Source organism: Polaromonas sp. P1_F6, from assembly GCF_056405695.1.
Map to the genome: position 1 here is coordinate 561,244 of NZ_JBFUBQ010000003.1, position 113,132 is coordinate 674,375.

At 62.1% G+C, this 113,132-nt stretch carries 105 protein-coding genes and 2 tRNA genes (2 of these 107 only partly in view); 55 read left to right on the top strand and 52 right to left on the bottom strand.

The annotated features are described in order from the left end of the window. The 6 genes from AC1DY9_RS12260 to AC1DY9_RS12285 all read right to left on the bottom strand — a co-directional run. A protein-coding gene (locus tag AC1DY9_RS12260) for a ribonucleoside-diphosphate reductase subunit alpha (protein ID WP_457281066.1) crosses the window boundary here: on the bottom strand, positions 1–1,283 show its start. 1,627 nt of this gene lie to the left of the window's left edge; only the first 1,283 of its 2,910 coding nucleotides appear in the window; its start codon is at positions 1,281–1,283; its stop codon lies off the left edge, out of view. A gap of 443 nt (positions 1,284–1,726) precedes the next feature. Beyond that, positions 1,727–2,344 carry a 1,6-anhydro-N-acetylmuramyl-L-alanine amidase AmpD gene (gene ampD, locus AC1DY9_RS12265; RefSeq protein WP_477666635.1) on the bottom strand — a complete coding sequence of 206 codons (618 nt, stop codon included), beginning with the start codon at positions 2,342–2,344 and terminating at the stop codon, positions 1,727–1,729. Further along, positions 2,313–3,761, bottom strand: coding sequence for a sigma-54-dependent transcriptional regulator (locus AC1DY9_RS12270; protein ID WP_457281064.1), 1,449 nt, complete (start codon positions 3,759–3,761; stop codon positions 2,313–2,315). Before AC1DY9_RS12270 ends, ampD begins: the two co-directional genes overlap by 32 nt. A gap of 5 nt (positions 3,762–3,766) precedes the next feature. Further along, the gene (locus AC1DY9_RS12275) at positions 3,767–5,482 is read right to left on the bottom strand and encodes a two-component system sensor histidine kinase NtrB (RefSeq protein ID WP_457281063.1); all 1,716 of its coding nucleotides are present in this window, start codon (positions 5,480–5,482) and stop codon (positions 3,767–3,769) included. 124 nt (positions 5,483–5,606) lie between these two features. Continuing rightward, positions 5,607–5,849, bottom strand: coding sequence for a PP0621 family protein (locus AC1DY9_RS12280; RefSeq protein ID WP_457281062.1), 243 nt, complete (start codon positions 5,847–5,849; stop codon positions 5,607–5,609). Beyond that, entirely contained in the window at positions 5,846–6,646 is an 801-nt protein-coding gene (locus AC1DY9_RS12285) for a cytochrome C assembly family protein (RefSeq protein WP_457281061.1), read from the bottom strand. The genes AC1DY9_RS12280 and AC1DY9_RS12285 overlap by 4 nt, the downstream gene beginning before the upstream one ends. A gap of 102 nt (positions 6,647–6,748) precedes the next feature. Here AC1DY9_RS12285 and ffh point away from each other — a divergent pair, with 102 nt between their 5' ends. Continuing rightward, positions 6,749–8,107, top strand: coding sequence for a signal recognition particle protein (ffh, locus tag AC1DY9_RS12290; protein WP_457281060.1), 1,359 nt, complete (start codon positions 6,749–6,751; stop codon positions 8,105–8,107). Between the two features lie 142 nt (positions 8,108–8,249). Here the strand turns inward: ffh and mdoH are convergent, their stop codons facing one another. The 9 genes from mdoH to AC1DY9_RS12335 form a co-directional block, all read right to left on the bottom strand. Further along, the gene (mdoH, locus tag AC1DY9_RS12295) at positions 8,250–10,250 is read right to left on the bottom strand and encodes a glucans biosynthesis glucosyltransferase MdoH (protein ID WP_457281059.1); all 2,001 of its coding nucleotides are present in this window, start codon (positions 10,248–10,250) and stop codon (positions 8,250–8,252) included. Continuing rightward, the gene (locus AC1DY9_RS12300; RefSeq protein WP_477666636.1) at positions 10,226–11,836 is read right to left on the bottom strand and encodes a glucan biosynthesis protein G; all 1,611 of its coding nucleotides are present in this window, start codon (positions 11,834–11,836) and stop codon (positions 10,226–10,228) included. The genes mdoH and AC1DY9_RS12300 overlap by 25 nt, the downstream gene beginning before the upstream one ends. A gap of 266 nt (positions 11,837–12,102) precedes the next feature. Next, positions 12,103–13,464 (bottom strand): sigma 54-interacting transcriptional regulator, encoded by a 1,362-nt coding sequence (locus tag AC1DY9_RS12305; RefSeq protein WP_457281057.1) that lies wholly within the window; start codon positions 13,462–13,464, stop codon positions 12,103–12,105. Then, positions 13,461–14,150, bottom strand: a complete 690-nt coding sequence (locus AC1DY9_RS12310; protein WP_457281056.1) for a hypothetical protein — start codon at positions 14,148–14,150, stop codon at positions 13,461–13,463. The genes AC1DY9_RS12305 and AC1DY9_RS12310 overlap by 4 nt, the downstream gene beginning before the upstream one ends. Beyond that, complete coding sequence (locus AC1DY9_RS12315; protein WP_477666637.1) at positions 14,134–15,555, bottom strand: sensor histidine kinase; 1,422 nt, start codon at positions 15,553–15,555, stop codon at positions 14,134–14,136. Before AC1DY9_RS12315 ends, AC1DY9_RS12310 begins: the two co-directional genes overlap by 17 nt. A gap of 32 nt (positions 15,556–15,587) precedes the next feature. After that, positions 15,588–16,931, bottom strand: a complete 1,344-nt coding sequence (gene miaB, locus AC1DY9_RS12320) for a tRNA (N6-isopentenyl adenosine(37)-C2)-methylthiotransferase MiaB (protein WP_477666638.1) — start codon at positions 16,929–16,931, stop codon at positions 15,588–15,590. A gap of 115 nt (positions 16,932–17,046) precedes the next feature. Further along, entirely contained in the window at positions 17,047–17,511 is a 465-nt protein-coding gene (locus tag AC1DY9_RS12325) for a hypothetical protein (RefSeq protein WP_457281053.1), read from the bottom strand. A gap of 89 nt (positions 17,512–17,600) precedes the next feature. Then, positions 17,601–17,677, bottom strand: a tRNA-Met gene (locus AC1DY9_RS12330). 137 nt (positions 17,678–17,814) lie between these two features. Next, positions 17,815–18,612: an enoyl-CoA hydratase gene (locus AC1DY9_RS12335; protein ID WP_457281052.1), complete on the bottom strand. Its 798-nt coding sequence runs from the start codon at positions 18,610–18,612 to the stop codon at positions 17,815–17,817. 104 nt (positions 18,613–18,716) lie between these two features. Here AC1DY9_RS12335 and AC1DY9_RS12340 point away from each other — a divergent pair, with 104 nt between their 5' ends. After that, the gene (locus AC1DY9_RS12340) at positions 18,717–19,535 is read left to right on the top strand and encodes an enoyl-CoA hydratase-related protein (protein ID WP_457281051.1); all 819 of its coding nucleotides are present in this window, start codon (positions 18,717–18,719) and stop codon (positions 19,533–19,535) included. Between the two features lie 32 nt (positions 19,536–19,567). Here the strand turns inward: AC1DY9_RS12340 and AC1DY9_RS12345 are convergent, their stop codons facing one another. The 3 genes from AC1DY9_RS12345 to AC1DY9_RS12355 form a co-directional block, all read right to left on the bottom strand. Further along, complete coding sequence (locus AC1DY9_RS12345; protein ID WP_477666768.1) at positions 19,568–21,370, bottom strand: M61 family metallopeptidase; 1,803 nt, start codon at positions 21,368–21,370, stop codon at positions 19,568–19,570. 161 nt (positions 21,371–21,531) lie between these two features. Then, positions 21,532–22,248, bottom strand: a complete 717-nt coding sequence (locus AC1DY9_RS12350; protein WP_457281050.1) for a DsbC family protein — start codon at positions 22,246–22,248, stop codon at positions 21,532–21,534. A gap of 27 nt (positions 22,249–22,275) precedes the next feature. Next, positions 22,276–23,397 (bottom strand): FAD-dependent monooxygenase, encoded by a 1,122-nt coding sequence (locus tag AC1DY9_RS12355; protein WP_457281049.1) that lies wholly within the window; start codon positions 23,395–23,397, stop codon positions 22,276–22,278. Between the two features lie 93 nt (positions 23,398–23,490). Here AC1DY9_RS12355 and AC1DY9_RS12360 point away from each other — a divergent pair, with 93 nt between their 5' ends. Further along, on the top strand, positions 23,491–24,402 hold the full coding sequence (locus AC1DY9_RS12360; RefSeq protein WP_457281048.1) for an MOSC domain-containing protein: 912 nt from the start codon (positions 23,491–23,493) through the stop codon (positions 24,400–24,402). Here the strand turns inward: AC1DY9_RS12360 and AC1DY9_RS12365 are convergent. Next, a complete protein-coding gene (locus AC1DY9_RS12365) occupies positions 24,390–26,237 on the bottom strand; it encodes a sensor domain-containing diguanylate cyclase (RefSeq protein ID WP_477666639.1) in 1,848 nt (615 codons plus the stop codon). The two genes, AC1DY9_RS12360 and AC1DY9_RS12365, sit on opposite strands and share 13 nt — an antisense overlap. 64 nt (positions 26,238–26,301) lie before the next feature. Between AC1DY9_RS12365 and ychF the strand changes: the two genes are divergently transcribed. From ychF to AC1DY9_RS12380, 3 genes are all read left to right on the top strand, one after another. Further along, complete coding sequence (ychF, locus tag AC1DY9_RS12370) at positions 26,302–27,393, top strand: redox-regulated ATPase YchF (protein WP_457281046.1); 1,092 nt, start codon at positions 26,302–26,304, stop codon at positions 27,391–27,393. Positions 27,394–27,585: 192 nt separating this feature from the next. Next, complete coding sequence (locus tag AC1DY9_RS12375) at positions 27,586–27,942, top strand: RidA family protein (RefSeq protein ID WP_457281045.1); 357 nt, start codon at positions 27,586–27,588, stop codon at positions 27,940–27,942. A 41-nt stretch (positions 27,943–27,983) separates the two neighbouring features. Then, positions 27,984–28,721: an rRNA pseudouridine synthase gene (locus AC1DY9_RS12380; protein WP_457281044.1), complete on the top strand. Its 738-nt coding sequence runs from the start codon at positions 27,984–27,986 to the stop codon at positions 28,719–28,721. Positions 28,722–28,736: 15 nt separating this feature from the next. Here the strand turns inward: AC1DY9_RS12380 and AC1DY9_RS12385 are convergent, their stop codons facing one another. Further along, a complete protein-coding gene (locus AC1DY9_RS12385; protein WP_457281043.1) occupies positions 28,737–29,219 on the bottom strand; it encodes a YqaA family protein in 483 nt (160 codons plus the stop codon). 143 nt (positions 29,220–29,362) lie between these two features. Between AC1DY9_RS12385 and dusB the strand changes: the two genes are divergently transcribed. Genes dusB through purH form a run of 3 tightly spaced genes read left to right on the top strand, consistent with a single transcriptional unit; the run spans position 29,363 to position 32,326 of the window. Further along, entirely contained in the window at positions 29,363–30,451 is a 1,089-nt protein-coding gene (gene dusB, locus AC1DY9_RS12390; RefSeq protein ID WP_457281639.1) for a tRNA dihydrouridine synthase DusB, read from the top strand. Beyond that, a complete protein-coding gene (locus tag AC1DY9_RS12395) occupies positions 30,448–30,684 on the top strand; it encodes a Fis family transcriptional regulator (RefSeq protein WP_348047983.1) in 237 nt (78 codons plus the stop codon). The genes dusB and AC1DY9_RS12395 overlap by 4 nt, the downstream gene beginning before the upstream one ends. A gap of 58 nt (positions 30,685–30,742) precedes the next feature. After that, complete coding sequence (purH, locus tag AC1DY9_RS12400) at positions 30,743–32,326, top strand: bifunctional phosphoribosylaminoimidazolecarboxamide formyltransferase/IMP cyclohydrolase (RefSeq protein WP_457281042.1); 1,584 nt, start codon at positions 30,743–30,745, stop codon at positions 32,324–32,326. Positions 32,327–32,568: 242 nt separating this feature from the next. Here the strand turns inward: purH and hemL are convergent, their stop codons facing one another. After that, positions 32,569–33,909 (bottom strand): glutamate-1-semialdehyde 2,1-aminomutase, encoded by a 1,341-nt coding sequence (hemL, locus tag AC1DY9_RS12405; protein ID WP_477666640.1) that lies wholly within the window; start codon positions 33,907–33,909, stop codon positions 32,569–32,571. Next, positions 33,890–34,855, bottom strand: coding sequence for a bifunctional hydroxymethylpyrimidine kinase/phosphomethylpyrimidine kinase (gene thiD, locus AC1DY9_RS12410; protein ID WP_457281040.1), 966 nt, complete (start codon positions 34,853–34,855; stop codon positions 33,890–33,892). Before thiD ends, hemL begins: the two co-directional genes overlap by 20 nt. A gap of 82 nt (positions 34,856–34,937) precedes the next feature. Here thiD and AC1DY9_RS12415 point away from each other — a divergent pair, with 82 nt between their 5' ends. The 6 genes from AC1DY9_RS12415 (at position 34,938) to AC1DY9_RS12440 (ending at position 45,074) form a co-directional block, all read left to right on the top strand. Next, positions 34,938–35,111 carry a rubredoxin gene (locus tag AC1DY9_RS12415; RefSeq protein WP_092131853.1) on the top strand — a complete coding sequence of 58 codons (174 nt, stop codon included), beginning with the start codon at positions 34,938–34,940 and terminating at the stop codon, positions 35,109–35,111. A 73-nt stretch (positions 35,112–35,184) separates the two neighbouring features. Further along, positions 35,185–35,583, top strand: coding sequence for a response regulator (locus AC1DY9_RS12420; protein ID WP_457281039.1), 399 nt, complete (start codon positions 35,185–35,187; stop codon positions 35,581–35,583). Next, a complete protein-coding gene (locus AC1DY9_RS12425; protein ID WP_007864987.1) occupies positions 35,583–35,948 on the top strand; it encodes a response regulator transcription factor in 366 nt (121 codons plus the stop codon). The genes AC1DY9_RS12420 and AC1DY9_RS12425 overlap by 1 nt, the downstream gene beginning before the upstream one ends. A gap of 21 nt (positions 35,949–35,969) precedes the next feature. Then, the gene (locus tag AC1DY9_RS12430; RefSeq protein WP_092131850.1) at positions 35,970–36,500 is read left to right on the top strand and encodes a chemotaxis protein CheW; all 531 of its coding nucleotides are present in this window, start codon (positions 35,970–35,972) and stop codon (positions 36,498–36,500) included. Between the two features lie 31 nt (positions 36,501–36,531). Beyond that, positions 36,532–38,823 carry a methyl-accepting chemotaxis protein gene (locus AC1DY9_RS12435; RefSeq protein WP_457281038.1) on the top strand — a complete coding sequence of 764 codons (2,292 nt, stop codon included), beginning with the start codon at positions 36,532–36,534 and terminating at the stop codon, positions 38,821–38,823. A 68-nt stretch (positions 38,824–38,891) separates the two neighbouring features. Continuing rightward, positions 38,892–45,074 (top strand): hybrid sensor histidine kinase/response regulator, encoded by a 6,183-nt coding sequence (locus AC1DY9_RS12440; protein ID WP_457281037.1) that lies wholly within the window; start codon positions 38,892–38,894, stop codon positions 45,072–45,074. Positions 45,075–45,157: 83 nt separating this feature from the next. Here AC1DY9_RS12440 and AC1DY9_RS12445 read toward each other — a convergent pair whose 3' ends face one another. Next, positions 45,158–46,630 carry a cryptochrome/photolyase family protein gene (locus tag AC1DY9_RS12445; protein ID WP_457281036.1) on the bottom strand — a complete coding sequence of 491 codons (1,473 nt, stop codon included), beginning with the start codon at positions 46,628–46,630 and terminating at the stop codon, positions 45,158–45,160. A 109-nt stretch (positions 46,631–46,739) separates the two neighbouring features. Between AC1DY9_RS12445 and AC1DY9_RS12450 the strand changes: the two genes are divergently transcribed. From AC1DY9_RS12450 to AC1DY9_RS12475, 6 genes are all read left to right on the top strand, one after another. Then, positions 46,740–47,327, top strand: a complete 588-nt coding sequence (locus AC1DY9_RS12450) for a YqgE/AlgH family protein (RefSeq protein WP_457281035.1) — start codon at positions 46,740–46,742, stop codon at positions 47,325–47,327. Further along, positions 47,324–47,746, top strand: a complete 423-nt coding sequence (gene ruvX / locus AC1DY9_RS12455) for a Holliday junction resolvase RuvX (protein WP_457281034.1) — start codon at positions 47,324–47,326, stop codon at positions 47,744–47,746. Before AC1DY9_RS12450 ends, ruvX begins: the two co-directional genes overlap by 4 nt. Further along, positions 47,743–48,246, top strand: a complete 504-nt coding sequence (gene pyrR / locus AC1DY9_RS12460; RefSeq protein WP_457281033.1) for a bifunctional pyr operon transcriptional regulator/uracil phosphoribosyltransferase PyrR — start codon at positions 47,743–47,745, stop codon at positions 48,244–48,246. The genes ruvX and pyrR overlap by 4 nt, the downstream gene beginning before the upstream one ends. A 66-nt stretch (positions 48,247–48,312) precedes the next feature. Further along, on the top strand, positions 48,313–49,275 hold the full coding sequence (locus AC1DY9_RS12465) for an aspartate carbamoyltransferase catalytic subunit (protein ID WP_457281032.1): 963 nt from the start codon (positions 48,313–48,315) through the stop codon (positions 49,273–49,275). Between the two features lie 17 nt (positions 49,276–49,292). Further along, positions 49,293–50,600, top strand: a complete 1,308-nt coding sequence (locus AC1DY9_RS12470) for a dihydroorotase (RefSeq protein WP_457281031.1) — start codon at positions 49,293–49,295, stop codon at positions 50,598–50,600. Positions 50,601–50,615: 15 nt separating this feature from the next. Then, positions 50,616–51,362 carry a lysophospholipid acyltransferase family protein gene (locus AC1DY9_RS12475; protein ID WP_457281030.1) on the top strand — a complete coding sequence of 249 codons (747 nt, stop codon included), beginning with the start codon at positions 50,616–50,618 and terminating at the stop codon, positions 51,360–51,362. Between the two features lie 4 nt (positions 51,363–51,366). On the opposite strand, the gene AC1DY9_RS12480 is transcribed toward AC1DY9_RS12475, so the two are convergent. Further along, on the bottom strand, positions 51,367–52,461 hold the full coding sequence (locus AC1DY9_RS12480; protein ID WP_457281029.1) for an ABC transporter ATP-binding protein: 1,095 nt from the start codon (positions 52,459–52,461) through the stop codon (positions 51,367–51,369). Between the two features lie 124 nt (positions 52,462–52,585). On the opposite strand from AC1DY9_RS12480, the gene AC1DY9_RS12485 reads away from it, so the two are divergent. The 4 genes from AC1DY9_RS12485 (at position 52,586) to AC1DY9_RS12500 (ending at position 57,295) form a co-directional block, all read left to right on the top strand. After that, complete coding sequence (locus tag AC1DY9_RS12485) at positions 52,586–54,196, top strand: ABC transporter permease (RefSeq protein ID WP_457281028.1); 1,611 nt, start codon at positions 52,586–52,588, stop codon at positions 54,194–54,196. 482 nt (positions 54,197–54,678) lie between these two features. After that, the gene (locus tag AC1DY9_RS12490; RefSeq protein ID WP_457281027.1) at positions 54,679–54,900 is read left to right on the top strand and encodes a CsbD family protein; all 222 of its coding nucleotides are present in this window, start codon (positions 54,679–54,681) and stop codon (positions 54,898–54,900) included. Between the two features lie 69 nt (positions 54,901–54,969). After that, positions 54,970–55,542, top strand: a complete 573-nt coding sequence (locus tag AC1DY9_RS12495) for a hypothetical protein (protein ID WP_477666641.1) — start codon at positions 54,970–54,972, stop codon at positions 55,540–55,542. Positions 55,543–55,879: 337 nt separating this feature from the next. Beyond that, complete coding sequence (locus AC1DY9_RS12500; RefSeq protein WP_457281025.1) at positions 55,880–57,295, top strand: MFS transporter; 1,416 nt, start codon at positions 55,880–55,882, stop codon at positions 57,293–57,295. Here the strand turns inward: AC1DY9_RS12500 and AC1DY9_RS12505 are convergent. From AC1DY9_RS12505 to hutU, 5 genes are all read right to left on the bottom strand, one after another. Next, positions 57,292–58,101 (bottom strand): ABC transporter ATP-binding protein, encoded by an 810-nt coding sequence (locus tag AC1DY9_RS12505; RefSeq protein ID WP_477666642.1) that lies wholly within the window; start codon positions 58,099–58,101, stop codon positions 57,292–57,294. The two genes, AC1DY9_RS12500 and AC1DY9_RS12505, sit on opposite strands and share 4 nt — an antisense overlap. After that, a complete protein-coding gene (locus tag AC1DY9_RS12510; protein ID WP_457281023.1) occupies positions 58,098–58,877 on the bottom strand; it encodes an ABC transporter permease in 780 nt (259 codons plus the stop codon). The genes AC1DY9_RS12505 and AC1DY9_RS12510 overlap by 4 nt, the downstream gene beginning before the upstream one ends. A 12-nt stretch (positions 58,878–58,889) precedes the next feature. Continuing rightward, positions 58,890–59,846, bottom strand: a complete 957-nt coding sequence (locus tag AC1DY9_RS12515) for an ABC transporter substrate-binding protein (protein ID WP_457281022.1) — start codon at positions 59,844–59,846, stop codon at positions 58,890–58,892. Between the two features lie 53 nt (positions 59,847–59,899). Continuing rightward, on the bottom strand, positions 59,900–61,444 hold the full coding sequence (gene hutH, locus AC1DY9_RS12520) for a histidine ammonia-lyase (RefSeq protein WP_457281021.1): 1,545 nt from the start codon (positions 61,442–61,444) through the stop codon (positions 59,900–59,902). A gap of 86 nt (positions 61,445–61,530) precedes the next feature. After that, positions 61,531–63,237, bottom strand: a complete 1,707-nt coding sequence (hutU, locus tag AC1DY9_RS12525) for a urocanate hydratase (protein WP_477666643.1) — start codon at positions 63,235–63,237, stop codon at positions 61,531–61,533. Between the two features lie 234 nt (positions 63,238–63,471). Here hutU and hutC point away from each other — a divergent pair, with 234 nt between their 5' ends. Genes hutC through AC1DY9_RS12550 form a run of 5 tightly spaced genes read left to right on the top strand, consistent with a single transcriptional unit; the run spans position 63,472 to position 68,176 of the window. Next, positions 63,472–64,182, top strand: a complete 711-nt coding sequence (gene hutC / locus AC1DY9_RS12530) for a histidine utilization repressor (RefSeq protein ID WP_457281019.1) — start codon at positions 63,472–63,474, stop codon at positions 64,180–64,182. Then, positions 64,179–64,757 (top strand): HutD/Ves family protein, encoded by a 579-nt coding sequence (locus AC1DY9_RS12535; RefSeq protein ID WP_457281018.1) that lies wholly within the window; start codon positions 64,179–64,181, stop codon positions 64,755–64,757. The genes hutC and AC1DY9_RS12535 overlap by 4 nt, the downstream gene beginning before the upstream one ends. Further along, positions 64,754–65,968: an imidazolonepropionase gene (gene hutI / locus AC1DY9_RS12540; RefSeq protein WP_477666644.1), complete on the top strand. Its 1,215-nt coding sequence runs from the start codon at positions 64,754–64,756 to the stop codon at positions 65,966–65,968. The genes AC1DY9_RS12535 and hutI overlap by 4 nt, the downstream gene beginning before the upstream one ends. Continuing rightward, the gene (hutG, locus tag AC1DY9_RS12545; RefSeq protein WP_477666645.1) at positions 65,965–66,783 is read left to right on the top strand and encodes an N-formylglutamate deformylase; all 819 of its coding nucleotides are present in this window, start codon (positions 65,965–65,967) and stop codon (positions 66,781–66,783) included. The genes hutI and hutG overlap by 4 nt, the downstream gene beginning before the upstream one ends. After that, entirely contained in the window at positions 66,773–68,176 is a 1,404-nt protein-coding gene (locus AC1DY9_RS12550) for a formimidoylglutamate deiminase (protein WP_477666646.1), read from the top strand. Before hutG ends, AC1DY9_RS12550 begins: the two co-directional genes overlap by 11 nt. A 92-nt stretch (positions 68,177–68,268) precedes the next feature. Here AC1DY9_RS12550 and AC1DY9_RS12555 read toward each other — a convergent pair. From AC1DY9_RS12555 to AC1DY9_RS12585, 7 genes are all read right to left on the bottom strand, one after another. Beyond that, positions 68,269–68,343: transfer RNA gene (locus AC1DY9_RS12555), tRNA-Arg, on the bottom strand. Positions 68,344–68,408: 65 nt separating this feature from the next. After that, positions 68,409–72,395, bottom strand: a complete 3,987-nt coding sequence (locus tag AC1DY9_RS12560; RefSeq protein ID WP_477666647.1) for a translocation/assembly module TamB domain-containing protein — start codon at positions 72,393–72,395, stop codon at positions 68,409–68,411. Beyond that, a complete protein-coding gene (locus AC1DY9_RS12565) occupies positions 72,395–74,401 on the bottom strand; it encodes an autotransporter assembly complex protein TamA (protein ID WP_477666648.1) in 2,007 nt (668 codons plus the stop codon). The genes AC1DY9_RS12560 and AC1DY9_RS12565 overlap by 1 nt, the downstream gene beginning before the upstream one ends. 49 nt (positions 74,402–74,450) lie before the next feature. Beyond that, complete coding sequence (locus AC1DY9_RS12570; RefSeq protein ID WP_477666649.1) at positions 74,451–75,665, bottom strand: vWA domain-containing protein; 1,215 nt, start codon at positions 75,663–75,665, stop codon at positions 74,451–74,453. 25 nt (positions 75,666–75,690) lie between these two features. After that, positions 75,691–76,278 (bottom strand): GNAT family N-acetyltransferase, encoded by a 588-nt coding sequence (locus tag AC1DY9_RS12575; protein WP_477666650.1) that lies wholly within the window; start codon positions 76,276–76,278, stop codon positions 75,691–75,693. Between the two features lie 2 nt (positions 76,279–76,280). Beyond that, on the bottom strand, positions 76,281–76,508 hold the full coding sequence (locus AC1DY9_RS12580) for a hypothetical protein (RefSeq protein ID WP_477666651.1): 228 nt from the start codon (positions 76,506–76,508) through the stop codon (positions 76,281–76,283). 15 nt (positions 76,509–76,523) lie between these two features. Next, positions 76,524–77,378, bottom strand: coding sequence for an AAA family ATPase (locus tag AC1DY9_RS12585; RefSeq protein ID WP_457282248.1), 855 nt, complete (start codon positions 77,376–77,378; stop codon positions 76,524–76,526). Between the two features lie 135 nt (positions 77,379–77,513). Between AC1DY9_RS12585 and AC1DY9_RS12590 the strand changes: the two genes are divergently transcribed. Continuing rightward, positions 77,514–78,182 carry a c-type cytochrome gene (locus AC1DY9_RS12590; protein ID WP_477666652.1) on the top strand — a complete coding sequence of 223 codons (669 nt, stop codon included), beginning with the start codon at positions 77,514–77,516 and terminating at the stop codon, positions 78,180–78,182. A 256-nt stretch (positions 78,183–78,438) separates the two neighbouring features. Here the strand turns inward: AC1DY9_RS12590 and AC1DY9_RS12595 are convergent, their stop codons facing one another. Next, complete coding sequence (locus AC1DY9_RS12595; protein ID WP_477666653.1) at positions 78,439–78,873, bottom strand: DUF1841 family protein; 435 nt, start codon at positions 78,871–78,873, stop codon at positions 78,439–78,441. A 193-nt stretch (positions 78,874–79,066) separates the two neighbouring features. On the opposite strand from AC1DY9_RS12595, the gene AC1DY9_RS12600 reads away from it, so the two are divergent. Continuing rightward, entirely contained in the window at positions 79,067–79,288 is a 222-nt protein-coding gene (locus AC1DY9_RS12600) for a hypothetical protein (RefSeq protein ID WP_457282237.1), read from the top strand. Between the two features lie 115 nt (positions 79,289–79,403). Here the strand turns inward: AC1DY9_RS12600 and AC1DY9_RS12605 are convergent, their stop codons facing one another. Next, entirely contained in the window at positions 79,404–80,195 is a 792-nt protein-coding gene (locus tag AC1DY9_RS12605; RefSeq protein WP_457282236.1) for an IclR family transcriptional regulator domain-containing protein, read from the bottom strand. Positions 80,196–80,307: 112 nt separating this feature from the next. Between AC1DY9_RS12605 and AC1DY9_RS12610 the strand changes: the two genes are divergently transcribed. The 6 genes from AC1DY9_RS12610 to AC1DY9_RS12635 all read left to right on the top strand — a co-directional run bounded on the left by AC1DY9_RS12610 (position 80,308) and on the right by AC1DY9_RS12635 (position 87,276). Next, complete coding sequence (locus tag AC1DY9_RS12610; RefSeq protein WP_477666654.1) at positions 80,308–81,024, top strand: 3-oxoacid CoA-transferase subunit A; 717 nt, start codon at positions 80,308–80,310, stop codon at positions 81,022–81,024. Continuing rightward, on the top strand, positions 81,021–81,671 hold the full coding sequence (locus AC1DY9_RS12615; RefSeq protein ID WP_477666655.1) for a 3-oxoacid CoA-transferase subunit B: 651 nt from the start codon (positions 81,021–81,023) through the stop codon (positions 81,669–81,671). Before AC1DY9_RS12610 ends, AC1DY9_RS12615 begins: the two co-directional genes overlap by 4 nt. Positions 81,672–81,703: 32 nt before the next feature. After that, positions 81,704–82,906 (top strand): 3-oxoadipyl-CoA thiolase, encoded by a 1,203-nt coding sequence (gene pcaF / locus AC1DY9_RS12620; RefSeq protein ID WP_477666656.1) that lies wholly within the window; start codon positions 81,704–81,706, stop codon positions 82,904–82,906. Positions 82,907–83,069: 163 nt separating this feature from the next. Next, the gene (locus AC1DY9_RS12625) at positions 83,070–83,825 is read left to right on the top strand and encodes a sulfite exporter TauE/SafE family protein (RefSeq protein ID WP_457282232.1); all 756 of its coding nucleotides are present in this window, start codon (positions 83,070–83,072) and stop codon (positions 83,823–83,825) included. A 211-nt stretch (positions 83,826–84,036) separates the two neighbouring features. Then, positions 84,037–84,927 (top strand): adenylate/guanylate cyclase domain-containing protein, encoded by an 891-nt coding sequence (locus tag AC1DY9_RS12630; protein ID WP_457282231.1) that lies wholly within the window; start codon positions 84,037–84,039, stop codon positions 84,925–84,927. Positions 84,928–85,062: 135 nt separating this feature from the next. Beyond that, a complete protein-coding gene (locus AC1DY9_RS12635) occupies positions 85,063–87,276 on the top strand; it encodes a serine/threonine-protein kinase (protein ID WP_457282230.1) in 2,214 nt (737 codons plus the stop codon). A 76-nt stretch (positions 87,277–87,352) separates the two neighbouring features. Here the strand turns inward: AC1DY9_RS12635 and kefC are convergent, their stop codons facing one another. Beyond that, positions 87,353–89,191, bottom strand: coding sequence for a glutathione-regulated potassium-efflux system protein KefC (gene kefC / locus AC1DY9_RS12640; protein WP_457282229.1), 1,839 nt, complete (start codon positions 89,189–89,191; stop codon positions 87,353–87,355). A gap of 1 nt (position 89,192) precedes the next feature. Then, on the bottom strand, positions 89,193–89,996 hold the full coding sequence (kefF, locus tag AC1DY9_RS12645) for a glutathione-regulated potassium-efflux system oxidoreductase KefF (protein ID WP_457282228.1): 804 nt from the start codon (positions 89,994–89,996) through the stop codon (positions 89,193–89,195). Between the two features lie 71 nt (positions 89,997–90,067). Here kefF and AC1DY9_RS12650 point away from each other — a divergent pair, with 71 nt between their 5' ends. Both AC1DY9_RS12650 and AC1DY9_RS12655 read left to right on the top strand, forming a co-directional pair. Beyond that, on the top strand, positions 90,068–90,685 hold the full coding sequence (locus AC1DY9_RS12650; protein ID WP_457282227.1) for a nucleotide-binding protein: 618 nt from the start codon (positions 90,068–90,070) through the stop codon (positions 90,683–90,685). 71 nt (positions 90,686–90,756) lie between these two features. Beyond that, complete coding sequence (locus AC1DY9_RS12655) at positions 90,757–91,212, top strand: MaoC family dehydratase (RefSeq protein ID WP_457282226.1); 456 nt, start codon at positions 90,757–90,759, stop codon at positions 91,210–91,212. A 14-nt stretch (positions 91,213–91,226) separates the two neighbouring features. Here AC1DY9_RS12655 and AC1DY9_RS12660 read toward each other — a convergent pair whose 3' ends face one another. The 3 genes from AC1DY9_RS12660 to AC1DY9_RS12670 all read right to left on the bottom strand — a co-directional run bounded on the left by AC1DY9_RS12660 (position 91,227) and on the right by AC1DY9_RS12670 (position 93,177). Further along, on the bottom strand, positions 91,227–91,547 hold the full coding sequence (locus tag AC1DY9_RS12660; RefSeq protein WP_457282225.1) for a hypothetical protein: 321 nt from the start codon (positions 91,545–91,547) through the stop codon (positions 91,227–91,229). 190 nt (positions 91,548–91,737) lie between these two features. Further along, positions 91,738–92,220, bottom strand: coding sequence for a tRNA (cytidine(34)-2'-O)-methyltransferase (locus tag AC1DY9_RS12665; protein WP_457282279.1), 483 nt, complete (start codon positions 92,218–92,220; stop codon positions 91,738–91,740). Positions 92,221–92,394: 174 nt separating this feature from the next. Next, positions 92,395–93,177, bottom strand: coding sequence for a ComF family protein (locus tag AC1DY9_RS12670; protein WP_477666657.1), 783 nt, complete (start codon positions 93,175–93,177; stop codon positions 92,395–92,397). A 76-nt stretch (positions 93,178–93,253) separates the two neighbouring features. On the opposite strand from AC1DY9_RS12670, the gene AC1DY9_RS12675 reads away from it, so the two are divergent. The 8 genes from AC1DY9_RS12675 (at position 93,254) to AC1DY9_RS12710 (ending at position 99,858) form a co-directional block, all read left to right on the top strand. After that, positions 93,254–94,156 (top strand): biotin synthase, encoded by a 903-nt coding sequence (locus AC1DY9_RS12675; protein WP_477666658.1) that lies wholly within the window; start codon positions 93,254–93,256, stop codon positions 94,154–94,156. A 169-nt stretch (positions 94,157–94,325) separates the two neighbouring features. After that, entirely contained in the window at positions 94,326–94,826 is a 501-nt protein-coding gene (locus AC1DY9_RS12680) for a DUF2244 domain-containing protein (RefSeq protein ID WP_477666659.1), read from the top strand. A gap of 136 nt (positions 94,827–94,962) precedes the next feature. Beyond that, positions 94,963–96,138 (top strand): cytochrome c oxidase subunit II, encoded by a 1,176-nt coding sequence (coxB, locus tag AC1DY9_RS12685; RefSeq protein WP_477666769.1) that lies wholly within the window; start codon positions 94,963–94,965, stop codon positions 96,136–96,138. Between the two features lie 97 nt (positions 96,139–96,235). Continuing rightward, positions 96,236–97,870, top strand: a complete 1,635-nt coding sequence (gene ctaD / locus AC1DY9_RS12690) for a cytochrome c oxidase subunit I (RefSeq protein WP_477666660.1) — start codon at positions 96,236–96,238, stop codon at positions 97,868–97,870. A 21-nt stretch (positions 97,871–97,891) separates the two neighbouring features. Next, on the top strand, positions 97,892–98,005 hold the full coding sequence (locus tag AC1DY9_RS12695; protein WP_457282220.1) for a cytochrome oxidase small assembly protein: 114 nt from the start codon (positions 97,892–97,894) through the stop codon (positions 98,003–98,005). Positions 98,006–98,044: 39 nt separating this feature from the next. Next, complete coding sequence (locus AC1DY9_RS12700; protein WP_477666770.1) at positions 98,045–98,656, top strand: cytochrome c oxidase assembly protein; 612 nt, start codon at positions 98,045–98,047, stop codon at positions 98,654–98,656. A gap of 2 nt (positions 98,657–98,658) precedes the next feature. After that, the gene (locus tag AC1DY9_RS12705) at positions 98,659–98,862 is read left to right on the top strand and encodes a DUF2970 domain-containing protein (protein WP_477666661.1); all 204 of its coding nucleotides are present in this window, start codon (positions 98,659–98,661) and stop codon (positions 98,860–98,862) included. A gap of 78 nt (positions 98,863–98,940) precedes the next feature. Next, positions 98,941–99,858 (top strand): cytochrome c oxidase subunit 3, encoded by a 918-nt coding sequence (locus tag AC1DY9_RS12710; protein WP_477666662.1) that lies wholly within the window; start codon positions 98,941–98,943, stop codon positions 99,856–99,858. Between the two features lie 84 nt (positions 99,859–99,942). Here the strand turns inward: AC1DY9_RS12710 and AC1DY9_RS12715 are convergent, their stop codons facing one another. Beyond that, positions 99,943–100,182 carry a twin transmembrane helix small protein gene (locus tag AC1DY9_RS12715; protein ID WP_457282216.1) on the bottom strand — a complete coding sequence of 80 codons (240 nt, stop codon included), beginning with the start codon at positions 100,180–100,182 and terminating at the stop codon, positions 99,943–99,945. An 18-nt stretch (positions 100,183–100,200) separates the two neighbouring features. Here AC1DY9_RS12715 and AC1DY9_RS12720 point away from each other — a divergent pair, with 18 nt between their 5' ends. The 5 genes from AC1DY9_RS12720 to AC1DY9_RS12740 all read left to right on the top strand — a co-directional run bounded on the left by AC1DY9_RS12720 (position 100,201) and on the right by AC1DY9_RS12740 (position 104,642). Next, a complete protein-coding gene (locus AC1DY9_RS12720; protein WP_457282215.1) occupies positions 100,201–100,953 on the top strand; it encodes an SURF1 family protein in 753 nt (250 codons plus the stop codon). A gap of 101 nt (positions 100,954–101,054) precedes the next feature. Beyond that, positions 101,055–101,687, top strand: a complete 633-nt coding sequence (locus tag AC1DY9_RS12725; protein ID WP_477666771.1) for an SCO family protein — start codon at positions 101,055–101,057, stop codon at positions 101,685–101,687. Positions 101,688–101,934: 247 nt separating this feature from the next. Next, entirely contained in the window at positions 101,935–103,059 is a 1,125-nt protein-coding gene (locus tag AC1DY9_RS12730) for a COX15/CtaA family protein (RefSeq protein ID WP_477666663.1), read from the top strand. Between the two features lie 17 nt (positions 103,060–103,076). Further along, entirely contained in the window at positions 103,077–103,994 is a 918-nt protein-coding gene (cyoE, locus tag AC1DY9_RS12735; protein ID WP_457282213.1) for a heme o synthase, read from the top strand. A 9-nt stretch (positions 103,995–104,003) separates the two neighbouring features. Continuing rightward, complete coding sequence (locus AC1DY9_RS12740) at positions 104,004–104,642, top strand: SCO family protein (RefSeq protein WP_477666664.1); 639 nt, start codon at positions 104,004–104,006, stop codon at positions 104,640–104,642. A 90-nt stretch (positions 104,643–104,732) separates the two neighbouring features. Here the strand turns inward: AC1DY9_RS12740 and rpoH are convergent, their stop codons facing one another. From rpoH to AC1DY9_RS12780, 8 genes are all read right to left on the bottom strand, one after another. Continuing rightward, positions 104,733–105,662 (bottom strand): RNA polymerase sigma factor RpoH, encoded by a 930-nt coding sequence (rpoH, locus tag AC1DY9_RS12745; protein WP_477666772.1) that lies wholly within the window; start codon positions 105,660–105,662, stop codon positions 104,733–104,735. Between the two features lie 455 nt (positions 105,663–106,117). Then, positions 106,118–106,411, bottom strand: a complete 294-nt coding sequence (locus tag AC1DY9_RS12750; RefSeq protein WP_457282211.1) for a hypothetical protein — start codon at positions 106,409–106,411, stop codon at positions 106,118–106,120. Between the two features lie 69 nt (positions 106,412–106,480). Continuing rightward, positions 106,481–106,945, bottom strand: coding sequence for an Mpo1 family 2-hydroxy fatty acid dioxygenase (locus AC1DY9_RS12755; protein WP_457282210.1), 465 nt, complete (start codon positions 106,943–106,945; stop codon positions 106,481–106,483). Between the two features lie 135 nt (positions 106,946–107,080). Continuing rightward, the gene (locus AC1DY9_RS12760; RefSeq protein ID WP_457282209.1) at positions 107,081–108,055 is read right to left on the bottom strand and encodes a Bug family tripartite tricarboxylate transporter substrate binding protein; all 975 of its coding nucleotides are present in this window, start codon (positions 108,053–108,055) and stop codon (positions 107,081–107,083) included. Between the two features lie 26 nt (positions 108,056–108,081). After that, positions 108,082–109,092, bottom strand: coding sequence for an Ldh family oxidoreductase (locus AC1DY9_RS12765; RefSeq protein WP_457282208.1), 1,011 nt, complete (start codon positions 109,090–109,092; stop codon positions 108,082–108,084). After that, the gene (locus tag AC1DY9_RS12770) at positions 109,093–110,025 is read right to left on the bottom strand and encodes a hydroxyacid dehydrogenase (protein WP_457282207.1); all 933 of its coding nucleotides are present in this window, start codon (positions 110,023–110,025) and stop codon (positions 109,093–109,095) included. It lies immediately after the preceding gene. Positions 110,026–110,135: 110 nt separating this feature from the next. Further along, positions 110,136–111,311, bottom strand: a complete 1,176-nt coding sequence (locus AC1DY9_RS12775) for a UxaA family hydrolase (RefSeq protein WP_477666665.1) — start codon at positions 111,309–111,311, stop codon at positions 110,136–110,138. A gap of 148 nt (positions 111,312–111,459) precedes the next feature. Continuing rightward, positions 111,460–111,741 (bottom strand): UxaA family hydrolase, encoded by a 282-nt coding sequence (locus AC1DY9_RS12780; protein WP_007862870.1) that lies wholly within the window; start codon positions 111,739–111,741, stop codon positions 111,460–111,462. Between the two features lie 110 nt (positions 111,742–111,851). Here AC1DY9_RS12780 and AC1DY9_RS12785 point away from each other — a divergent pair, with 110 nt between their 5' ends. After that, entirely contained in the window at positions 111,852–112,652 is an 801-nt protein-coding gene (locus AC1DY9_RS12785) for a GntR family transcriptional regulator (RefSeq protein ID WP_457282205.1), read from the top strand. Further along, on the top strand, positions 112,649–113,132 hold the 5' portion of the coding sequence (locus tag AC1DY9_RS12790) for an inositol monophosphatase family protein (protein WP_477666666.1). 347 nt of this gene lie beyond the right edge of the window; only the first 484 of its 831 coding nucleotides appear in the window; its start codon is at positions 112,649–112,651; its stop codon lies beyond the right edge, outside the window. Before AC1DY9_RS12785 ends, AC1DY9_RS12790 begins: the two co-directional genes overlap by 4 nt.

Below are 113,132 nucleotides of genomic sequence, written 5' to 3' on the forward strand. Positions count from 1 at the left end.
ACGACTTTGAGGAAAGGCACGACGCCTTGCGATTCGCCGTTGGTGCCCTTGATATGGGCGCCCAGGGCGCGCACAGGCGTCCAGTCATTGCCCAGGCCGCCGGCAAATTTGGACAGCAGCGCGTTTTCCTTGATGGCGTCGTAGATGCCGCCCAGGTCGTCGGCGACGGTCGTCAGGTAGCACGACGACAGCTGCGAGCGCAGCGTGCCGGCATTGAACAGGGTGGGCGTGCTCGACATGAAGTCGAAGGACGAGAGGATTTCATAGAACTCGATCGCGCGTTCTTCGCGGTTGATCTCGTTGAGCGACAGGCCCATGGCCACGCGCATGAAGAAAGCCTGTGGTAGCTCGATGCGCTGTTTGCGCACGTGCAGGAAGTAGCGGTCAAACAGGGTTTGCAGGCCGAGGTAGTCGAATTTCAGGTCGCGTTCGGGCTTGAGCGCGGCGCCCAGGCGGGCCAGGTCGAACTGCTGGAGCTTTTCGTCGAGCAGCTCGTTTTGTACGCCCTTGGCGATGAACTGCGGGAAATACTCGGCGTAGCGAATCGCCATGTCTTCCTGACTGACTTCTTCACCCAGCACTTCGCGGCGGATGGTGTGCATCAGCAGGCGTGCGGTGGCGTAGGTGTAGTCAGGGTCTTTCTCGATCAGGGTGCGCGCTGCCAGGATGGACGCCTTGTAGACCTCGTCAATGGGCACACCGTCATAGAGGTTGCGCATGGTTTCCGCAACGATCGGGTCGGGCTTGATATCCGCGCCCAGGTTGGCGCAGGAGGCTTCAATCAACGCCTGCAGGTTGCGGATGTCCAGCGCGACGCGGTTGCCGCGGTCGGTCACATGGATCAGCGGCGCTGCGGGCGCCTGGGTTTGCGGCTGGCGTGCGCGCTCTTGCGTGCGCTTTTCGCGGTACAGCACGTAAGCGCGGGCGATCTCGTGGTGGCCGCCGCGCATCAGGCCCAGCTCGACCTGATCCTGAACGTCTTCTATATGAAAGGTTCCGCCGCCTGGGCGCGAACGCATCAGGGCGCGGATGACCGCCTGGGTCAGGCCGTCAACGGTTTCGCGGACGCTGGCCGAAGCCGCACCCTGCGTGCCATGCACGGCCAGGAAAGCCTTCATCATGGCCACGGCGATCTTGTTGGGTTCGAACGGCACCACGCCGCCATTGCGGCGAATGATCTGGTAATGGGCGAGCGGGTTGCTTTGCGCGTTGGTATCGCCGGTTGCTGGGTTGCTTGCCAGAACGCTCGACGTGACGGGCACCGCGTGTTGTGCAGTTTGCATGACTTCCTCTTTGCTTTGTTTTATGGGTGGTTTGATGTGCTGTTCGGGGGTCTCTGGATATATTGAGGTATTGCACAGGCCTATCAACCTGCTCCTTCATTTCCTGACCCAAATTACATCAAACTGAATTAGGGCTTAGACACTATACCTAGGGTATGGAGGGAATACAAGCCACTACAGGTAGTGTATCGCTGACTGAATGCACCGTTACGTTTTGTGGCTTTTTAGGCCCCATTCCAGACGCCTCGATCAGGGCTTGATGGTGGCTCGTTCAACTTCGCTGAAAGCCTGATGCCATCAGGCTTGCGAAGCTGATGCGGCGTTGTGGCGCGGCTTTTCGCGGGCTTGGGTTGAGAGCGCCGGCCACTGCTGGCGCGGTAAAAATAACCGGAAATTTCAACAGCAAGACGCACCGCAATGGTGAGTGCGTGCAGGTGCACCAGTCACATGATTTCGGGAAAACACCTAGCCGGTGACGACAGCGAGTTTTGCAGCAGAGGCCAGTTGAAGCCAGGGCCCGGGTCCTGCTTGCGGCCGGGTGCAATGTGCTCGTGCCCGGCGATGTGCTCAATGGGGTAGCGCTGCAGAAGCGAGGCGCATAGCCCGGTCAGGGTTTCATACTGGGATGCTTCAAAGGTATCTCCCTCAAGGCCTTCCAGTTCGATGCCGATGGAATCGTCGTTGCAGTTGGTGCGTCCGCGGTAGCTGGATTCCCCGGCATGCCAGGCGCGGTCGTCACAGCTCACAAACTGCCACAGAGCGCCGGTTCGGGCGATGAAAAAGTGCGATGAAACCTGCAGGCCGCGAATGCCCTGAAAGTAAGCGTGTGCCTCCCAGTCGAGCTGGTTGGTGAAAAGGCGTTCGACGTTGCCATTGCCGAACTCACCTGGCGGCAGGCTGATGGAGTGGATGACGATCAGGTCGATTTGCGCGCCGGGAGGGCGTGGACCAAAGTTGGGCGAAGCCAGTGCGCGTGCATAGCGGTACCAGCCGTTTTGCCACAAAGGCCGGGGAAGGGCATTGGGGCTTTCAGGCGGGGTCATCAGCAGGGTCAAGTCCATCGGCCAGGTCGTCATTGCCCGGCGTGGCGATATTCAGGCGTGCAATGCGGTAGCGGATCTGCCGCAGGCTCAAACCCAGCCTCGCGGCGGCGGCGGTACGATTGAAGCCGGTCTCCAGCAAAACCTTGGTCAGGATGTTTCGCTCCTGCCCGTCCAGATAATCCTGCAGGTTTTCCGGGACGGCGACGTGCTCTTCGACCGGCGCATCAAAATGCAGCACGCTTCCTTCGCCGAGCGCCACGGCCCGGTGCAGGATGTTTTCCAGCTCCCTGACATTGCCGTTAAAGGGCCTGGACTGCAGCTGCTCCATCACGGCATCCGTCAACTCGGGCATCTTGAAGCCGGACTCCTGGCAGATTCTTGACAGCAGGGCATTGCAGAGTGCCGGCAAATCCTCCCGGCGTTCGCGCAAGGCCGGCACGGCAATTTCAATCACATTGAGCCGGTAATAAAGATCCTGGCGGAATGTTCCTTCCTGGGCTTCCGCCGCCAGGTTTTTGTGCGTTGCGCTGACGATGCGCACGTCAACGGTGTCCTCCTGCGGCGAACCCAGCGGCCTGACGGTGCGCTCCTGGATGGCGCGCAGAAGTTTGGATTGCATGGCCAGCGGCAGGTCGCCGATTTCATCGAGAAACAAGGTGCCGCCCTTGGCTGCCTGGAAGTAGCCTTGCCGGTCCTGCGCTGATCCGGTGTAAGCGCCCTTTCGTGCACCGAAGAACTCCGCTTCGAGGAGGTTTTCGGGTATGGCGCTGCAATTGACGGCTACAAAAGGCCCTGTCGCGCGGTGGCTGCAGCCGTGTACGGCGCGTGCAACCAGTTCCTTGCCGGTGCCCGATTCCCCCTGAATGAGGACCGGCGCCATGCTTCCCGCCACTTTGACGATGCGCGACTTGACGGCGCGCATGACGGCAGATTCACCCACCAGTTTTTGCAGAATCTGGGTGCCGTCCCCGCTTTTTTTCTGGGCGGAGGGGGCGGTGCCGTGTTCCGGTGCGCTTCGATCGCTTTTGGCCTGTAGTGCAGGATGCTTGGCACCCTGCACGGCGGATGCCACGACACTGCGGAATTGTTTGAGGTCGACCGGTTTCGTGAGGTAGTCAAACGCGCCGGCCTTGAGTGCTTCCACCGCATTTTCGGCCGAGCCGTGGGCCGTAATCACCACGCATCGTTCGGGCCTTTGCTGGTCTATCATGTCTCGCAGTAATTCGAGGCCAAGGCCATCTGGCAGGCGCATATCGGTGATCACAGCATCGAAGTGATGCGCCTTGAGCTGCTCCCGGGCCTGCAGCAGGTCACCGGCTGCCTCCACCCGATACCCTTCCCTGAGCAGCGTCAGTTCATACAGGGTGCGCAAATCCGGTTCATCGTCAATGACGAGGATACGTGCCTGCTGGGGAACGGGAATGGGGGTGCTCATGGTTTTCAGGTTGGCATTGTGGCAAAAGAAGCCGCAGGCAAGGTCATAGACGGACTGGAGGGTGCGAATATGACAAAAAATTCGTTTCCCTCAATGCCGCTGCGCTGCACGCGCTGGTAGCCGATCAGGGCGCCATAGCGTTCGCACAATTCACGGCAAATGTACAGGCCCAGCCCGCTTGAGCGGCTTTCAGAGGAGAAAAATGGTTCGAACAGGTGTGTTTGCACGGTTTGCTCCATGGGTTGGCCATCGCTCCATACGGACAGACGGGCCTGCCCGGGCGTAACGAGCTGGGTGGAGACTTCAATGGCGTGAGAAGATGTGCTGGCATAACGCAGGGCGTTGTCCAGCAGATTGACCATCAGGCGGCGCAAATGCTCGGGCTCAAAGCATACAACGGCATTACCCGAATCTGCCGTGATCTTCATGCGTCGGGACGCTTCAGTCTGCCCTGCCCAGTCCGCGGTAATCTTGTGAGCGGTTTCGTCCAGTGCCAGGGTGGTGGTTTGTGGCGAGGGCAGGTGCGCCTGGGCACGTGAAATGTTCAATACCTCATCGACGATTCTGGCGAGACGTTGCGCATTTTGCCGGATCATGCCTGTGAGCTGGCGGTGCGGCTCGTCTTGCAGGTCTTCTTCCAGCAAGGCATTGGCTTGAGAGATCGCCGCCAGCGGATTCCTGATTTCGTGTGCCACTGCGGCCGACATGCGTCCCATGGCTGCCATCTTCTCGGTCCTCACGCGGGCCTCCATTTCACGCAGGTCCTCCAGGAACATTACACAAAGGCTTTCGTGGGTGCCATTTTTCGAGGCGGCAAGACGAGTGCGTACATGAAGCCGCCGGGTATTGCTGCCCGGGTATTCAAGGCTGATGTCCGCTTCCTGGGGGGTTTGCGTGCTGAACGTGCTGTGCATCAGTTCCGCCAGGGGCAACCAGGCCGCCTCCATGACGAGGATGAAAGGCGCGCTGCGAACTGAATCCCGGGCTCCCAGCAGGCGCCTGGATGCCGGATTGGCCGACCGGACGATGCCGTTGATATCGACCACCAGCACGCCGTCGGCCAAGGTTTCAATGACCAGTTCGTTCACCTGCGTCTGCATGCGCGCGGCGGACTGGCTGCGTTTTGCCAACTGCTCTTCACGGGCCAGCCGCAAGGCGAGGTGGTTCGCAAGCAGCGCGACCAGGAAAAAACCGGAACCGCTCAAGCCCGACTGGAGGAATCGGGCATTGAAGTCGCCCAATACCTGAAGTGAGCTCCACCAGGCGTCGGCCAGAAGCAGCAAGGTCACGCTGGCTGCGGTTCCGAAGGCCAGCAAAATCGGTCCAAGGATGGAGGCAAGGAGCACCGGCAGGGCAAACAGCGGCGTGTAGTTGATGCCGCTCGATTGCAGGAAATTGAGTGTGGAGAACGTGATGACGTCCACGCCGATGGTCAGTAACCACTGTGCGTCAAAGGTGCTTCGTGGTGGCCGCGGTTTGGCCCACAGGCGCACGGCCAGTGTGGCGCACAGGTAGGCGATGCATACCCCAATCGACCAGCGGTTGGTGATGTTGCCCAGCGCGTAGATAACCGCCTGAAGGATGACGAGTACCGTGGCGATGGCAACGCGTGCCGTCATGAAGACACGCCACAAACGGCCGAAGGAGCCCAGTTCGGGCACGGTCTCCCACGCGCCTGATGCCTTGCCTCCCGTTTCAAACCAGTGGGATGGCGTGCTCATTGGGGCCTGCTAACACTATGTTTGCAAGATGCGTTGCGCTCAAAAAGGCCTTGAGCAAGGCGCAAAACGCAGGCGGGGTGGACCCCGTCAAGATTCGCATTTGTAAACATAGTGTTGGCAGGCCCTAGTCTCCTGCCTGGCGGCGATGCGCGTCACTGCAATAAATCCCCTTGCCGCCTGTCAGGGCGTCGGACTTCGGCAAATGCACGTGGCAGACATCGCATGCGATCATCTCCGCAACGGCCGTTTCGCGGCCCGGTGCCTGGCGGGGACGGGCAGCCGCCGCATCGTTTCTTTCCGCATCGCGGTTGTGACGCCAGAGCCAGAAAACCACCAGCACGAATCCCAGGACCAGAAGGTATTTCATGCCCGCCTCAGAATGACTTCAAGTACAAAGCGCGAACCGGCGTAGCCCAGCAGCAGCAGGCCGGAGCCCAGGTACAGCACACGGACGGCCTTGCGGCCACGCCATCCGAGGCGCGCCCGGCCGATCAGCAGGCCGGCAAACGTCAGCCAGGCCAGGACCGAAAACACGGTTTTATGGTTCCATTTCCAGGCCAGGCCGGGCCCGTAGAGTGTTTCGGCGAACAGCCAGCCTACAAACAGCGTGGCCGACAGCAATACAAAGCCGGCCTCCACGAAGCGGAAGGTGAGCCGCTCCAGCGTCAACAGCGGCACACCCGCATCGGTTTGTGCGGCCAGCCGGATGGAGCGCTCGGAGCGCGTCATCAGCCAGCCGTGCACCACTGCGGCGGCAAACAGCCCATAAGACGCGATGCCCAGGGCCCAGTGCAACGGCAGCCAGGGGGACGCGATGGCGTGATAGGTGGTACCGGGGAAAATGACCGTCAGGATGACAGCTGCGCTGCCCAGCCCTGCCAACGCCCAGTGGGCCTGGAGTTGTGGAAACAGGCGGCTTTCGATGGCGTAAACGGTCAGCACCAGCCAGACCGTCATGGACAGCGCCGGTGCAAAGCCGAAACGCGGGGGCTCGCCCAGCAGGCCATCGGCCAGCGCCAGCGCGTGCAGCAGCCAGGCCGCCAGCAGCAGGCCGCGGATGGCGGCGGGGCCGAGGCGCGGGGAGCCCAGTGCCAATGCAGCGTAGGCGACGGCAGCACCGGCTGCCGCTGCAAGACCCCACCAGTCGCTCAAAGCTAAAATCATGGCTAGAGTTTAGCCTTTACTGCCTCTTTCCCCCCTTTCTGGCAGCCTTCCGCTGCAGCCTTTCTTTTCCACCTAACTGCGCCGCGTTTGTGGCGCCTTCCCATGGCCTCAGCTCTTACCGACAAGTTATCCCGTCTCGTCAAGGAAATGCGAGGCCAGGCCCGCATCACCGAATCCAACGTGCAGGACATGCTGCGCGAGGTACGCATGGCCTTGCTCGAGGCCGACGTTGCGCTGCCGGTGGTGCGCGACTTCATTGCCCGGGTCAAAGAAAAAGCGCTGGGCCAGGAAGTGATGGGTTCTCTCTCGCCGGGCCAGGCGCTGGTGGGCATCGTTAACAAGGAGCTCGCCGCTACCATGGGCGAGGGGGTGAGCGATATCAACCTGGCAGCCCAGCCGCCGGCGGTCATCCTGATGGCCGGCCTGCAGGGCGCGGGTAAAACCACCACTACCGCCAAGCTGGCCAAGCACCTGATCGAAAAGCGCAAGAAAAAGGTGCTGACCGTTTCAGGCGACGTCTATCGCCCGGCCGCCATTGAACAGCTCAAGACGGTCACCAAACAGGCCGGCGCCGAATGGTTTCCCAGCACGCCTGACCAGAAGCCGGCCGACATCGCGCGAGCCGCCATTGACTACGCCCGCAAGCATTTCTTTGACGTGCTGCTGGTCGATACGGCTGGCCGGCTGGCCATCGACGAGGCCCTGATGGCGGAAATCAAGGAGCTGCATGCGATCCTGAACCCGGTTGAAACGCTGTTTGTGGTCGATGCGATGCAGGGCCAGGATGCGGTCAACACCGCCAAGGCCTTCAAGGAAGCCTTGCCGCTCACCGGCATCATCCTGACCAAGACCGACGGCGATTCGCGCGGCGGTGCGGCGCTCAGCGTGCGCCAGATCACCGGCGCCCCCATCAAATTCTCCGGTACCAGCGAGAAAATCGACGGCCTGGAGGTGTTCGACGCCGAGCGCCACGCCGGCCGCATCCTCGGCATGGGCGATATTCTGGCGCTGGTCGAGCAGGTGGCCGCCGGGGTGGACATGGCCTCTGCCCAGAAGCTCGCCGCCAAGATCAAGTCCGGCGACGGCTTTGACCTCAACGACTTCCTGAGCCAGTTGCAGCAAATGAAGAACATGGGCGGGCTCTCCAGCCTTCTGGAAAAGCTGCCCGCGCAAATGGCGGCCAAGGCTGGCCAGGTCGACATGGACAAGGCCGAGAAAGACATTAAGCGCAAGGAGGGCATCATCCAGAGCATGACGCCGCTGGAGCGCCGCAAGCCCGAACTCATCAAGGCCACCCGCAAGCGCCGCATTGCTGCCGGTTCCGGCGTGCATGTTCAGGAAGTCAACCGCCTGCTCAATGAATTCGAGCAGATGCAGGGCATGATGAAGAAGATGAAAGGCAGCGGGATGATGAAAATGATGAAACGCATGGGCGGCATGAAAGGCATGCCCAAGTTTTGATTGATTCGATCTTTAAGTGAAAAATGGCTGCAGCCCAATAAAGACGGGCGCAACCAGCTCCTGAATTAATAGCGTTTGCCTGTCATGAAAAAAGCCGCTTCAAGCGGCTTTTTTCATGGGTTGCCCTGAAGTCAGGCCATTCTCAGGCCGCCTTCAGCCGTGGCTTGGCCAGCCGGCTTGCATGCAGCCAGGCGCGTCGCAGCACCGCCGGCGAACGGGTTTCTTCCGGGATCAGCAGGTAGTTCTGCGCACGCAGGGCCGTGCCCACGCCTACCTTGCTGGTGAGCACCGTCATCGGGATCGCCAGCAGCAGCGGCAGGCCGACCGGGATCAGCCAGATCAAAGCCCGTGCATCGATCACGGCAATGCCGACAGCCAGCAGCGCGATCACGCCGGACATGGGCGCCAACTGCGCCAGCGCATGGCGCCAGGGCACAGCGGCCGCTTCGCGCGGGGGCGATTTCCATTCCAGCTTCAGGCCGGTGAGGGCCACCACCACAAACAGCGAATGCGCGAGCATGCGGATGGGTGCCTGCAACAGCGCGATCAGGGTTTCAAGCAAAGCGCTGCGCAGCAGGGCGACGGTGCCGCCATAGGATTGCTGCTGGCGGTTGACCAGCACGGCCACGATGCCCAGGATGCGCGGCAGGAACAGCATGCACAGCGTCCAGGCCCAAAGCGACATCAGCTCGCCGGGAAGCAGCGTCCAGTCGGCAATCATCGGCGAGCCGGACAGCCACAGCGCCGTACCCAGCGTGAGAAAGCACAGCCACAGCGGCGCCGACAGATACGCCATCGCGCCCGTGCCGAACATGGAGCGGTGTACCGGGTGAATGCCCGGCTCGGCGATCAGGCGCGAGTTTTGCAGGTTGCCCTGGCACCAGCGGCGATCGCGCTGCAGCTCGGCCAGCAAATCGGGCGGCTGCTGCTCGTAGCTGCCCACCAGGTCACCCACCAGCCAGACGTGGTAGCCGGCGCGGCGCATCAGCGCGGCCTCGACAAAATCGTGCGACATGATGCTGCCCGCCATGCCGCCCGTGCCCTTGATATGCGCCAGCGCGCAATGCTTCATGAAGGGCTCAATACGGATGATGGCGTTGTGGCCCCAGTAGTGGGACTCGCCCATCTGCCAGAACTGCATCCCCAGCGTGAAGAGGCGCCCGGTCACGCGTGAGGCGAATTGCTGCGCCCGTGCGTGCAGCGTGACGTGGCCGATGGCCTGGGTTGCGGTCTGGATGATGCCGGCCCTGGGATTGGCTTCCATCAGCTTGACCATGGAAACCAGGCAGTCGCCGCTCATCACGCTGTCGGCGTCCAGCACCACCATATAGCGGTAATCCTTGCCCCAGCGGCGGCAGAAGTCGGCCACATTGCCGGCCTTGCGGTCGGTGCGGCGTTTGCGCAGGCGGTAATAGACCTCGATCTGCGGCTGGTCGGGGTGTCCGGCCAGCTGGGTGCGCAGGTCTTCCCAGGCGGCGCGCTCGGCCTGGATGATGGCCGGGTTGCTGCTGTCCGACAGTACGAAGACATCAAAGCTCTGTACATGGCCGGTCATCGCGACCGACTCGCAGGTGGCGCGCAGGCCGGCGAACACGGTGCGTACGTCTTCATTGCAGATCGGCATGATGATCGCGGTGCGTGTGGACGCATCCAGCGGGTAGTGCTGAACCTTTTTCGCGGACAGCGCGTGTTTGTCACCAAAGATCGTGACGTAAAAGCCCATCATCGCCGTCATGAAGCCGGTCACTACCCAGGCTGACAGAAGGGCAAACAGGCTGATCTGGCCGTACTGCAGCCAAGCGTTGTCATAGTCGGGCTGCATGTCCGCAAAGATGCTGGTTGCCAGCACGGTGCTGATGACGGTCAGCAGCAGGAACACCGTGCGCCGGCGCCGGGCAGCCTGCTGCCAGCGCTCAAGCCGGGGGGCAGGCAGGCGATGGGATGGTGCCGGCGCGGAAACCCGGAATATCGACAGCATGGGCAGCAGCAGCGCGGTGGCCATGCTGTTCCAGAAGCCACGCCAGGGCCGGGGCACCATGGAGCCGCGATTCAGCGGTGGCGCCGTCACCGAATTGGGGTGGCGTTCCTCGCGCAGGGCGCTGCGTGCAGCGGATGGAATCAGAGTGTGATCAGGTTGGTCCATGTTTCGCTCACAGTGTGGTTGTCATGTTTGAGGAAGGCGCGCAGCTCAACAGGCTGGGCCGGGTTCAGCCGCAGCACGCGCAGCGTCATGCGCCATGCGCCGGTGGCGGGATTCTTGTAGGCCATGCTTTCGAGCACACGGCCATTGGCGTTGGCGCTGGAGATGGCTTCGACCTTGGCATCCTCGGGCAGCGCGTCCAGCGCCGGGCCGGCAAAGTCGATGACGTACTGGACCTGGCCCGTGAGATCGGTTCCGGCCTTCGAGTACCCGGTGCCGCGGCGTGATTGCGTGACCCAGCTGTTGGGCGGCAGTTGCTGGTTCTTGCCCTGCCAGCTGATTTGCCAGGCGATGTCCAGCGACTGGCCAGGTGCTGGCATTTTTTCGGGTACCCAATAGGCCACCACGTTGTCATGGGTCTCATCCGGCGTGGCAAATTGAAACAGCTCGACCCGGCCGGCGCCCCAGTCGCCCACGGGCGTGACCCAGGCGCTGGGCCGCGTCTCATAGCGAGCTTCGGTGTCTTCGTAGTTGGCAAAGGCGCGGTCGCGTTGCATCAGGCCAAAGCCCTTGAGCGACTTCATGGCGAAAGACGTCACCAGCGGGGCGGACGGATTTTGCAGGGGCCGCCAGAGCCATTCACCGTCACCCGTAGCCATCATCAGGCCGTCGGAGTCGTGCACTTCGGGCCGGAAATCGCCGGGGCGGGGCTGGTTTTCGCCAAAGAAAAACATGCTGGTCAGGGGCGCGATGCCCAGCGAGGTCACGGGCGCGCTGTTGCCGGAGGTTGTGGCCGGGCGCATGAAGATGCGCGCCTGTACATTCGTGGTGGTTTGCTCGCCGGCCTGGATGTCGAACCGGTAGGCGCCTGTCATGCGCTCCGAATCCATCACGGCAAAGACGGTCAGCTGCTTGCTGTCGACTGCAGGTTTTTGAAGCCAGAAATCCGTGAAACGGGGAAACTCTTCCTTGGCTCCGCCCGCACCGCCTGCGGTGTCCACCGCCAGGCCGCGTGCCGAAAGGCCGTAGCGCTGACCCGATCCCAGCGCCCGGAAGTAGGTGGCACCGGTGAATACCACCAGTTCATCCTTGTAGGTGGGTGAGTTGAGGTTGCTGAAAAAGCGCGCGCCGCCGTGGCCCAGGTCACCCCAGGTCTCGGGTGACAGTTTGTTTTTTCCGAAATTGAATGTGGCGGGGTCGTAGGACAGGCGCTTCACGCCCGCTGTCGTGATTTCGTGAATGCGAACCGAATCACCGTGCCGGCCGACATGGAAAAAATTCGCTTCAAAGGGAAGTTTGTCGGTACGCCACAGCGTGCTGGCGGCGTTGAACCGGATGTCGCGGTAGTCGTCGTACGCCATCCTGGCGAGCTCGGTGGGCACCGCGTGGGACGCTTCGCGCCAGGGCGCTTGCGAGCGCTGGCGCGCGATAGCGGCCACATCGTCCAGATCGAAGGCATGCGCCTGGCCCGCCGCGAGCGTCAGTGCTGCAAGGCTCGCGCAGGCCGCGATACGGGCCCGCAGGAGAAAATTGAAGCGGCGCTTGGGGCCGCCGGAGGATGCCAAAAAAGGCAGGAAAAAAGCTGGCATGCCATGACTAGGGCAAACCCTGTGCCAGCTTCGAAAAATTGTTTTAAATCAACAAGTTGGGCGTGATACTTGATTTAACCAAATGTAATCCGGCTCAAAAGCGCCCAGAATCGCGGGTTTTGTCGCCGGTGAGCGACAACTTCCGCAGATGGCTCGATTAAATCCTTTTAAATCAAAGGCTTAAACCTGTCGCCAACGAGCGACGGCCCACGGCGGCACAGCGACAAACCCAGGTCGAACCGGAGCTCCTGGGACCTTTTTACGGTCTAAACCTTGAAGTGTCCCGGCGTGAGCCCGTGCTTTTGCATCAGGCGGTAAAACTCCGTGCGGTTCCGGTCGGCCAGCCGGGCCGCATCGGCCACGTTGCCGTCCGTCAATTTGAGCAGCCCGACCAGGTAATCCCGCTCGAAGTGTTGCCTGGCTTCCGCATAGGTGAGCACTTGCACGCTGGGTGAGCGCAAGGCCCGCTGCACCAACGCCAGCGGCACCAGCGGGGTGGTGGACAGGGCACAAACCTGCTCCACCACGTTGTAAAGCTGGCGCACGTTGCCTGGCCAGGCGGCCGTGGTCAGGGCCTTGAGGGCCTCGGGTGCGAAACCGCTCAGGCGCTTGTCGTACTTGGCCGCCAGTTTGAGGAGAAAGTGGTTGGCCAGCAACGGGATGTCTTCGCGGCGCTCCGACAGCGGGGGCAAGGTCAGCGTGACGACGTTGAGCCGGTAATAAAGGTCGGCGCGGAACTGGCCCTCAGCCATGGCAGCGTCAAGGTCGCGATGTGTGGCCGAGATGATGCGCACATCCACCGGAATCGACTGGCTGGAGCCCAGCGGCCGCACTACGCGTTCCTGCAACACGCGCAGCAGCTTGACCTGGAGCGCGGGCGGCATGTCACCGATTTCATCGAGCAGCAAAGTGCCGCCGTCTGCGGCCTGGAAAAGGCCTTTGTGATTGGCCACTGCGTCGGTGAAGGCGCCCTTGACGTGGCCAAACAGCTCGGATTCCAGCAAAGCCTCGGGGATGGCGCCACAGTTCACGGCAATAAAGGGCTTGCTGGCCCGTGCGCCTGCCTGGTGGATGGCCTGGGCCAGCAGCTCCTTGCCGGTGCCGCTTTCACCGCGCAGCAGCACGCTGGCGTCCGACTGCGCCACCATGCGCGCTTCAGCCAGGGCTTCGGCCATGCGGCTTGAGCGGCTGATGATCTGGTTTTGCCAGGCTTCGGGGCTGCCCTGTTTGGCCGGGTTCGCGGGGGCACTCAGCGCCAGCGCCTGGGCAATCTTGTCGAGCAGGCTTTTGCCGTCAAAGGGCTTGGTGAGATAGGTGAACACGCCGCGTTCGGTGGCTTCCACGGCATCAGGAATGGTGCCATGCGCAGTCAGCAAAATCACCGGCAGCGAAGGATGCTGCTGGCGTATGTCGTCGAACAGCGCCAGGCCGTCCCGGCCGGGAAGCCGCACATCGCTGAGTACCAGCTGCGGCCGTTCAATATGAAGCTGCGTCAGCGCCGCTTCGGCCGACGTGACCGCCGTGACGCGATAGCCCGCTGCAGTGAGCCGCATGGTGAGCAGGCGCAGCATGTCGGCGTCATCATCAACGACGAGCAGGTGGGGCGCTGTCAGGGCGGAGTCGCTCATGGCGCGGTGGGGCGGGCCCGGCTGGCAGGGGGGATGGGCGCCGAGGCTGTTGCCGCCGGCTGCCGGCTGGTGAGGCTGCGCTCAATGGCCTTTAGCGCCTCCAGCCGCTCGTTGGTCTGGTCCAGCCTGCGCTGCGCATCGCGCAGTTGCTGGCCTTGTTTGTCAAGCTGCTCTTCCAGGCGGCGCTGTTCGGCATAGCGTGACGCCAGCAGCCTTGCCAGCGGATGCAGCGGCTGGGCATCGGCATTGCCCAATACGCGGGCCAGCAGCTCCTGCGCACGTATCAGTTCGGGCAGCTGCCGCAGTTGGGCCAGCACCAGTGAGAGCTGGAGTTGGGCCTCGGGGCTGGCGGCGTCTCCGAGCCGCCCGGTTTCCTGGGTGAGTTCCGGCGGCTGCATGAGGCGTACGCGCTCGGCGTAAGCCAGCATGCGCAAGGTCATGCCGCTGGCAAAAACGACCGATTCCGGGAGCGGCGCAGGTTGGCTGGCGCTGGCCCGCGCGGCTTCGGCAGCAGAGGCCGCAGCCCGGGCTGCCAGGACGGCTGCGGTGTTGGTGCCACGCTCGGGGGCGGGGCCACCGCTGCTGCACGCGGCCAGCAATGCCGACGTCACCAGGGCCGGCAGCAGGCCGCGCCCGGAGAGGCGGGTCGCAGGCGGAGGGGGAAGAAAATCAGTACTTGGAAACATGAGGAAGCTCTATTCTGAAGTGTGCGCCAGGTTGATCGGGCATCAGGACGATGTTTCCGCCATGTGCGGCAATGTATTCGTGAACGATGGACAGGCCGATACCGCTGCCCCGAACCACGTCGACCGGCTGGCGTTCACCGCGGTAAAAGGGCTCGAAAATCCGTTCGCGGTCGGCCTGCGCCACACCGACGCCCTGATCGTGGATGTCGATGCGAACGAAACCCCGCAGCGGACTCAGTTCCAGCCGGATCTGCCCTTTGGGTGGTGAATAGCGGATGGCGTTGGACAGCAGGTTGGCCAGCGCAGTGCCGATTTTTTCGGGATCGATTTCCATCACAACGGGTTCACCGACGACGCTGACCGTCAGTTCCCGTGCGCGCCACTGCAGGCGCTGCGCGTACACCTGCTCCTCGAGGAGTTGCAACAGGTCGACATTCTGGCGATTCAACTGGCGCGCCTCGAACGCGGCCGTATTAAAGCGCAGCAGGTCTTCAATCTGGCTTTGCAGTACGCCGGTGTTGTGCCTGAGGATTTGCGCTATTTCGCGCTGGTCATTGCTCAGCGTGCCGGCTACGCCGTCTTCCAGCAGCGACACCCCTTCGCGCAGCGATGCCAGCGGTGTTTTGAGTTCGTGCGAAATATGGCGCAGGAAACGCGATTTGTCGGCGTCCAGCTCCACCAGCCGCAGGCGCAGCCAATTCAGCCGCTGCCCCACCAGGGCCAGGTCGGCCGGTCCCTGGATGGTGATGACCTGGTCGAGCCGGTTTTCCCCCAGGCCCACGATGGCGTTCTCCAGGCGCCTGAGCGGCAGCGTGAACCACACGCCGAATGCCAGCGCCATGGCGATAGCCAGCACGATGGCCCAGGTTACCTGCTGGGTCAGCCGCTGGCGGCTGGCCTCAAGTTTGCCTTCCAGCGACCTGTTGCGTTGCTGAATCGCCTGTTGCACCTGCACGGCGATGGCGGCATTGACACTTTCCAGTTCACGGAATTCCTGCGCCAGCTGGCGCTCCCGGTCCAGCGCGGTACCCGCCGGGCCGGTCAGCAGATCGCCGATGCTCTGCATGTGCGCGCGCCATTGCCGGGCTTTGGCAACCGGTACGTCTTCTCGCGCCAGACTGGTCAGGATGCTCGCGGCTTCACGGGCCTCGTCACCGAAGCGCTCACGCAATACCCGGTCATCGAGGACGACCGACTGGCGGGATGTGCGCTCCATCGATACGCTGCGCTCAGCCAGGGACTGCGCCGCGCTGCTGAGTTCGAGGGCACGTGCGGCATTGCTGCGGCTTTGCAGCGAAAGGTCTTCCAGGGTAAACAGCGCCCGCAGCGAGGCGGCGCCCAGCAGGGCAGCAATCAGCAGGAAAGCGATCACCAGAAGTTGCCGGAACGAAAATCGTTGCAGCATGCGTGTCGAGTGCTTGAGCAACGCGGGCGGTCTCAGGCCGCCACGGCAACGTCCTGCGTCAGGACTTCGCCGCGCAGCGAACGCTGCGTGGCCTGGGTGATGGTGATGTCCAGCATCTGGCCGATGAGGCGCGGTTGGCCCTTGAAGTTGACCACGCGGTTGCACTCCGTGCGGCCCATGAGTTCGGTCGGGTCCTTGCGCGAAGCGCCTTCAACCAGGATGCGCTGCACCGTGCCCTGCCGGCTGGCGCTGATGGCGCGCACGCTGTCGTCAATCGTGGCCTGCAGGTGTTGCAGACGCTTGAGCTTGACCTCGTGCGGTGTGTCGTCATGCAACGCGGCGGCGGGGGTGCCGGGGCGCGGGCTGTAAATGAAGCTGAACGAGGTGTCGTAGCCGATCTCGTCGATCAGCTTCATCATCTTGCCGAAGTCGTCTTCGGTCTCGCCGGGGAAACCCACGATGAAATCGCTGCTCATGGCCAGATTCGGGCGGATGGCGCGCAGCTTGCGGATGGTGCTCTTGTATTCCATGGCGGTGTAGCCGCGCTTCATCGCCATGAGGATGCGGTCGGAGCCATGTTGCACCGGCAGATGCAGGTGGTTTACCAGTTTGGGCAGCTTGGCGTAGGCGTCAATCAGGCGCTGCGTGAACTCGTTGGGGTGGCTGGTGACATAGCGGATGCGTTCGATGCCGGGGATGTCGGACACGTATTCGAGCAGCGTGGCGAAGTCGGCGATCTCGGCCGTGCCACCCATGGGGCCGCGGTAAGCGTTGACGTTTTGCCCGAGCAGCGTGACTTCCTTGACGCCCTGGTCGGCCAGACCGGCGACTTCGACCAGCACGTCCTCAAAGGGCCGGGAGACCTCTTCGCCACGGGTGTAGGGCACCACGCAGTAGCTGCAGTACTTGGAGCAGCCTTCCATGATGCTCACGAAGGCGCTGGCGCCCTCGACGCGCGCCGGCGGCAGGTGGTCGAATTTTTCGATCTCGGGAAAGCTGATGTCGACCTGCGGCTTGCCCAGCCGGGTCCGGTTGGCCAGCAGCTGCGGCAGGCGGTGCAGGGTTTGCGGGCCGAAGACCACGTCGACATAAGGTGCGCGCTGGATGATGGCCGCGCCTTCCTGGCTGGCTACACAGCCGCCGACGCCGATCAGTACGCCTTTTTCTTTCAGGTGCTTGACGCGACCCAGGTCGCTGAAAACCTTCTCCTGGGCTTTTTCGCGCACGGAGCAGGTATTGAACAGGATCAGGTCGGCCTGTTCCATGTCCTGGGTAGGCTCGTAGCCTTCGGCGGCATGGAGCACGTCGGACATCTTGTCCGAGTCGTACTCGTTCATCTGGCAACCGAAGGTTTTAATGAAGACTTTTTTGCTCATGATACTGGCCGATTTGCGGTTTGTCCGCGGGCTGATGGCGATTGCTATTAAATTAATAGCTGCTTGCGCCCATGTTTAAAGGGCATCAGACTGATTTTGCTTAAGGCTGTGAGCGTTACTGCTTGTAGGCAGGTAACTGGTCGTACGGCGTCTTGCCGTTGTCCACTGCCTTGGCAGGGGTGCCGCTGCTGAAATTGAACACCGTGCCGGTGCCGCCCGCCCGCTTTTCCTTGGCCTCTTCCGCGTTGAGGATCCAGACCTCATGCACCTCGCCGGTGTTGCTGCGCAGGTAGTTCACCACCAGCTTCTGGTTCAGGAGTGCGCCGGACAACACGAAATTGTTGTTGATGTCGCGTATGCGTGAGCCTACGGAGAGCCTGTCCTGCTTGCCGTCCATGGAGATCACCGGCGGCGCCACCACCACCATTTCGCCGCGGACGGCCTTGGGAGGGAATTTCCGGATGTTGGGTTTGACAGCCTCGGCGGGATCGGTCTGGGCCAGGGCTGGCAGGCTCATCAGGCCGGCAAAAGCAGCCAGCATCATCAGGAGTGCGGCCAGGCGGGAAGTGCAGCGGTTCATGGTATGTGTCCAGAGGCTGTTAATAAATAGGAGAATAACAAAGAACAAAGCCTCAGGGGGAAGGACCCTCTGAGGCTTTGACGCATTCTTGGTGGTCGTAGGTGGACTTGAACCACCGACATCAGCATTATGAATGCTGCGCTCTAACCAACTGAGCTATACGACCGAACCCAAGATTATATAACACCCCCACGCTCCCCGCTGCGCGTGGTTCGCTGCCCCCCGAGGGGGCCGTTCGCCTGCGGCCCGGCAAAGCCGGTTCCGCGGCTTCTGCTTGGTTTTGGGCCCAATTGGGCCCAATTTCTAGCGGTTTTTGAAGATCGGTTTGCGCTTATTGACGAAGGCGTCCATGCCTTCTTTCTGGTCTTCGGTGGAGAACAGCGAATGAAACAGGCGCCGCTCGAACATCACGCCGTCGCTGAGGCCGCTTTCAAATGCCCGGTTGAGGGCTTCCTTGGCGGCCATGACGCTGGTCTGGCCGTAGCTGCAGATCATCAGCGCGGCGCCCAGGGCCTCGTCCATGAGCTTTTCCAGCGGCACCACACGGCTGACCAGGCCTGAACGCTCTGCCTCCTGGGCATCCATCATGCGGCCCGTCAGGGTCATGTCCATGGCTTTGGCCTTGCCCACGGCACGGGGCAGGCGCTGTGTGCCGCCAGCACCGGGGATGATGCCCAGCTTGATTTCAGGCTGGCCGAACTTTGCGTTGTCGGCAGCAATGATGAAGTCGCACATCATGGCGAGCTCGCAGCCGCCGCCCAGCGCAAAGCCGCTGACGGCGGCAATCACTGGCTTGCGGATGCTGCGGATTTGCTCCCAGTTGCGGGTGATGTAGTCGTTGTTGTAAACATCGGCAAAACTGTAGGTGGCCATGGCGCCGATGTCGGCGCCTGCGGCAAAGGCCTTTTCGCTGCCGGTCAGGATGATGCAGCCGACGGTCTCATCGGCATCAAACGCCTTGAGGGCCCGGCCCAGCTCATCCATGAGCTGGTCGTTCAATGCATTGAGTTGCTTGGGCCGGTTCAGCGTGACAATGCCCACCTTGCGGGAGTCCGGGCCTTCGGTGCGGGTCTCAATGGTTTCGTAGGTCGTGGAAGACATGAAATAGGTCCTTTGGCTGGAAATGCGTCCGGCAATGATGCCACGGGCTCGTGGCCGCCCATGGCTTGCCGCAATGCTAGATTCGGGAACAGGAGACCGCCGCCATGACTGCTTCCCATCCCGGCCCCGCTGCCGATCCCACCGTGCTGTATGCCATCGATGGTGCCGTGGGCATCCTTACGTTGAACCGCCCTCAGGCGCTGAACAGCTTTACGCGGCAGATGCACCGGGACTTGTGGGTCGCCCTGGACAAGGCGCACTCTGATCCACAGATTCGCGCCCTGGTCATCACTGGCGCCGGCCGCGGGTTTTGTGCCGGTGCCGACCTGTCCGAATTCGATTTCGCGCCCGGCCCCAACCTGGTTGAGCGGGCCAACCCAGGTCCCGTCATTGACCAGGCCTTCAACCCCACGGCCCGCAAACTGCTGGGGCTGCGCATGCCGACGGTGGCAGCCGTCAACGGCGTGGCCGCAGGTGCCGGCGCATCGTTGGCCATGACGTGCGACATGGCCGTGGCCGCCCCGGGCGCCAGTTTCATTCAGGCATTCAGCAAGATCGGATTGGCGCCCGATGCGGGCAGCAGCTGGCTGCTGGTGCAAAAGCTGGGGCTGGCGCGCGCCATGGGGCTGGCGTTGACAGGGGACAAATTGCCGGCGGCGCAGGCGCTGGAGTGGGGCTTGATCTGGCAGGTAGCGGACGACCCCGTGGCGGCGGCTGTTGCCTTGGCGCAGCGGCTGGCCAGCCTGCCGACTCTGGCGCTGGTGGCCACCCGTCAGCTGATGCGTGAAGGCGCCACACGCACGCTGCATCAGCAACTCGATGCGGAACGCGACATGCAGGCCGCCCTGGGGCGCAGCCACGATTACATGGAAGGCGTGACGGCCTTTCTTGAAAAGCGTCCCGCGGTATTCAAGGGCGAATAACCTTCTGAAGAAGTGAGTCGCGCCAGGCCGGGTCAGGTCTTCTGGCCGAGCCAGTGGTCCATCAGCGCGGCATCCCGTACCGCCAGGCGCCAGGTGGTCAGTGCGGGCGGCATGGACAGCTCCAGCCGCAGCAGTCGTTTGTCGCGTGCGACCAGGGCAATGACTTTTTTGGCCGTGCCTGCGTAGTGCAGCAGGTCATCGAGCCGGTTCATGCGCCAACCGCCCTCCGGCTGCCGTGCGCCTGCGGCAATGGGTTCCACCGCCAGCCATTCATCTCCCGCCGCAAACCCGGCACGCTCGGCAACGCCGCCGCGCAGCACGGTCTTGACCTGCACCACGCCCTGGTTTTCGCTGGCGCGCAAGCCCAGCCGCTGGGCCAGTTGCGCAGGTTCTTCGGCGACTGTCACGCCATGCTGTTCCAGCAAGGCCTTGAGCGGGAGTTCTTCGCGTCCGTGCACCCATTGGGCCAGCTCGGCGGCAAACGGGCGGTGTCCTGCGGCTGCAAGCTCCTCTGCAAAATCTGCCTCGCGCAGGGGGCCGGCTTTACAGCGCTGCCAGAGTGCGCGCATCACGTGGTCCAGTGTCGCGCCCCCGGCAGCTCCGCCTTCTGCCCGAAGCGTCAGATCAAAACACAGCGCCACCAGCGCTCCCTTGGTGTAGTAGCTCACGGTGGCGTTGGGCGTATTTTCATCCTGCCGGTAATACTTCACCCAGGCATCGAAGCTCGCCTGGGCGACGGATTGAACCAGCCGGCCCGGGGTCTGCATGACCTGGTTGATGGTCTTGTTGAGCAGCTTGAGGTAGCCGGCGTTGTCCAGCAGGCCGGCGCGACGCAGCAGCAGGTCGTCGTAGTAACTGGTGAAGCCCTCAAAAAACCACAACAACCCGGTGTAATTCTCGGCGCCGTAGTCGTAGTGTTCAAACTCCGCGGGACGCAGCCGCTTGACGTTCCATGTGTGGAAATATTCGTGGCTGATGAGGCCGCGCAGCGTGGTGTAGCCTTCTGCCGTGCGGGATTCACCCAGGCGCGGCAAGTCCTTCCGGTTGCAGATGAGTGCCGTCGAGTTGCGGTGCTCGAGCCCGCCATAGCCGTCGTCCACCGCGTTCAGCATGAAGAGGTAACTCTTGAAGGGAGGCTTTTTCGCGCCATGCCAGAAACGGATCTCCGTTTCGCAAATCTTCTGGGTGTCCGCCAGCAGCCTGGCGCCGTCGAAGCTCGGGGCCGCGCCCGCTACCACCATGCGGTGCGGCACGCCGCGCGCCGTGAAAGTACCGCTCCAGAAAGCGCCCATTTCCACGGGGCAGTCCACCAGTTCGTCGTAATCGGCCGCCAGGTAGGTACCAAACCCATGCTTGTTGACTGCCTGCGGCGTGAGCCCTGTGGCCAGTGACCAGCCCTTGGCGGCTTTCGGCGCAGGGATCTCCAGTACATGCACGGCTTTTTCCTGGCCCTGCACTTTCAGGCACAGGCTGGTGCCGTTGAAAAAGCCGCGATGGGCGTCCAGCCAGGCGCTGCGCACGGAGTTATCGCAGGCGTACACCTCATAGCGCAGTACCAGCGGTCTGGCAGGCGAGCACTGAATCTCCCAGGTGCATTTATCGAGCTGCTCTGCCCTAAGCGGCGTGCGGCCTGTCTGGCGGGCTTCCAGATTCTGCAGATTTTTGGAGAATTCCCGCACCAGGTAGCTGCCGGGGATCCACACAGGCAGCGAGACCCTTTGCAAGGCGTCAGGCTGTGCGATCGTGAGGGTCACGCGAAAGAGGTGGGCGTGTAGATCGCCTGTTTCGACGCGGTAGTGAAGGGGAGGGGGAGTGTTTTTGGGGGTGCCTGGCATCTTGCGCAAAGAATACTCCACGTCTGCCGCCAGCTGCATGGCGGCGCCCGACGGATCGAGTCGATCGGGCTGTAAGTGCTATGAAAAAAGGAGCTGCTCGCGCAAATGGTGTGCGGGCTGGAGGTCGATTTTGTGTCTAAACAGGGCCTTCTGGCCCGTTTTCAGGGAGTTTTTGCACTGAGCAGCATTTTTTCGACTTCCTGGGCGCTGACCGCGCCTGGCGCGCGGGATCCGTCAGCAAAAATCAGGGTGGGCGTGCCGGTGATATTGTATTTTTGGCCAAACTCGCGGTTTCGCTTGATGGCCGAGATGTCGCATTCGGCAGCCGCAGGCACGGTGTTGCGCAGCATCCAGTCGTTCCATGACTTTGCCTTGTCCTTGGCACACCAGATGTGGCGCGACTTGGCGACGGAGTCCGGTCCGAGCACGGGGTACAGGAAGAGATAAACGGTGACATTGTCGACGTTGGTCAGGTCCCGTTCGAAGTGTTTGCAGTAGCCGCAATTTGGGTCTTCAAACACCGCCAGCTTGCGTTTCCCGTCACCGCGGACAATCTTGAAAGCGTCCTTCAAAGGGAGTTTGTCGAAATCGACTGCGCTGAGTTTCCCGATGCGTTCCTCGGTCAGGTTTTTTTTGTTTTTTACATCGAGAAGTTGACCCTGCAACAGGTAGTTACCTTGCTCGTCGGTATAGAAAATTTCGAAGCCAATACGTACCTCATAGAGGCCGTTCATCGGTGTTTTGGTGACTTCATCGATTTTTGCAAAAGCCGGAAATTTCTCGGACAGGTTTTTGCGGATGACGGCTTCCTGCGCAAAAACAGGAACCAGGCTGAACGCCGCCAGACTGAGCAGGCCGATCAATTTCACTATTTTCATTTCAGTTCCAGTCTGTTTCTCAGTCGTTCATAAACCCGCTGCTTGCCGCGTCAGCCAGGCCTTGAGCAAACCGCTGCGCTCGAACCCCTTCATGCCCCAATTGCGCAGGGCCTGCCAGCGCCCATCGGTTTGCGCAAAAATGCCGTGCAAACCGTCGGTGACCGCGCCCATTGCCGCTACGTCGGCCTTGCGGGCCCTTTCGTAGCGCCGCAGCAGTTTTTCATCACCCAATCCGCGCCAATACTCACGTTGCGAAATCACCTCGGCCAGGCAAGCCGCATCGGCCAGGCCCAGGTTCAAACCTTGACCGGCCAGCGGGTGCACCGTATGCGCTGCATCGCCCGCCAAAGCCCAGCCGGGGCCGACCCAGTGCCCGGCGCTTGACAGGGAAAGCTGCCAGCTTGCCCGCTCGCTCGTCAGGCGCAGGTTGCCTGTCTCTTCGCCGCACACGGCCTTGAGGGTGTTACAAAATTCTTCCGCGGGCATTTTTTCGAGCATGGCGGCCCGCTGTACAGGGACAGACCACACCAGCGCCGCCAAGTTCCCGTTGGCACCCGATAAAGGCAAAAGAGCCAGTATGTCGCCGTGGGTAAACCACTGGCGGGCAATGCCGCCATGGGGCTTGTCCAGCTCAAGCCGTGCTGCGACGGCCTTTTGCGGATAGGGCTTGATGGTCCAGTTGACCGGCCGGATCTGGGCGAACTCATCACGGCTGGCGCTTTTCTGGCCTTCGCAGATTACGTTGAGCGCGGCCTTGGCAGGCGCGTCCACCGTCTCGATTTGCGGCTGGTAGCGAACCGCCTGGCTCAATTGCTGCTCCAGCGCCGGGACCTCCACAATCCAGGCCAGCGCTTCCTGGCCGACACTGCGCGCCGTGAAATCCAGCTTGCCGCCGTTGTCTCCCCAAACCTGCATTTCGACCACCGGCGTGGCAAAGGCCGCGTCGGGCCAGGCGCGCAGGGTTTCCAGCACGCTGCGAGACGCGCTGTTGAGGGCGTAAGCACGCACGTCGGGCATGGTGTGCATCCCCGGCGGCCTTTCAGGCCTGGTGACCAAAGCTACGCGCAGGCGCTCGCGCGCCAGCAGCAGGGCCAGCGTGCGGCCTACCACACCATCGCCGCGAATACAGACATCAAAGGTCTTGGACATGGCCCATTTTAGGAGGCAGGGCAAAATTGACGTCTTGGGCAAACAATTACTGCGCGGTTTCTGGCCGTGCATCTGAACCTAAAGGCTTGAAAAGTGAGCGATCCATTGAACGAAACATTACCGGCCGACGCACCTTCTGACCTCAGGGCCGTGATTTCGCGCCTTTATGTGTATCCGGTGAAATCCTGTGCCGGCGTGCAGGTGCAGGAAGCCCTGCTGACTGAAACCGGGCTGGAATTTGACCGTGCCTGGATGGTGGTGGACAGCAAGGGCGAATTTCTGACCCAGCGTGAATTGCCGCGCATGGCATTGATCAGGCCCCAGCTGAGGTACCACGACATGGTGCTGCGTGCGCCCGGCATGCTGGCCCTTCACATTGCGCTGGACCAGGTGGAAGAGCCCGTTCGCGTGCAGGTCTGGAAAGACGAAGTCCAGGCGTATGACATGGGTGCCATCGCGGCGCAATGGTTCACCGACTTCCTGGGCCAGACTGCACGCCTGGTGCGGTTTGACCCCGAACACAAGCGGGTTTGCAGTCCGCAGTGGACCGGCGATGTGGAAGCGCTTAACCAGTTCAGCGACGGTTACCCGTTGCTGGTACTCAGCGAAGCCTCATTGGTGCATTTCAACGAAAAGCTGGTGGCCGCCGGCACTTCCGCGGTGGGCATGGAGCGCTTTCGTCCAAACATCGTCCTGGGCGATGCCGCTGGTGCCGACAGTCTGGCGCCGCACGATGAGGACCGTATTGAGGTACTGCAGGTTGCCACGGCGCAAGGCGTGGTCCAGCTCAAGCCGGTCAAGCCCTGTCCGCGTTGCCCGATTCCGAATATCGATCCCGCGACGGCTGTCAGCAGCCCGGAAGTGGGCGACATGCTGCAAACCTATCGCCAGGATGCGCGGGTGAACGGTGCGCTGACGTTCGGCATGAATGCCATTGTGCTGACGGGCATTGACCACCAGCTCAAGGTGGGCCAGCCGGTGGGTGCGAGTTATCAGTTTGAATGACTTTTGACCGCCCGCAGGGGCGGCGTGGCGTGGGCGGCCGTGGACGCAGGGAGCGCCTCCGGCGCCTGCGGACCGCTTGAGAGGCTGTCCAGCGTTGATTCGGCGTCCAGCGGCATGGGGTGTGTCAACTCCGGTTCGAGAAAGCGGATGGGGCGGCGGGTGCGAGCCGCCATGCTGTGCAGCAGGTCGGCCAGGGCCGTGGAAATTTCCTCGTGGCTGCCAAGGCGCTCGCTCAACAGCACGCCCGCGACATGAAATTGCAGAACGACCTCCGGTTTCAGACCCTTGAGCGGCATGAGGCCGGCCGCGATCAGGCGTGCCGCCAGGTCGGTGACTGGTGGGCGTGATGCGACGCCTTCAAGAATGAGGCCGAAGCGCGCCTCGTCGATGCGCCCCACGGTGTTGACATCGCGCAGAAGCCGGCGCAACTTGATCACGCTTCGCAGCAGGCTTTGCTCGGCCACCGCTGTGCCCCAGGTTTTCTTGATATACCGGTAATTGACCAGCTCGATGTACACCACGGCCGCCGGCTCCTTGTGGCGCTGTGCCCGGCCCACCACCTGTTTGAAGCGGTCGTGGAAAAGATGTGCGGCAAGCAGGCCGGTGAGGGCGTCCTGGCTGGACATGGCCTGCTCGCGCGCTTCCACTGCGTGGCGCTCATGTGAACGCGTGTTCAGCGCCACCAGCAGCAGGGGCACCTCAATGGTCAGCGCTGCCATCAGGCCGTAATGAGACAGCCACGACAGGGAAAACAGGCCCAGGATGCTGATGACGGTGAGGAGCGTTACCAGCCCCAGCGGGGAAAAAGCCGCCAGTACCCAGAAACCCACGACATCGTGGCGCCGCCACGTCATGTAGGCCCGGCTTGTTCCCAGTGCGACAACGGCAACCAGGTAAGTCGCGAGGAGGCCTATGCCCAGGCCGCGCTCCAGCACGAGATAGGCCAGCGCCAGCGGCGCTCCGGCCATGCCTGTCCAGTAGGCCAGCCGCTCAAACCACTTGTGGCGTGAACCGGTGCCGCACAGGTGATGCACGACCAGCAGCGCCGAGCCGCCGCCCAGGATGGCGAGGAAGCCCTGCGCCATGTTGTTCCAGGTGCTGAAGTTGCCCCAGAGGAAATGGCCTGCCACTCCCGTCCACGCCGCTACGACGAGGGCCATGATGACGGCGTACACGGAATACCACCCATAGGCCCGGTCGCTGTAAACCCAGCTCTGGACAACGCAGGCAATGATCAACAGCACCAGTGCGCCGAATACCACGCCAATCGCGAGGTATTCCAGCTGAAGTCGCTGCGTCAGGTTGCCTCGCGTGCTGACCCGAACCGGAATGCTGACCTCCGTCTGGTGCTGTATACGCACATACACGTCATGCACGCCGTTGTCCGGCAGGTTCAGGCGGAAATGCCCGTAACGGCCGGGTTCCGGCCAGCTGGAGACAGGCACGGTGTCCCCGGCAGTTTCGGCAATCCACCCTCCCGACGGTGCACGCTGGTACACCGTCGCCAGGTCCAGCAGGGGCAGGGGAAACTCAAGCAACCAGTCCTGGCGCGAGCCGGATGACCTGGCAAAACGGTAATGCAGCCAGAGCGCCGCGTGCGGGCCGAGCGAATGCACCGTATCGGCAACCGAGGGGACGAACAAGGCCCCTGGATGGCCGCCGGCCAATTGGTCGATGCCGGCCTGGCCGTCGCTGTCAATCCATGTCAAACTCGCTGCAGCCACGTCCAGGGTCGGCTTGGCGTCGTTTAAAGCCACGATGGGCTGGGCCTGCGCAGGATGCGCCAGAACACCCAAAAAACCGGCCAGCACAAAGATGGCGAATGCCTGCCACAAAGCGCTCCAACCCCGGCCGGGCGCGCATCGAATACACTTCTCAGCCTGTTTTTGAAGGTTTCTCATGAGTTTGAAGTGCGGCATTGTAGGCTTGCCTAACGTCGGTAAATCCACCCTTTTCAATGCGTTGACCAAAGCGGGGATCGCGGCTGAAAACTACCCCTTTTGCACCATTGAGCCCAATGTTGGCATCGTGGAAGTGCCCGACCCGAGGTTGGCGCAATTGGCTGAAATCGTCAAGCCTGAACGCATTGTTCCGGCGATCGTCGAGTTTGTGGACATTGCAGGCCTGGTGGCGGGCGCCAGTACAGGCGAGGGACTGGGAAACAAGTTCCTGGCCCATATCCGCGAAACCGACGCCACAGTCAATGTGGTGCGTTGCTTTGAAGATGACAACGTGATCCACGTTGCCGGCAAGGTGGACCCGATTTCCGACATCGAAGTCATCCAGACGGAGCTTTGTCTGGCCGACCTGGCAGCAGTTGAAAAAGCCCTGCACCGCGTGACCAAGACGGCCCGCTCGGGCGACAAGGAGTCTGTCAAGCTGGTTGCCATCCTGGAGAAATGCCAGGCCGCGCTCAATGAAGGCAAGCCGGTGCGCACTGTGGACTTCAGCAAGGAAGAACTGCCGCTGCTCGGCCAGTTTTTCCTGATCACCGCCAAGCCGGCCATGTTTGTGGCCAACGTGGCCGAGGACGGGTTTGAGAACAACCCCTTCCTGGACCGCCTCAAGGCTTACGCGGCAGAGCAAAAGGCGCCGGTCGTGGCGATCTGCGCCAAGATGGAAGCCGAGATGGCCGACATGGAGGAAGAGGACAAAAAGATGTTCCTCGCGGAGATCGGCCAGGATGAGCCGGGGCTCAACCGCCTCATCCTGGCGGCATACAAGCTGCTAGGCCTGCAGACCTATTTCACCGCGGGCGTGAAGGAAGTGCGCGCCTGGACCATCCACGTGGGCGACACCGGCCCGCAAGCCGCGGGCGTCATTCACACCGATTTTGAAAAGGGCTACATCCGCGCCCAGACGATTGCGTTTGCCGATTTCATCGCCTACAAAGGCGAGCAGGGCGCCAAAGATGCCGGCAAGATGCGCAGTGAAGGCAAGGAATACGTTGTGAAGGATGGCGACGTGATGAACTTCCTGTTCAGCAGCTGAGTTGCCAGGGCCCCCGGGTAACCTGGGGCCGATTTACTGCGAGGCCTGGACATCACGGTGGCGGCATCATGGAAGAAGTCGCGCCACAATACCTCACGACGACCCGCACCATCGGGTGGCGGCCCCGTTACCGGCTTGCCAGAGCAGGCCATCCCCCGCGAAACCCTCGCTTTGAGAAAGAAAGAGAACACCATGTCCATCCAGCGCATCGAAACCGGCCCACGCATGTCCCAAGCCGTTATCCATAACAAAACCGTTTACCTGGCAGGCCAGGTGGCCGGCAACGACGCCGGCTCCGGCGTGTACGAGCAGACTCTCAGCATCCTGGCCAATATCGACCGCCTGTTGGCAGCAGCCGGCAGCGACAAGTCGCTTCTGCTCAGTGCCACCATCTGGTTGACCGATATGGACAGCTTCGGTGAAATGAACCGTGCCTGGGAAACCTGGGTGGTGCCCGGCGCCACGCCCGCACGTGCCACGGTCATGAGCCCGCGCCTGGCTGCGCCGCAGTACCACGTGGAAATCGGTGTGGTGGCGGCCCAAGGCTGATCTCTCATCCACGCTTGACCCGCCATGAAGGCCACGCCGCGATGACAGAACCCGTTCGCCTTGCCAAACGCCTGGCTGAAATGCTGTCCTGTTCACGCCGCGAAGCCGAGCAGTACATCGAAGGCGGGTGGGTTACTGTTGACGGGGTGACTGTCGAAGAGCCCCAGTTCCGGGTGTCGGACCAGGCCATCGTGCTGGACAAGGATGCGAGCCTGCTGGCGATGACGCCGGTGACTTTGCTGCTGCACAAGCCGGCCGGTCAGGACGCGAGTTCCGATGGCGGCGCGGCGCAGGTGGCCCGGTTGCTGTCGGCCGCCACGCAATCGCCCGACGACCGCTCCGGCATCCGGCCGCTCAGGAAGCATTTCTCCACGGCGGAACTGGTGACGCCGCTGGCAACACCTGCCAGCGGATTGGTCGTGCTGACGCAGGACTGGCGCGTGGTGCGCAAGCTGCGCGAAGATACGCGCGTGATGGAGCATGAAGTGATCGTCGATGTCAGCGGTGACATCAAACCCGGCGGGCTGGACCGGCTGAACCGGGTTGACCACGGGTTTACCTTCAAGGGTGTTTTGTTGCCGCCGGCCAAGGTGAGCTGGCAAAGTGAAAAGCGCTTGCGCTTTGCCCTCAAGGGTGAAGTCCCGGGGCAGATTGCCTACATGTGCGAGAGCGTTGGCCTTCAGGTGCAAGGCATGAAACGGCTGCGTATCGGCCGTGTGGCGATGAGCCAGCTGCAACCCGGTCAGTGGCGCTACCTGCTGCCACATGAGCGCTTCTGATCCTTCCTCTGGTGCCTAGCCGGTCACCACGCCTGGGAAGGCCCAGATCAGGCTGCCGGTCATCAAAAAGTAGCGCAAAAATTTGCCGACCGCCATGTAAGCCAGGCAGGGCCAGAACGGAAACTTGAGCCAACCCGCGACCGCGCACAGCGGATCTCCGACCACCGGCAACCAGGCCAGCAGGCAGGCTTTCGGGCCGAGTTTCTCCAGCCATCGCACTGCACGGCCGTGATGCGATGAATGCTGGTATTTGTCCACCACCTTGTGGGCGCCGTAACCCATCCACCAGTCCAGCGCGCCGCCCAGCGTGTTGCCTGCAGTTGCTACCAGCACCGCGGGCCAGAACATGGCGGGGTTGAGCTTGACCAGGCCGAAGACCACCGGCTCCGAGCCCAGCGGCAACAGCGTGGCCGAGATGAAGGAAACCACAAATACCGTGCTCAAACCGTATTCGGGCAGGGCCAAAAGTTCTATCAGGCGGTGAATCCAGGCTTCCATATATCTATTTGAGTATAGGCAAGACGGGCCAGCCACCGTGTCGGGAAGACGCTTACAACTCCGTGTGCAAATTTCAATTGCTGAAATTTTGAGCAGGTACAATCGTGCCTCCTTTTTCAGCAACCTCGCAGCGCTCACTTCCCATGAACATCGGCCCCTACGCTTTGGCAAACAATTTGTTTGTCGCGCCCATGGCCGGTGTCACGGACAGGCCGTTCCGCCAGCTCAGCAAGAAGCTCGGTGCGGGCTATGCGGTCAGCGAGATGGTGACCTCTCGCCGCGACCTGTGGAACACACTGAAGACCTCTCGTCGAGCCAACCACGAGGGTGAGGCCGCGCCGATCGCTGTGCAGATCGCCGGCACCGACGCGCAGATGATGGCCGAGGCCGCCGCCTACAACATCGACCGCGGCGCGCAGATCATCGACATCAACATGGGCTGCCCGGCCAAGAAGGTTTGCAACAAGTGGGCGGGCTCGGCGCTGATGCAGGACGAGCCCCTGGCGCTGCAGATCGTGGAGGCCGTGGTCGCCGCCTGCGTGCCGCACGGCGTGCCGGTCACGCTCAAGATGCGCACCGGCTGGTGCCAGGCTGAAAAGAACGCCCTGGCGATTGCCCGCGCCGCCGAAAGCGCCGGCGTGCAGATGATCACCGTGCATGGCCGCACGCGCGAGCAGGGCTACAAAGGGTATGCCGAGTACGACACGATTGCCGCCGTGAAAACCGCGCTGCGTATTCCGGTGGTGGCCAACGGTGACATCACCAGCCCTGAAAAGGCCCGCGATGTGCTGGCTTACACCGGCGCTGACGCCGTGATGATCGGCCGTGCAGCGCAGGGGCGTCCGTGGATTTTTCGCGAGATTTCGCATTTCCTTTCAAGCGGCACGCATCTTGCGCCGCCGCTGGTGGCAGAAGTCGAACGCCTGCTGCTGGACCATTTGCGCGACCACTACGATTTGTACGGTGAATACACCGGCGTGCGCACGGCGCGCAAACACATCGGCTGGTATGTGAAGACCTTGCCCGGCGGTGAGGGGTTTCGCGCGCAGATGAACCTGCTGGAAGACTGCGAAGCGCAACTGAAGGCGGTGAGTGCTTTTTTTGAGGAGCTGGGCGCGCAGATGGACCGGATTCCGGCCGCTGCCGCCGAGGTGGATGACGAGGGTGCGCCTATGCAGGCACGGGCGGACAAAGATAAAAATCAGGAAAATCAGGAAGAAGCTGCTGCATGAGCAAAAAACATATCGAAGAGTGCGTACGCACCAGCCTGGAAGGCTATTTCAAGGACCTGCGTGGCACCGAGCCCGACGGCATGTACGAGATGATGGTCAAGGTGGTGGAAAAACCGCTGCTGGAAGTTGTCATGCAACATGCCGAGCAAAACCAGTCGCGCGCCGCCGAATGGCTGGGCCTGAACCGCAACACCCTGCGCAAGAAGCTGGTTGAGCACAAGCTCATCAAATAAAAAACACGCTCCCATGGTCCGGCCCTTTCGCCGGCCATCCTCTTTAGAGAAGACAAAAATGAACGCACTGATTTCCGTTTCGGACAAAACCGGCATCCTCGAATTCGCGCAGGCGCTGCATGCCCTGGGCATCAAGCTGCTGTCCACAGGCGGCACGGCCAAGCTGCTGGCTGACGCCGGCCTGCCTGTGACCGAAGTCGCCGACCACACCGGGTTTCCGGAAATGCTCGACGGCCGTGTCAAGACGCTGCACCCGAAGATCCACGGAGGCCTGCTGGCCCGGCGCGATGTGCCGGAGCACATGGCCGCGCTGAAAACCCACGGCATTGACACCATCGACTTGCTGGTGGTCAATCTTTATCCGTTTGAGTCGACGGTCGCCAAGCCTGGCTGCACGCTGGAAGATGCGATTGAAAACATCGACATCGGCGGCCCCGCGATGGTGCGGTCGGCGGCCAAGAACTGGAAGGATGTCGGTGTGCTGACCGATGCCTCGCAGTATGAAGGTGTGCTGGCCGAATTGAAAACCGGTGGAAAACTGACCGACAAGACCAAGTTCGCCTTGTCGGTAGCGGCATTCAACCGCATCAGCCAGTACGACGGCGCGATCAGCGACTATCTCTCGGGCATCCAGGCCGACGGCAGCCACGGCATGTTCCCCGGCCAGGCCAACGGGCGTTTCGTGAAAGTGCAGGACCTGCGCTACGGCGAAAACTCGCACCAGCAAGCTGCGCTGTACCGCGATCTGTATCCCGCACCCGGCTCGCTGGTGACGGCCAAACAACTGCAGGGCAAAGAGCTCTCTTACAACAACATCGCCGACGCCGACGCCGCCTGGGAATGCGTCAAGAGTTTTGACCTGCTCAAGGACGGTGCGGCCTGCGTGATCGTCAAGCATGCCAACCCCTGTGGCGTGGCCGTGGGCAAAGACGGCCTGGAGGCCTACAGCAAGGCCTTCAAGACCGATCCGACTTCGGCCTTCGGCGGCATCATTGCCCTCAATTGCCCGCTCGACGAGCGCGCCGCGCAGCAGATTTCCAAGCAGTTTGTTGAAGTATTGATGGCGCCCGCCTTCACACCCGAAGCGCTGGAAGTATTCAAGACCAAGGTCAACGTGCGGATTTTGCAGATTGACCTGCCGCCCGGCGGCGACACGGCCTGGAAGCAGGGCCGCAACCTGATGGACGTCAAGCGCGTTGGCTCGGGCCTGTTGATGCAGACCGCAGACAACCACGAACTGGCCATCGGCGACCTGAAAGTCGTCAGCAAGCTGCAGCCGACGCAGGAGCAGCTGCATGACATGCTGTTTGCCTGGAAGGTCGCGAAGTACGTCAAGTCCAACGCCATCATCTTTTGCAAGGACGGCATGACACTGGGCGTCGGCGCCGGCCAGATGAGCCGCATTGATTCGGCGCGCATAGCCTCCATCAAGGCCGCCAACGGCGGGCTGACGCTGCAGGGTTCAGCGGTGGCCAGCGACGCTTTTTTCCCTTTCCGCGACGGCCTCGACGTGGTGGTGGACGCCGGTGCGACCTGCGTGATCCAGCCCGGTGGCAGCATGCGGGACGATGAGGTTATCGCGGCAGCCGACGAGCGCGAAGTGGTGATGGTGCTGACCGGGGTCCGGCATTTCCGGCATTAAGTCACGTTCTGAGGGTTTTTGATCGATAGCTCAATGGGAATGGGCGCAAGCAGCTATCAAATTGATAGCAATTGGTGCTTCTTTCCCGTTCTTGTGAGCGGACCAAAGGCGGGGCAAGAACCTGCCACGCGCCATCAACCCTCATGTCAATGAATACTTGCTATTGATTTAATAGCTGCTTGCGCACGTCCCCATTGGCCTAGAGCCCGAGTAGGCAAGAAATGGCCGGCGTGAAGCCGGCTTCAGCCAGCAGCAAAGAACTTCGCTGCTGCGGCCACGGTGGCCTCTATATCCGCGTCCGTATGCGCCGAACTCACAAAGCCCGCTTCATACAGCGCCGGCGCGTAATACACCCCGCTGTCCAGCATCGCATGAAAGAAGCGATTGAACGCAGGGCTGTCGGTCGTCATGACCGTGGCGTAGTTCTGCGGCAATTGGCCGAGCAGGAAAAAGCCGAACATACCGCCTTCGCTGTCACCGCAAAACGGCACACCGGCCTTGCCGGCAGCCTGCGTGAGGCCGGTGACCAGGCTGCAGGTTCGGGCGCCCAGGGCTTCGTAAAAGCCGGGTTTGGCGATCTCGCGCAAGGTTGCCAGGCCGCAGGCGGTGGCCACGGGGTTGCCTGACAACGTGCCCGCCTGGTAGACCGGCCCCAGCGGTGCCAGTTGCTCCATCACGGCACGCGTGCCGCCAAAGGCGGCCAGCGGCATGCCGCCGCCTATCACCTTGCCCATGACCGTCATGTCGGGCTTGAAGCCGGGAATGCTGCGGGCGTAAACGCTTTGGGCGCCACCCAGCGCCACGCGAAAGCCGGTCATGACCTCGTCGAACACGAGCAGGGCACCGTGCTGCGTACACAGTTCGCGGCAGCGTTTCATGAAGGGCACGCTGGCTCGCACAAAGTTCATGTTGCCGGCAATCGGCTCGATCATCAGGCAGGCGATGTCCTTGCCGTGCAGGGCGAAGGCTTCTTCGAGCTGGGTGAGGTGGTTGTACTCGAGCACCAGGGTGTGCTGCACCACTTCGGGCGGCACGCCGGCGCTGGTCGGATTGCCGAAAGTGGCCAGGCCCGAACCGGCCTTGACCAGCAACGCATCGGCATGGCCGTGGTAGCAGCCTTCAAATTTGATGATCTTGCTGCGGCCCGTGGCGCCGCGCGCCAGGCGGATCGCGCTCATGGCCGCCTCGGTGCCAGAGCTCACCAGGCGCACCATTTCGAGCGAAGGCACAAGGCGCACAATTTCTTCGGCGAGCTCGACTTCGCGTTCGGTCGGTGCGCCGTAGGAAAAGCCTTCCAGCACGGCTTTTTGCACGGCTTCTACCACCGCCGGATGGCCGTGGCCCAGGATCATGGGACCCCAGGAACCGATGTAGTCGATATAACGCTGGCCGTCCGCATCCCAGAAGTAGGCGCCCTGTGCGCGCTGGATAAAACGGGGTGTGCCGCCTACCGCCTTGAAGGCCCGAACCGGGGAGTTGACGCCGCCGGGGATCAGTTTTTTGGCGCGCTCAAACAGCGCGTTGTTGCGGGAAAGTTCGGCGGAAAGGGGTTTGGCAGGGGGCTTAGTGTTTGGTTGTTCCATTGGGGGGCAGGTCAATTTCAGTCTTCAAAACCAGGGCGGCGTCATCGCCAGTCTCGGCATCGGCCGCTTCGTCTTCGGATTCATCGACATCAGCCTGTGCCCAGAACAGGCGGTCCGGCACGATATTGCCCATGCCGGGATGAAAGCCGGCATCCAGGCTGTGGTCCAGGTAAGTCAGTGCCTCGGAGGTGGCCGCCTGCAGGTCATGGCCGTTGGCCAGCAGTGCGCAAAGGGCCGCAGACAGCGTATCGCCTGCACCGGCAAAGACCGCCTCGAAACGTTCGAATTTCTCGCTGTAAAGCACGGCTTGCGGCGTGGCCAGCACGTTGTCGATGAACTGGTCGGGCATGGGGATTCCGGTGACCAGCGTGTAGGGAACACCCAGGTCGGCGGCGGCCTTGGCAATGTCCCGAGCCGAGGGATTGCGCTCCCCGGACCAGTCCGGCAGCAGCCAGCGCCACAGGCTGCTGTGGTTGCCGACCAACACTGTGGTTTGCGGCAGCATCAGCTCGCGAAAGGCGTCCAGATAGCTGTCGATTTCGCTTTCTTCCCACCACGACAGGTTGGGCATATAGGCGATCAGCGGCACATCGGCATAGTCCGAGGCGATCTCGGCAATGGTGCTGATGTTCTCGGGGCTGCCGACAAATCCGACCTTGATGGCGGATACCGCCATGTCTTCCAGCGCCGAGCGGGCCTGGTCGGTTACAGCCTCTTCGTCGAATGAAAAATGGTCGAAAATTTCGGCCGTGTCGCGCACATAAGCACCTGTTACAACTGCCAGCGCGTGGGCTCCGGCAGAGGTGATCGATGCAATATCCGCAGTCAGTCCGCCCGCTCCGCTGGGGTCGTTGGCGTTGAATGTCATGACGCAAGCCGGCGATGCGTCGGTATCCTCGATTTGGAGTTGTCGGCTGTCCAGTTGAGGATTTTTGGGGTTTGCCATAGGCTGCGATTTTGCCTTGTACGCGAATAAGCAACGCCGCCTCGATACAATTGTTGCATTCTATTCGAAGGCAACTTAAGCTGTGACTCAATCAATGACGTGGATGTGTTTAATTTGTGGGTGGATTTACGACGAAGCTGCCGGTGCGCCCGAACACGGGATTGCCGCCGGGACGCCATGGGCGCAAGTGCCCATGAACTGGACCTGTCCCGAATGCGGAGCCCGCAAGGAAGACTTTGAAATGGTTCAGATTTAAGCGTCTTAGGCACTTGCCTGGACAATCGCAGGCCGGCAGTTGCCGAGGGCCTGCAACATGAGGAGCATAGGCAGTGAGTATTCCCAGTTCCGGACTGAAGGTTTTGGTCATCGATGACAGCAATACCATTCGGCGCAGCGCCGAGATATTCCTGAAGCAGGGGGGGCATGAAGTATTGCTGGCCGAAGACGGGTTTGATGCCCTGTCCAAGGTCAACGACTACGAACCCAACCTGATTTTCTGCGACATTTTGATGCCCCGCCTGGATGGCTATCAAACCTGTGCGATTATCAAGCGCAACGCAAAGTTTGCTGGTGTCCCGATCGTCATGCTGTCCTCAAAAGACGGCGTTTTCGACAAGGCGCGGGGTCGTATGGTGGGTTCGCAAGACTACCTGACCAAGCCTTTTACAAAAGATCAGCTGCTGCAGACCGTACAGGATCTCGGCAGCGCTAAACAAGGAGTAGTGTGATGGCAATCAAGAAAATACTGGTAGTTGACGACTCCAAAACCGAATTGATGTTCTTGACCGATCTGCTGGTCAAAAATGGTTTCACCGTCAAAACTGCTGAAAATGCAGAAGACGCATTTCGCCGCCTGGCGGAAGACAAGCCCGAACTGATCCTGATGGATGTGGTGATGCCGGGGCAAAACGGGTTCCAGCTGACGCGCGCCATCACGCGCGACCCGTTGTACTCGGATATCCCCATCATGATGTGCACCAGCAAGAACCAGGAAACTGACCGTGTCTGGGGTATGCGGCAGGGCGCCCGCGACTACATCACCAAGCCGGTGGATGCTGATGAGCTGATGGCCAAAATCAAGGCCCTTGGCTGATTTACGGCGTAAAACCAAAGCATGGCGAACAGACAAGCACTTAGAGAGCTACAAACCCGGCTGGCCGACAGGTTGCAGATTGCGCGGACGCAAGGCGTTGCCGCGTCCTGGCTGGCCGTGGAGGCCGGCGGGAAGAAATACCTGTTTCCCCTGAGCCAATCCGGTGAGATTTTCCCTTGGGTCAGTACGCAGCCTGTTCCGTATACGCAAGCCTGGTTCGCCGGTGTTGCCAATTTGCGCGGTGGCCTGTTTGGCGTCGTGGATCTGGCGAGTTACGTCAGCGGCAAAGCACCCCCTCCCAAAAACGAACTTGCACGCACGGATTCCAGGCTTGTTGCACTCAACAGCGCCCTGGAAGTTAACTGCGCATTGCTGATCGACAAGCTGTCCGGGCTGCGCAATCAGGAGGCGTTCAGTGATTTTTCCGAAAAAGCGCCCGACGCGCCCGATTTCTTTGGCAACCAGTACGTTGACCTCAATGGTGCAACCTGGCAGGAAATCAACCTTCAGTTGCTTGCCCAGCAAGCGCATTTTTTGACGATAGGCGCATAGCGCACACTGTTTCTCTCCCGGAAGGCTCACCATGTCTGTTATTGAAAATATCCAGAAGCTATTTAAAACCAAGCCCGATCAGCCTGAGGACAGCATGGACATGGCTTCCGTCGGTACGCCAGATCCTCTTGCGACCGGAGCCATGGATCAGGCTTCGCTTCAGACCGCGGCGGTTCGGCAGCCGGGCGGTAGTGACGATGCTTTCGCGCCCAGCCGCATGGCGACCGCCGAGGACGGCGCACCTGCGGTAAATCAAGAGCTGCTGCGTCTGCCTTTATTGGGCCGCAGGACCATCGGTCAGCATCAGCGGGTGCTGGTGTTTTTCCTTGCCGTCGCGGTGGCTGTCCTGGGTACGGTGACTTTTCTGGCGCTGAGCCAGGCGGACAAAGTAGCCCAACAGGTGGCGGCTACCGGACAGTCATTGATGCAGTCGCAGCGTCTGGCGAAATCGGTGTCTCAGGCGCTGGTGGGCAGTGCCCAGGCCTTCCCTGACGTGCGTGAGAGTTCTGATGTACTGGCCAAAACCGTGCGTGGCCTGAAATCCGGTGAAGAAACTCTGCGTCTGGCGCCTGTGAGCGATGATCTGCAATCTGACGTGGAAAAGGTCACGCCTTTCATGGAGCGCGCTGAAAAGAACGCGAAAACCGTGATGGGCCAGCAAAATATTCTGACCCAGGTGGGCAACGCCCTGCGCACCATTAACCGCCAGTCTTCGGATTTGCTGGAAATTGCAGAAACTGTGTCATCACTCAAACTCCAGCAGAATGCGGCGCCGGCTGAAATTTCGGCATCCGGTCAGCTGGTGATGTTGACCCAGCGGATTGGTAAGTCTGCCAATGAGTTCCTGACCATGGAGGGCGTGAGCCCTGAAGCCGTGTTCCTGCTGGGCAAGGATTTGAACTCGTTCAAGGAAATTGCTCAGGGTTTGCAAGAAGGCAGCCCCGAGTTGCGCCTGGCCGGCTCCAAAGATCCGCAAACGCGCGAGCGGCTGGAAGCCCTGATGGCGCTCTATGAGCAAACCCGTGTGCAAGCCGGTGCCATTTTGGGTAACTTGCAGGGTCTGGTGTCTGCTCGTGAAGCGCAATCTTCGATTATTGCGGACAGCGAGCCCCTTCGCCGAGGCCTTGAGGATTTGCAGGGCAAGTTGTCGTTGCAGACCGGCCTGAGCGTTTTGTCGCTGGCCATCCTTGCGGGTGCTGCTACCTTTGCGCTATTGTGCGCAGCCGGCCTGGCCAAGCTGCAGGTGGAGGACAGCAAGCAGCGCCAGGCGGTTGCTGAAACCCAGCGACAGGAAGCTAAAGGACAGGAGCAGGACGCCAAGCGCGTCAACGACGCCAACCAGGCCGCCATTTTGCGTTTGATGAATGAGTTGCAGACAGTGGCTGAAGGTGACTTGACGCAGGAAGCGACCGTGACCGAAGACATTACCGGCGCTATCGCCGACTCGGTGAACTACACGGTTGAAGAGTTGCGGCAGCTGGTGGGTAACGTACAGAACACGGCGACCCGCGTTGCGCAAACGACGGCCCAGGTGGAAAGTACCTCGACCGAACTGCTGGCAGCGTCCACTGAGCAGCTGCGCGAGATTCGTGAAACCGGCCAGTCGGTGCTTGACATGGCATCCCGAATTAACGAGGTGTCCACGCAGGCGCAGGAATCTTCCCAGGTGGCGCGCCAATCGCTGACAGCCGCCGAATCCGGCCTGCAGGCTGTGCAGAACGCCATCGGCGGTATGAACTCCATCCGCGACCAGATTCAGGAAACCTCCAAGCGGATCAAGCGACTCGGTGAGTCCTCGCAGGAGATTGGTGAAATTACCGAACTGATTTCAGACATTACCGAACAGACCAACGTGCTGGCACTGAACGCCGCCATTCAAGCCGCGTCGGCCGGTGAAGCCGGGCGAGGCTTCTCCGTGGTTGCGGAAGAGGTGCAGCGACTGGCTGAACGTTCCGCAGATGCTACGCGCCAGATTTCGGCCCTGGTGAAAGCCATTCAGACCGACACGCAGGATGCCGTGGCCGCTATGGAACGCTCCACGCAGGGTGTGGTTGAAGGGGCCAAGCTGTCCGATAACGCGGGTACCGCGCTGACCGAGATTGACCAGGTGTCACGCCGGCTTGCTGACCTGATTGAGCAGATTTCAAACTCCGCCTCCCGCGAAGCCGCATCGGCGAACGTGGTGGCCGGCAACATTCAGCACATTTTCGCAGTGACGGAGCAAACGGGAGAAGGTACCCGTTCCACGGCACAGCAGGTGCGAGACCTTTCCCGCATGGCTGAAGAGCTGCGCCAGTCGGTGTCCCGATTCAAGATCGCCTGATGCCAGCTTGTCGTGCGCTGAACGCAGCTTTCGCCCCTGACACCGATTCCTGAACCGGCCCGTTATCTATGCAATCCAACGTCCCGAACTCAACAGCTGCCGAGCTCGACCTCGCTGTCAATGACCTGGGCCCCCTGGCCTGGGTACTTGACGAACTTCGCAAGTCACTGGACGGTGCTGCCAAAGCGCTGAAGCGTTTTGTGCGGGACGCGGAAGCCGCGCGTGGGTCCGATCTTGCGGCGCTTGATGCCAGCCAGTTGCGCATCGCACGGCAGCAACTGCATCAGGCCGTGGGCGCGCTTGAAATGGTGGGCCTTGCCGGGCCAGCGTTGGTGTTGCGGGCGATGGAAGCTGCGGTGCAGAAATTTGTGCAGCAACCTGAGCAATGCAGCCAGGACGCTGCCGGCAAAATCGAACGCGCCAGTTTTGCGCTGACCGAGTATCTGGAAGGTGTGCTGGCCGACAAGCCCGTGTCGCCCGTTTCGCTTTTCCCCCAATACCGTGATGTGCAGGAATTGGTGCGGGCCGACCGCATTCATCCGGCTGACTTGTGGCCGCTTGAGTGGCGCTGGCTGGAGCCGGAACTGGCGACGACAGCGGAGCCCCGCAATTACGATGATGGTGCTCGCGCTGTCATGGATCAATCGGTGCTTCAAATCATGAAGGGTAAGGCACCGCAGGCAGCCAAAAAAATGAAGGAGCTCAGCCTCGGATTTGCGGCCAGACAGGCGGACCGCCAACCCAGGATATTCTGGAAGATCGCGGCGGCTTATTTCGAAGCGGTCGCGCATGAGTTGCTCGGGTCGGACATCTATGTACGGCGAGCTGCATCACGAATCCTGATGCAGTATGCCTCGCTTGCCAAGGGTGATACGGGGGTATCTGATCGGCTGGCGCAGGATTTGCTCTTCTTCTGTTCACAGGCTGTTTCTCCCCGTGCCAGCGACACGCCTGCGCTTTCGGCAGTCCGGTCAGCCTATGGTCTCAACCGCTTCAAGCCGGTGGACTATGAGCTCGTTCAGTTCGGACGTTTTGATCCGGCTCTGCTCGCCCAGGCCCGCAAGCGCATCACGTCTGCGAAAGAAACCTGGTCGTCGCTTTCCGCCGGGGACGCCAATAAATTCAAGTCCGTGACGGACCAGTTCAGCCTCGTCACGGATTCTCTGCTCAAGCTTCATCCGCCCAGCGAACCACTTGCGCAGGCATTGACTCGCGCCGTGGATACGACGGTCCGGTCTGGTCAGGCCCCTGGAATAGAACTGGCCATGGAAGTGGCCACCTCCGTGCTTTACCTTGAAGCCGCTTTTGATGACCTGGATCCCAACGATCCCCAGCTGGCTGTGAGAACAGCCAATCTTGCTGAGCGGCTGGAAGGCGTCCGTGCAGGCGGTGAGCCACAGCCCCTGGAAGGCTGGATGGAAGAACTGTATCGCCGGGTCAGCGACAAGCAGACCATGGGCAGCGTAGTCGGTGAGTTGCGTGTGTCGCTGGGTGAGCTTGAAAAATCACTTGATGTGTTTTTTCGCAACCCGCAGGACAAAGTCGCGCTTCAATCCGTGCCCGGCCAGCTTTCACAAATGCGTGGCGTGCTGTCGGTACTGGGGCTTGACCAGGCCTCGCACGCCGTGCTGCGCATGCGAGACAGCGTCGAGCAGATGCTGGTCACTGAAATTGATGAACAGCTCGCGCGTGCGGCTGGAACATTCGAGCACCTCGGAAACAACCTTGGCGCCTTGAGTTTCCTTATCGACATGTTGAATTACCAGCCGGCGCTGGCAAAAAAACTGTTTGTTTATGACGCGGAAAAAGGCGAGCTCAAACCTTTGATGGGCCGTACCCAGAACGCCGCCAGTGCGGCGACCTCTGTCACGGTCAACAATGATGTGCTGTCACAGGAAGTGATTTCTGTTGTGCAGGATGCGGGTCTTGGCGAAACTGACCACAACCTCACGCTCAAACTTGACACGCTGGCCACGCATGCGGCGCTGGCCGAACAGCCTGCGCTTGCCCAAAGTGCGCGCGAAGCCGCCGTCGCTGTTTCCGGAAGCAACGCGAGTGTTGCCGCGGAGGCGCTGACGACCTTGGCATTTGCCGTAACGCCGGTGCAGGCGGCGCCTGAGAGCCCGGCCGCGTCGGATGATTTTGAAGAAGACGATCTCCGTGACATCTTTCTTGAAGAGGCACGCGAAGTTGTCGGCAACGGCCAGCAAGCTTTGGCTGCACTGGTCAATGATCCGGCCGATGTATCTCAACTCACGGTTTTGCGGCGTGCTTTTCATACGCTCAAGGGCAGTTCCCGCATGGTGGGGCTCAACGAGTTCGGCGAGGCGGCGTGGTCGCTTGAGCAGATGCTCAATAGCTGGCTGGCGGACCAGAAGGTTGCCACGGATGAATTCCGGGCTTTGTCGCTGGAAGCCATGGGCGGTTTTGCAAAGTGGATTGAAGACATTGCAGGAAATCGCGATGGCTCGTGGTCGGCGTCTACTTTCCGTGCCAGCGCCGATGCAATGCGCACCGAGGGCCGTTACAGCCCCCTGGTGACTGCCGTAGTCGATATTGCCGAGGTTCCTGTGGTCGCCGTGGCGGCAGCAATGCCAACAGCGCTGGCACCTGAGCTGGAGCTGGATTCAGGTGTTCCCGAGACTGCTGGTGCTGAACCTGTTGCCGACCCGGCCGTCGTGACGGATTTGGATTTTGACCTCATGTTTGAGTCGGAAGGTACAGCTGCGATCGCGAGCCCTGTGGAGCCTGCAGGTCCGTCTGTGGCAGAAATTGAAGGCATTGATTTCGGCAGTCTGTCCGCGGTTTCTGCGACGGCTGGTACAACACCTGCGTCAACGCAGCCCGCTGCGGCGGAGCCGTTCGCGTCCCCGGAGATGGATGCAACAGAAGCGATCGAACTGTCGGACGCGGATTTCGACAAGCACTTTCAGGCAGAGCCTGTGGCGGCCGAACAGTCGGCGCCTGTGGTTTTTGACTTCACCCCTGAGGGGCAGCAACAATTGTCGACAGCGGCCGAAGGCGCCGATCTGGCCGGGCAACCGCAACACCTGCAGGCTGCCGAAGTTCTGAAGACGGATGATGTCGATGCAACTGACAGTGTGCTGCCATTGGATGGCAATGGTGACGAACAGGTCAAGGTCATCGGTGCCTTGCGCATTGGAATTCCGCTTTACAACGTCTATCTGAATGAAGCTGATGAATGGTCACGCCGGCTTGTGACTGAAGTGGCCGAATGGGCGCTCGAGCTGAACCAGCCGGTCAGCGACTCTACCGTCGCCCTGGCCCATTCCCTCGCGGGAAGTTCCGCGACTGTCGGGTTCCATGCCCTGTCCGGAATGGCTCGGGCGCTTGAACAGGCTTTGCAGCAGTCCAGCGTTCATCACAGCAATGGCGCTGCCAGGTATGGCCAGGTATTTGTTGATGCAGCGGAAGACATCCGCCGGCTTCTGCACCAATTTGCCGCCGGGTTTCTCAAGGAGGCGGATGCAACCATCCTTGACAGGCTAAAGCAACTCGATTTCTCTGATTCGGTTTTGCCCCCGGGTAACGATTTTTCCGACTTTGACTTCTCCCCCGAATCGGTGGAGGTTGAAACGGTCTCTGTAGAGCCAGTGCGCTCACCGGAGCCAGAACCAGAAGTGATCCTGGCTCAGGCAATTGAAATGCCGGTCCCCGCTCAGGTCACGCCGGTGCCTCCCCCTGCGGCTGTCGTCTCCCCGCCTGCCCGGCTGGTAGCGACCATGGCTGCACCAGTGAACTCGAACTTCGAGGAAGACGAGGACGACGAAATCGATGCGGTCGATGCGATTGATCCCGACCTGTTCCCGATTTTTGAAGAAGAGGCTGCAGAACTCATGCCCCAGCTGGGGGGCGCACTGCGGCAGTGGTCTTCACGTCCTGATAATCAGGGCGCACGCATGGAAGTCCTGCGCGCACTTCACACGCTCAAAGGCAGCGCCCGGCTGGCAGGTGCATTGCGGCTAGGCGAAATGGCTCACCGGATTGAGTCCGAAATCGAACATCTCGGCTCTGATGCGGCTTCAACCCAGGAATTCGAACCCCTGATGACGCGTTTTGACGCCATGGAAGCGACATTTGAGGCCTTGCGCCGAGCTGATGCGGCTGCTGCGGCTGCCCCCGTCACGCTTACGCCTATTACGCCTGTTGCGCCTATTGCGGCCGTTGAGCCCGTACTGAAGTCGACCACGCAGGACAAGCCCGCCCCAATTGTGGATGCACAGGAAACTCCAGCCGAGAGCGCCGCTCCGGTTGCCGTGGGTGCGGGCCGCAAGCTCACGGTGCCTGCGCCGCAGACCATGGCCATGCAGCCGCTGCGACAGGCGGCCAACGCCTCGATCCGCGTGCGCTCCCAGTTGCTTGACCGCATGGTGAATCAGGCTGGTGAGGTCATGATCACGCGCTCCCGGCTGGAAGCCGAACTCAGCCAGCTCCGGGGCTCGCTGAACGACATGAGCGGTAACTTGAACCGCTTGCGCCAGCAGCTGCGGGACATTGAGTTGCAGGCTGAAACCCAGATGCAGTCGCGATTGGCTCAGGCCAAGGAAGCCCAGGCAGGGTTCGACCCGCTGGAGTTCGACCGCTTTACCCGCGTGCAGGAACTGACGCGAATGATGGCCGAGTCGGTGAATGACGTGGCAACCGTGCAGCGCACCTTGCAGCGCACGGTGGAAGCCACCGAAGACGACTTGATCGCTCAGGCTCGCCAGACCCGAGAGCTGCAGCGCGACTTGCTCCGTACCCGCATGGTGGAGTTCGAAGGCATCTCCGAGCGTCTGTACCGCGTGGTGCGCCAGGCTTCCAAGGAAACCGGCAAGCAGGTCCGCCTGGACTTGCTGGGCGGCACCATGGAAATGGACCGCGGCATGCTGGACCGTATGACGCCGGCCTTTGAGCACTTGCTGCGTAACTGCGTGGCCCACGGTATTGAAAGTACGCAGGTTCGCACCGATGCGGGCAAGGACCCGGTCGGCCTGATCACCGTTCACTTGCGCCAGGAAGGTAACGACGTTTCGGTTGACTTCAGCGATGACGGCGCCGGCTTGAACCTGGCACGTATTCGCGAAAAGGCCGTCAGCCTCGGGATGATCACGGCTGATCAACCGCTGGAAGACGGCGACGCCGCGAACCTGATTTTCATGCCCGGCTTCTCTACGGCCGCGCAAGTGACCGAGCTGGCAGGACGCGGCATCGGTATGGATGTGGTCCGCTCTGAAGTCAACGCGCTCGGTGGCCGGATCGAAACCTCCACCGTCGCCGGTCAGGGAACGCACTTCAAGCTGGTACTCCCGCTGACTACTGCTGTGACGCAGGTGGTGATGATCCGCTCGGGCAATCTCTCAATCGGCGTACCTGCCAACGTTGTGGAAACCGTCAGGCGCGCTTCGGCCAAAGAACTGCAGCAAGCCTATAACACCGGCACACTGGAGATTGCCGGTGAGTCGATGCCCTTCTTCTGGTCCGGCGCATTGCTGCAGGCCTCGCACCACAGCGCCGAAGCCCAGGGCAAAACCACACCGGTCGTGATCTTCCGAAGCGCCGCACAGCGCATTGCCCTGCACGTCGATGAAGTGTTGGGCAACCAGGAGGTTGTGGTCAAGAACCTGGGCCCCCAGTTGTCCCGTTTGCCTGGCCTGGCCGGTATGTCAGTGCTGGCTTCCGGTGCGGTCGTGCTGATTTACAACCCGGTTGCGCTGGCTTCCGTGTATGGCCAGCAGGCGCGCGCATGGAGTTCAGACCGGGCCGAGCCGCACATGCTTGAAGGCTCTGGCGCTACCGCGGCAACCACCGACGGCGGCAGCGGCAGCGTCGCGAAAACGACGATGTCGGCACCTGTCGCCCCGCAGATCCCGTTGATTCTTGTGGTCGATGACTCCATTACGGTTCGCCGGGTTACGCAACGCCTGCTTCAGCGTGAAGGCTACCGTGTCTCCATGGCGGCCGACGGTCTGCAAGCGCTTGAACGCCTGCAGGAAGAGCGGCCAGCCGTGGTGCTGTCAGATATCGAAATGCCGCGTATGGATGGTTTTGACCTGGCGCGCAACATCAGGGCTGACGTGCGCCTCAATAACCTGCCCATCATCATGATCACGTCCCGCATCGCCGAGAAGCACCGTGAACATGCCAAGGAGCTGGGCGTCGACCACTATCTGGGCAAACCGTTCTCTGAAGAAGAGTTGATGAGTCTGGTGCGCCACTACTGCGCCGCCGAAACCGCCGCTTCTGCCTGAGAAAAACAGCCAAATCAGGCTGTAGTCCAGGCAGAACGTGCGCAAGCAGCTCCTAAAATAATAGCAAGGCCTGAGAGTTCCTCTCAGGCCTTTTTTACGACCGCATAGCGCTGCAGCGTAAGCGCCCGCGCTTCGTCGTGCTGCACGATGGGCGTCGGGTAGTTTTGGCCCAACACCACGCCCGCGGCGGCCAGCTCCAGCGGGTTCGCTAGCCAAGGGCTGTGCAAAGCCTTGTCTGGCAGCTGTGCCAGCACCGGCAGGTATTTGCGAATAAATTTACCCGCGGCGTCGAACTTCTCGCTCTGGCTGACCGGGTTGAAGATGCGAAAATAAGGCTGCGCGTCACAACCCGTGCTTGCCGCCCACTGCCAGCCGCCGTTGTTGGCCGACAGGTCAAAGTCGTTGAGCTTTTCGGCAAAGTAACGTTCGCCCCAACGCCAGTCGATGCCAAGGTCTTTCACCAGAAAACTGGCAGTCACCATGCGCAGGCGGTTGTGCATATAGCCCGTCTGGTTGATCTGGGCCATTGCCGCGTCCACCAGCGGGTAGCCCGTCCGGCCTTCGCACCAGGCCTGGAAAAGCACTTGGGCTTTATCGCCGCTCTCCCACTGTATCGCGTCATAGTCCGGCTTGAACGCGTTGCCGACGGCGTGCGGAAAATTGGCAAGGATCTGCGCGTAAAAATCACGCCAGATCAATTCGCTGAGCCAGGTGGCGGCACCTTCATTCCCTCGCTTTGCAGCGTTTAAAGCGAACGCAGCCATGTGCCGTATCGACACTGTGCCGAACCGAAGGTGCACGCCCAGGTAGCTCGGGCCCTTGACGGCAGGGAAGTCGCGTACCTCCTTGTACTGCGCCATGCGGCCAACGAAATCCCCCAAAAGCTGGGCACCGCCTTCGCTGCCCGTGGGAATTTTCAGCGCCGTCAGGTTGTTGACCTCAAACCCCAGGTCACCCAGTGATGGGACCGGACGTCGGCTTGTCGATACGGACGCCAGGGCCGCAGCATACTTTTCGACGGGATAAGGCTTGAGATAAAAGTCGTCCACCTTCTTCAGCCAGGCATTTTTGTAAGGCGTGAACACGGTGTAAGGCTTGCCCGCCTGGGTCAGCACCTCCTGGCGTTCAAAAATAACGTGGTCCTTGAAGCTGTAAAAGCCCTTGCCCCCGGCCTCGAGCGCCGCTTGTACTGCGGCGTCGCGCGCCAGCGACCGCGGCTCGTCATCGTGATTGGCAAAGACGGCATCGGCGCCCAGCTCTGCCGCCAGCCGCACCACCGCGTCCACGGCATCGTGATGGGCCGTCAACAGGCCGACGCCTAGGCTGCCAGCCGCTGCGCCCAGCTTCTCCAGTTGACCATCCAGGCTCAGTGCCGATTCCCGTATGAATTCCACGCGGCGGTCAGTTCGAGGCAAAGCCTCCAGAATGGCTTTGTCAAAAACAAGTGCGCAATACACCTGCTTACATGACTTCAGCGCGTGGTACAGAGCGGCGTTGTCCTGAACCCGCAGGTCGCGCCTGAACCACATTAACCCCGTTTCATACTTCTTGTGCATCCGGCCATCGTAGCGAAAAGCGGCTATCCGGCCTTAGATCCCCCGCGGATTGGCGGGCGGCTGGCAGGGTGGGCTCCCCGCGCCGTCCCGTCCGGCGTAAAATCCCGCCATGGCCACGGATTCTGCATCGATCAACCTCACGCACCACTTCCTCATTGCCATGCCGGGGATGGATGATGAAGCTTTTGCCAAGAGCGTGGTGTACATGTGCGAACATAGCGACCGGGGTGCGCTGGGGCTGGTCATCAACAAGCCCAGCGATATCAATCTCAAGAACCTGTTCGACAAGGTCGAGTTGCCTCTGCGGCGCGACGACCTGACCCAGTCCCCGGTATTCCAGGGCGGCCCGGTCCAGACCGAACGGGGCTTTGTTCTCCACGAATCCATGATGCCGGGCAACGAATCGGTCTATGCCTCGACGATGACGATCCCCGGCGGCCTCGAAATGACCACCTCCAAAGACGTGCTGGAAGCGCTCTCCACGGGCGCCGGCCCGCGCAGGGTGTTTGTCTCCCTCGGATATTCGGCCTGGGGTGAAGGCCAGCTGGAATCGGAAATCTCGGACAACAGCTGGCTCACGGTCGCTGCCGACGTCGGTGTGATTTTCGACACACCGGTAGAGCAACGCTACGACAAGGCGCTCATGCTGCTGGGCCTGCAAAGCTGGATGCTCTCTCCCGAGGCCGGTCACGCATGAGCCTTGCGGCCATGCCTTCCCCTCGGGCCACTGGCCTCCAAACCTTTCTGGCTTTCGACTTCGGTCTCAAGCGCACCGGCGTTGCCACCGGCAACGTGCTGACCCGTACCGCCACCCCCCAGCCCACCATCAACGCTGAAGGTGGCGACGCCCGCCTCAAGGCCGTCGAGACGCGCATCAAGGAGTGGCAGCCCGACGCCCTCGTCGTCGGCGTGCCCTTTCACCCCGACGGTGCCAGCCACGACAATACCGCGCGGGCGCAGAAGTTCGCCCGCCAGCTTCGCGGGCGCTTCGGTCTGCAGGTCTTTGAGGTGGATGAGCGCTACAGCACCACCGAGGCACTCGCCGGCGGCGCAGTCGATGCCGACGCGGCCTCGGCCTGCATCATTCTCGAGCAGTTTTTAAGGAGTTTCCCATGAGCAGCCTGACCCTTGACGCCGAGGCGCTATACAACGACCTGCTGCGCGGCATGCGCCAGCAACTGGCGTCCTATCCCTTGCCGCCCAAGCTGGTCGGCGTGGCCTCCGGCGGCGCCTGGCTGGCACAGCGCCTGCAAAAAGACCTGGGTCTGGAGGGCGAAGCCGGCGTGCTGTCTTCCTCCATGCACCGCGACGATTTCTCGCAGCGGGGCTTGGCCTCCAGCGGCCAGACCCTGCTGCCCTTTGACGTGAACGGCGCCCACCTGGTGGTAGTCGACGACGTGCTCTACACCGGCCGCACCATCCGCGCGGTGCTCAATGAGTTGTTTGACTACGGCCGGCCCGCCAGTGTCAAGCTGGTCGTACTGGTGGACCGCGGCGGGCGCGAGCTGCCGGTGCAGCCCGACCTGGCGGTGGCGCGCGTGGCCTTGCCCGCCTCGCAGTCGCTTGAGCTGGCCCGCGCAGAGGACGGCAAGTTCAGCTTCCAGGTTCAGGGCTGATCGTCACCATCACTATTACTGCCAGGCCACCCCCAAAAAACCAAGAGACCCCAAGGAGTCCATCACATGCTGTATCGACGAAATCCGCAACTCAACAAAAACGGCGAGCTGATCCACCTGCTGTCGATTGAAGGCCTGCCCAAGGCCACCTTGACGCAGATACTCGACACCGCCGCCAACTTCGTCAGCGTCAACAACCGCGAAGTCAAAAAAGTCCCGCTGCTGCGCGGCAAGAGTGTCTTCAATCTTTTCTTTGAAAACTCCACCCGCACCCGCACCACCTTCGAAATCGCCGCCACGCGGCTGTCGGCCGATGTCATCAACCTGGACATCGCGCGCTCATCGGCCTCCAAGGGCGAGTCGCTGCTCGACACCATCGCCAACCTGAGCGCCATGGCCGCCGATCTTTTTGTGGTGCGTCACAGCGAATCGGGCGCACCCTACCTGATTGCCCAGCACGTCGCACCGCATGTGCACGTCATCAATGCCGGCGACGGTCGCCACGCGCACCCCACGCAGGGCCTGCTCGACATGTACACCATCCGGCACTACAAGAAAGATTTCAGCAAGCTCACGGTCGCCATCGTCGGTGACGTGCTGCACTCGCGCGTGGCGCGTTCCGACATCCATGCACTCACCACGCTGGGCTGCCCCGAAGTGCGCGTGGTCGGCCCCAAGACCCTCGTGCCCGCCGACATGGCGCAGATGGGCGTGCGCGTCTGCAATACGCTCGAAGAAGGTATCAAGGACGCCGACGTAATCATCATGCTCAGGCTGCAGAACGAACGCATGTCCGGCGCGCTATTGCCCAGCAGCCAGGAGTTCTTCAAGAGCTTCGGCCTCACCACCGAAAAATTGAAACTGGCCAAGTCAGACGCCATTGTCATGCACCCGGGCCCCATCAACCGCGGTGTTGAAATTGATTCCGCCGTGGTCGACGGAACGCAAAGTGTGATCCTGCCGCAAGTGACTTTTGGTATCGCGGTCCGAATGGCGGTGATGAGCATCGTCGCTGGGAATGAAGCCTGAACGCGGAGAAAAAAAGAATGAAGATACTCATCAAGAACGGCCGCGTTATCGACCCGGCTTCCAAGTTCGACGAGATCTGCGACGTGGCAATTGCCGCGGGCCGTATCGTCTCGCTCAAAGGCACGCCTGCTGATTTCGCGGCCAACAAGACGATTGATGCCACGGGCTGCATCGTCGCCCCCGGTCTGATCGACTTGTCCGCCCGCTTGCGAGAACCTGGGCACGAGCACGAAGGCATGCTCGAAAGCGAACTGGCCGCGGCCGTCGCTGGCGGCGTGACCAGCCTTGTCTGCCCGCCTGATACCGATCCGGTGCTCGACGAGCCCGGCCTCGTTGAAATGCTCAAGTTCCGCGCTGAAAAGCTGCACCAGTCGCGCGTGTTCCCGCTGGGCGCGCTGACGCGTGCTCTCAAGGGTGAGACGCTGACCGAGATGGTCGAATTGACGGAATCGGGTTGCGTGGGCTTCAGCCAGGCAGAGGTGCCGCTGGCCAACACGCAAGTCATGATGCGCGCCCTGCAATACGCCTCGACCTTCGGCTACACCGTCTGGCTGCGCCCGCAGGAGATGTACCTGGGCAGCGGCGTCGCCGCCAGCGGCCCACTGGCCACACGCCTGGGCCTGAGCGGCGTATCGGTTGCCGCTGAGACCATTGCGCTGCACACCATCTTCGAACTGGTGCGGGCCACCGGCGCGCGCGTGCACCTGTGCCGCATCAGCAGCGCCGCGGGTGTGGCTCTGGTGGCCAAGGCCAAGGCAGAAGGCCTGGCCGTGACCTGCGATGTCAGCATCAACAGCCTGCACTTGACCGACGTGGACATCGGCTACTTCGACAGCCGGATGCGGCTGGACCCGCCGCTGCGCCAGCAGCGCGACCGCGACGCCATCCGCCAGGGACTGGCCGACGGTACTATCGACGCACTGGTGTCAGACCACACGCCCGTCGACGAAGACGCCAAAACCCTGCCCTTTGCCGAGGCTGAGCCCGGCGCCACGGGGCTTGAATTGCTGCTGGGCCTGGCCTGCAAATGGGGTACTGACAGCGATGTTGGTCTGCAGCGCGCGCTGGCAGTGCTCACGAGTGAACCCGCGCGAGTGCTGGGCAACGCGCTTGGCACGCTGCAGGCCAGCGCGGGGCAGCTCGTTAAAGGCGGCGTGGCCGATATCTGCGTGTTTGACCCCACCGGTGAATGGACAGTCGAGCCCGCCGCCTTGCGCAGCCAGGGCAAGCACACACCGTTCTCGGGTCACCAGATGCCTGCGCGTGTGCGCTGGACCATCGTAGGCGGGCAGCTGGCCTATGAAGCCCCCGAAGCCTCGCACTGAGGTGCCTGCTCATTTATGAAATGGCTTCACTTTTGCGGAACCTTGCTGCGCGCCGCCGTGCACGCCGTAACGGGGTTCTGGACCATCAAGACTGTTTTCCCCAAGCTGCCCCAGGCTGAGCAGGAGGCCCGCGTGCAGGCATGGGCCGGGGCCATGCTGCGCATTGTGGGCATTGAGCTGGTGGTCAACGGTACGCCCCCGGCAGGTGGCCCGGTGCTGCTGGTGGCCAACCATATTTCGTGGCTGGACATCCTGGTGATGCATGCCTCGCGGCACTGCCGTTTTGTCTCCAAAGCGGACGTGCGGGACTGGCCCTTTGTCCGTACGCTGTCCGACGGCGCAGGTTCGCTGTATATCGAGCGCGAGTCCCGGCGCGACGCCCATCGCGTCGTCACGCAAATGGCGGACCGCCTTCGCGCGGGCGACATCCTGGCGGTGTTTCCTGAAGGCACCACCGGCGACGGCATCACCCTCAAGCACTTTCACGCCAACCTCATCCAGGCGGCCATTGAAGCGTCTGTGCCGGTGCAGCCGGTGGCTCTGAAGTTCGTTGACGCCGCCAGCGGCGCGACCAGCTTTGCGCCCAGTTATGTGGATGACGAAACCTTGGTCGGATCAATCTGGCGGACCCTGACAGCGCCGCCGCTCAAGGCGGTCGTCACCTTTGGCCAGGCGCAGGCCCCGCAAGGCCAGACCCGGCGGGTGTGGGCACAGACGCTGCGCGAGGACATTGAGCGTCTGAGGCAGACGCAAGGACGCTGAAACGTCAGGCTGGTGTTATAGCCGGCGCCGCGCCAACTTCGCGCGGAAAGGTCACCACATGGTCGACCTCGGCACGTATGCCTATCCACTCGCCCAGCGCGTGGTTGTGGTGCGACGGCACATGCGCCATCACCGTCTCGCCAGTCTGCAGCTTGAGCGTATACAAAAACTCCGAGCCGCGAAACGCCTTGCGCACGATCTGCGCCTTCACCGGGGCGTTGTCATCATGCACGATGTCGTCGGCACGCAGCAGCACATCGCACAAGCCGCCGGCGTACGCCCCGGGCAGCGGGCACTCCAGCATGTCCGTCAGGTCACCGAGCGCGGTATGCACCACCACGTCGTCACCGTGTTGCTCGATATGGGCTTGTGCGAAGACCCCATGGCCGATGAAGTCAGCCACAAATCGGGTGGCAGGGCGGTGGTACAGCGCATAAGCCTCATCCCACTGGTGCAGTTTGCCCTGGTGCATTACGCCGATGCGGTCGCCGATGGCAAAAGCCTCCAGCTGGTCATGTGTGACGAACAGCGCTGTGGCGCCAGCCGCCTTCAGGATGCCGCGCACCTCGTGCGCCAGGCGCTCGCGCAGGTCCACGTCCAGGTTGGAAAAAGGCTCATCCAGCAGCAGCAGGCGTGGCTGCGGCGCCAGCGCGCGCGCCAGTGCCACGCGTTGCTGCTGGCCGCCTGAAAGCTCATGCGGAAAGCGCTTGTGCACATTGCCCAAGCCGACCAGCTCCAGCACGTCTCCGACGCGCTGCTTGCGCTGAGCGGGTGTTAGATGAGTGAGCCCGAAGGCCACGTTGTGCGCGGCATCCAGATGCGGAAACAGCGCGTAGTCCTGAAACACCATGCCAATGCGGCGGGATTCGGCCGGCACATGCAAGGCGGCGGTGCTCACCACATCCTTTGCCAGCGTAATGCTGCCGGCATTGGCCCGTTCAAGGCCAGCCACTGCGCGCAGCAAGGTGGTTTTGCCGCAACCTGAAGGCCCGATCAGAACGCCGATTTCCCCTGCCTGGAGGCTGAACGACACGCCGTCCACGGCGGGTTTTGAGCGGCCGGCGTAGTGCACGCCCAACTGGGAGATATCCAGAAACATGCAGACAATTGTAGATGCTTACAATTCTCATTTGCAGTGACTGACTGCAAAAGCGTGGCGAACGCAGGCGGGGGCAGGGCTCCTTCCCGCGAGAGGCCTTTTTGCTGAGGCTTTCCGGGGCTCCATGTTTCGCCGATATTTCCCTTCTGTTGTGCTGTTTTTGCTGGTTGGGCTGCTGACGCTGCCGGTGCTGGCCGTCGCCTTGTCCTGGCTGCAGTTCAACAGCGATGCGCAATCCATCCTGCTGCAGATGCTGCAGACCGTGTTGCCCGATTACACGCGCACATCACTGCTGCTGTGCCTGTGCGTGGCCTTTGGCGTGGCGGTGGTGGGAATGGCCACCGCCAGCATGGTCACGCTGTTTGATTTCCCCGGGCGCCGGGTGTTTGAGTGGGCCTTGCTGCTGCCGCTGGCCATGCCGGCCTATGTGCTGGCCTATGCGTATACCGACTTTCTCCAATACGCCGGCCCGCTGCAGACCTGGCTGCGTGCCAGCTTCGGCCTGCAGGGCCGGCTGCTGCCCGAGGTGCGCAGCCTGGGGGGTGCCGTACTGGTCTTCACCGTCGCGCTCTACCCCTATGTGTACCTGCTTGCGCGCACGGCCCTGTCTGAGCGCGCCGTGCACCTGATGGAAGCGGCGCGCCTGCTGGGCGCACCGCTGTCGCGCCGCATCCGCGGTGTAGCGCTGCCGCTGGCGCGGCCTGCCGTGGCCGCTGGTGTGGCGCTGGCGCTCATGGAAACACTGGCCGACTTCGGCGTCTCCAGCTATTTCGGCATCCAGACCTTCACCGCCGGCATCTACAAGGCGTGGCTCTCGATGGACAACCGCATCGCTGCGGCGCAGCTGGCGACCGTGCTGCTTTTCTTTGTCGCGCTGCTGCTGTGGATAGAGCACAGCGCGCAAAAGCGCATGCGCTTTGCCACCGGCCGCGGTGCACGCGCGGGCGCGCAAGACGCGGCCCCCGCGCAGTTGCGCGGCCTGCGCGCCGTTTCGGCCTGGCTCGTGTGCGCCGTGCCCATCGCGCTGGGCTTTGTGCTGCCGGTGCTCTTTATGCTGCGCCCGCTGGCGCTGGGCTGGGACAACCTGCTTTGGGACAAATTCATTGGCTGGACGCTCAGCAGCATTGGCCTCGCAGGCTTGAGCGCGCTGTTGGCCACCGCGCTTGCCTTGGGCTTGGCCTTTGCGGTGCGCCGGCAACCGGGCCTGCTCACCCGCGCTGCCGTGCACCTGGCGGGTCTGGGTTATGCCGTGCCCGGCGCGGTGATTGTGGTGGGCCTCTTGCTGCCTGTGAGCTGGCTGCAATCCGCCGCGCCGCAGACAAGCGCGGGCTACTGGGTCACCGCCACCATCCTCGGCGTGGTCTGGGCTTACCTGGTGCGCTTCAGCGCCGTGGCACTGCAAAGCCTGCAAAGCGGCTACTCGCGCATCCCGGCCAGCTTTGACGACAGCGCGCGCATGCTGGGCACCAGCGGTATGGGCATCCTCAGCCGCGTGCACTGGCCGCTGCTCAAGCGCTCGGTCGCGGCGGCCGGCTTGCTGGTGTTTGTCGATGTGATGAAAGAGCTGCCCGCCACGCTGGTGCTGCGGCCCTTCAACAGCGACACCCTGGCCGTGATCACCTACCAGCTCGCGCGCGACGAGCGGCTCGGTGAGGCCGCCTTGCCCGCGCTGGCGCTGGTGCTGGTGGGTTTGCTGCCCGTCGCGCTGCTCAGCCGCACACTGCGGTCTAAGTAAACGCAACCAGCCTGTCCCCGTCACCCGCACTCAGGCCTTGGCCTTGATGTAGCGGTATTCCTGTGTCGGGCCACCAAGCCGCAGGCTTCGGCGCGCACATCGTGCACATTGCCCAGCAGCTTGCAGAAGGAGGAAAAGGCTTCGCGACGTACTGCGCTTTTTCATCTTTGGTGTTGGCACCTCGCACCCCCTTGATGTCGAAAGAAAAACCGTTCTTGCCTTGGCTGGCCAGCGTGCTATGCAACTATGTTCCGGCCAGGAAGCCGTTGCGAATTTTGTTGCTTTCCTTCGCGCAATGGCGCGCTCTCGCAGCGCGGCACACAGCCCTGTAAGCATGAACCTACGCTCATCAAATACGGGGACCTACGGTGGGAGAAAAAGAACGAACTTATGGTGTGAATATGCCGCCCGGGAAGTAGCACGCAGCGAATAGGACATCAGTGCCACGGGCGAATTTATCAATTGACGTTCAGGAGGACACCATGAACAAAGACCGCGTGGAAGGCAACTGGCTTCAATTCAAAGGCAAGGTCAAAGAACAGTGGGGCAAGCTCACTGACGACGACCTTGATGTGATCGCCGGCAAACGCGACCAGTTGCTGGGCCGCATCCAGGAGCGCCACGGCCTCAGCAAGGATGAGGCTGAGAAGCAGGTCGCCGCCTGGAAGGACCGCAACCCGACCGATTTTTTTGAGCGTTATTGATCCGCCGTTGAGCGCTCCAGGGTCCATCCCCAACCAATCCATAACTCCAACTCATCCAAAGGAAAATCCATGAAAACCAAATTGCTGATGCTGACAGCCGTGATGTCTTGCGCTTTTGCCGGCCAGGCCCTGGCTATGACCAAAGAGGAACATAAAGCCCAGAGCGACCGCATCTCGGCCGACTACAAAGCCGGTCGCGACAAGTGCGCCACCTTGAAAGACAATGCCAAAGACATCTGCGTGGCCGAAGCCAAAGGCGCTGAAAAAGTCGCCAAGGCCGAACTGGAAGCCCAGTACAAGCCCAGCCCGCGCAACACCGAAAAGGTGGCTCTGGCCAAAGGCGATGCCGCCTACGACGCCGCCAAGGAAAAGTGCGACGACCTGAAAGGCAATGACAAGGACGTCTGCGTGAAAGATGCCAAAGCGGCCCACGTCAAAGCCAAGGAAGACGCCAAGGTCGCCAAGACCTCAGCCGACACCAGCAAGAACAAGACTGAAAAAGTGACCGAAGCCAGGAAGGACGCCAACGCCGAAAAGCGCGAGGCCAATTACAAGGCCGCCAAAGAACGCTGCGATGCCCTCACCGGAACCGCCAAGGACAGCTGCCAGAACGATGCCAAGGCGAAGTACGGCATGAAGTAAGCTGCCCACCGGTTGGCCTCGGCAAGGCCTGTCGGAATGGCAACCCCAATCCCGGTCCTGCATTTGCAGCCCGGGATTTTTTATTCCTTGCTATCAAATGAATAGCTGCTTGCGCACGATGCGAATGATCTGTCGGCAATTTGTGCAAAAAATGGCACGAAGACCGCGAAAAGCCACCGACCGCAGGCCATGCGCCTGAGCCCGCGCGCGGCATTTTCCCTCAGCGGCCCCCGCGCTGCGCATCCCATCCTGCGCCCGTAAAATCGGGGCCTTTGGGATTCAGCGGCTGCCTTCATGGCGACTGCCCTGATCCCCATCAGTTCCAGCAAAGGTACGCATGATTGTTCAGGATGGTTTGCCCGCTCGCGAACGCTTGCGTGCGTTGCTGGTCATCGTTCTCGGTATTGTCATGGCGGTGCTCGACGGGACCATCGTCAACCTGGCGCTGCCGGACATCGCCCGAGAACTGAACGCCGCGCCCGCCCAGTCCATCTGGGTCGTCAACGCCTACCAGGTCGCCACGCTGGCGCTCTTGCTGCCGCTGGCCACATTAGGCGACATCATCGGTTACCGTCGCGTTTACCTGGCGGGCATGGCCGTGTTCACGCTGGCCTCGCTGCTCTGTGCGCTGGCTGATTCATTGACCACACTGGCGCTGGCCCGCGTGCTGCAGGGCTTGGGCGCGGCTGGCCTCATGAGCGTCAACACCGCGCTGGTTCGGCTCATCTACCCCAAACACCTGCTCGGCCGCGGCATCGCCATTAACTCGCTGGTGGTGGCCACCGCCTCGGTGGCCGGCCCGTCGATTGCGGCCGGCATTCTTTCCGTCGGTTCGTGGCCGTGGCTGTTTGCGCTCAATGTGCCATTCGGCCTGATGTCGTTGTGGTGGGGTCGAAAGGCCCTGCCCGAGAACACCGCCAAGGCAGAGAGCCTCAAGCTCTCACTGGTCGATGTGGTGCTCAACGCCCTGATGTTCGGCCTGGTGTTCCTGGGCGTAGACGGCCTGGGTGTACGTGTGGAAGCTGTGCCGGGTGCTGCATCATCCTTGTGGCTGCCGCTGGCCGAGCTGGCCGCCGGAATCGTCATCGGCGTGATCTACGTGCGCCGCCAGCTGGCCATGCCCGTGCCGCTATTCCCGCTTGATTTGCTGCGCATTCCCGTGTTCGCGCTGTCCATGGGCACGTCGATAGGCGCCTTCTGCGCGCAGACGCTGGCCTATATCTGTCTGCCCTTTTTGCTGCTGGGCAGCTACGGCTTCAGCCACCTCGAGGCGGGCTTGCTGCTCACCGCCTGGCCGCTGGCGATTGTGGTGACTTCGCCGCTGGTGGGCCGGCTCATAGGGCGCTATCCAGGCGGCCTGCTGGGCGGCGTTGGCATGGCCATGCTCTGCCTGGGGTTGGTGTTGCTGGCCGTGTTGCCCGTGCATCCGGCGCAGGCCGACATCGTCTGGCGCATGGCGCTGTGCGGCATCGGCTACGGCCTCTTTCAGTCACCCAACAACCACACCATCATCACCTCGGCGCCCGCACACCGCAGCGGCGGCGCCAGCGGCATGCTGGGCACGGCGCGTTTGACGGGACAGACATTGGGCGCGGTTTTGCTGGCGATGATTTTTGCCGTGTCCAGTCCCGGCGAAGGCGGTCAGGGTCCCTTGATTGCCCTTTGGCTGGCCGCTGCCTTTGCCGCCACGGCCGGTGTTTGCAGCGCCTTGCGCATGACGCAGGCAGCACGAACCAAAACTCAGACGGATTAAACGACGGGCGCCTGCAGGCCCGCCGCCCGGTGCACCTCGACGCGGATTTCTTCGGTAAGTTTTGCCTTGAGATCCGTGAAAACCGGGGTCGTCTTTACCGAGTAATGCCGTGGATGCTCCAGGGGCACCGCAATGTCGCACTTGATGCGGCCCGGTCTTGCGCTCATGACGACCACGCGGCTGCCCATAAAGATGGCCTCATCGATGTCATGCGTCACGAACAGCACGGTTTTCTGCTCGGCCTCCCAGATGCCTTGCAGCAGCTCCTGCATCAGCTCGCGCGTCTGATGGTCGAGTGCGCCGAAGGGCTCGTCCATCAGCAGGATGCGCGGGTTGTTGGCAAGGGCACGAGCGAGTGCTGTGCGTTGTTGCATGCCGCCCGAGAGCTGCTTGGGGAAATGGTTCTCAAATCCCTGCAGTCCGACCTTCTTGATGAATTGGTGCGCGATATCGTGCTGCTTTTCCAGTGGCATGCCTTTTTCCCGCAGGCCAAAGCAGACGTTTTGCAAAATCGTGAGCCACGGAAAGAGCGTGTAGCTCTGGAACACCATGCCGCGGTCCGCGCCAGGGCCCGCTATGGGTTTGCCGTCCAGCACGATGGTGCCGCTTGTGGGGATGTCCAGCCCGGCGACCATGCGCAGCAGGGTGGACTTGCCGCAGCCTGAAGGGCCGAGGATGGTGATGAAGTCGTTCTCGGCAACCGCCAGATCAGTTGCTTGCAGCGCGACGGTGCCGGGGCCCTTGTTGGCGGCAAAGGTTTTCGACAGCTGGTTGACGGTCAGGATCGGTGTGGAGGAAGAAGTCATCGGCCTAACTGAGCCCACGGGAAAAGTTTTCTATTGAGCGCTTTAAATACCAGGTCGGTGACCAGGCCGAATACACCAATGACGATAATGCCGAAGATGATCTGGTCTGTCGCTAGCAGTGCCTGGCTGTCAGTGATCATGTGGCCGATGCCGCTGGACGCGCCTATCAGCTCCGCGACGATCACATAGGTCCAGGCCCAGCCCAGTACCATGCGCAAGGTCTCGGCAATCTCGGGCGCTGCACTGGGCAGCAGCACGCGCACCACGATGCCGCGGTCGGCCGCGCCCAACGTGTAGGCCGCCTCGACCAGGTCGCGCCGGGTATTGCCGACGCTCACGGCAATCATCAACACCAGTTGAAAGAAGGAGCCGATAAAAATCACGGCGAGCTTCTGTGCCTCTCCGATACCTGCCCAGAGGATGAGCAGCGGAATAAACGCAGAGGCGGGCAGGTAACGCGCAAAGCTCACAAAGGGTTCAAAGAACGCTTCAACCGGTTTGTAGGCGCCCATCATCACCCCCAGCGGAACGGCCAGCAAGGCGGCAATCGCAAAGCCGCCCAGTACCCGCCAGACCGTCATGCCAATGTCCTTGGCGAAACCCTGGTTGGCCAGCAGGTCGTAACCTGACTTAACCATGGTGATGGGGTCGGCCAGAAATGTCTTGGAGACATAGCCGCCCAGCGTGAAGATGGCCCACACCACGAAGAAGAGAACGAAGAAACTCACACCCAGCGCGATGCGCGCGCCGGGCGAGACGGGTTGTAGTGGCCGCATGCTTTCGCGTGCTTACTTGAGAAAACGCGTGTCGGCGAGCTTGCTCATATCAGGCAGCGCCTTGATGATGCCGGCTTCCAGCAGCAGGTCAGCCGCTTCCTTGCTGAAGGCGGCATGTTCGCCGGCAAAGAATTTCTGGTTGGCCGCGCGGTCTTGCCAGCGCAGGTATTTGGACGAGGCCTCAAAGGCTTCGCCGGTCTGCTTCACGTCGGCGCCCATGATTTCGAAGCTCTTTTTCGGTTCTTTCTGGATCATCTCGACGGCCTCAAAGTAGCTGTCGGCCAGGGCCTTGGCAGCCTTGGGGTTTTCAGACAGGAACTTGGGCGTGCAACCGAAGGTGTCCATCACCATGGGGTAGTCAAGTGTGGTGGCGAGGATCTTGCCGGCCTCTGGCTTGGCGCGCACTGCGCCCAGGTAGGGCTCGTAAGTCATCGCGGCATCCACGCCGTCGGTGCCGGCAATCATGGCGTTTGCCGCGGCCTGCGGCTCAAGGTTGACTACCTTCACGTCCTTGGTGCTCATGCCGTTTTTCTTCAGCATCCACGCCAGGGCGAAATAGGGCGAGGTGCCGGGCGCGCTGGCGGCCACGGTTTTGCCTTTGAGGTCAGTGATTTTGGTGATGGCGGGCTTGACCACCATGCCGTCTGCGCCGTAGCTCTTGTCGAGCTGGAAGATCTGCGTGGTGGCCACACCGTTGGCGTTCCACACCACCCAGGTCTCGACTGTGGTGGCGGCGCACTGCACGTCACCTGAAGCAATCGCCAGGTGGCGGTCTTTTTGTGGAATCTTTTTGATCGACACATCAAGCCCGTTCTTCTTGAAGATGCCGGCTTCTTTGGCCAGGGTCAGCGGGGCAAAACCTGTCCAGCCGGAGATACCGACGGCGACTTTGGTTTCTTGCGCGTGGGCGCTGCCCATGGCGAGAGCTGCGACGCCGGCCAGCATCGAAAGGGCGAGTTGTTTCTTCATGAAGTTGCTCCTGTTGGGGGTATCGACTGAGGTATTGCTAATGTATGCAGGCTTCATGCCAGCCGCAAGGCGGTCAACTCGGTGATTTGGGCTTCTCCGGCCAGGCCAATACGTCCACCCGCTACCAATTGGTGCACCTTCTCCATGTCGGGTGCAAGGCTGCGGTCATGCATCATGGCCGGAGAGGCTTGGCGCACCAGTTGCAGCACGCCTTCCAGCACAGCGGAGCTCTTGAGCGGGCGCAAGAATTCAATGCCCTGCGCGGCGGCCAACAGTTCGATGGCGACGATGTATTCGGTATTGCGCAACATGGGCTGAAGCCGGCGCGCCGCGAAGGTGGCCATGCTCACATGGTCTTCCTGGTTGGCCGAGGTCGGCAGGCTGTCGACGCTGGCGGGGTGGGCCAGTGATTTGTTTTCAGAGGCCAGCGCGGCGGCTGTGACATGCACGATCATGAAGCCAGAGTTGAGGCCCGGCTCGGGTGTGAGGAAGGCCGGCAAGCGCGAGGCCACGGTATCGACCAGCATGGCGATGCGGCGCTCGGTAATCGCGCCGATTTCGGCAATGGCAACGGCCAGTGCGTCGCAAGCCAGCGCAACCGGTTCTGCGTGGAAGTTTCCCCCTGAGAGCAGCGTTGCGTCATCGGCAAACACCAGCGGGTTGTCGGTCACGGCGTTGGCTTCGCGCATCAGCACCTGCGTGGCATAACGCATCTGGTCCAGGCAGGCGCCCATCACCTGCGGCTGGCAGCGCAGGCAGTAAGGGTCTTGCACGCGGTCGTCGCCCTCAAGGTGCGAGCGGCGGATCTCGCTGCCCACCATGATGGCGCGGTAGGCGGCGGCGCAGTCGATCTGGCCCGGCTGGCCGCGCACCGCGTGAATGCGCGGATCAAACGGTCCGTCGCTGCCGCGGGCGGCGTCCAGTGTGACAGCGCCCGAGATCACGGCGGCTTCAAACAGTCGGTCGGTGGCGAGCAGCGCATCCAGCGCCAGCGCGGTCGAGACCTGCGTGCCGTTGATCAGTGCCAGGCCTTCCTTGGCCGACAGCTTGACCGGCGTGATGGCGGCTTGCTTGAGTGCCTCAGCTGCGGCGATGCGCTGGCCCTGATAGAAGACTTCGCCTTCGCCAATCAGCGGCAGGCACAGGTGAGCCAGTGGCGCGAGGTCGCCCGAAGCGCCGACCGAGCCCTGGCAAGGGATCACGGGTGTGAGGCCCTTGTTGTAGAGCGCCATCAGGGTGTCGATGACGACCTCACGCACACCTGAGAAGCCGCGCGCCAGGCTCGCGGCCTTGAGCAGCAGCACCAGGCGCACCACGCGTTCGGGCATGGGCTCGCCCACACCCACGGCATGTGAGCGCAGCAGGTTGAGCTGCAGTGTTTCAAGATCAGCCTGAGCGATGCGCTGGTTGGCCAGCTTGCCGAAGCCGGTGTTGACGCCGTAGACAGCGTCGCCGCCCTGCGCGGCCTTTTGCACCAGCGCGGCGCTGGCGCGAATGCCTGTCGTGGCGGCTGGATCAATGGCAAGCAGCGGGCGGCTGGTATGGATATCCCGCAGCTGTGCCAGCGTCAGCAGGCCGGGTTGGATGGTGATCTTCATGGTGTTGTATCTGGAAAAGGAGGAGGTTGCGGTGTCATAGGTGCCTGGCGGCGCTATGGATATGACTACCGCTATCGCGCATCTGTTCAGTCGCCCAGCATGGGCAGGTTCAGCCCGTTGTCTTTGGCGCATTGTTTGGCGATGTCATAGCCTGCATCGGCATGACGCATCACACCGGTGGCCGGGTCATTGAACAGCACGCGGCTTAATTTCTCGGAGGCCTCGGCAGTGCCGTCGCACACGATGACCACGCCCGAGTGCTGCGAATAGCCCATGCCGACACCGCCGCCATGGTGCAGGCTGACCCAGGTCGCTCCGCTGGCGGTGTTGAGGAGCGCGTTTAGCAACGGCCAGTCGCTCACGGCATCGCTGCCGTCTTTCATGGCCTCGGTCTCGCGGTTGGGCGAGGCGACGGAGCCGCTGTCCAGGTGGTCGCGGCCGATCACGATGGGGCCTTTGAGCTCACCGTTTTTCACCATCTCGTTAAAGGCCAGGCCCGCCAGGTGGCGCTCGCCCAGTCCTATCCAGCAGATGCGCGCCGGCAGGCCCTGAAAAGCGATGCGCTCTTCGGCCATGTCCAGCCAGCGGTGCAGGTGTTTGTTGTTGGGGAAGAGCTCTTTCATCTTCGCGTCGGTTTTCTGGATGTCCTCCGGGTCGCCTGAGAGTGCCACCCAACGGAAGGGGCCGACCCCACGGCAGAACAGCGGGCGAATGTAGGCGGGCACAAAGCCGGGGTAGTCAAAGGCGTTGTCGACGCCGAAATCCTTGGCAACCTGGCGCAGGTTGTTGCCGTAGTCCACCGTGGGAATGCCCATTTCGTGGAAGGCCAGCATGGCTTTGACGTGCGCCACGCAGGATTCGCCGGCGGCTTTTGTCAGTGCGGCATGCTGCGCAGGGTCTTTTTGCGCGGCGCGCCATTGCGCCACCGTCCAGCCGGCGGGCAAGTAACCATTGATGATGTCGTGGGCCGAGGTCTGGTCGGTGACGATGTCGGGGCGAATGCCGCCCGCCTTGGCGCGCTTGACCAGCTCGGGAACAATTTCGGCCGCATTACCGCACAGGGCGATGGAAACGGCCTCCTTGCGTGAGGTGTGGTACCTGATCATCTCCAGCGCTTCGTCAAGGTCTTTGGCCTGCTTGTCGACATAACGTGTGCGCAGCCGGAAGTCGATGCTGGACTGCTGGCACTCGATGTTGAGCGAGCAGGCGCCGGCAAAGGTAGCAGCCAGCGGCTGCGCGCCACCCATGCCGCCCAGGCCGGCAGTCAGCACCCAACGGCCGGCCAGGTCGCCGTTGAAATGCTGGCGGCCCGCTTCCACAAAGGTTTCATACGTGCCTTGCACGATGCCCTGGGTGCCGATGTAGATCCAGCTGCCGGCCGTCATCTGGCCGTACATCATCAGGCCCGCGCGGTCCAGTTCGTTGAAATGCTCCCAGGTCGCCCACTTGGGTACCAGGTTGGAATTGGCGATCAGCACGCGCGGCGCGCCCGTGTGGGTGCGGAACACGCCAACCGGCTTGCCCGACTGCACCAGCAGGGTTTCGTCGGCTTTGAGTTTGCGCAGGGAATCAAGGATGGCGTCAAAGGCCGGCCAGTTGCGGGCCGCCTTGCCGATGCCGCCGTATACCACCAGCTCGTCGGGGTTTTCGGCGACTTCCGGGTCCAGGTTGTTCTGGATCATGCGGTAGGCCGCCTCGATTTGCCAGTTGGCGCAGGTAAGGGTGCTGCCGCGGGGCGCACGCACGGGGCGGGCCTTGCTATCCAGAAAAGGGGTTTGGGAAAGATCGGACATGAGATTGCTCCGGAGAAGACGGGATAACAGGGGAATTTCACAGCGCCAGAAAAAGGAATCAACCAGGAATCAACCGGCGATGGGATAAATCGTAGTTGTCTATACAACTTGTGTCAACTGCGGTAATCTATGGTTTGTGCGCAAAAGCCGGCCCGGCAACCCTGACTGGCCGATGAAGGGTCGGACTTTTGCGGTGACAATGTTTTTTTACACACGCGAGCATTCCGCTGAACCATGGCCACCACACCACTGCCTGCCTACGGTCAGGTCAAGGCATTCATCAAAAAACGCATCAGCACCGGCACCTGGAAGCCCGGCGACCCGGTGCCCAGCGAAGCTGTACTGATGGAGCAGTTCGGCGTGAGCCGCATGACGGTCAACCGGGCGCTGCGCGAGTTGATGGGCGAGGGCATGGTTACGCGCATCCAGGGCTCCGGCACTTTTGTGGCGGAGCTGCACCGCATTTCTTCCACCCTGACCATTCGTGACATTCACGAGGAGGTTGTCGAACGCGGGCATGTGCATACCTCGCGCGTGCTGCTCGCTGAATCTGAAAAAGCCAGCGCCGACCTGGCGCGCACCCTGGGCCTGCGGGCGGGCGGGCGGGTGTTTCACACCATATTGATTCACCTGGAGAATGGCGTGCCGATTCAGTATGAAGACCGCTATGTGAACCCGGCAGCGGCACCCGACTATTTAAAGACCGACTTCACCCAGACCACACCCACCCATCATTTGCTGGAACAGGCGCCGCTCACCGAGGCCAGCTATTCCATTGAGGCCTGCCTGCCCTCGGCGTTGGAGGCCAAACACCTGGACATCAAGCCGGCAGAGGCGTGCCTCGCCATGATGCGGCGGACCGTGAGCGGCAGCAACATCGCCAGTGTGGCGCGCCTGGTGTACCCGGGATCGCGCTACAGCTTTGCGGGAAAGTTTCAGGCGTGACATCTTCGAATGGTTCCGGCTGGAACGTCGTGCGGCTGGCCGACATTGCGGCGACGCCGTGGCGCAATGGCGGCGGTGTGACGCGCGAGCTGGCCATGTGGCCCAATGCGGGTGACTGGGTCTGGCGCATGTCGGTGGCCGATGTGGACAAGAGCGGGCCTTTTTCGAAGTTCGATGGCATCGAGCGATGGTTTGCGGTGCTCGAAGGCGCGGGCGTGCAGCTGGATGTGGCGGGTGTTCCGCACCGTGTGACGGCCGAGGATGCTCCGCTCTTCTTTGATGGGGCTGCTATAACGAATTGCGAGTTGATAGACGGCAAGACGCGGGATTTCAACCTGATGGTGCGCCGTGGGAGCGAGCTATCCCGCATGGTTCGAGTGGCCGGGCGTTTCTCGGAAACGTTACGTGCTATGAAAATGATAGCTGTCTACGCTCATCAATTGGGCGCTACCGTGCTATTTGATGAAGAAGTTTTGCAGCTGGAGCCCGCCAGCCTGGCCTGGCGCACGGTGACGGGCAGTGCGGCGGTGCGAATTTCCGCACAGCACGCCCTCTGGATGGAGATCCCCGCATGAGCCTGAAACTCTGGACAAACTGCCGCGTGGCCACGCTGCAAGCCGGTGCTGCGCAGGCTTATGGTTTGATAGAAGACGCTGCATTGGTGGTGGACGGCGAATCCCTTGCGTGGGTTGGCCCGCGTGCCGATGTGCCCCCAGATCTTCTGGCTCGCTGCACCACGCAGCACGATGCCGACGGTGCATTGATCACGCCCGGCCTTATCGATTGCCACACCCACCTCGTTTATGGCGGCGACCGCGCCCATGAATTTGAGTTGCGGCTCAACGGCGCGACCTATGAAGAGATTGCTCGCGCCGGCGGCGGCATCGCCTCTACCGTGAAAGCGACCCGGGCTGCCACTGCGCAGCAGCTGCAAGCGCAGAGCGCAGCCAGGCTGCAGCGCCTGATCGCCGAAGGCGTGACCACACTCGAGATCAAGTCCGGCTACGGCCTGGCGTTGGAGCACGAACGCAAGACGCTGTCAGTGGCGCGCGCGCTGGGCCGGACCCATGCGGTGGATGTTCGCACCACTTTCCTGGGTGCACATGCGGTGCCGGCTGAATTTGCCGGCCGCACAGACGCCTATGTCGACGCCGTACTGGAAATGCTGCCAGTGCTGCATGCCGAAGGACTGGTTGATGCGGTCGACGCGTTTTGCGAGCGCATTGCTTTCAGCCCCGCGCAGACCGAGCGGGTCTTTGCCGCGGCCAAGGCCCTGGGCGTTCCTGTCAAGCTGCATGCCGAGCAGCTCAGCGACAGTGGTGGCGCGCAGCTGGCGGCGCACTATGGCGCGCTCAGCTGCGATCACCTGGAATGGTTGTCGGCCGAGGGCGCGCAAGCCATGGCGGCGGCGAGTTCGGTGGCAGTGCTGCTGCCCGGCGCGTTTTACTTTCTGCGTGAAACCAAGCTGCCGCCCGTGGCCTTGCTGCGTGAGCACGGCGTACCGATGGCGATTTCTACCGACTGCAACCCGGGCAGCTCGCCTTGCACCTCTTTGCTGCTGATGCTCAACATGGCGTGCACGCTGTTCCGCCTGACGCCTGAAGAAGCGCTGGCTGGCGTCACGCGCCATGCTGCAGCGGCCTTGGGCCTGCGGGATCGGGGCGTGCTGGCAGCCGGCGTGCGGGCTGATTTTGTACTGTGGGGCGTTGAGCGGCCGGCGGAGCTGAGCTACGCCTTTGGTGCGAACCCGCGCCTTCAAACAGTTTTCAAGGGACAGGTCTTATGAACGAACGCTCGAGCGAAGTTTTTACATTGCACCAGGGTATGGTTCCCCTGCTGGTCAGCATGCCGCACATCGGCACCGAGATGCCGGCCGAACTCAAGGGCGCCTACACCGATGAAGCCCTCCGGGTCGAGGACACCGACTGGCATCTGCATCTGCTTTACAACTTTCTGCCGGCGCTGGGCGCCAGCGTGTTGCGGCCGCGTTATTCGCGTTATGTGATTGACCTGAACCGCCCGCCCGACGATGCGCCCATGTACCCCGGTGCATCCAACACCGAGCTGTGCCCCACGCGGTTTTTCAACGGTGCGCCGCTCTACAAACCTGGCTATGAGCCAGCGCCCGCTGAACGCGCGCGCCGTCGCGAGGCCTACTGGCAGCCCTACCATTCGGCGCTGGCCGGTGAGCTGGCGCGGCTGAAAGCCCAGCACGGCTTTGCCTTGTTGTGGGATGCGCACAGCATCCGTTCGCAAATTCCCTGGCTGTTTGAAGGCAAGCTGCCTGACCTCAACATCGGCACGGCGAGCGGCGCGAGTGCGAACGCAGCCATCACCGATGCGGTGGTGAAAGCCTGCGCCACGGCGCCCCGCATCACCACCGCCGTTAACGGCCGCTTCAAGGGTGGCTACATCACGCGCCACTATGGCCAGCCGGCCAGCGATGTGCATGCCGTGCAGCTTGAGATGTGCCAGAGCCTCTATATGCAGGAAGTGCCTCCCTACGCGTACGACGAAATTCTGGCATCAAAAGTTCAGCCCTTGTTAGAGAAAATGGTCTCCAGCGCGCTGCTGGAATGCGTGAGCAGCTATGAAAAGTGAAGCAAGGCGTTTTTTCGCCGAAGCAGCCTGGGTGAAAGGTGCGTGGTCCAAAGACGTTTTACTGACGGTCGCCGGCAACGGCACCTGGCAAAGCGTGGAGCCCGGGGCTACGGCGCAGCAGCAGGAAGGCGCCACGCGTCTGTCTGGCCCGGTCCTGCCTGGTCTGGTCAACGCGCACAGCCATGCCTTTCAGCGCGCGATGGCGGGCCTGACGGAGCGCCGCAGCGGGGGCGCCCATGCATCCGACGATTTCTGGAGCTGGCGCGACCGCATGTATACCGCAGCCAACCGCATCACGCCCGAACAGCTCGAAGCGATTGCAAGCCAGCTCTATGCCGAGCTGCTGGCCGGCGGCTATACCCAGGTCTGTGACTTCCATTACCTGCATAACGACGTCAGCGGAACGCCCTATGCCAACCCAATTGAGATGTCGCTGGCGCTGGTGCGCGCCGCGCAACGCACGGGTATTGGCCTCACTTTGCTGCCCACGCTCTACATGCGTTCGGGCTTCAAGGCTAGCGGCCTGCGTGAAGACCAGCGCCGGTTTTCATCCACGCCCGAGAGCGTGATGCGCATGGTCGAAGACATCCAGCGCCAGACAAAGGGCGATGCGCGCATCAATGCGGGTGTGGCTGTTCACTCATTGCGTGCCGCCAGCCCGGCCGCGCTGCACGAGCTCACAGGCGCGGCCAAAGCAGCGGGTCTTCCGGTGCACATCCATATCGCCGAGCAGACGCAGGAAGTTGAAGACTGCATGGAGCACACCGGCCAGCGCCCGATTGAATGGCTACTCAACAACGCCGATGTCGATGCCTGCTGGAACCTGGTGCACGCCACCCATGCCACGCCGGCCGAGCTGCAAGGCGTGCAAGGCAAGGGCGCATCCATCGTGATCTGCCCGGCGACTGAAGCAAATCTGGGCGACGGCGTGTTTGATTTGCCGGCCTACGCAGCCGCAGGCGGCAAGTGGTCCATAGGCTCCGACAGCCACGTCACCCGCAGCTGGCCCGAAGAGCTGCGCCTGCTCGAATATTCGCAACGCCTCACGCTGCGCCAGCGCAACATTGCCGCCCGCATCCTGGGCCACGAGAGCAGCGCGGCCGGCTTGTTCGAAGCCGCACTGGCGGGCGGTTTCCCCGCAACTGGCCTGATGCAGGGTGGTTTCGCGCCCGGGCATCGGGCGGACTTCATGACGCTGGATCCCGGTTCGCCCGCGTTGCTGGGTGTGCCGGTTCACCATCTGCTGGATGCGCTGGTGTTTTCGAGCCCAGGCGGAGTGGTTGGCGAGGTATTTGTAGCCGGGGAGCGTGTACTGGCCAGCGGGCCAGGTGCAGAGAAAAGGCGGCAGCTCGCAGAAAACTTCAGCCAGACCATGCGCGAACTATGGCGTTGAAAGGCCAAAGGTCGCCAAGTGCACCGTTATGTGCGAAATAGCGTTCCGGGCCAATAGTGACGGGCGCAAGCAGCTATTAAAACAGGAGCATGTGGTACCACCAACAGGAATCGAACCTGTATCTAGCGCTTAGGAGGCACTCGTTCTATCCATTGAACTATGGCGGCACTTCTCTTGGAGAAGCTGCAATTGTATTCGGTGGCGAACGCCGGCCTCGCCCTCAGGAATCACCTCAGTCGTAAGGCACGGTGAAGATCAGGTCCACCGCGCTTTGCTGGCCGGCCTGGGCGCGCACGGTGAAGCGTTGCGAGAGGTCGTAGAACACGTAGAGCGTGCCCAGTGCGCCGGTCACGGTGCGCTCATAGGCGGCGTAGAAATTGCGCGAAAAGCGCTTGCCCAGCGTGACGGCGCCTTCTGTCGTGGTGCCGTCCGTGTTGCTGGAGGCGCCGCGGTAGGACAGCTCGTCCAGTCCCAGCGAGGCAGCCAGGCCGCCCGACATGCCGCCGCCTTTGCTACCCAGCAGGGCCAGGGCAGCCTGCTGCAGCAGCGCGGCTTCGGCGCCGCCCGAAGCCGACGAGCGGCCCACCACCAGCCACGAGAGTTTTTCGGCATCGGGCAGCTCGGGTTGCGCATACAGGCGCACACGCGGCAGCAGGGCGGTTCCGGTAATTTGCACGCCGACGCGCTGCGTGAGGTTGGGGCGAATCGCCAGGATATCGAGCGAAGGGTTGTCGATGGCGCCGGTAAAGCGCAGCATGCCTTGCTCCACATCCAGGCGCTGGCCGTAGGCGCGGTACTGGCCGCCCGCCGTGTTGATGGTGCCGTTGAGCCGGGGCTCGCGCAGCGTTTCACCGCTCAGGGCCAGCGTGCCGCGCACACGCGTGTCTATGCCCTTGCCCTGGATGCGGAAGTCGCGGCCCAGGTCGAGCTCCACCGCCAGTTTGACGGGGCGCGCGTCGCGGTCGGCGATTTCGTCGCTGGTCTGCGCGGGCGCCTTTTGGCCCGCCGCCGCGCCGCGGGAGGTGCGCACCACCACGTCGTCGCCAAGTTGCGGCGTACCTTCGTCGGGCAGGATGATGCGGGCCTGGTCGATCACCAGCTTGCCGGTGAGTTCAGTCTGTTGTCCCTTGAGGCCGGCCTGCACCTCGCCCGATACCGTCAATTGCCGGTCGGTACGGATGCTGGCCCGCAAGCGTTCGAGCCTGGCCGTGAGCTGCACCTGCGGCTTGCCCTCTACCCAGCCGGCTTCGCCCTGGGCCGTGAGAACGCCGCCCGTGCCTTTGTCGCCTGCGCCCTGCAGCGTGAACTCGTTGATGCGCATGCGCGTGCCGTCGAGTTTGGCGCGCAGGCGGCCGTTGCCGAATTCGATGCCGTCTACCACCGAACGCAGCGCCAGGTCGTCGGCCTGCAGGTCGCCGGCCAGTTGCGGCGCGGCGCGGGTGCCGCTGATGGCGACGTCAGCACCCAGCGAGCCGCGCAGCCGCCAGCCCGGCGGCGCCAGCACTGACCACACGCCGATGCGCGGCAGCTGGGCGCGCAGCTGGCCGGCCAGCGGTGCATCGGCCGGCCAGAGCCAGCCACCGCCGGCGGTGGCTGGCGCGCGGGCCAAACGGGTCCTGAGCTGGCCGTCGGCCGTGCCCGCGCGTTCGCTGTCCCAGCGCAGCGCCAGCGTGACGGCCTCGCCTTCGCTTTGCAGCGAGAGGCGAGCTTCCTTCACGCCGGCCGCCACGCGCGCCGCCATGCCTTGCACGGTTTCGGCTTGCACGGTGATGTCGCCGCTGCTGCGTGCGAGGCTGACTTTCAGGCGCAGCGTGTCACCCAGCGTGGCGTCCCAGTCGCCATCCAGCAGCAGGGTGCCGCCCAGGCCTGCGCCGGCCATCTGCGGGCCGGCCAGCAGTTCTATCCAGGCCAGCGGCAGGCCACTGAGCTTGCCTGCGGTGATGAGCTCACGGCCTGGCCGCCAGCGAACCGGTTGCCAGGCCAGCGTGGCCTGCGAAGGTGCACTGGTGGATGCGCCCGAAGGCGGCGCGACCAGAAGGGCTTCTCCCGCGCCGCTTTCAAACAGGTCGCCATTGCGCGCGGGCGTCCACTTGAGCGGCACGGTGCTGCGGGTCTTGAGCTGCCAGGTCCCCTTGCCCAGCGTGGGGTCTTCCACACTCACACTGAGCTGCTTGACCAGGCCTTGCCACGCGGATTCAGCGAGCGGGGCGTTGCGCGCGGCGCCGTTGTTGAGTCGCCCGCCTTCTGCCGCCAGCTGCAGGGTGTAGCGGCGCTGGCCTGCTTCCATGCGGCCTTGCGTGGCCAGCTGTGCCTGGCTCAGGCGGCCGGAAAGCGTGGCCTGGAAGGCGCGGATTTTCAGGGCCTCTGCGGTAGCGACTGGTGCTGTTCCTGCTGTGCTGGAAGTCGTCGCAGCGGCAGGCGCAGGCGTCCCCATACGCCAGTCAAGCGACGGCAGGTCCAGCCGTGCCTGCAAGGCCGGGTCTTGCCAGCCACCTTGCCAGCTGGCTAGCAGCTCAGCGTTGCCGCTCGCCGATGCGCTCTTCAATGATGTGGGCAGGCCCGGGAGTCTTTGCAGCCAGCGCAGGGCTTGCGCCATGTCGCGGCCGCGCAGGCTCACGTCGCCTTTGCCGCTGGTTTGCCGCAGTTCCCCTTGCAGTTGAGCGTCCAGTCCGGGGGCTGTCAGTGTGAGTTTTCCCTTGCCGCTTTTTGCACTGGGTTGGGCCTCAAGCTGACCTGCCAGCTCGGCGTCGTCGGTGCGTACGCGCAGAGCCGACAGCACCAGCGTGCCGCCGGCCTGTTCGGCATTCCAGCTGCCGGTGGCACTGGCATCGCGCAGGCGCAGCTGGCCCAGCGGATTGTTCCTGGCGCTGGCGTCATTGCGTGCTGCCTGCACGTTTGCGTCAAAGCTTATGGCCGGGCCCTGGCTGCGGATGTCGGCTTTGCCGTCCAGCGGCAGGGGCGCCAGTTGGCTGTGCAAGAGGGCCGGGTTGACGTGTTGGAGCGTCGCCTGCAGCTTCCACGCGGGTGCTGCAAGGGATGTGGCGGGCGCATCAGCCCACTCGCCGCTGGCCAGCAGCTCGCCGCCGCCCAACTGAGCCTTGAGCGTGCGCACCATGGCTATGCCGCTACGCCACTCGCCTTGGATTTCCAGCCGATCCAGGGGCAGCTTCTGCTGGTCCCAGGGGCCAGGCAGGGAATTGGCCAGTTGCAGTTGCAACTGCCAGGCGGATGTCGATGAAGCGCTTGCCGGTGAACCTGCAGAGGGTGCAGGCCGTACGTTGGCGCTGCCCGTCAGCAAGGTTTGTGGGCCTTCGGGCCAGAAGGCCGCTACATCCAGGTCGCGAAAACTCGCATCCGCTTGCGGCAGGGGTTGGGCGGCCCAGGGCATCACACGGGCAGTGGCAGTTGCCTGTGGTTGCCGCTGGTTTTTGGGGGGTGATGTGGCGGAAGGCTGAGCGCTCATTTGCAGCTCGGCCTTCACCAGCAGTTCGGTGAGGGGGCCGTGGGCCGTGGCTTTGAAAGCCAGCGGCAAGGGCGCTTTTGTGCCGGGAATCTGCGTATCCAGCGCGCCTGCCAGGCTGGCATCAAGCTTCAGGGGGCTGTGTGACGATAAGGTCGCGCGCCCGTTGTAGCGGCCGTGCGCTACCTGCGCGCTGAGCAATTCCAGCTGGTGGTCTATGCCCTTGAACGAATAATTGCCCGTGATGGCGGAGGCAAAAAATGCCGCGCCGCCCGTCCATTGAAACTGCCCGATTGAAAACCCGTCAAGCACCACCGGCAGCGGCAAGCCCAGCGCTGAGGGCGGCACTGACGGTGTTGTTGAAGGCGCGCGTTGGTCGGTGACCTGCACGCTGGCCGCGGCCAGCCGGTTGACCTCCAGCGTGCCGTGCAGCAGCGACCACGGTTGCCAGGCGAGGGTGACATCCCTCACATCCACACGCAGGCCATCTTGCTGCCACACCAGTTGGTCAACATGCCCGCCCGCGCGTAACGAACCTGTCACGCGTTCGGCGCTCAGCGGCTGGGTTCGGGCGATCCAGTTCAGTGCGGTGGCCAGTGAACCGTCGGTGCCGGCCCACCACCAGGCGCCTGTCGTGGCGGCTACGGCCAGCACCACCATGCTGCCGGCGGCCCATGCAATGGCGCGCAGCCAACGGCGTGGCGGGCGCGCCGGTTTGGGCACGACAACAGGCGTGACGGGGGTATCAGGCGTGTCCATCAGAAAACAAATCCCACGCTGACGTGCAGGCGCAGCTGTTTGACTTTCTCGCCATAGGCCAGGTCAATCTGCAGTGGCCCGATGGGGCTTCTCCAGCGCACGCCGGTGCCGATGCCGACGGAAGGTTTCATGTCTTTGGGATTGTCTGCCACGGCGCCTGCATCGATGAAGAAAGTGTTCTCCCATTCGCTGGGCCGGCCGTCGCGCAGCATCGGGCGCTGATATTCCACGCTGCCCACCGCCATGTAGCGGCCCGGCCCAGTCACGCCGTTGTCCAGTTTGATGCCGATGTCGCGATAGCCGTAGCCGCGTACGGTGGTGTCGCCACCGGTGCGGAACAGCAGGGTGCCGGGAATGCGCGCCGAGTCTTTGGCCAGCACGGCGCCGCCCTCGGCGCGCATGGCGATGCGGCCCCGCTCCAGCGGCACAATGCCGAGCCAGCGGCCCACGGCGCGGGTGAGGGGCAGGTGCTGCGACCCCATGGTGCTGCCGGCGCCGAGTTCAAAGCCCAGGCCGTAGCCCTTGTTTGGGAATGGCAGGCTGTCGAAGTAACGCCCGGTCCAGACGTAGTTGGCCGTCAGGGCCGAGCCGTCGCCGATGTCGGCGGCGGAGCTGTTGATCTGGCCGCTGCCGCTCACGCTCGCCCTGTCGTATTGCAAATAGATGTTGCGGTCTATGCGTTCGCCGGCCTGCGTGCGGCCAAAGCGCAGGCGCCCGGAGCGGGTGACGAGCTCGTTGTCGTCGACACGTTCGGTGCGCGCCAGGGCCACCCAGCGCCAGCTGGCCTCATCGGGAATCGAGGTCCATTCGGTCTGGGCGAAAGGTGATTTCTTTTCGAGTTGCAGTTTGGTGACGGCGCGCCAATTGGTGCCCGGCACGCGCAGGTGTGTGTGCTCAATCGAGGCGCGCGGCCCGCTGTCGGTGGTAACGCCCACGCCCAGGATGATTTTTTGCAGTTTGGCTTCGCGCACCTGTACCTGGACGGGCGCTGCCTGCGGATCGCTTTCGGGATCGACAAAGATGTAAGCCGAATCGAAATAACCGCTGGAAGCCAGCCGCTGCTGTGCTTCGGTCAGCTGCTTCTGGTCGTACACGGCACCGGCACTGAGGCGTGCCAGGCGCGGCACCAGCACCGGGTCGTAGCGCTCGACACCTGTGACCTGCATGGGGCCCAGGCGGTAGAGGGGGCCGGAGTCGAGCTTGAGGCTCAGGGCTGCGCTGTGCTCCGGTGCGTCCACATCGGCCAGGCTGCCTGCCAACTTGCCGGCCGGGTAGCGGCGGGCAACCAGGTCGCGCAAGGCCTGTGTCTTGGCGCTGTCCCAGGCGTCCTGCGTAAAGCGTTGGCCCGTGGGCAGACGCCAGTCGCGCTGGATTTCCGCGCGCTGGGCCTGCGCATCCGGGTCGGGGGATTCGGCAATATCGCCTGCAAAGTCGATTGCCACCGGCCCGACCGTTGTAGCCTGGCCCGGCTCCACCGCGACCACAATGGTCGGCCGCTCGCCTGACCCCGCGGCAGTGCCGCCTTCTCGCGTAATGGCGATGGTCGGGCTGAAATAACCCAGCGTGCCTACCAGATTGCGCACATTGCGCTCAGCCAGAACGATCAGGCGCGCCAGCTCGGCTTCGTCCAGATCGGTCACGGCGCGGTAGCGCTGCAGCTCAAGGTGTCTTTCGAGCAGCTCCTTGATGGGCTGCGGCGCGCGCACCGCGATGTCAAAGGCCGTAACTTCAGGCTGAGCGCCGGTTGGGCCGGTGGAGCCCTGCGGTGTGGGCTCCGGCGTGACTTTCTGAGGGGGCGGAGGTGGGGCTGGCGCGGTTTGTATGACGCCGGAAGGCGGTGTCGCTGTGTTGCCGGACTGTGCAGGCGCAGCTGTTTGCGCGGCGGCCAAAGGCGCCAGAAATATCGCAAAGAGGGCGAAAGCAGGGATGAAGCCGGCGCTGGTCGGCAATCCTGCCGGGGTGGCCGTCCGTGCGCAGTGGGTACTGTGGGTACTTGGATGGGTCACGAGGGCAGTTTACTTGAGCGCCCCAGCGCTCAGGCGTAGGAGGCGAACGCTACTTCGAAAGCATTCGCATGGCCTCTTCCAGACCCTTGATGGTCAGCGGGTACATGCGCTGGTTCACCAGTTGCTGGATCACGCTGATGCTCTGGCGGTATTGCCAGACGCCCTGCGGCTCGGGGTTGACCCAGGCGAACTTGGGGAAGGCGTTGGTCAGGCGCTGCATCCATTCGGCGCCGGCTTCTTCGTTGTTGTATTCCACACTGCCGCCCGGCTGCAGGATTTCGTAGGGGCTCATGGTCGCGTCGCCGACGAAGATGAGTTTGTAATCCTTGTTGTACTTGCGGATGATGTCCCAGGTCGGGAATTTCTCGCTGAAGCGGCGGCGGTTGTTCTTCCACATGAAGTCATAGACGCAGTTGTGGAAGTAATAAAACTCCAGATGCTTGAACTCGGCTTTGACGGCAGAGAACATTTCCTCGACGCGGTGGATGTGCTCGTCCATGGTGCCGCCCACGTCCATCAGCAGCAGCACCTTCACATTGTTGTGACGCTCGGGCACCATCTTGATGTCCAGCCAGCCGGCATTGGCCGCCGTGGAACGTATGGTGTCGTCCAGGTCCAGTTCTTCGACATTGCCCTGGCGCGCGAACTTGCGCAAGCGGCGCAGCGCGACCTTGATGTTGCGCGTGCCGAGCTCCTGGGTGTCGTCGTAGTCCTTGTAGGCGCGCTGGTCCCAGACTTTCACGGCGCTTTTGTTGCGGCTTTTCTCCTGGCCAATGCGTATGCCTTGCGGGTTGAAGCCGTTGGCGCCAAAGGGCGAGGTGCCGCCCGTGCCTATCCATTTGCTGCCGCCTTCGTGGCGTTCTTTCTGTTCTTCAAAGCGCTTTTTGAGCGTTTCCATGAGTTCGTCCCAGCCCATCTTCTCAATCTTGGCTTTTTCTTCGGGGCTGAGTTCCAGCTCGAGGTTTTTGCGCAGCCATTCGAGCGGGATGTCTTTCGTGAAGTCAGCCAGCATCTCCACGCCCTTGAAGTAGGCAGAAAAGGCGCGGTCGAACTTGTCATAGTTTTTCTCGTCTTTCACCAGCACCGTGCGGCTGAGGTAATAGAAGTCGTCGATCTTCCAGGCGCCTTCGCCCTCATGGGCGTCGAGTTTGTCGCTGTTCGGGCCGACAACGCCGGCCTGCAGCGCCTCGAGCAGCATCAGGTATTCCTTGACGGAGACCGGCAACTTGGCCGAACGCAGGGTGTAGAAGAAATCGATCAGCATGAAAAACTCCTTGGCGACGCACGCCTCAGGCTCTTGGCTTGTCGAGCAGGTACAGCAGCTGTGCTTTCACCTCAGGCCATTCGCCGGCAGCCAGGCTGTACATCACCGTGTCGCGTATGGTGCCGTCGCGACGCAAGGCATGGCCGCGCAGTACGCCGTCTTTGCGGGCGCCCAGTCGCTCGATGGCGCGCTGGGAGGCGTGGTTGAAGTTGTCGGTGCGCCAGCCCACGATGTTGCAGCCCAGGGTTTCAAACGCATGCGTGAGCATCAGCAACTTGCAGGTGGTGTTGACATGGGTGCGCTGGCAGCGTGCGGCGTACCAGGTGTAGCCAATCTCGACGCGCTTGAGGTTGGGCACGATGTCGTGGTAACTGGTGGAGCCGAGCACTTCGCCGGTGGCCGCGTCGGTTACGGCAAAAGCGAAACGGTTGCCTGTCGCCAGCGCGGTTTTAATATAGTCGCGCGTCTCATGGGGTTCGGGCACGGAGGTGATGCGCAGCTTCCAGAGTTCGCCGTCGGCGGCTGCGTCCTTGAGGCCCGCTTCGTGGGCCAGCGTCAGGGGTACCAGACGTACGCCTCGCGCTTCCAGGGTCACAGGTTCGACAAACGCCATGCTTACTTTTCCCCCTCGGGTTTTTGCCGGTTCCTCCAGCGCCTGGCCACTTGCAGGCCCAAGCCGCCACCCAGGCCTACCAGCACAATGCCGGCGATGGCGCCGTTGCCGTAGCCGGCTTCAAAAATATCGAAGCCGAGCAGATGGCCGGCCCAAAAACCGAGAAGCGCGCCGCCGACAAAGCCGACCGCGTCCGACAGACCTTCGATCAGCATGGATTTTTGACTCATGTGTTAGCCCTGCGTTCAACGATTGTTGCGCTGCATGAAAACCAGCTTCTCGAACAGGGTCACGTCCTGCTCGTTCTTGAGCAGCGCGCCCACGAGCGGCGGCACGGCGACCTTGTCGTCCTTGCTTTGCAGGGCGTCCAGCGGGATGTCTTCGGCGACCAGCAGTTTGAGCCAGTCCAGCAATTCGGAGGTCGACGGTTTCTTCTTCAGGCCAGGCAGGTTGCGCACGTCGTAGAAGGTCTTCATGGCTGCGGTCAGCAACTCTTTCTTCAGGTCGGGGAAGTGCACGTCCACGATCTGCTTCATGGTGTCGGCGTCGGGGAATTTGATGTAGTGGAAGAAGCAGCGGCGCAAAAACGCGTCGGGCAGCTCTTTTTCGTTGTTGGAGGTGATGAACACCAGCGGCCGGTGCTTGGCCTTGATGAGCTCACGCGTTTCATACACATAGAACTCCATGCGGTCAATTTCACGCAGCAGGTCGTTCGGGAACTCGATGTCGGCCTTGTCGATCTCGTCGATCAGCAGCGCGACCGGCGTTTCCGAGGTAAAGGCCTGCCACAGCACGCCCTTGACGATGTAGTTGTGGATGTCCTTGACCTTTTCGCCACCGTCCACGGTCGACAATTGCGAGTCGCGCAGGCGCGACACCGCGTCGTATTCGTACAGGCCCTGCTGCGCCTTGGTGGTGGATTTGATGTGCCATTGCAACAGCGGCAAGTTGAGCGCTTCGGCCACTTCCTCGGCCAGCATGGTCTTGCCGGTACCCGGCTCGCCCTTCACGAGCAGCGGCTTTTTCAGGGCGGCAGCGGCATTCACGGCCAGCATCAGGTCCTGGGTGGCGACGTAGTTCTTGGAACCTAGAAATTTCATGTTCTTGGGGAGAGGAGGTGAAAATTGAAAGGGCGTTTGCGCGGGTTGCCGGCAAGGGGTGCCCGGTCTCGGCAGGCCCAGATATAATCCAAGGTTGTTTTATACGATGAATTCCCACCTGATTGTGCGCGCAAAATGAATAAGCTGTTCACCACGATATTCGCCGTAACTGTCTCTTGCGTGACGGTTGCAAGCCTTGCCCAGGAGATCAAGGGCGATGCCAAAGCCGGCGAAACCAAGAATGCCATGTGCATCGGTTGCCACGGCATCAAGGGCTACCAGGCCTCTTTCCCCGAGGTTTATAAGGTCCCGATGATTTCAGGCCAGGGCGCTAAATACATCATTGCCGCGCTCAACGAATACAAAAAAGGTGACCGCAAGCATCCCACCATGCGCGCCATTGCCGATTCGCTGACCGACCAGGACATGGCCGACCTCGCCGCGCACTACAGTGTTGACGGTGTGGTTGCCGGCGCCGCAGAGCTGCCGGCCAAGCCGGCCAAAGAACCAAGCGCGGAAGTCCAGGCCCTGTTGAACAAGGCCAACTGCGCGTCTTGCCATGGCGCCAACTTCAGCAAACCGATTGACCCTGCCTATCCCAAGATTGGTGGTCAGCACGCTGACTACCTGTTCGTGGCGCTCAAGGCCTACAAGACAGAAAACAACCCCAAGGTTGGCCGCGGCAATGCCATCATGTCCGGCATGGCCAAGCAGTACACCAATGTTGAGCTGAAGCAGTTGGCCAACTACCTGTCGTCGGTAGACGGCGACCTGAAGACCATTCCGCAGAAGAAATTCCGCTGAGCCGGAATCTTTCGACCAACAAAAAAGCCGCTGTATCAGCGGCTTTTTTGTTGGTCGATACGCTTCTTTCCGGTCTTCAACAGCATGAGCCGCGGAACCGGCTTTGCCGGGCCGCAGGCGGGCGGCCCCGGAGGGGCTGGAGCCCGCGGCTCCAAGCCTGCCTGCGCAGGCTTGGACGGGCGACAGAGGCGAAGCGTCTCGCGGGCCGCGGCCCGCAAGGCCTCGGGAGTTACACGAAGTGAGCGACCGTGGGGGCCTAATCTCTTGTTGCCCTGCGCTGCACGCAGTCGATGTAGGCCGCGCCGTCGGGCGGGCGTCCGGCGCGTTGGCTCTCCCAGACCATCTGCCCCAGGCAGTCCATGGTTTCGTGGTGCGCATCGTGCAGTGAGTTGCGTTTGGCCGTCAGCAGCTCGACGGCCTGGCGAATGCCGCGAGGCTGGTCGATGGAGCATTGCTCGCTGATCGATAAATGCATGGACAGATGCAAAAAGGGGTTGGTCTTGCCCGCTTCCACGTCGTACATTTTTTCGAGCGCACTGTCGGCGTCGGCAAAGTCCGCATGGTATTCGGGATGCTCTTCAATCCATTGACTTGCTATGGTTTCGATAGCCTCCATCGGTTGACCGGCGCGGGCCTTGGCATAAACAGAGCAGAAAAAACGGCGTACGTCGGCTTGCGAGGGGGTGAACATGGTGAAAGGTTATCACGCAGGCGGTTCCCGTTGCCGGCGTGATGGTTTGCTTATCAGCGCTTGGGCCACAGCGCTCGCTGGTTGCGTCCTACAGACAGTTTTCCTGCTGCTGCCTACATTACGAGGCACGGTGGCGCAGTTCCGGGGTAAGGCCATTCCACAACCATCCACAAGCCCGGCGAGGAGATTTCACATGAACGCAGCACGCATCACAGGCATTATCCTGATCGTTTTGGGCCTGGCCGGCTTTTTCACCGGCGGCTTCAGCTTCACCAAGGACACAACGGCCGCCAAGCTCGGCCCCATCCAGCTGACCGTGAAAGAAAAAGAGTCCGTCAACATTCCCCAATGGCTCAGCCTGGGCGCCATCGTGCTGGGCGCCGTCGTACTCGTCGTCGGCTTCAAAAAGTCGTAACCGACGGCCCCGTCTCACACCAGCAGGGGCCGCGGAACCGGCTTTGCCGGGCCGCAGGCGCCGCCCCCTCGAGGGGGGAACAAGCTACACGAAGTGAGCCCGGACGGGGGTGTGTCTAGATCAACATGCGCGATATTGCCTGCGCTGCCGCCAGCAGTTGCGGCAGCATTGTTTCCTGCATGGCTTTGGCGCTGGTGCGGTTGGCCTGGCCGCTGATGTTGAGCGCTGCCACTGTCTGGCCGGCGCGGTTGGTGATCGGTGCGGCCATCGACACCAGTCCTTCCTCCAGCTCCTGATTCACCAGCGACCACCCCTGCTTGCGGGCTTGCGCGACCTTGACCATCAGCTCCTTGATGTCGGTCACGGTGTACTTGGTGCGTGCCGTCAGCTCTGAGGCCTGCAGGCATTTCATGATTTCGGCCTCAGGCAGGGCCGACAGCAGCATCCGCCCCATCGACGTGCAGTAAGCCGGCAGGCGCGAGCCCACGCCCAGGCTGATGCTCATGATCTTGTGCGTCGGCACACGCAGCACGTAGACGATGTCCGTTCCGTCCAGAGCCGCGGCTGAACACGACTCCTTGACCTCCGCGACCAGCGCTTCCATCACCGGCTCAGCCAGGTTCCAGATCGGCATGGAGGACAGATAGGCAAAGCCCAGGTCCAGGATGCGTGGCGTGAGGCTGAACAGCTTGCCGTCGTTGTGCACGTAGCCCAGCGTCTCCAGCGTCAGCAAAATGCGGCGCGCGCCCGCACGGCTCAAGCCACTGCGACCGGCCACTTCAGTCAGTGTTTGCCGCGGTGCTTCGGTGCTGAACGAGCGTATAACCTCCAGCCCGCGCGCAAACGACTGGACGTAAGCGTCTCCGGGCCTGGGGCCGGTAATGGGCGTGGATGCGGCGTTTGCCATGGTGATCAAAATCTCCTAGAATTCATTATACGAACTCTTGTTCTTATGTCGAACAATATTTAAGTGGTGGCTGGATGATTTCTGCAAGCCGCCCGCAGCTGGAGACTTTGGAATGATCAACAAAATTGCCGCCTCCGTCGCCGACGCGCTGGCGGATGTGAAAGACGGCTCAACCGTGCTGATTGGCGGCTTCGGCACCGCCGGCATCCCCAATGAGTTGATCGACGGCCTGATAGAGCAGGGCGCCAAAGACCTGACGGTCGTCAACAACAATGCAGGCAATGCCGAAATGGGCTTGGCGGCGCTGCTCAAGGCCGGGCGCGTGCGCAAGATCATCTGCAGCTTTCCGCGTCAGGCCGATAGCCAGGTGTTTGACGGCCTGTACCGTAGCGGCAAGCTGGAACTGGAACTGGTGCCCCAAGGCAATCTCGCGGAACGGATTCGCGCTGCGGGCGCAGGCATAGGCGCCTTCTTCTGCCCCACGGGCTACGGCACCGAACTGGCGCGCAACGCCGACGGCACTGCCAAGGAAACCCGTGAGATCAACGGCAAGCACTACGTGCTGGAAATGCCGATTCATGGCGATGTGGCCCTCATCAAGGCCGAGCGAGGCGACCGCTGGGGCAATCTCACCTACCGCATGGCTGCGCGCAATTTCGGTCCTGTGATGGCGACCGCCTCGAAGAAGACGATTGCCACCGTGCATGACATCGTTGAGCTCGGCAACCTGGACCCTGAAGCCGTCGTCACGCCCGGCATCTTTGTCCATCACATCGTCAAAATCCCTCGCACCGCCACGCAAGCCGGCGGTTTTAAAAAGGCGGCATGACCATGACCTACCAACGCCGTACCAAAGACCAGCTCGCAGCCCGCGTCGCGCAAGACATTTTTGACGGGGCCGTCGTCAACCTCGGCATCGGCCAGCCCACGCTGGTAGCCAACCATTTGCCGGCCGGACGCGAGGTCATCCTGCAAAGCGAAAACGGCATTCTCGGCATGGGCCCCGCACCTGCCGAGGGCGAGGAAGACTACGACCTGATCAATGCAGGCAAACAGCCGGTGACGCTGCTCAGGGGCGGCTCCTTCTTTCACCACGCTGACAGTTTCGCGATGATGCGCGGGGGGCACCTCGATATCTGCGTGCTGGGTGCCTTCCAGGTCTCGGCCACGGGCGACCTGGCCAACTGGAGCACCGGCGAGCCGGGCGCGATTCCCGCAGTAGGTGGCGCCATGGACCTGGCCATAGGCGCGCGGCAAACCTGGGTGATGATGGATTTGCTGACCAAGCAGGGCGCCAGCAAGCTGGTGCAGCAATGCACTTATCCGCTGACCGGCATCGCCTGCGTCAAGCGCGTGTACTCCGACATCGCCACGCTGGAATGCACACCGCAGGGCCTGAAGCTGATCGACACCGTCGAAGGCCTCACGCACGCCGAACTTGAAAAACTGGTGGGCCTGCCGATTGCGGCCGCCTGATCGTTGATCTCACTTCTTTCAAAGCACACACCATGACCCAAGCTTTTATCTGCGACGCCATCCGCACCCCTTTCGGCCGCTACGGCGGCGCCCTCAGCAGTGTGCGCACCGACGACCTGGGTGCGATCCCGATCAAGGCGCTGATGGCGCGCAACCCGAACGTGGATTGGCAGGCAGTCACGGATGTGCTCTACGGCTGCGCCAACCAGGCCGGGGAAGACAATCGCAACGTGGCACGCATGGCGGCGCTGCTGGCCGGCCTGCCCATGGACGTGCCGGGCTCCACCATCAACCGCCTGTGCGGCTCGGGCCTGGATGCCTTGGGCAGTGCCGCACGTGCCATCAAGTCGGGCGAGGCCACCTTGATGATCGCAGGCGGCGTCGAGAGCATGAGCCGCGCACCCTTTGTGATGCCCAAGGCCGAGAGCGCCTTCAGCCGCGCTAATGCGGTGTATGACACCACCATCGGCTGGCGTTTCATCAACAAGCTGATGAAAGAAAAATACGGCGTTGATGCCATGCCCGAGACGGCCGAGAACGTCGCTACCGACTACAAGATCAGCCGCGAAGACCAGGACAAAATGGCGCTGGCCAGCCAGCTCAAAGCCGTGGCCGCACAAAAGGCCGGCTACTTCGACGCTGAAATCACGCCGGTGACGATTGCCCAGAAAAAGGGCGACCCCATCGTGGTGAGCAAAGACGAACATCCGCGCGAAACCTCGCTCGAAGCGCTGGCCAGGCTCAAGGGCGTGGTGCGGCCCGACGGCACGGTGACCGCCGGCAATGCCAGTGGCGTGAACGACGGCGCTTGTGCGTTGCTGCTGGCCGACGAAGCCACCGCCGCAAAAAACGGCCTTACGCCCAAGGCGCGCGTGGTCGGTATGGCCACGGCCGGTGTGGCGCCGCGCATCATGGGCATCGGCCCTGCCCCGGCCACACAAAAAGTGCTGGCGCTCACCGGTCTCACGATAGCGCAGATGGATGTGATCGAACTCAACGAAGCCTTCGCCGCACAAGGCCTGGCTGTGCTGCGCATGCTGGGTGTGCGGGACGACGATCCGCGCGTCAACCCCAACGGCGGCGCGATCGCGCTGGGCCATCCGCTGGGGGCTTCGGGAGCGCGGCTGGCCACCACGGCCGTCAACCAGTTGCACAAGGGCGGTGGCCGTTACGCGCTGGCCACCATGTGCATCGGCGTAGGCCAAGGCATCGCGGTGATTCTGGAGCGTGTCTAGCCCAGACCGGTGACTGGGCATCCCCTCGCGCGGGGGCGCCTGAGGCAATCGCCATTGCATGGACGGCCTGTGGTGAAATACATCCCTGGTTCCGGTTTGCTATTGTTTTAATAGCTGCTTGCGCCCGTCCCTTTTGGGTAACCGATGTTTTTTACATAAATCCATGGATTTCCCGCTGATCACCGACGCCTTCTTCTATGCCGTGGCAATTCCCGCCGTGCTGATGTTGGGCATCAGCAAAAGTGGTTTTGGGGCCGGCTTCGGGTCTCTTGCGGTTCCCGTCATGGCGCTGACGGTCACCGTGCCGCAGGCCGCCGCCATCCTGATGCCGGTGCTGCTGCTGATGGACTTGCTGGGGCTGGCGGCTTTTCGCCGGGACTTCGATGTGAAGTTTCTGAAATTCCTGATCCCTTTTGGTTTGGTGGGAACCGTGGTGGGGGCGCTGTTGTTCAAGGTGCTGGACGCCCGAGTCGTGGCAGGGGTGGTGGGAATATTCACCTTGTTGTTTTTGGCGCAGCGCCTGTTGTTCCCTCCCCGGCCCGACAGCCCGCCGCCGCCCAAGTGGCTGGGCGCCATTCTGACGGTGACCTCGGGCTTCACGAGCTTTGTATCTCACGCAGGTGGCCCGCCGCTGAGCGCCTATGTGATCCCCATGCGCCTGAGCCCGGTGAAGTTCACGGCTACCATGGCCGCCTTCTTTTTTGTCATCAACCTTTCCAAATGGATTCCATACGCCTGGCTGGGTCTGCTGGACCTGCGCAATATGGCGACGTCGCTGGTTTTGCTGCCGCTGGCGCCACTGGGCGTGTGGATAGGCGTGCGCATGGCCCGGAGCATCAGCCCGGTGCTTTTCTATCGTCTGCTGTATGTCGGCATGTTGCTGACCGGGTGCAAGCTGCTCTGGGACGCTTTCCGCTAGAAGCGTGAAGTGGCCGGCACGGATTGCCATGCGAACCTCTGCAATTGCTTTACCGGTATTTCCCTTTCCCGTCTACTGCGGCTTGTGAAACCCGGCGCATCCGCTGGTTTCTTGCGGGGAGCCCGGGAATTTCACCGGCCTCTTCACTGCAAATTTCTGTGAGAATCGCTGGCATGAGAACAAGAAGCGCGCACCGCGGCTAACGCCCTTCATGACCACAGTCGTTTTTGCGGATCTTGTGGGCAGCACCAGCATGTTCGAACGGCTGGGCGATGAAACAGCATCGCACTTCGTGACCCAGCTCATCGGCGTCCTGAGCCAGGTCTTCCAGCAACACCAGGGGCGTGTGGTCAAGTTGCTGGGTGACGGCCTCTTTGTGGTGTTTCCCAACGAGGGCGACGCGCTTTCCGCCTGCATCAGCATCCAGAAGCGCCTTCAGGAAAAACCGATCAAGCCGGGCGGCAGCGGCACCCCGGTACAGATGCAGATGGGTATCGAGTCGGGTGAAGTGGTTGAAATCGACGGCGACTGTTTCGGTGACACCGTCAATTCCGCCGCCCGGCTCGCAGACCTTGCGGGTGCCGCCCAGATCCTCACGACCGAAAACGTCTGGACCGCCCTGTTGCCCGCCCAGAGGGCATCCCTGCGCAGCATGGGCCCCATGTACCTTCGCGGCAGGGCTGAAGCCAGCCATGTCTACCGGGTCGAATGGCAGGCTGGCCGCGACGAGGATGCCACGATGGCCGGGCGTTCGATGTTCTCTTCACCCAGCCAGGCCTTCCTCGAACTCAGCTTTGCGGAGCAAACTGTCAGGCTGGATTCGAAAAGCAGCAAGCTGGCGCTGGGCCGGGCCGCCGATGCGGCGCTGACATTAAACGACCCCCGTGTTTCGCGCATGCATGCCACCCTCGAATGGCGTGGCGGGCATTTTGTGTTGACGGACGCTTCCAGCTACGGCACCTGGGTGTACCTTGGCAACCAGAGTGAGGCGGTGGTGCTGCGGCGCACCGAGTGCTACCTGGTTGGCAGCGGCCAGATCGTGCCGGGCTGCGAGCGTACCGACGAAAATGCCCCGCTTGTCACGTTTTCCATCAGGACCTGATCCGCGGAAGAGGGCGGATTCCGGACCTTTTTCGCTGCATGATGCAGGCTAGAATCGTTTTTTGTTTCAAGACGTAGGCGTCCCCCTCAGGCCCGCAGCACGGTTTCCGCCAGTTACGTCCATTTCCATTCCCTCATGAGTCTCAAGAAACTTGGCCGTTACGATCTCATCCGCGTCCTCGGCAAGGGGGCGATGGGGCTGGTGTATGAGGGGCGGGATCCCAACCTTGACCGTCGCGTGGCGATCAAGACCATCAAGGTCGAAAATCTTTCGGAAGAAGCCGCCGCAGAGTACGAAGTGCGTTTTCGCACCGAGGCCCGGTCTGCGGCGCGCCTGCAGCATCCGCATATTGTCAGCGTCTATGACTCCGACCGTGACGGCGACATTGCCTTCCTGGTCATGGAATTCGTCGACGGCGACGACCTCAAGCACCACCTGGACAAGGGCAACCTCTACACCCTGGAGCAAACCCTGGGCATCATGGGTGACCTGCTTTCGGCGCTGGATTACGCGCACAGGCAAAGCATCGTCCACCGCGACATCAAACCGGCCAACCTGCTGATCGAGACGAGCGGGCGTGTCAAGCTCACCGACTTTGGTGTGGCGCGCATCCAGGATTCCGGCGAAGCCACCCGTACGCAGGGTTCCATGGTCGGAACGCTGAAATACATGTCGCCCGAGCAGGTACAGGGTCGGCCGATTGATGCCCGTGCCGACCTGTTTGCCGCCGGCATCGTGCTGTATCAGTTACTTACCGGGAAACGGCCGTTTGACGGTGACACCGACTTCGCCACCATCCAGCAGATCGTCGGGCATACCCCGGTCATGCCGGGTGCGTTCAATGCCCGATTGCCCGCTGCTCTTGATGCCGTGGTGGCCAAGGCCCTGGCCAAATCGCGCGACCAGCGTTATGCCAGCGCGCAGGAGTTCCTTGCTGCGCTGCAGGCCGCGGCACGCGAGGCGCCCGATATCTCGGTGGTTCCGACCGCCGTGCCGCCCGGGCCCGGCAGCAGTTCAACCTGGACTTCCACGATGCTGTCCGGCGAAGCGCTGGTTGACCAGCCGTCGGGCACCAGCGCCAACATCTCGGTCGTGACGCAGGAGCTCGAGCTCGTCTACTGGAAAGACATCAAGGAGTCCATGGATGTGGAAGACATCCAGGGCTTTCTGGCCAAGTTCCCGTCGGGTATCTATGCCGACCTGGCGCGCCGCCGCCTCAAAAAACTCGGCGTGCCTGGCGCAGACGACTCGGACATCGGCCGGCGCCTGGGTACCGGAACGCTGATTGTTCCGCGTCCCGATACACAACCAGCCCCGCCAGCCCCTCCAGCGCCGGCCAGCGCATCCGCCTCCGCGGCCGACACCGACATGGCCTGGAAGGCCCTTGAAGAGGCGGCAGCCAAGGCGCCTTTGCCGCCTCATGTGCCGGCGAAACCCGCCGCCGATGACCCGGATGCCACGCGCCTGGGGACACCGGTGGTGGTTGCGGCGGCTCAACCGGACCAGGAAGCGCATGACGCATCCACCGACTGGCCGGAGACCGTGTTTAGCGAGGCAGCCGTGAGCCCGGCAGCACCTGAGCCTGCCAGCGGCCGGCCAACGCAAGGTGCAGCTGCAATTCCCGCCAGGAGCCCAGCCGCGAATACCAACGACGCCGCACTGCCGCCGATAAAGTCAAAATCGGCACGGCGGCGCAGTCCCCTGGCGTCGCCCGGGGTCGCAACGGCACCCGCAAAGGCAGCTTCACCTGCACCCTACCGCTACCTGGTGTGGGGTCTGGCGGGCCTGGTGGCGGTGACCGTGATCGGCCTTGGATGGAAATCCCTTTCCGGCCGCGCTGCCCCTGCCGCCCCGTCTGCCATACCGGCCAATATAGCGGCCAAGGCAGCGCCCGGCGCGGCGAGGGTGGCACCAGCAGCTTCCACTTCGCCCGTGGTGTCTGCGGCGCCTGCTGCAGCTGCACCCGCAGTGCCAGCTGCGCAGGCCCAGCCTGCGGCCTCGGCTGCTTCCTCTTCTGTGGCGAAGGCACCCCTGTCTGCAGCCTCCAGGGCGGCGCTTGCGGCTGCGGCCGCCACCCGAAAGGCTGCATTGGAAAAAGAGCGGCAGGCCAAACAGGCTCAGCCCAAATCCGCCGCTACCCCTTCCCCTTCGGCGACCGACCACGCTGCCACACCGGCGCCGCAGGCAGCGGCCGGCAATCCGCGGCAGGCCTGTGAAGGGCGTATCCTCCTCGGTTTCCAGATCTGCATGTCTGAGCAGTGTGCCAAGCCGGGCTTCGCCCAGCACCCGGTGTGTGTGGAACGGCGGGTCATGGAGCAGCGGCGGCGCGAGGATCAGTCGAACCGGTAGGCCGCCGACTGCCTCATTTTTTTGCTATAAAAACGATAGCTGCTGGCGCCCGTTGCTAAAGGGCTGGCGCGACATTTTATTCAGATTCCTGGCCCTGCCAGGCAACTGGCCGGCGCTGCGCCTGTTGCTGGCGTTCCTGGGCCAGCTGTTCTTCCAGCTGCAGGCGTCCCTGGGTGGCTACGGCGATGACCTTGGTGCGGTCCTTGCGATGCGGGTACATGCGTTCGAACAGCTCCAGGTTGTGCCGGCGAAAGCGCATCGCCGCCTGACGCGCTTCGTGCGGCGGCTGGCCCAGCAGCTCCAGCACCGTACGCGCGCTGCGCAGGCTGGACTCGAACACCTCACGTTCCACCTGCATCACGCCGCGGTCACGCAGCGCGTTCCAGTGTGTCACGTCGCGTGCGCGGGCAACGATCTGCATTTGCGGAAAATGCTCGCGCGCCAGGTCAACGATCTTGAGCGACTGCTCCATGTCGTCGACCGACAGCACCAGGATTTTGGCCGTGGCCGCGCCGGCAGTGCGCAGCAGGTCCAGCCGCGTCGCATCGCCGTAAAAAACCCGGTAGCCGAACGCCCTCACGGTTTCGACCATTTCCGCGTCGTGGTCCAGCACGGTGGCCGGAATGCCCTGGGCCAGCAGCATACGGCCGATGATCTGGCCGTAGCGGCCGAAACCGGCAATGATGATCGGGGCCTCTTGCTGCTCGGAAATTTCTTCGAGTTGCGGCGTGTCGCAGCCGGCCCAGCGCGGCAGCAGCAGCTTGTCGACGGCCACCAGCAGCAGCGGGCTCAGCAGCATGGACAGCGCCACCGCACCTATCAGCAGTGAGGCGATCTCAGCGGAAAACACATGTGCCCCGGCTGCTGCCTGGAACACCACGAAGGCGAACTCGCCGCCCTGCGCCAGCAGCACCGCGAACACCGGGCGTTCCTGGAAAGGCAGCTTCATGAGGCGCGCCAGGCCGTAGATCACGACCAGTTTCAGGCCGAGGAAGCCCACCAGGATGGCGGCCATCAGTCCGGGCGATTTCCAGAGCACGCCGAAGTCGATGCTCATGCCGACGGCAATGAAGAACAGGCCCAGCAGCAGGCCCTTGAACGGCTCGATATCGGTTTCGAGTTCGCGGCGGTATTCACTTTCCGCCAGCAGCACACCTGCCAGAAAAGCGCCCAGGGCCATCGACAGGCCGACGAACTGCATCAGCGCCGCAATGCCCACCACCAGCAGCAACGAGGCTGCGGTGAAAATTTCGGGTGTACCGCTGTTGGCGATCCAGCGCAGCAGGGGCCGCAGCAGCAGGCGGCCGCCCAGGATAATGCCGGCGATGGCTGCTACGATTCTGATAGCTTCCAGCGCACGACTGGTATGCGCTACAGCCTCATTTTCTCCACCGATTGCGCCCAACAGGGGCAACAGCGCGAGAATCGGGATGGCCGCCACGTCCTGGAACAGCAGGATGGAAAACCCGGCCTGGCCGCTCGACGTCGGCATCAGGTGGCGCTCGCCGATGGCCTGCAGCGCGATGGCGGTAGACGACAGCGCCAGCCCGAGGCCGGCCACCAGCGCAATCTGCCAGCTCACGCCAAATGCCATCGCGACGCCCATGAGCAGGGCGGCGCAGCCCAGCACCTGGGCACTGCCCCAGCCGAAGATGGGCCGGCGTAAATTCCACAGGCGCTTGGGCTCCAGCTCCAGCCCCACCAGGAACAGCATCAACACCACGCCAAACTCGGCGAAGTGGAGGATGTCCTGCACATTGGTAACCAGCCCCAGGCCCCAGGGGCCTATGGCGATGCCGGCGGCCAGGTAGCCGATGATGGAGCCGAGGCCGAGTTTTTTGGCCAGCGGCACGGCAATGACGGCGGCGGCCAGGTAGATAAAGCTGTTGGTCAGCCAGGCGGGTGCGTGCTCCATGTTATCTAGCCCCCACGCTTTTCACTCCGTGTGCCTTCGGCGTTACGCTGCCCCTTTCACTTTCAATAGGGGCTGCCTGGCCTTGGGGCGGCCCGACGGCCAGCCGCGCAGCGTGTCCGTTCGGCAAGTCGGCCGCAGCTTCTGGCGCAGGCCGATCCTTCATCGGAACCACGCAGGCGGCGCATTGCTCCAGGTCTTCCAGCTCGGGCCAGTCGGGGTAGCTTTGCAGGCGCTGGCGGAAGGTTGCGATGTGATCGGCAACGGTTTGCCTGTCAACGCTGTGGGCGCCGTGCAACACCAGAGGCGGCAAAAATCGCATGCCGCACAGCGCGGCGCTTTGCTCGTACGGCGGCAGGAAGGCATCAAAAAAGTAGCGGTTGTAGCCTTGTGGGTGATAGGACGTTTCGGGGCCGCCTGTGGTGGCGACCAGCCACAGGTCCTTACCCTGCAGTGCCCGGCCTTTTGCGCCTTCCTCCTCACCTTCGCCGTAGGCCCAGCCGTAGGTGAGTACATCGTCCAGCCAGAGCTTTTGCAGCGCGGGCATCGAGTACCAATGCATGGGGTGGAGCAGTACCACCAGTTGCGCGCGTTCCAGGGCGGCCTGCTCTTTGGGCACGTCGATGGCGTAGTCGGGATAGCTCGAGTACAGATCCTGCACCTGGACACGCGGCAGGGCCTTCGCGGCCTCCATCAGCGGGCGGTTGACCCGTGATTCTCGCCAGGCAGGATGGGCCGCAATGACATAAATATCTGGATTTGCCGTGCTGCCCGCCGATTTATCAGTGGTTGTGAGAACTGTGTCCATGCCGTTACCATAGCGGAAAAGCAAGACCAAGAGTTCCCAGGAACGACAAGTTCCAAACCGAGGAGATTCGCATGCCCGTGGTTGTGATCGCCAATCCGAAGGGGGGCGTCGGCAAAACGACGCTGGCCACCAACGTTGCCGGATACTTTGCCAGCCAGGGCCATGCGGTCATGCTGGGAGACGCCGACCGGCAGCAGTCTTCACGGTTGTGGCTGGGGCTGCGGCCGCCCGCCGCCCGGCCGATTGCCACCTGGGATGTGAATGCAGACCTGATCGTCAAACCCCCCAAGGGCACGACGCATGTGGTGCTCGACACGCCCGGCGGGTTGCATGGCTCGCGCTTTAACGATGTCTTGAAGCTGGCCGACAAGGTCATCGTGCCGCTGCAGCCCAGCGTCTTCGACATCTTTGCCACGCGCACCTTCCTGGACCAGCTGGCCGAACACAAGCACGCCGGCAAGATGCAGGTGGGCATTGTCGGCATGCGCGTGGATTCACGCACGATTGCCGCCGACAAGCTGCGCAGTTTCGTTGAGGGGCTGGGTTTGCCGGTGCTGGGCTACCTGCGCGACACGCAGAACTACATTCACCTGGCCGCGCGGGGGCTCACGGTGTTTGACGTGGCACCCAGCCGTGTTGAAAAAGACATGGAACAGTGGCAGGGCATCTGCCGGTGGCTTGACCGCTGAACCTCTGAGCATCGCGCCGGTTTGTCGCTGAGCCGACATGCCGTGCCCCTATGTGTCGCTACAGTGGCGGCATGAAAACCTTTGAAACCCTGGCCGACCTGGCCGCCTGCACCGGCCAGGAAGTCGCCGTCAGCGACTGGATCACCATCACGCAGCAACAGGTCAACCTGTTTGCCGAAGCGACGGGCGACCACCAGTGGATTCATGTGGACCCTGAAAAGGCGGCGGCCGGCCCGTTCGGCGGGCCGATCGCCCATGGGTTCCTGACCTTGTCACTGCTGCCGCGTTTTTTCGAGTCGTCGTTTGAGATTACCGGCTCGCGCATGGGCGTGAATTACGGGCTCAACAAGGTGCGATTTACCGCGCCGGTGCCCGTCGGCAGCCGTCTGCGGGCACGCATGAAGCTGCTGGCTGCCGAGGCGATTGACAACGCCGGCATGCAAATGACCTGGGAAGTGACCGTGGAACGCGAAGGCTCGCCCAAGCCGGTGTGCGTGGCGGAATCGCTGGTGCGGCGATACCCCTGAATGTGCCGCTGGCGCTAGATGCGCGTCAGCTGGCTGGCCGGCAGCCAGCCCTCAAAAACACCGATCAGGCCATTGATGCGTTCGGCGGCTTCCGTCTGGGAGTGCGCATGTGCGATGCATTGGTGCAGGTCGCTGCGCAGCAGCCACAGGTCGGAGGGCGTTTTGGCCAGGTTGATCTTGTAGATCACCCGCGGGGTGCGCGGATCTTCGCAATCATGCAAAAGGGTGCGCAGGCTTTCCTGGATCTGTTCGACCGAGAGCCGGTTGGCTGCTTTGGCGGTGCTGGAAAGGCGGGACGTGCTGTTGCCGAAAATACGCTGGATGACCATATTCACTGTGTTTTTCCTTCCAGTCTTGTGGACTGGGCGGTGGGAAGGGATAACGCAGGAAGGGCCGGGTAGTGGCAATCCGCACGTTCGGGCCTGCAGCGAGAACTTTAGGCTTGAAGGATTGGAGTTTAGGGTTTTTACTTAGATCCTGGCAAGGGGGGGCCAGTCCAAAGGTTGGCAAAAGCGGACATATGTCTCATCCAGGCATGCCGGGCGACCCTGAAAACCCGTTTTGCCGCCAGGCCTCAAACACGGTAACGGCCACGGTGTTGGAGAGGTTCAGGCTGCGCTGGCCCGGCAGCATGGGCACTTTGAGGCGCTGCGGTGGCGCAAAGGATTCACGTAACTCTGGCGCCAGGCCGCGGGTTTCGGCGCCGAAAACCAGCCAGTCGCCGGGCAGGAAGCGCGCGTCGTAGACGCTGGCGGAGCCGTGTGTGGTCATGGCGAAGAGCCTGTCGGAGGGTGGTTGCTCACTTTCGAGGAAGGCTTGCCAGCTGAGATGCCGCAGGACCTGGGCGTACTCGTGGTAATCGAGCCCCGCCCGGCGCATGTGTTTGTCGTCCATCGAAAACCCCAGCGGTTCCACCAGGTGCAGCCGGCAGCCGGTATTGGCTGCCAGGCGGATGACATTGCCGGTGTTGGGAGGGATTTCAGGCTCGACCAGAACAATATTGAACATGGCTGGATTGTCGTGCGGCGCGAGCCCGGTTCCTATGGCCGCCTTGTCGTTATTCCAGCTATAGGTGCGCATGGGGTTCCTGGCCAGCCGGGGCCGCGGGACTGGCTTTGCCAGACCGCAGGCGCAGCGCCCCCTCGGGGGGCAGCGAACCACACGCAGTGGGGAGCGTGGGGGCTATTGCTCGGTTCGCGCAAGGACAACGGCGCTAACGTGTGCGGCGCCCGCATCCCGCAAGGCCTGTGCGGCCGTATACAGCGAGGCACCGCTGGTCATTACGTCATCCACCAGCACCACGCGCCGTCCCTGCAATTCCCCCGTGCGCAGCGGATCCACCTGGAAAGCGCCCTTGACGTTGGCCAGCCGGTCCTTGCGTTTGAGCTGGCTTTGCGGGCGCGTGTGCTTTACCCGCAGCAGCAGCCTGGCATCGGTCTGGCCTTGCGTGCGTGTTCGTCGGGCCAGTGCCACACACAACTCCCAGGCCTGGTTGAAGCCGCGCACCTGCAGGCGCTCCGCCGACAGCGGCACCGGAACGATCCAGTCGCCAGGGGTCAGTTCCGCCATGAGCCCGGCTACGCCCGGCGACTGGGCCAGCAGCTTTGCAAAAAAAGCGGCCCAGCCGTGCTGCCCTCCGAATTTGTAGCCCGCAATCAGCGCGGACCAGGGGTAGGCATAGTTCACGGCGGCAAAGGCGCCGTCCAGAGGCGGCGGATGGCTGACACAGGCGCCGCAGGGCTGCGGCCCAACCCGAAGACCCATGGAAAGGTCACCGGGCAAGGCGAGAGCGCAGCGGGGGCAGCGTGGGACGGCAAAGGCAAACCGGGCCACGCAGGCGCCGCACACCTGGCGCGCCGGCCAGCTGCGGCACACAGCGCACTGGCTGGCCAGGCCGGGGAAGGCGCCAAAGCGGCCGGTCGGCCGGGACAGGAATGTGGCGGGAGCAAGCAGGCGTGTGAACACCGTGTCAATATACTCGCGTACCTTCCTCGCTTGCCTCGGCGGGCCCCGCGCTTCCTTTGCCCTTTTTGCTCTTTCCATGACCTCTACACAGCGCCCACCCACGCTCGACCCGATTGCCGTCAGCCGCTGGGACCGCACCGCTCCACTGGCCTCGCCGTGGCTTCATGAAGAAGTGGCGCGGCGCATGATGGACCGGTTGCAATGGATCAAGCTGCAGCCGCGTGCGTGGGTGCACTGGGGAGCATTGCGCGGAGGGATCCAGGCGCAGGAAAAACTGGCCGGGGCCTACCCAAAATCAAGGTGTTTTGTGGTTGAAAGCAGCTCTGGACGTGCGCAAGAAGCTATCAAAAATATAGCAAAACCGTGGTGGAATCCGCGCCGTTGGCTGGCGGCTCCCATACGCTTTGAGGCGCCACCGGCAGGAACTGCCGACATGCTCTGGGCCAACATGGCGCTGCACGAATCGGCCGACCCGCAGGCCCTGCTGGCGCACTGGCACCAAACGCTGAAGGTAGACGGTTTCCTGATGTTTTCCTGCCTGGGCCCGGATACCGCGAAGGAGTTGCGCGAGGTTTATGCGCAACTGGGCTGGCCGCCGGCCGGGCATGAACTGACAGACATGCATGACTGGGGCGATATGCTGGTGCAGACGGGGTTTGCCGAACCCGTGATGGACATGGAGCGCATCACCCTCACCTATGCGACCTCGGCGCGGCTGCTGGAAGACATCAGGGAGCTGGGCCGCAACTTTCACCCGGCGCGGTTTTCTTCCCTGAGGGGCCGGGCCTGGAAGGCGCAGCTTGAAAGCGCGCTGTCCCGCCATCTCGTCAGGGGCGAAGACGGGCGGCTCTGCCTCACCTTTGAAATCATTTATGGCCACGCGCTCAAGGCGCCGCCGCGGATCAAGGTCAGTGCGCTCAGCGCGGTGTCGGTCGCCGATATGCGCAGCATGCTGCAGGGCCAGCGCTCCGGCGGCTAGGTGCCCGGCAGGTGTTGCGCAGGCGCTCCCAATCCCTGGTGTTGACGGGTTTTCAGAAGGGGCGGCAAGGTAAACCCGGCTACAATTCAAAGCTGAATTTTTGGGTATGTTCCCAAGCCTCATGCGGTCAATGCCCAGCGTTAACCGCAGTTTTTTTGAGGGTTGCCACATGCTGCAGCCAACACCAGCGTTTCGTTTTGCCACCTTGCCCGCACAGGGCGCCCACAGCCACGATGCTGTGCTGTGGCTTCTCAAGCGTCACTGTTCACTCACACCGGCCCAACTGGGCTGGCTGTATGTGTCTTTGTGCGGTGTTTCACTGGGTATTGCCGGATTTTTCTGGCTGCAGGGTGCCACCATGGTGATGCCTTTTGCCTGGATCGAGCTGATAGCGGTGGGGGCTGCTTTTGTGGCGTATGCCCGGCATGCGGGCGACGGTGAAAAAATCGTCCTGCAGGGCGAGCGGCTGGTGGTGGAGCTGGAAACGGCAGGGCGCACGGAGCGGGCTGAATTCAACCGCGAATGGGTCCGGATCGAGCCCAAGGATGGGGATGGGTCGCTGATTGAGGTGTCCGGGCAGGGGCGGTCTGTCCAGGTCGGGCGGCATGTGCGGCCAGAGCTGCGGCCCGCGCTGGCCCGAGAGATTCGCATGGCGTTGCGGAGTGTTTGACAGTTCCTGAAAGACTTGTGTCAGTTCAGGTGCGGCAGGAGGGCTTGCCGCTAACTTTATAATCAGCCGGTTAATTTGGTCGGTAATTGAAGCAGAAAAAGTGATCACGATGAACGTAAGCAACACCATGAGCAAAATGACACGGCTTGGCATGCAGCATGCAGGCGCAATTCTGGCATCTGCGGCCGCCTGGGTCAGCACCGCCGCTTACGCCGTCAACGACCTGAAGGGCGGCCCGGCCGTCAATCAGCTGAATTTGCACCCGGCCGTGACCAAAATTGCCGAAGAGCAGCAGTGGCTGCATTGGTTCATGATGGCCATCTGCCTCGTGATTTTTGTGGCTGTTTTCGGGGTGATGTTCTATTCCATCCTGAAACACCGCAAGTCGGTCGGCCACAAATCGGCCAATTTCCACGAATCTACCGCTGTTGAAATTGCCTGGACCATCGTCCCCTTCATCATCGTGATCGCCATGGCCCTGCCGGCCACTAAGGTGCTGGTCGCCCAGAAGGACACCACCGCCGCCGACCTCACCATCAAGGCCACCGGCATCCAGTGGAAATGGGGCTACGACTACATCAAGGGCGAAGGCGAAGGCATCGGCTTTGTCTCCACACTCGACAACACGCACCGCGAAATGTCCGACAACGGCGGCCCCAAGGCCGGCGAAGCTCCCGACAACTACCTGCTCAAGGTCGACAACCCGCTGGTTGTTCCCGTCAACAAGAAAATCCGCATCATCACTACCGCCAGCGACGTGATCCACGCCTTCGCGGTGCCGGCATTCGGCATCAAGCAGGATGCGATTCCCGGCTTTGTGCGCGACACCTGGTTCCGTGCCGAACAAGTCGGCGACTTCTACGGCCAGTGCCAGGAGCTTTGCGGCAAGGAGCATGCGTACATGCCTATCCACGTGAAGGTTGTGTCCGCAGCCGATTACAGCGCATGGGTGGCTGTCAAGGCCAAGGAAGCCGCAGCCAAGGCGGATGATCCTTCCAAGGTCTGGACGCTGGTTGACCTGAAGGCGCGCGGCGAAAAAGTGTACGCTGCCAATTGCGCTGCCTGCCACCAGGCCAACGGCAAGGGCGCTGGCCCGATCAAGCCGCTGGACGGCTCGCCGATTGTTCTCGACGCAGACCACAAGAAGCAGATTCAGACCGTGCTCAATGGGGCCGCCGGTGGCGCCATGCCTTCCTGGAAGGCGCTGAGCGACACCGATCTCGCCGCCGTGATCAGCTACTCCAAGAACAACTGGTCCAACCAGACCGGCCAGATCGTCCAGCCCGCTGAAATACAGGCGGCTCGCAAGTAAGCCTCAGGCGTTACCCGCAGATTCCATCATTTCGCCGGCGTGACCTTGCCGGCCGCAAAAGACAAGCTACAGGCACAAGCCACCAAAGGAAGCCAAGATGAGTGCAGTTCTAGACCATCACGATCACGCACATGATGACCACGATCACCATGCCCCGACGGGCTGGCGTCGCTGGGTCTTTGCGACCAACCACAAGGATATTGGCACGCTGTACCTGTTGTTCAGTTTCTTCATGCTGATGTTCGGTGGCGTGCTGGCCCTGCTGATCCGCGCCGAGCTGTTCCAGCCCGGCCTGCAACTGGTCAACCCCGAACTGTTCAACCAGCTCACCACCATGCATGGCCTGATCATGGTGTTCGGCGCCATCATGCCGGCCTTCGTGGGTTTCGCCAACTGGATGATCCCGTTGCAGATCGGCGCGGCCGATATGGCTTTTGCCCGTATGAACAACTTCAGCTTCTGGCTGTTGATCCCGGCCGGCATCATGCTGGTGGGGTCGTTCTTCATGCCTGGTGGCGCACCCGCCGCGGGCTGGACGCTCTACGCGCCGCTCACGTTGCAAATGGGCCCGTCCATGGACGCCGGTATTTTTGCGATGCACATCCTGGGTGCTTCGTCCATCATGGGTTCGATCAATATCATCGTCACCATCCTCAACATGCGCGCTCCCGGCATGACGCTGATGAAGATGCCGATGTTCTGCTGGACCTGGCTGATCACCGCCTACCTGCTGATCGCCGTGATGCCGGTGCTCGCAGGCGCCATCACCATGACGCTGACTGACCGCCACTTCGGCACCAGCTTCTTCAACCCCGCCGGCGGCGGCGACCCGGTGATGTACCAGCACATCTTCTGGTTCTTCGGCCACCCCGAGGTTTACATCATGATCTTGCCGGCCTTCGGCATCATCAGCCAGATCATCCCGGCTTTCTCGCGCAAGCGCCTGTTTGGCTACGCCTCCATGGTGTACGCCACCGGCTCCATCGCCATCCTGAGCTTCGTTGTGTGGGCGCACCACATGTTCACCACCGGCATGCCGGTTACGGGCCAGCTGTTCTTCATGTACTCCACCATGCTGATCGCCGTGCCCACGGGCGTGAAGGTGTTCAACTGGATCGCCACGATGTGGCGCGGCTCCATGACCTTTGAAACCCCCATGCTGTTTGCAGTGGGCTTCATCTTCGTGTTCACCATCGGCGGTCTGACGGGCGTGATCCTTTCGGTCGCACCGATCGACACGCAGTTGCAGGACACTTATTACGTGGTGGCTCACTTCCACTACGTGCTGGTGGCTGGTTCACTCTACGCCCTGTTTGCCGGCTACTACTACTGGTCGCCCAAATGGACCGGCGTCATGTACAACGAAACCCGCGGCAAGATCCACTTCTGGTGGTCGCTGATTTCCTTCAACGTGACCTTCTTCCCGATGCACTTCCTGGGCCTGGCCGGCATGCCGCGCCGCTATGCCGACTACCCCATGCAGTTCGCGGATTTCAATGCCGTGGCCAGCGTGGGCGCGTTCTTCTTCGGATTTGCCCAGCTGTACTTCTTCCTGTTCATTGTGGTTCCCACGATGCGCGGCAAGGGCGCACCTGCCAGGCAGAATCCCTGGGTGGACGAAGGCGGCAAGGGCGCCGAAGGTCTCGAGTGGGAAGTCCCATCGCCTGCACCTTTCCACACCTATGAAACACCGCCCAAGCTGGATGCCTCGGCAACCCGCGTGATCGGCTGATTTAACCCAACGGTAATCGCCATGACGACACCCGAACAAAAGAAGAGCAACCTGAGGCTGGCCCTGATACTGGCTTCGGTCGCTCTGGTCTTTTTTGCCGGCTTCATGGCCAAGATGATTTTCCTGAGCCATTGAGCCGCCAGGTCGACCTCAATCTCAACCAGTACCGATGTGATGCGGCTCAAGCGCGAAAACTTCAACATGATGGGCAAGCTGGCCGTGATCGTGCTCGGCATGTTCGGCTTCGGTTATGCGCTGGTGCCCATCTACAAGGCGATTTGCGAGATGACCGGCATCAACGTGCTGGCCCTGTCCGACCGCCAGATCCCTGGTGCGACGCCCAATTTGCCGGCCAATACGCAGGTAGACCGCACGCGCACCATCACGGTTGAGTTTGATGCGAACACGCGCGGCCCCTGGCATTTCAAGCCCGCGCAGAACACGCTGCAGGTTCACCCGGGCGAGCTGACCACTGTGATGTACGAATTCCAGAATGTGCAGGACCGGACCATGTCCGCCCAGGCCATCCCCAGCTACGCTCCCGCGCAGGCCGGTGCGCATTTCAACAAGCTTGAGTGCTTCTGCTTCAGCCAGTACACCCTGGCGCCCGGTGAGAAAAAGCAGTGGCCAGTGGCCTTCGTGATCGACCCGAAACTGTCGAAAGACGTGAGCACGATCACGCTGTCCTACACCTTCTTTGAAGTGGGCGGCAAGACGCCGGCTGCGCCCGTCACGCCCAAGGCAACGACTGCCGCCGTGCCACCTGAAAAACAGGCAGGCGCATGAGCATGGCCGCAACCCCCCGCAAACCCTCTTTTTGGCGCACGGCCAAGGCTGTGGCCTGGTCCTTTGTAGGCCTGCGTGCACGCGGCGACTACGAAGAAGACGTGAAGAATTTGAGCCCTCTCCACATCATTGTGGTGGGGCTGATTGCCGTGGTCGTGTTTGTCGCAGTCCTGGTGCTGCTGGCGAAGTGGATGGTCGCGCGCTAAAGCGCGGCATCCTCACAATGCCCCACGGTACAAGTTAAAAGATTATTGGAAATTCGAGAGAAAAACAGGAGTCGAGCGATGTCATCAGCAACCCACGGGTCAACCCCCCACTACTTCGTCCCCAGCCCATCGAGCCATCCGGTGATGGCATCTATTGGCCTGTTTTTTGTCATCTTGGGCGCCGGCCAGTGGATCAATGGCGCCGACTGGGGCAAATGGTCGTTGGCCTTCGGTATGGTGTGGTGGTTGGTCACGTTGTTCCGCTGGTTCAGCCAGTCCATCGCCGAAAGCGAAGGCGGCATGTACGGCCGCAAGATCGACATGTCCTTCCGCTGGAGCATGAGCTGGTTCATTTTTTCGGAAGTGATGTTCTTCGGCGCTTTCTTCACTGCATTGTGGTGGGCCCGCTCGCACTCCTTGCCCGCACTGGGCAGCCTGGAAAACGCGCTGCTCTGGCCTGATTTCAAGGCGGCCTGGCCCTCTATCGTGCCCGGCGTCACGACATCGCCCGCCGACATCGTCGAAGCGTTTACCGCCATGAAGCCGCTGGCGATCGGCGGCGGCATCTGGGCCAGCATCATGGGCTCCCTGCCAACGGTCAATACGGCACTGCTGCTGAGCTCCGGTGTCACCATCACCATCGCCCACCACGCGCTGATTGAAGGCAAGCGTGCCCGCACCATCGCTTTCATGTGGGCGACGGTTGCGCTCGGCGTGGTCTTCCTGTTCGTGCAGGGCTATGAGTACTTCCATGCCTATCACGAGATGAACCTGAAGCTGTCGTCCGGTGTCTACGGCTCGACCTTCTTCCTGCTCACGGGCTTTCATGGCTTCCACGTGTTTGTCGGCATGCTGATGCTGCTGTTCATCACGCTGCGCCTGCACAAAGGCCATTTCACCCCTGAAAAGCATTTCGGCTTTGAAGGCGCTGCCTGGTACTGGCACTTTGTGGATGTGGTGTGGCTGGGCCTCTACATCCTGGTGTACTGGTTGTAAGGGAACCAACAGCGGCTCAGGCCGCTCAACCAAAGGCCGCTTGATGCGGCCTTTGTTCTTTATTCCGCCACCCGCAGTGGTTTTTTATTTACCAGCGGGGATGCCGGTAGGCTGGATATAACCGAGCTTCCACGCAATCAGAATGCAGACAAACAGCAAAACCGAAAACCCGATACGGAACGCCAGTGCGCGCGCCATGTTGCTGTTTTTGCGTTTGCTGCTTTCGGCGCCTTCACTGCCCTTGCCGCCCCTGAGCATGAAAAACAATGCGGAGGCCAGGCTGGCAAAAATGGCGATAAACGCCAGTGCGATCAGGTAAGTCATGAACAGGATTATCGGCTCATGACACGTGCTTTGCACTCCCCGCGCTTCTGGATTCTCACGGTGGCCGCACTGGTGGTTGCCGGCACGACTTTTTCGCTGGGGCAATGGCAGCTGCGCCGCGCCGCGCAAAAAGAAGCGCTGCAGGCCGCCGTCGATTCCAAAGGACGGCTTCCCGCGCTGGATGTGCGTTCACTGCTTGCCAGCCAAAACCTCGCTGATGACATTCACCGGCCCGCCATGCTCAAGGGAAGCTGGCGCGCCGAGCACACCGTGTATCTCGACAACAGGCCCATGAGCGGCAAGACGGGTTTTTTGGTGGTAACACCGTTGCTGCTGGAAGGCAGCCAGCAGGCCATTCTGGTGCAGCGTGGCTGGGTGCCGCGCAACTTTGCCGACCGCACACGCCTGCCGGATGTTTCAACGCCGCCAGGCATCGTGACGGTTGAGGGCCGTATGGCCCCGCCGCCTTCCAGGCTCTATGAGTTCCAGGGTACCGAGAGTGGGCGCATACGGCAAAATCTCGACTTGCCTGCTTTCCGGGCGCAAACCGGCCTGCCGCTGCTGGATGTCTCATTGCTGCAGACCGGTGCGCCCAGCGAAGGCCTGCTGCGCGAGTGGGCTGCGCCCAACCTGGGCGTGGACAAGCACTACGGTTATGCCTTCCAGTGGTTCGGCCTTTGCGGCCTGGTGGTTCTTTTGTATGGCTGGTTTCAGCTGGTCCTTCCTTTTCGTACCCACATGCGCGGCAAACGCCGCGATCAATTGCCGTGACAAACGATACGCCTGCTACCCCTCATACCCCTGATACTCCTCCCGTCCACGCTGCTGCAGCCGGACTGCAAGACCAGCCCCTGGGCCTGACCGTGCATGCCATGCCCGTGCTGGACCAGTCCAGTACGCGCGCACCCAGCACCGTGGCAGGCCGCTGGAAAATGCTGGCCGTGCTGCTGGTGTGCGCGGCGCCGGTCATCGCGTCTTACGTCACCTACTACCTGATCCGGCCCGAAGGCCGCCGCAACTTTGGTGAGTTGATTGACCCGCAGCGTCCGCTGCCGCCGCTGGCCACGCGCTCGCTCGACGGCCGAACCGGCACGCTGAAGGCGCTGAAGGACCAGTGGCTGCTCATCAGTGTGGCCGGCGGCGCCTGCGGTGCGCAGTGCGAGCAGAACCTGTATTTCCAGCGCCAGCTGCGCGAGTCCCTCGGCAAGGAAAAAGAGCGCCTGGACCGTGTCTGGCTGGTGGTGGACGAAGTGCCGGTGCGTGATGCCTTGCTCCCCGCGCTGGCTTCGTCGGCGGTGCTGCGTGTGGCGCCAGCTGAACTCGCGAAGTGGCTGGAGCCCGCTGCGGGCCAGCGGCTGGAGGATCATCTCTATCTGGTCGACCCCATCGGCAACTGGATGATGCGTTTCCCGGCCGACATGGACGTCCCCGCAGCCGCCAAGGCCAAGCGCGACCTGGAGCGTCTCCTGCGTGCCTCCAGCAGCTGGGACAAAGAGGGAAGGTGAATATGGCCCCCACGCTTTTCACTTCGTGTAATGCGCTGCCCCCCGAGGGGGCCGCTGCGCCTGCGGTCTGGCAAAGCCGGTTCCGCGGCCCCTGCTTGTGTGAAGAGCCCCCACGGTCGCTCACTGCGTGTAGCTCCCTGCCCCCGAGGGGGCCGCTGCGCCTGCGGTCTGGCAAAGCCAGTCCCGCGGCCCCTGCTTGGTTGGATACCTCCAGGGCGTTGCGGGCTCCAGTTTTCATTAATCAATCATGGCCGCGCAAAATCTTTACGACTTGAGTCCTGCCCTGCGCCTGATGATCATGGGGCTGGTGGTGGCGCTCGGGCCGCTGGCCTGGGTGTGGGTACACAACAAGAATGCCCCGGTGGCGCAACGCTTGCGGGTGCTGACGCTGGTGACGCTGTTCCTCACGTTTGATCTGGTGATCTTCGGCGCGTTCACGCGGCTCACTGACTCCGGTTTGGGATGCCCCGACTGGCCTGGTTGCTACGGCAGCGCGAGTCCGGTTGGCGCCCAGATGCACATCGAAGCTGCGCAGACTGCGATGCCGACCGGCCCAGTCACGCATTCCAAGGCGTGGATCGAGATGATCCACCGCTATCTGGCGACTGGCGTTGGCGTGCTTATTCTTACGCTCGCGGTGACAAGCTGGCTGGAGCGCAAGCGCACACCGGTCTCATTCTGGTGGCCTGCTGTCACGCTGATCTGGGTGTGCCTGCAGGGCGCGTTCGGCGCGCTCACTGTGACCATGAAGTTGTTTCCGGCCATCGTCACGTTGCATCTGTTGGGCGGCCTGGTTCTGCTGGCCTTGTTGCGCGCGCAGGCGGTGCGTTATGCGCAAGCGCAGGGCGTCAGCGCCACGGATATTTCTGCCGGCCTGCGGCGTGCTGTGATCGCAGCCTTCGTGCTGCTCTGGGTGCAGATTGCTCTCGGCGGCTGGGTCAGCACCAACTACGCCGTATTGGCCTGCACGGACTTTCCGGGTTGCCAGGGATCGCTGTGGCCGGCCATGGACTTCCGCCAGGGCTTCACGCTGTGGCGCGAACTCGGTGCGGGCCATGACGGCGCCAATATCAGCTTTGAGGCACTCACCGCCATTCACTATGTGCACCGCCTGGTGGCCTATCTCGTGTTTGCCGTGTTTCTGGCGCTTGCCTTGTGCCTGCACCGCGTGCCCGCATTTCGCACGTCGGCGCGCTGGCTGGCCGGGCTCATACTGCTGCAGGCCGTCACTGGCATCAGCAACGCCGTGCTGGGCTGGCCTTTGCTCGCCGCGGTCATGCATACCGGCGGTGCCGCGGCCCTTGTCATTGTGCTCAGCGGCGTGGTCTTTTCCAGCCGCAGCGGCCCCCTACGCCATATGCGTCAAAATTGAATGCCTAGCGACTTTCCATGAACCCCAGTACTCCCTCCGCCGCACCGGCTCCGGCCTTGCCCCGCGCGCCCTCCCGTTTCGCGCAGTTTTATGCGCTGACCAAGCCGCGCGTGGTGCAACTCATCGTGTTTTGCGCGTTGATCGGCATGGTGCTGGCCGTTCCCGGTGTTCCGTCGTGGCCGGATGTCCGGCTCGCGCTGATCGCCTGCGCCGGCATCTGGCTGGTGGCTGGGGCTGCCGCCGCCTTCAACTGCCTGGTCGAGCAGCAGATTGACTCGCGCATGCGGCGCACCGCCTGGCGGCCCACCGCCAAGGGCGAGCTCAGCAATCCGCTCACGCTGTCTTTTTCGGCCGCACTGTGCGCCCTCGGTTCGTGGATTCTTTATGTGTGGGTGAACCCGCTCACCATGTGGCTGACTTTTGCCACCTTCATCGGTTATGCGGTGGTCTACACCGTGATCTTGAAGCCGTTGACGCCGCAGAACATCGTGATCGGCGGCGCTTCAGGCGCCATGCCGCCGGTGCTGGGCTGGGCTGCCATGACGGGTTCGGTCGGCCCGGAGGCGTTGATCCTCTTTTTGATCATCTTCCTCTGGACGCCGCCGCACTTCTGGGCGCTGGCGCTCTACCGCGTGGAAGACTACCGCAAGTCAGGCCTGCCCATGCTGCCCGTGACGCACGGCAATGAGTTCACGCGCCTGCAGGTGTTCCTCTACACGCTGGTATTGTTCCCCGCCTGCCTGATGCCGTTTATCTTCAAGATGAGCGGCTGGCCTTACCTCGTTGCCGCTGTCGCGCTCAGCATCGGCTTCAGCTGGTATGGCTTTCGCCTGTGGCGCAACTACTCCGACGCGCTGGCACGCAAGACCTTCCGGTTTTCACTGATTCATCTTTCGGTGCTGTTCGCAGCGCTGCTGCTTGACCACTATCTCTAGGCTCCCACCATGAAGTCCCACAGCACGCCCCGGGCTGCCTCACCCGTTCGCCGATCTGCTATTAAAACAATAGCTGCCTGCGCTTTTGCAGTGGGTGCTGCAGGCATTTTTACTGCATGCGCACCGGACAAACCTCAGTTCAAGAGCATTGACCTCACCGGCGCCGACTACGCGCAGGGCTTCACGCTGGCCGACCACAATGGCCAGGTGCGCACGCTGAAAGACTTTGCCGGCAAGGTGGTGGTGGTGTTCTTCGGCTTCACGCAGTGCCCCGACGTCTGCCCGACCTCCATGGCCGAGCTGGCGCAGGTCAAGAAACTGCTGGGCACCGATGGCGACAAGCTGCAGGCAATCTTCATCACGGTCGACCCGGAACGCGATACGCCCGAACTGCTCAAGGCCTACATGGGCAATTTCGACCCGACCTTTGTGGCGCTGCGGCCCACGCTCGACCAATTGCCCCAGGTCGCCAAGGACTTCAAGGTGTATTACAAAAAAGTCGACGGCAAAACGCCGGGCAGCTACACCATGGACCATTCCGCCGGCAGCTATGTCTTCGACGGCCAGGGGCGCATCCGTCTTTACAACCGCTACGGCAGCGGCGCTGAGGCGCTGGCGTCCGACATCCGCCTGTTGCTCAAGTCCTGAGCGAATCCGTTCCGCACGGCTGCAACCGGAAAAGGAAAAAGCCCGCACATTGCTGCGCGGGCTTTTTGAAAGAGCGTAAGCCTGCGGGTTTTACGCGTAGGCGGCCAGCACCTTCTTCATCTTCTTCATGGCCGCCACCTCAATCTGGCGGATCCGCTCGGCGCTGACCTTGTACTCGTCGGCCAGGTCGTGCAGCGTCATGCCGCCTGAACCGTCGTCGTTCACCTTGAGCCAGCGCTCTTCCACAATGCGGCGCGACCGCGGGTCGAGATCTTCCAGCGCAGCAGTGATGCCGTCTGACGCCAGGTTGTCGCGCTGGCGCGACTCCATCAGTGCCGTCGGCTCTTGCGTGGCGTCGGCCAGGTAAGCGATCGGGCCAAAGGCGTCTTCGCCGTCGTCACTCGGGCTTGGGTCCAGCAGCACGTCGCCGCCCGACATGCGCTGCTCCATCTCGATGACTTCCTCGCGCTTGACGTTCAACGTCTTGGCCATTGAGTCGATCTGGCCTTCGGTCAGCGTGTCGCGGTGCGTCGCCACGTCGGCGTCGTCCTTGAAACCCTGCTTCATCGAGCGCAGGTTGAAAAACAGCTTGCGCTGGGCCTTGGTCGTGGCGACCTTGACCATGCGCCAGTTTTTCAGGATGTACTCATGGATCTCAGCCTTGATCCAGTGCATGGCGTAGCTCACCAGGCGCACGTTCTGGTCCGGGTCGAAGCGCTTGACCGCCTTCATCAGGCCGATGTTGCCTTCCTGGATCAGGTCGCCGTGCGGCAGGCCATAACCCAGGTATTTGCGCGAAATCGAAACCACCAGACGCAAGTGAGAGAGCACTAACTTACCTGCGGAATCTAGATCGTTGTTTTCCTTGAGATTTTTGGCAAATTCCTGCTCCTGCTCCAGGGTGAGCATGGGGAGACGGTTCACGGCGGAAATATAAGCGTCCAGGTTGCCCAGCGGGGGCACCAGCGACCAGGGGTTGACGGCTGTGGACGCGCCCGATTTCGGCACGACAGCGGTCAGGGAAGCGGGGGAAAGAGCATAAGACACAGCAAGACTCCTTTCGTCTGGTGCTAAATATTAGCACTCTGTTGGAGAGAGTGCTAAGCAATAGGTTCAATGACTCGGATAGCGCAAGGCTAATAAGTGAAAACCCTTGGTATGAGCCGCATTGTGGGCCATTGGTTCAGGGGGATTGGTTTCTGCCTTGTAAATGCGCGGTATCGATTTGTACGGGGCTGCTGCCCTTCCAAAGGCGGATTTGCTATCTATTTGATAGCTACCTGCGCAAGTTCTTGTTGGGTTGAAGCCATATTTGACGCCAAATCCAGGTGGGCTGTGCATCAGCTTTATGGCCAATTTTATGGAATGAAATTGGCCTTTCACCCAGGTAGGACGGGCGCAAGCAGCTACGAATTTAATAGCGGTTCCGTACTTTTCGTTCCCAGCCACCTGAACCGGCGCTTGCAGGTATGGATTTACGGCAGGCGCTTGTCGTCACGCACTTCGCGGACTTCGACGTCCACCACGTCGCCGGCACGGGGGCTGGCCGGGTTGCCTTGGGCGGCCCCACCCGGCCACATGCCCTGGGGCGAATAGCGCTGGAAGCGGCCAAACACCATCGCAGGCGCCGGCTTGCGGCCGGTGACGAGCGACTTCAGGAGGCTCAGCGCCACGACGATCAGGGCTGCGACCAGCAGGCTGACGGCAAACACAGCCGCGAAGATGCCAAAGAGGAGCTTGAGGAAAAAACGCAGAATTTTGCTGATCAAGCGAGGTACCTGTGAAAAGGTTTAAACCTCCAAGATGGAGGCCGCCCGGGTGTTTTCAAGCTGGATGGATCACCAGCGTATACCCAGCTTGCCAAACAGCTTGCTGAGCACAAACAGCGGCCCGACCCAGAGGTACTGGATATCTTCAAAGAAAGAAGGCTTTTTGCCCTCGATCTTGTGGCCGATGAATTGCAGGATCCAGGCGCCCACAAAAATCCCGATACAAATCGGCAATACCAGCGGCCCCATGGCGAACACCAGACCCAAAAACAGCACCGACCAGACCGCCATGGTCATAAAGAACATCGCCGACAGGCGCGCGTAGTAGACCATGCTGGCCGCGACGAACACATACGCGATATAGGGGTGAAGCGCAAACAGCATGCCGACCAGGCTCAGCATGATGAGCGGGATGGCGATGAAGTGGATCAGTTCGTTGCGCGGGTTCCGGTGGCTTTCGCCGTAGTGCGCCAACAGCTGGTCAACCTTGCGCGGCCCGGTAACGGTATCGGGAATATCCGCTATGTCGTTCATGTATGTCTCCATTGGCGGGGATCGCCTCTGGGCGGATTTTCCGCCAGGCCACCAGAACCTGAGCGGTGTTTTACAAAACGTAACGCAGACCGCGAGCGGCCTGCGGACTTTGTGCTTACCCGGTGTGCTTGCCGATCAGGTCGGCGTGATTTTCGCGGTCTTGATAATCCGGCTCCAGCGGTCTATTTCGCTTTTCAGGAAGCGGCCGAACTCTTCTGAACCCTTTTGTGAGACACGAAAGCCTTGCTGCTTGGCGCGCTCTTCCACGTCAGCGCTGTACATGATCTTGATGATCTCGCGCGAGTATCTGTCGACAATGTCATCCGGCGTCTTGGCCGGGAGCATGGCCCCTGTCCAGTTCTCGACAAAGAGGCCAGTCATACCGGCCTCGAAAGCAGTCGGGACATCAGGCACCCCCGGGTGCCGGCCCAGGCTGCAGATCGCGATCGCGCGCAGTTTTCCACCTTTGACGTGAGCGATCGATTCCGGATAGTTGGAAAAAATCACGTCCAGCTGGCCACCGATCAGGTCGACCATCGAGGGCGCGCCGCCGCGGTAGGGCACATGGATCATCTTCGTTTTGTTCAACTCGCAGAACAAAGCCATGGTCAGGTGTGCTGGGGTGCCGTTGCCGCTCGAGCCCGCGCTCAGCTGCTTGGTTTTGGACACGGCCATCAGGTCCTTGAAGTCCTTGATGGGACTGGCGGCGGGAACCACGACCAGCATCGGCGAATTGGCCATCAGGGCGACCGGGCGCAGGTCTTTGGTGAAGCTGTAAGCCGCATTCGGATACAGGGATACGTTCGCGGCATGTGTCAACGTGATGGCCAGCAGCGTATTGCCGTCGGGCGCCGATTTGGCGACCAGCTCGGCGCCGATCTGCGCGTTTCCGCCAGCCTTGTTTTCGACAATCACGGGAGTCTTCCACGCCTCGGACAGCTTTTGGGCGACCGTGCGGGCCATCATGTCGGTCAGGCCGCCGGGCGTGAACGGGACCACATACTTGATGGTGCTGCCTGGTTTGGGAAAGGTCTGCTGGGCCAGCCCCAGACCCGGAATGCCCGTCAGGGCTGCACCTGTTGATGCCAATACGATGTCACGACGTTTCATGCCTACTCCTCTTGATTGAATAACTGTTAACCCACTAACTGATCCAACTGCGATTTGAGTGCGTCGGGAATGTTGATTCCCGTCTGTAGTGCTTTCGTTTCAAGTGCGATGCGCCGCGTACCGGCCAGACGTACACCTTCGTCCAGCAGCATTTCGGCGATCACGGTTTCCATGCGTTCAAAGTAAGTGTCTGTGCCTGCAAGCGCGCCCGGGTCGATCAGGATGAAAGCCTGGCCGATTCGCGGCTGATTGCCCTCATCCACAAAAAACGATGATGCCTCAAAAGCAAACTGCGCGCCAATCACGGCTGTCACCAGCAGCTCAACCATCAATGCCAACATGGAACCTTTAGGGCTGCTCACGGCGCCCAGCGGCAGCATGGAGCCTTCCAGAGCCGCCTGTGCGTCCGTTGTGGGCCGGCCTTGCGTGTCCAGCGCCCAGCCCAGCGGAATGGATTTGCCTTCCTTGGCCGCAACCATCACCTTGCCGCGCGCAACTTCGCTCAGAGACAGGTCAATCAGCAGTGGATCGGCGTTTCTGCGGGGAAACGCGGCAGCAATCGGGTTGGTTCCAAAGATCGGGTGCTTGCCGCCTGCCGCTGGCATGGCCGCCGGTGCGTTGGCAAAACCAAGGCCTACCAGGCCCGCATCGGTTGCGGCGCGCAGATGATCCACCAATACCCCGCAATGGTGGCTGTTGGTCACGCCGACAAAACACACGCCCAGTTCCCGGGCGGTTGCAATCGCTGTGGAGATCGCCAGGTCGCAAGCGGGAAAAGCCAGGCCCTGCTTTGCATCCACCAGCACCGCCGCGCCTTTTTTGTGCGCCACGACGGCGACGGCATGGCCATCGGCCCGGCCGTTGCGAAGATGGGTGGCATATTGCGGCACGCGGCTCAAGCCATGCGAAGCAAGGCCTTGCGCTTCGGCGCGAACCAGTGCTCTCGCGGTGGTGACCGCCATGGCTTCTGCCGCGCCCGCCTTGCGCAGCGCCTGCGTGGCAAGACGGGTTGCTTCTTCAATAGACAGTTGGACCATTTACTTCAGGCTCTCCAGCACCTTGTCGGCAATCATGAACGATACACGTTCATTTGACTGCATGCTGAGACCTGAAATGTGTGGTGTAAGCAACAGGTTGGGGCAGCCTTGCAACGCCGCGCTCGCGGGCAGGGGCTCGGCGTCGAATACATCAATGGCCGCACCGCCCAGTTGCCCCGACCGCAGTGCCGCACTGACTGCCGCGATGTCCACGATGTGGCCCCGCGAGGTATTGATCAGGACTGCGCCTTTTTTCATCTGGCCAATGCGTGCCGCGCTGAACAGCCCGCGCGTCGCATCCACCAGGGGCACATGCAATGTGACGGCATCTGCGCCGCTGATGAGGTCGTCAAGGCCGGCGTACTGCACACCGGTCTGCGCGAAAATCGGAGCATCGGGTGCAAGCGCGGGGTCATAGGCAATCACGTGCATGCCCAGGCCACGTGCCAGGCGGGCGGTGGTCTGGCCTATGGAGCCAAAACCGATGATGCCCAACGTTTGCCCGGCAGCTTCACGGCCGTTGCTCAGCGCAGCGCGCGGCCACTGGCCGGCTGCCACGGTTTCGGTGGATGCAAACGCACCGCGCAACAGCAGCAGGGTGCTGGCAACGACGTATTCCGCCACGCTGAGTGCGTTGGCGCCCGAGGCGGGAATGACCTTGATGCCGCGGGCTTCGCAGGCCGGCACGTCGATGTTGTCCAGCCCCACGCCGAGCCGGCCCACCACCTTGCAGCGGGCCATTGCGGCGAGCAGTTCGCCGCGCACCTGCGTCAGGTTGCGCACGATCAACACATCGGCTTGGCCCGCCTCGGCCCGCAGGCGGGTGGCGTCGCCCACCAGCTGCGGGTCATAGAGCACGTCATGTGCCGCTTCAAGCTGCGCCACTGCGCGCTCGTCCATGAATTCACAGATGACAATGCGCGCCCGCGTCATGACAGTGCCACCAGCATGTGAGCACAATTTTCCGCCGGGCCGCCCCAAGGAAAATTAGCCCCCTCGGGGGGCAGCGTATTACACGAAGTGAAAAGCGTGGGGGCCATGTTCTAGGCTGATTCAAAGAGGCGCGTCAGCACGAACTCGCGGTGGCCCAGCGCTTCTGCAGCGGTCAGGCGGCCGTTGGCGGTGCGCAGCATGTTCTCCAGCAGCTTGTCGCCGGCCTGGTCGAGCGTGATATCGCGCTGCAGCAGCCCGGAGGTGTCCACGTCGATGTGTTCGCTCATCAGGCGCACGGTGCGCGGGTTCGAGCAGATCTTGATCACGGGAACAATCGCATTGCCGATCACGTTGCCCTGGCCGGTGGGGAAGAAGTGCACGGCGTAACCGGAGGCGGCGCACAGGGTCACCATTTCGGCGGCGGCACTGGACGAGTCCATGAACCACAGGCCCGGGTGCGTGGGCATTTCGGCCTTGTCGATGACGCCGTCGACCGTGCAGACCTTGCCGATCTTCTGAATGTTGCCCAGCGCTTTTTCCTCGATGGTCGTGAGGCCTCCGGCAATGTTTCCCTTGGTGGGCTGCGAGTCCGACAGGTCGCTGGTCTTGTGGCGGTTGATCATGTCCTGGTAGCGGTTGAACATGAACATGAACTGGTCGCGCACGGCATCTGTGGCACAACGGTCGGCGACGATCTTTTCACCACCGGTGATCTCGGAGGTTTCACCGAAGCACAGGTAGTTGCCGAGCGGGTGCAGCTTGTCGAAGGCGTTGCCGACGGTGGGATTGGCGCCGCAGCCGGACGTGGTGTCCGATTCGCCGCACTTGGTGGACACCCACAGTTCGGAGATGCCGCAGACCTCGCGCTGCTTTTCGCTGGCCCACTGCACATACTCACGTGCGGCTTTGGAGGCCTTCATGATGGTCTCATGGTCGCCGTGGCCTTCAATGCCGAAGCCCACGACCGGTTTGCCAGTTTTGGCGATGCCGTCCACCACTTTTTTGGTCCAGCTGTCTTCAATGCCGATCACCACGACGGCGGCGACGTTGGGGTTGCAGCCGGCACCGATCAGGGTGCGAAAGTGCAGCTCCAGGTCGGCACCGAATTGCAGCCGCCCATAGGGGTGCGGAATCGCCATGCAGCCCTTGATGTTGTGGGCCACCGCCTCGGCGGCTGCATTGGAAAGGTCGTCCAGCGGCAGGATGATGACGTGGTTGCGCACGCCGACGCGGCCGTTTTCACGGCGGTAGCCCAGAAATGTGGTGTTTTTATCGATGACTGACATGGGGGATCCTTTTAAAGTTTTTTGAGTTGATGGTTTGGATGGCGTAGCGAGCGGGCGGCAGGCAAGGCGCAAACCGCAGGCGGGCTCCTGCCCGGCGAGGATTTGCAACGCTGCATCCCGCCCGCGCAGTAGCCAGGCAAGCCATCAACTACCAGCGCTTGGTTTTGATGTTATGGACATGGGCGTGCTGGCCGGCCTTGATGTTGGCAACAACCTTGCCCATGTCGATGCCGTACTTCAGCACGGTGTCGCCGACAGCCATGTCCTTGAGGGCCACCTTGTGGCCGATCGGGATGTCCTGTTGGGCCTGCACATTGATCATGCGGTCCTCGTCCATGATCCAGCCGGTCATGGCGGTTCCTGCCTTCACACCTTCCACCACCACAACGGCCACGGTGTCTTTGGCGTCATGCAATACAAAATGAATCATGGGGTCTCCGAATGGCCTGAGTTGAATTGAGTTGCCAGTTTTATGGGCCGGCAACCGCTTGTCAATTCACTCATATATATGACTTGTACGACTCGCCCGTTGGTGTTTCAATGGCGGCCGTGAATGTCAAAAACACATCGGCTCCATTGCGTCCGTTGATGAGCGAAGAGGCCATGCCGCTCTACCGCCAGGTCAAGCGCGAGCTGCAAAAACTCATCGAGGCCGGGCATTGCGGCCCGGGTAAACCCTTGCCCAGCGAGGCGAATATTGCCGCGAGCCTGCAGGTGAGCATTGGCACCCTGCGCCATGCCGTTGACGAGCTGGTACACGAGCATGTGCTGGTGCGGCGGCAGGGCAAGGGAACTTTTGTGGCGCCGCACAACAATGCCCGCTTCATGTTCCAGTTTTTTCACGTGGAGCCGCACTGGAACTTCGGTGACGACGATGCGGCGCGGGACCGCGACTACCCGGAAATTGACTGCATCGCTTTTGGGCGCGAGCGGGCCACGGAGCAAGAAGCCGCCGCGTTGCGTATCAAGGCGGGGGAGTCCGTGTTCAGGGCGGAAAACCGCCTCGCCCTGCAGGGCAGGGTGGTCATGCATGACCGGCTGACCATTGCGGCGGCTCTGTTCCGCAACCTCACCGAAAAGCGTTTTGTGGAAAGGCCCGGCACGATCTATGCCTTGTACCAGACGGACTTCGGCATCACCGTGCTGCGGGCACAGGAACGTGCACGCGCCGCGGCGGCCGACCGGACCCAGGCGCGCCTGCTGGGGCTGGCGGTGGGCTCCCCGGTGCTGGAAGTGCATCGGCTGGCCCTGACGTTCGGCGACAAGCCCGTGGAATACCGGGTCTCTACCATCAATACCCAGGCGCACGACTATGTCAGTGTGCTGTCCAAGAAGGCATGAACATGGACCTTGTTGTGGTGCTGGAGAAAACCCGGCTCGCGGGCATGGAGGCTGCCGCCCGCATCAGGAAAGCGCAGGCTGAACTGCAGCCGGCGGATGTCCGTCAGAAAGCGCCGGGTGACTGGGTCACGCGCTTTGACCGCGAAGTGGAAGAGGGCTTGCGCGGCGCATTGCTGCAAGTCTTGCCGCAGAGCGGTTTTGTCGGCGAAGAAAGCGGCGGCGAATTGACGGAGCAGCCCACCTGGCTGGTCGACCCGATTGATGGCACGGCAAACTTTGCGCGCGGCTACCCTCAGTATGCGGTATCGATTGCACTGTGTGTGGACCGGCAGCCGGTGCTGGGCGTGATCGTGGATCCGTCCCGCCACGAAATTTTTACTGCGGCATCGGGCCTTGGTGCATACCTGAATGGGGAGCGCCTGGCCTGTGCTGCCGCGCGCCCTGCTGCGCAATGCCTGGTTTCGACGGTGTTTCCCAAGC

Coding starts and splice junctions, on each gene's coding strand:
- ampD (WP_477666635.1), bottom strand. CDS start 2,344: ATGGACTTGACCCTGCTGATGACCCCGCCTGAAAGCCCCAATGCCCTT.
- AC1DY9_RS12270 (WP_457281064.1), bottom strand. CDS start 3,761: ATGAGCACCCCCATTCCCGTTCCCCAGCAGGCACGTATCCTCGTCATT.
- AC1DY9_RS12275 (WP_457281063.1), bottom strand. CDS start 5,482: ATGAGCACGCCATCCCACTGGTTTGAAACGGGAGGCAAGGCATCAGGC.
- AC1DY9_RS12280 (WP_457281062.1), bottom strand. CDS start 5,849: ATGAAATACCTTCTGGTCCTGGGATTCGTGCTGGTGGTTTTCTGGCTC.
- AC1DY9_RS12285 (WP_457281061.1), bottom strand. CDS start 6,646: ATGATTTTAGCTTTGAGCGACTGGTGGGGTCTTGCAGCGGCAGCCGGT.
- ffh (WP_457281060.1), top strand. CDS start 6,749: ATGGCCTCAGCTCTTACCGACAAGTTATCCCGTCTCGTCAAGGAAATG.
- mdoH (WP_457281059.1), bottom strand. CDS start 10,250: ATGGACCAACCTGATCACACTCTGATTCCATCCGCTGCACGCAGCGCC.
- AC1DY9_RS12300 (WP_477666636.1), bottom strand. CDS start 11,836: ATGCCAGCTTTTTTCCTGCCTTTTTTGGCATCCTCCGGCGGCCCCAAG.
- AC1DY9_RS12305 (WP_457281057.1), bottom strand. CDS start 13,464: ATGAGCGACTCCGCCCTGACAGCGCCCCACCTGCTCGTCGTTGATGAT.
- AC1DY9_RS12310 (WP_457281056.1), bottom strand. CDS start 14,150: ATGTTTCCAAGTACTGATTTTCTTCCCCCTCCGCCTGCGACCCGCCTC.
- AC1DY9_RS12315 (WP_477666637.1), bottom strand. CDS start 15,555: ATGCTGCAACGATTTTCGTTCCGGCAACTTCTGGTGATCGCTTTCCTG.
- miaB (WP_477666638.1), bottom strand. CDS start 16,931: ATGAGCAAAAAAGTCTTCATTAAAACCTTCGGTTGCCAGATGAACGAG.
- AC1DY9_RS12325 (WP_457281053.1), bottom strand. CDS start 17,511: ATGAACCGCTGCACTTCCCGCCTGGCCGCACTCCTGATGATGCTGGCT.
- AC1DY9_RS12335 (WP_457281052.1), bottom strand. CDS start 18,612: ATGTCTTCCACGACCTACGAAACCATTGAGACCCGCACCGAAGGCCCG.
- AC1DY9_RS12340 (WP_457281051.1), top strand. CDS start 18,717: ATGACTGCTTCCCATCCCGGCCCCGCTGCCGATCCCACCGTGCTGTAT.
- AC1DY9_RS12345 (WP_477666768.1), bottom strand. CDS start 21,370: ATGCCAGGCACCCCCAAAAACACTCCCCCTCCCCTTCACTACCGCGTC.
- AC1DY9_RS12350 (WP_457281050.1), bottom strand. CDS start 22,248: ATGAAAATAGTGAAATTGATCGGCCTGCTCAGTCTGGCGGCGTTCAGC.
- AC1DY9_RS12355 (WP_457281049.1), bottom strand. CDS start 23,397: ATGTCCAAGACCTTTGATGTCTGTATTCGCGGCGATGGTGTGGTAGGC.
- ychF (WP_457281046.1), top strand. CDS start 26,302: ATGAGTTTGAAGTGCGGCATTGTAGGCTTGCCTAACGTCGGTAAATCC.
- AC1DY9_RS12375 (WP_457281045.1), top strand. CDS start 27,586: ATGTCCATCCAGCGCATCGAAACCGGCCCACGCATGTCCCAAGCCGTT.
- AC1DY9_RS12380 (WP_457281044.1), top strand. CDS start 27,984: ATGACAGAACCCGTTCGCCTTGCCAAACGCCTGGCTGAAATGCTGTCC.
- AC1DY9_RS12385 (WP_457281043.1), bottom strand. CDS start 29,219: ATGGAAGCCTGGATTCACCGCCTGATAGAACTTTTGGCCCTGCCCGAA.
- dusB (WP_457281639.1), top strand. CDS start 29,363: ATGAACATCGGCCCCTACGCTTTGGCAAACAATTTGTTTGTCGCGCCC.
- AC1DY9_RS12395 (WP_348047983.1), top strand. CDS start 30,448: ATGAGCAAAAAACATATCGAAGAGTGCGTACGCACCAGCCTGGAAGGC.
- purH (WP_457281042.1), top strand. CDS start 30,743: ATGAACGCACTGATTTCCGTTTCGGACAAAACCGGCATCCTCGAATTC.
- hemL (WP_477666640.1), bottom strand. CDS start 33,909: ATGGAACAACCAAACACTAAGCCCCCTGCCAAACCCCTTTCCGCCGAA.
- thiD (WP_457281040.1), bottom strand. CDS start 34,855: ATGGCAAACCCCAAAAATCCTCAACTGGACAGCCGACAACTCCAAATC.
- AC1DY9_RS12425 (WP_007864987.1), top strand. CDS start 35,583: ATGGCAATCAAGAAAATACTGGTAGTTGACGACTCCAAAACCGAATTG.
- AC1DY9_RS12430 (WP_092131850.1), top strand. CDS start 35,970: ATGGCGAACAGACAAGCACTTAGAGAGCTACAAACCCGGCTGGCCGAC.
- AC1DY9_RS12435 (WP_457281038.1), top strand. CDS start 36,532: ATGTCTGTTATTGAAAATATCCAGAAGCTATTTAAAACCAAGCCCGAT.
- AC1DY9_RS12440 (WP_457281037.1), top strand. CDS start 38,892: ATGCAATCCAACGTCCCGAACTCAACAGCTGCCGAGCTCGACCTCGCT.
- AC1DY9_RS12445 (WP_457281036.1), bottom strand. CDS start 46,630: ATGCACAAGAAGTATGAAACGGGGTTAATGTGGTTCAGGCGCGACCTG.
- AC1DY9_RS12450 (WP_457281035.1), top strand. CDS start 46,740: ATGGCCACGGATTCTGCATCGATCAACCTCACGCACCACTTCCTCATT.
- ruvX (WP_457281034.1), top strand. CDS start 47,324: ATGAGCCTTGCGGCCATGCCTTCCCCTCGGGCCACTGGCCTCCAAACC.
- pyrR (WP_457281033.1), top strand. CDS start 47,743: ATGAGCAGCCTGACCCTTGACGCCGAGGCGCTATACAACGACCTGCTG.
- AC1DY9_RS12465 (WP_457281032.1), top strand. CDS start 48,313: ATGCTGTATCGACGAAATCCGCAACTCAACAAAAACGGCGAGCTGATC.
- AC1DY9_RS12470 (WP_457281031.1), top strand. CDS start 49,293: ATGAAGATACTCATCAAGAACGGCCGCGTTATCGACCCGGCTTCCAAG.
- AC1DY9_RS12475 (WP_457281030.1), top strand. CDS start 50,616: ATGAAATGGCTTCACTTTTGCGGAACCTTGCTGCGCGCCGCCGTGCAC.
- AC1DY9_RS12480 (WP_457281029.1), bottom strand. CDS start 52,461: ATGTTTCTGGATATCTCCCAGTTGGGCGTGCACTACGCCGGCCGCTCA.
- AC1DY9_RS12485 (WP_457281028.1), top strand. CDS start 52,586: ATGTTTCGCCGATATTTCCCTTCTGTTGTGCTGTTTTTGCTGGTTGGG.
- AC1DY9_RS12490 (WP_457281027.1), top strand. CDS start 54,679: ATGAACAAAGACCGCGTGGAAGGCAACTGGCTTCAATTCAAAGGCAAG.
- AC1DY9_RS12495 (WP_477666641.1), top strand. CDS start 54,970: ATGAAAACCAAATTGCTGATGCTGACAGCCGTGATGTCTTGCGCTTTT.
- AC1DY9_RS12500 (WP_457281025.1), top strand. CDS start 55,880: ATGATTGTTCAGGATGGTTTGCCCGCTCGCGAACGCTTGCGTGCGTTG.
- AC1DY9_RS12505 (WP_477666642.1), bottom strand. CDS start 58,101: ATGACTTCTTCCTCCACACCGATCCTGACCGTCAACCAGCTGTCGAAA.
- AC1DY9_RS12510 (WP_457281023.1), bottom strand. CDS start 58,877: ATGCGGCCACTACAACCCGTCTCGCCCGGCGCGCGCATCGCGCTGGGT.
- AC1DY9_RS12515 (WP_457281022.1), bottom strand. CDS start 59,846: ATGAAGAAACAACTCGCCCTTTCGATGCTGGCCGGCGTCGCAGCTCTC.
- hutH (WP_457281021.1), bottom strand. CDS start 61,444: ATGAAGATCACCATCCAACCCGGCCTGCTGACGCTGGCACAGCTGCGG.
- hutU (WP_477666643.1), bottom strand. CDS start 63,237: ATGTCCGATCTTTCCCAAACCCCTTTTCTGGATAGCAAGGCCCGCCCC.
- hutC (WP_457281019.1), top strand. CDS start 63,472: ATGGCCACCACACCACTGCCTGCCTACGGTCAGGTCAAGGCATTCATC.
- hutI (WP_477666644.1), top strand. CDS start 64,754: ATGAGCCTGAAACTCTGGACAAACTGCCGCGTGGCCACGCTGCAAGCC.
- hutG (WP_477666645.1), top strand. CDS start 65,965: ATGAACGAACGCTCGAGCGAAGTTTTTACATTGCACCAGGGTATGGTT.
- AC1DY9_RS12550 (WP_477666646.1), top strand. CDS start 66,773: ATGAAAAGTGAAGCAAGGCGTTTTTTCGCCGAAGCAGCCTGGGTGAAA.
- AC1DY9_RS12560 (WP_477666647.1), bottom strand. CDS start 72,395: ATGGACACGCCTGATACCCCCGTCACGCCTGTTGTCGTGCCCAAACCG.
- AC1DY9_RS12570 (WP_477666649.1), bottom strand. CDS start 75,665: ATGCTGATCGATTTCTTCTACACCCTGCGTTCGGCCAAGTTGCCGGTC.
- AC1DY9_RS12575 (WP_477666650.1), bottom strand. CDS start 76,278: ATGGCGTTTGTCGAACCTGTGACCCTGGAAGCGCGAGGCGTACGTCTG.
- AC1DY9_RS12580 (WP_477666651.1), bottom strand. CDS start 76,508: ATGAGTCAAAAATCCATGCTGATCGAAGGTCTGTCGGACGCGGTCGGC.
- AC1DY9_RS12585 (WP_457282248.1), bottom strand. CDS start 77,378: ATGAAATTTCTAGGTTCCAAGAACTACGTCGCCACCCAGGACCTGATG.
- AC1DY9_RS12590 (WP_477666652.1), top strand. CDS start 77,514: ATGAATAAGCTGTTCACCACGATATTCGCCGTAACTGTCTCTTGCGTG.
- AC1DY9_RS12595 (WP_477666653.1), bottom strand. CDS start 78,873: ATGTTCACCCCCTCGCAAGCCGACGTACGCCGTTTTTTCTGCTCTGTT.
- AC1DY9_RS12600 (WP_457282237.1), top strand. CDS start 79,067: ATGAACGCAGCACGCATCACAGGCATTATCCTGATCGTTTTGGGCCTG.
- AC1DY9_RS12605 (WP_457282236.1), bottom strand. CDS start 80,195: ATGGCAAACGCCGCATCCACGCCCATTACCGGCCCCAGGCCCGGAGAC.
- AC1DY9_RS12610 (WP_477666654.1), top strand. CDS start 80,308: ATGATCAACAAAATTGCCGCCTCCGTCGCCGACGCGCTGGCGGATGTG.
- AC1DY9_RS12615 (WP_477666655.1), top strand. CDS start 81,021: ATGACCATGACCTACCAACGCCGTACCAAAGACCAGCTCGCAGCCCGC.
- pcaF (WP_477666656.1), top strand. CDS start 81,704: ATGACCCAAGCTTTTATCTGCGACGCCATCCGCACCCCTTTCGGCCGC.
- AC1DY9_RS12625 (WP_457282232.1), top strand. CDS start 83,070: ATGGATTTCCCGCTGATCACCGACGCCTTCTTCTATGCCGTGGCAATT.
- AC1DY9_RS12630 (WP_457282231.1), top strand. CDS start 84,037: ATGACCACAGTCGTTTTTGCGGATCTTGTGGGCAGCACCAGCATGTTC.
- AC1DY9_RS12635 (WP_457282230.1), top strand. CDS start 85,063: ATGAGTCTCAAGAAACTTGGCCGTTACGATCTCATCCGCGTCCTCGGC.
- kefC (WP_457282229.1), bottom strand. CDS start 89,191: ATGGAGCACGCACCCGCCTGGCTGACCAACAGCTTTATCTACCTGGCC.
- kefF (WP_457282228.1), bottom strand. CDS start 89,996: ATGGACACAGTTCTCACAACCACTGATAAATCGGCGGGCAGCACGGCA.
- AC1DY9_RS12650 (WP_457282227.1), top strand. CDS start 90,068: ATGCCCGTGGTTGTGATCGCCAATCCGAAGGGGGGCGTCGGCAAAACG.
- AC1DY9_RS12655 (WP_457282226.1), top strand. CDS start 90,757: ATGAAAACCTTTGAAACCCTGGCCGACCTGGCCGCCTGCACCGGCCAG.
- AC1DY9_RS12665 (WP_457282279.1), bottom strand. CDS start 92,220: ATGTTCAATATTGTTCTGGTCGAGCCTGAAATCCCTCCCAACACCGGC.
- AC1DY9_RS12675 (WP_477666658.1), top strand. CDS start 93,254: ATGACCTCTACACAGCGCCCACCCACGCTCGACCCGATTGCCGTCAGC.
- AC1DY9_RS12680 (WP_477666659.1), top strand. CDS start 94,326: ATGCTGCAGCCAACACCAGCGTTTCGTTTTGCCACCTTGCCCGCACAG.
- coxB (WP_477666769.1), top strand. CDS start 94,963: ATGACACGGCTTGGCATGCAGCATGCAGGCGCAATTCTGGCATCTGCG.
- ctaD (WP_477666660.1), top strand. CDS start 96,236: ATGAGTGCAGTTCTAGACCATCACGATCACGCACATGATGACCACGAT.
- AC1DY9_RS12695 (WP_457282220.1), top strand. CDS start 97,892: ATGACGACACCCGAACAAAAGAAGAGCAACCTGAGGCTGGCCCTGATA.
- AC1DY9_RS12700 (WP_477666770.1), top strand. CDS start 98,045: ATGCGGCTCAAGCGCGAAAACTTCAACATGATGGGCAAGCTGGCCGTG.
- AC1DY9_RS12705 (WP_477666661.1), top strand. CDS start 98,659: ATGGCCGCAACCCCCCGCAAACCCTCTTTTTGGCGCACGGCCAAGGCT.
- AC1DY9_RS12710 (WP_477666662.1), top strand. CDS start 98,941: ATGTCATCAGCAACCCACGGGTCAACCCCCCACTACTTCGTCCCCAGC.
- AC1DY9_RS12715 (WP_457282216.1), bottom strand. CDS start 100,182: ATGACTTACCTGATCGCACTGGCGTTTATCGCCATTTTTGCCAGCCTG.
- AC1DY9_RS12720 (WP_457282215.1), top strand. CDS start 100,201: ATGACACGTGCTTTGCACTCCCCGCGCTTCTGGATTCTCACGGTGGCC.
- AC1DY9_RS12725 (WP_477666771.1), top strand. CDS start 101,055: ATGCCCGTGCTGGACCAGTCCAGTACGCGCGCACCCAGCACCGTGGCA.
- AC1DY9_RS12730 (WP_477666663.1), top strand. CDS start 101,935: ATGGCCGCGCAAAATCTTTACGACTTGAGTCCTGCCCTGCGCCTGATG.
- cyoE (WP_457282213.1), top strand. CDS start 103,077: ATGAACCCCAGTACTCCCTCCGCCGCACCGGCTCCGGCCTTGCCCCGC.
- AC1DY9_RS12740 (WP_477666664.1), top strand. CDS start 104,004: ATGAAGTCCCACAGCACGCCCCGGGCTGCCTCACCCGTTCGCCGATCT.
- AC1DY9_RS12755 (WP_457282210.1), bottom strand. CDS start 106,945: ATGAACGACATAGCGGATATTCCCGATACCGTTACCGGGCCGCGCAAG.
- AC1DY9_RS12760 (WP_457282209.1), bottom strand. CDS start 108,055: ATGAAACGTCGTGACATCGTATTGGCATCAACAGGTGCAGCCCTGACG.
- AC1DY9_RS12765 (WP_457282208.1), bottom strand. CDS start 109,092: ATGGTCCAACTGTCTATTGAAGAAGCAACCCGTCTTGCCACGCAGGCG.
- AC1DY9_RS12770 (WP_457282207.1), bottom strand. CDS start 110,025: ATGACGCGGGCGCGCATTGTCATCTGTGAATTCATGGACGAGCGCGCA.
- AC1DY9_RS12775 (WP_477666665.1), bottom strand. CDS start 111,311: ATGTCAGTCATCGATAAAAACACCACATTTCTGGGCTACCGCCGTGAA.
- AC1DY9_RS12780 (WP_007862870.1), bottom strand. CDS start 111,741: ATGATTCATTTTGTATTGCATGACGCCAAAGACACCGTGGCCGTTGTG.
- AC1DY9_RS12785 (WP_457282205.1), top strand. CDS start 111,852: ATGGCGGCCGTGAATGTCAAAAACACATCGGCTCCATTGCGTCCGTTG.